Raw genomic sequence first — 115,343 nt, 5'->3', positions numbered from 1 at the left:
CAACAGTGGCGATTTTAATTCCCCAATCATCCGTTTGCTGATCAAGTATCGCCTGTAGATCTTTGTTCAGTTGTTCTCGTTCCGACAGCAGTTCATCCAGCTCATGTTGACCCAGCACAGAACGCAACGTTGTTTGGGAGAGCTGGCTAGTTGCATCACTATAACTTTCAATATTATTGATCGCCATTTGCGGATCTATCACCCGGAAATAGACCACGGCGTTAACGCGCACAGAGACATTATCCCGTGTGATCAGATCCTGAGTCGGCACATCTAACACCACTGTACGAAGATCAACACGTACCATTTGTTGTATAAACGGAATCAAGATTATTAGCCCCGGCCCTTTTACTTCTTGAAATCGGCCAAGGAAAAACACCACACCGCGCTCATATTCACGCAGTACTTTGAACATTTGAGTCGCTACTGCAATCAACAGTAGCGCGATCACTCCACCTGTATACATCCACATAAACGCCTCCTAGTTTTTCGCGCCTTGTTGCGCTCTCACTGTCAGCTTTAACCCTTGAATTTGGATGACTTCGACTTTGTCACCCTGCCTTAGTATTTCTTCATCTGTCGCTTTTGCATGCCATAACGCACCATCCATTCTTACCCTGCCAACACCTTCAGCAAAGTCTTCACACACCACCGCCGTTTTTCCTGTGTAATTTTCCACCCCTGTTGTGACCTGCTTACGACGCACTTTAAGTAGCAGACCAACAGTAAGAATGATGAATGCCGCGGAAAACAGCGCAATACCGAGAATCAAAGGCACCGCAATTTGGAAAGCGGGCAAACCGCTATCAAGAAGAAAGATCGACCCGAGTACAAATGCTGTGATGCCACCCAAGCCAAAAATTCCAAAGCTGGGGTTAAATGCTTCCACAACCATCAACGCGATACCGAGCAGTAACAACGCTAAACCGACATAATTCACGGGCAACATTTGCAAGGCGTACATCGCCAGCAATAAACAGATGCCACCCAACACACCGGGCAGGCCAATTCCTGGATTATAAAACTCAAGCAGTAAGCCATAGATTCCAATCAGCATCAGAATATAGGCAACATTAGGGTTGGTAATCACCGCAAGCATCTCCGCTCGCCAATCGGGTTTTCGCTCGACCCAAGCCACGTTTTTTAGCACCAGCTCTGTAGCAACGCTGTTAATCATCACCTCGCGACCATTGGCTTTTTCTATCAGCTGTTCTGGTGAAGAGGCAATAAAGTCGATCACGTTTAATTCAAACGCTTCCATCGCATCCAAACTGGCAGCCTCACTGACGGCTTTTTCTGCCCACTCGGCATTACGACCATGTAGCCTAGCTAAACCTTTGATGTAAGCTTTCGCATCGTTGATGACTTTCTTTTCCATCGCCGTTTTAGCAGGCACTTTTTCTGAGTTTTGAGGTGCAGACTCATCACTTCCCTGAGTTGAGTCATCTTCATTAGCAGGTGTGGTAGATGGCGGTGCACCGCCTCCCAGACTGACAGGCGTGGCGGCCCCAAGGTTGGTCGCTTCAGCCATCGCTGCGATATGACTGGCAAATAAGATGTAAGTACCAGCACTGGCGGCTCTTGCGCCTGAAGGGCCAACCCATGTGGCGACTGGAATGTGTGATGTAGTGATTGAGCGAATCATGTCTCTCATCGCACTGTCCAGCCCACCGGGGGTGTCCATTTTGAGTAGGATCAGCTTAACCGTTCCCGTCTGATGCGCTTGTTCTATCTCGCGAGACACATAATCACTGGTCGCAGGGCCAATCGCTCCCTTGAGCGGAATAATCCACACCTCATTGGCCACAGCCGATGAGATCGCGAGTAACCAGCTGATGATAAAAATCGATATCCGTTTCATACCACCCTCCTGTTGTTAACAAGTCTTTGGTGGTCACGCCTTAAATTATAGATACCCAGTGTGAAGGTTCATAATCATGCGTCACAAAGCAACTTATTCCGCAATGAATATGCAACACGTAAAATATAATTTTACCTTACCTGCAAAAACGTCATTCCAGATAATCGAGCGTTCGTTTATACAAGTGGCAACGTGGAACTGTCATTTTTGACTGCTAGAGTTATGTATTTGATTACATATAATTAATGTCAAAGGCTAGAACTATGGGAATCGCGTATCACACCTATATTGGCAAGCAGGTCACTCACTTGCCCAATCTCCCCTGCCGAGCGGCAGGAAATGTTTCTCTGAATACACCAGTAGGCAACTGCATCGATCGCTTCGGCCGCATCTGGCTGGCAGACACTGCACACAATCGTTTGTTGGTGTTCGATAGGAAAATGAAAAAGTTACTCGCCAGTTTTGGTTCGGTAGGAAGTGGCAGCCAACAATTTAATATGCCTTTTCGCCTTCTTCCTCACCCAGAAAAGCCATGGATTTATGTCAGTGACATTGCCAACAAACGCATCCATATCCTTGAATACAACCAAACACTAAACATTCGATCCATTCACCGCTTCGGTGCAGGTGAACCCGTTCACCTCGAGGGGCCAAATGGATTAGCGTTTTATGAAGGGAAACTATGTGTCGCTGATGAATTTTACGAAGGACCCGACAACGAAAGCCGTTTGGTCGTGTTCGACGAAAATGGAAACTGGCTAAGGGATATTAATGTCGTTCATGCACAAGAAGCGGTGCATTTTCTGTGGCCACAGGGTCTGAGCTGCGATAACAATGGCCACTTGTATATTGCGAATACTGGGTTCGCCACTGTGGTTCGCTGTGATTGGGATGGCAACCCAGTCCCATTTGCCAACGGAAAAACATACCTAGATGACATCGACCTTGCTCGCGATGTATCAGTCATTGATGACCGCATACTCATTCCCGGCGCGAAGCAGTACTCTGTATCGGTCTACGATATTGACGGGCATTACTCAGGCAGTTTAAGTGGATTCTTCTCGCCGATTCAGGTCACTAAGATGCATCAGGACGTGTTACTGATCACTGAGCCCATTCTCGCTTCACTACAAATTCATAAAGTTGATTGGTCCGACTTATCACCAGAACTACCAACAGCGACTTTAGTAATCGACCAGTTAGGTGATGAGCGGGATCGAAAAGGCCAGCTTCACTTCGTGACTTCGGTTGCCGGCGATACCTCACCAACCGCTCAAGGTGGATACACCAGCCAGTACCCTATGGTCAGCGAATGGTGGGACCAACACTTCCAGCAGCAAGATAAATGGCTCAATTCAATACATCAGCTCGATGCACCATCTTGGGTGTCGATGACATTGAGCACGCAGCTAGAATGGACGCAAAGATGGCAGCAAACCTGGGTACGTATCTTCCTTGGCGACAAATTCGATGATCCAAACCAGTTGCTTTGGTTAGTGGATGCCGGTAACTATCAGCTTCAGGCTACTGAGCGCAGCCAACCAGATGCAGCAAGACCGGGTAGCTTACCGCTTCTTCCTGGCTCTTTGGGCATCTGCTCACTTACGCCTACCACGCCGTTAATTGGTCAGCTTAACCCTGATCTCCCGTTACTGGTTGTGAGTAACTACATCAGCGGCATTATTACCATTTACCAATACGATGAATTCATCGGCGAATTAGTGCCTTTCAGTTACTTTGGTGGTTTAGGTCACGCCGACTGGCAACTGTTTAAACCTCAGGGAATCGCGGTGGATCCGATCAGCCGAGATATATACGTCGCTGACTCCGGCAATAATCGCATCTGCCGCTGGCGATTAAACGCTCAGGGGATTGCAGGCCTAGTGAGTACCTTTGGTCAAAAAGGCCATGGTGACCAAGATTTCTTTACTCCAACCGACATTACTATCACGCCAGACGGGCAAAAATACATTACGGATCAGAACAACAACCGAGTAGTCATTTATGACCGTCATGACAAATACGTAGGCAGCTTTGGCCAACAAGGTTACGGCACAGACAACGACAACTTCTTGTTGCCGACCAGTATCGATTTTGATGAGGGTAAATTGTTTGTATCGGATTTGGTCAACCGCGCGATTAAAATCTTCGATCAACAAGGCCAGTTTATCGACAGCTTTAGTGGATTTGGCGCGGATCCAAGTAAAGGTGAACTATGGATGCCCTACCTTCTCCATGCGCACAATCAAACCCTTTACTTACCTGACTGCGCTTTAAATCGCGTCAACGTGTATAAAATCAGCTAAGGAGAGCGCCATGACATCAGTATTCGACAAAGCGAAGACCAAACGTTTGAAGCAAGCGACAACTGACATTTCTGAACAATCGGTGGAGGCTAGTGACAAGCTGATTCAGCAGTACCAGTGCGTCACTGAACACTGCCTCAATCAGCCATCGTCAAAAGAAACCCGTAAAAAGCTCGAGGAGTGGCACAGTGCCCATCAGGCTCATGCCATTAATCACACCCTGTCTCCACCACATGAGAACTAAAAAAGCGAGCCGTATGGCTCGCTTTTTTATGCGACCTCTGAGACGGGTAGCCTGTCTGATATGACCTTGCCATCCTTAATCGTAATAATGCGTTTGGTACGTTCAGCCAGCGCATTGTCATGCGTAACGATAATCAAGGTTCGTCCTTCCGCATGTAACTGATTAAACAAAGCTTCGATTTCAGCACCAGACTTGGAATCCAGAGCACCGGTCGGCTCATCTGCCAAAATAATCTGCGGATCGTTAACCAGTGCTCGAGCAATCGCAACACGCTGTTTTTGGCCACCGGATAACTGATTTGGTTTATGATCGAGACGATCACCCAGCCCAACCTGTTCAAGCAGTTTAGCCGCGCGCTGGCGACGCTCTTTAGCTTTGATACCTGAGTACACTAAAGGCAACGCGACATTATCAAGCGCCGTTGCGTATTCAAGCAGGTTGAAGCTCTGAAAAACAAAGCCGATTTTCTGGTTTCGTATTCCCGCTAATTCATTAGCACTCAGTGTTGCCACGTTCTGCCCATCAAGCAAGTAATCGCCATCGGTTGGTTTATCCAAGCAGCCGAGCATATTCATCAGAGTAGATTTACCCGAACCTGAAGGGCCGAGAATAGAGAGAAACTCGCCCTGCTCAATCGTCAGTTCTACACCATCTAGTGCCCGAACTTCCACTTCACCGCTTGAGTAATACTTACAAAGATTCGTTAATTGAACCAATGCATTATCTGACATAGTGACTCCTGATTTTTTGACCACATCATTCACTTTGTAACGCCTCCATAGGTGTCACCTTAGCGGCGCGATTCGCTGGCAACCACGCTGACGCCACGCCTATGACAACCAGAGTCGCAATCACAATTGCCACTACAACCCAAGAAAGCTCTGGGACAGGTTTGCCCAAGCGTTCATAAAAAACATTGCCTTCGAGACTGACAGAACTAATTGCAGATACCAATGCGTAAGTGACTGCAAGCCCGAGAGCCCCACCCATCACCATCGTCATGAGCGACTGAACCAGATAGTGGAGCCGAATCGCCGTCGGCGTCGCGCCCACAGCCATTCGCACACCAATATCTCGGGTTGAACGTTTCACGGTAGCGTACATGACATTGGCAATACCGACTCCCGCAACCGCGAGTGTGACAAAACCAATGATGCCAAGAAAGCTCTGTAAGCCAACTAGAAACTGCTGCATGCTTTTTTGCTTCAAGAACATATCTTCTACTTGAACAATCTGCTGATCAGTAACACTGGCACCATGCTTGCGCGCTATCACCTGACGAATGGTTTTCGCTAATTTGACTCTATCAACACCACTTTTTGGTTGAACATTAATACCAGCTATATCACCACTAGTATGAAAGCGCTGCCACGTGGAGAGCGGGACAAAGCTGGAGTAATTAATGGGATCACCCTGCTCAATATCGGCACTGTTTTTTTCCAGTACTCCAACCACTGTGAACTCTTCACTGCCGATTTTGACCTTTTCCCCAACCGGATTGACTTTCAGTGTTACAGTCGCAAACCAGTTAAAGTCATCTTCTGGGTTAAACAAATCTGCAGCTAACAGATAGCCAAGTACAACAACTTTACGTTGTTCTTTCTGATCAAGCGGGTTGAGCCAGCGACCACCCGAAAGCGGAGCAAGGTTGGTCATAGCTCGAAAGTCAGTGGTGACTGCAAGTGGCTCTCGCCATGTACCGCGATCGCCAACCGTGATGCGCTCATCCCATAGTGCCGTCGGCGCTACAGCTTTGACTTCCGGCAGCGCTCTGACGACATCGGCATCATCGACTTTTAGCGTCAGCGGCTTGCCCTGATGGAACACGCCATAATCTACGGTTGCCATCCCACCTGTCAGGTAGATCAAATTGCCATTACCATTTTGCGCGGTTTTCAGCACTCCCTGGCGAATGCCCTCTCCCACAGCTAACATGGCCGCAATACATAAGGTCGCCCAAGCAACTGCCAATATTGTCAGCCCTAACCTCAGCTTTTCTGCTGCCATTTCCTGAAAAATCTGTCTCATTGGTAGCAACATTGTTTAAGCCCTCGCACTCAGCGCTAACACCGGCGTCAGTCTCGAAGCTCGTCTTGCAGGGAAGTAAGACGCCATTAACGCTAATACCACGGTGACCAGTAATGACAACGCAATCGAGTCAGGGGTAATCACTGGCGAACCAATCCACTCTGGTAATGCAACAGTGCCCAATAGCGCCACCAGCGCAAACGAGATCATTAACCCCATGGCAGTTCCAACGGCGACCAGTATCAACCCCTCAATGATAAACTGGCTCAGTATTGACACCTGTGTTGCCCCTATCGCCAATCGCACACCGATTTCTCGGGTTCGTTCAGTGACCGAAAGGAACATAATGTTCGCTACACCAAGTGCCCCCACCGCCATTGTCATTGCACCGCTGGCTCCAAGAAATATTTGAATCCCGCGAAGAATACCGCTTATCACAGCTGCTCCCTCACTAAAGTCAGGCAAACGCACCGCATCCTTATCACTTGGGTCAAAGTGGAGCTGCTTAGCGTAAAAGCGCACAATACTCTCTCGGAACGAGGCAGAGTCCATACCATCTATCGGTTTCATCAACAGCATCCAAGGTTTATCGTTCCATAGATCGCGATAGGTGGTTTGCGGGATGAAAACTCTGCGGCTATCACCAAAAGAAATACCGGTGTCTTCGTCGCTGAGTACACCAATAACCAAGAAAGGAATGCCATTAACTTTGACCTCCTCACCAATCCCGATACCACCCATTTTGGCAATCTGATCGCCCAGCACTGCAACGCGAGTGTGGCTCGCAATGTCACTCGGTGAAATATTGCGGGAACCCGTCTGAAGTTTCCGCTCTGCAAGAGCAAAGTAAGCAGGGTCAATCCCACTCACGGCGCGAGCTAAATTTTGTCCTTTGATATTCGTGACACTGGCATCCCACTTGGCATACACGGACGCAACTTCCTTAACAAAGCCCGACTGCTTAATCATCTCGACTTTATCTTGTGGAATATCGATTTCACGACGCGATGGTAATCCTTGCCAAGGCTTACTGGTTTGAGACGGGAAAACCACCTGCACGTTGTTCACCATAAATGAAAAAGACTGGCTTTGATGACGGTAGAATCCTTCCCCAAGTGCAATCAGCACCACCACAGAGATAACACCCCAAGCGATCGCAATAATGGCCAGAATGCTTTTCATCCGATGCGCGATCAGAGTCTGCCAGGTTTGCTGAAGCAAGCTAATCATGAATGAAAGGCCTGAGAAATGAGGGCCATCGTATTGTCGTCGAGCTTACCAGCCGTTTGCAGCAAACCAACGCGTTGACGCCAGTAGTTGTAGAGGTTGTTTTGCAAACTGTTCTTCGCATCAAACAGATTGTTATGAGCATCAATTACTTCCGATGCTTCGAGAAGTCCAGCATCGTAGAGCTTTTCCTTACTGCTCAACACCTTAGCACGGGACTCAACCACCTCATTGGCCATCAGAACCTGATTCCAATTGATGTCGACCTGAGTAAACTGCTGGACAATGCGTTTCTGAATATCAATTTCAACCCTGCGCAAGTCCTGCTTAGCACTCAATATATTCAGAGACGCTTCGTCCACCTTAGCGCGCGTCGCACCGTTGAGGTCAATCGGCACGCTCAAGGTTAGCCCGGCATTAAACTCTCCGTTAGAATATTTGTCATCGTCGCTGTAGCCAAGATTACCCTTTACCGTTGGGTAATAGCCGCCTTTGGCTGATTGGCGTGCGAACTCGCTGGCTTTGACCTTTTGTGCGGCAACTAACAGCTCTGGGCTACTGTCTTTCGCCAACTTAAGCCATTGTTCTTGGGACTCAACCAACATCGGAGGCTGAATCAGGTTATCGGTTCGAATTTGGTCAACATGCTCAGGCATCTGGTTGATGAGCGCCCCAAGCTCAGCTCTTTTTTCTTCTAGCTTAGCCTGCGCGCTGAGGATTCCCGCTTTATCGGTCACCAGAGTGGCTCGAATTTCTTCAACGTCAATCGATTTGACTTTACCCGCCTGGTAACGTTTTTCGATAATCTTCAGCAGCTTATTACCTTCTTCCAGCTTATTTTTTGCCAGTAGAAGGTCACCTTGCGCACTAGCGACATCAAGATAGGTCGCCAATAGCTTCTGGGCTAATTCATTATGAGCCTGAGATAGCTCCAGCTCCGTTCGCAGATAGTTTGCTTGTGCTTCATCTAAGTCAGACCAAAGACTGCTGTCCCATATTGTTTGGGATAACGTCGCACCATAGGTATTGGTGTTATCACTGTCTTCATTCCAGTTTGATGATGCAGTCGCACTTAAAGATGGCAACAACGAGCTGCGGCTGGAAGCTACACCTGTTTCACTGATCTGGACGCCAATCTTGGCTTTTTCGTAATCGGGATCACTCTGTTTCGCTTGCTTCCAAGCTTGTTCAATCGAAATGGCATAGCTGGGGAAACTCAAGATTGCAGCCAGCAATGCACATCCAAAGTATGAGAGATGATGTTTAGCCATGGGCGGCTCCCATCATACTGTTATCGATAATATCTTCACCGAGCTCAACGCCTTCCAATACTTCAACGTTGATTCCGTCTGACAGACCAAGCTTGACCTTCTGCTTGTGGAAACCTTGCTCTGAACTATCCGGGATCAGCACATTTGGCGTGTCCCCTTCAAATTGCAGTGCACGCTCTGGCAAAGTCAGTACATTTTCAGATTTTTTGAGCGTGATCTTTGCTGTAGAAGAGAATCCCGAACGTAATGTAACGTCTTGTGGAATTTTCAGTTCCCCAACTTCCACTTCAAAGCCATTATCGAAGCTCTTTACTGTCGATGTATCCTCTGGTGAATTGAGGTTCTCCGATTGAATCGCTACCTTAGTTAAGACCCCTTCGATTTGTACATCAGGGTATGGTGCTACCGTCAGTAGAACTGGCATTCCCGGTGTTAATTGCGCAGCGTCGTGCTCACTCACGCTGCCTTTGAAAATAAGGCTGTTCATGTCTGCGAGAGACATCATTTCTGTCGCAGCCTGACTCGACTCAGTTGAAATGATCGGTTCGCCTACTTCCACTTTTCGGTTCAACACTGTGCCATCAATCGGCGCATAAATGGTCGAAGTCAGACGAGCATCACCGATGGATGCCTCACCGCTTTGAATCAACTCAAGGTTTTGACGTTTTTGCAGCACTGCAGCTTGTGCTGATTTCACTTCCGATCGCGCGCTAACGTAATCATCGTAGTTGCTTGGAATAATGTCTTGCTTAACTAAGCTCTCTAAGTTCGCTAGCTTTTGCTTAGCCGACTCCAACGTTGCTTCACTGCTCATCAGCTCTGTTGAGGCATCGGTTAACGCTTGTGGTGTAGGGTTGGGACGAACTTTTATCAGCGGCTGTCCTTGCTTTATGTTTTCTCCGACCTGCGCATAAATCTCCCCAACAATACCGTCGATCTGAGACTTAATGGAGACTGAATGCGCTGGGACAATTTTACCCACCGCTACGGCTTCCTTCTCAATGGTGCCTTTCTCCACTGCCAAAGTAGGAAACGCCTCTGGCTGAGCAGAGGATTGCAGATAAAAATACGTGCCACCGCCGAGCAGCGCGATGCTCGCAGCAGACAAGAGCCAACGTTTAGCCATGCTTTACTTCCAATGATTTTTATATGTAGCCATCTGACTACCCTGAGATTATTAAGTTCCGAAAATCATACAGCGTACTGAAGCGTGAAATACAGTCACAGTTTGTATGAGTTTGTAGGCCCGTTCTGACAATAAAAAAAACGGCCTAAGTAATACACTTAGGCCGGTCTACAGGACAGTAAATTAATCTAAATTTATTCTGACAATTTATGAACGCAGTTTTTCCGCAATTTTCCGGCCTTGCTCTTGGCCATGTTCTACCAGAGCGCCTTTGTAATCTGACTTAAAGAAGCTACCATCGACACAGCCAGATTGTTCAATCATCGGCGCCTCAGAAAAGCTCACTCGAGTATCAACAATTTGCTCGCCATTAACGTTATACATCGCATAGTGCATGGCGGATTTGGTGTAACAACCACCGCCTATCAGAAGGCTTTTTGAGTCCGTCGCGTATCCGGTATCGCTCACTAAAATAACGGCATCAACATTCAAAGCACGAGCGACTTTACTCGCCCACAACTTAAACTCTTCTCGATCTTGGTAACTCATCACTTCAGCGTGACCATGAGGCAGGCCAAGATTAACGTAACCCGCAGGCACTGCAGCATGTCGGCGAATCGAACGCTCCATTGTCATATGCTGAGAACTGGCTAATTTTAGGCTCAACTGCTGATACTCAGTGTTATCTGCCACTTGCTGTGGCGTGAGGTATTGCCAGCCCGTTTCATCACTTAACTCACTGAGCATTGCAACCAAAGAGATGTCCGCGGCTTCTTGCCCGTCGATCTGTTTTTGAACGTGAGAAGTTGAGTCCATCATATTCACGACTTTCTTTGCCGAGCCATCCAACAATTGGCTCGCCATGGATAACGCATCAAATGCCATGACTTGTTTGTCCTCGGAAATATCCTCTGGATCTCTGACATCACGTACAATGGTCTCCGGAACGGAATACATCACAACCGCGACTTTCTTCACCTGAGCAAGCTCGGTCTGGTTAATCACGTTACGTGTACACCCTTGTATCATTACCACTGCACTGACCAATGTCAGTAGAACACTCTTCTTCATCACACCCTCAATTCATTCTTAACCGTATAAAGTGAGGTTAGTGTCCAAGTAAGCTGCAACAACTACAAATAACGAATCAACACAAAACAAAATGGATGTTTAATTTACATTTAAGAGTTTGAATTTAAGACATAAATAAATTTATCGTTTTTAACTTTTTGTCTTTTTTGACATTTAAAATCTGGGGCGGGCGCGACCAAAAAGCGCCAAACATAAAATAGGGATTATCATTTCTCGACTCAGCATCTCATTTATTAGAAAAGCGCTTAAATGTTTTGCACCCAAGCATCATATAAAACCAGTTGCACTTATGATTTCAGCAGCATATCACTACTCTACACACGCAATTTTTTCCCCAATCAATTGAAAAATAATTACAAAGGTGAAGTATGCGTAACGTTAATTTACTTATGCTGTTTCCAATGGCTTTCGCTTCTCAAGCTGCCAACGTTGTTGACTACTCTCAAGTTGACCTTTCCCAAGTCCTTAATCCGCCGACAACACGGGCATTTTCAGCACCCAATCAGCCGCTGGCTTATCAAGATGCTAGCCGTGTGAAAGCTGGCCCGCAGACACTGCTTCGAAAGCAACAGTTACACTATGGTGTCCCGGTTTACGGCCAGTCTTTAGTCGCACAAGTTTCCGCCCAAGGTACAGTGACACCTGTTGACGGAAAGGTCCTAACAGGCATTGATGCCGATATTGGCTCTACCTTACCTATGCTCAACGCAAAGCAAGCGATAGAGCTGGCAAAAGGCAATAGCCAAGGCTTTGCTTCTCAAGCGATTCGCGATCCAAATGCTGAACTAATGATCTGGCAAGATAAGCAACAGATCGCTCGTTTGGTCTACAAAGTCGACTTTATTCAGATGCATGGTATGGGGCCTTCAAGGCCGATTACTTTAGTCGATGCTAAGTCCGGTGACGTGCTTGACCGGTGGGAAGGGATTGCTTTCATTGAAGCGGAAGGGCCTGGTGGTAACCGCAAAAGTGGTCGCTACTACTTTGGACCTAAAACGCAATACGGCGGCTTTGAAGTTAACCAGTATTGCCAAATGGACAGCCCAAATGTCGTCACACTCAATATGAACAACCAGCAATACGGTGGGCAAGTTCATCAGTTTGACTGTAACGTCAATAACTACCGTAGCGTGAACGGGGCCTACGCTCCAATGAATGACGCACACTATTTTGGTCAACGCGTTTTCGATATGTACATGGATTGGTTAAACACCCGACCTATTCAGCAGAAACTGACCATGCGTGTTCACTATGGCTCTAACTATGGCAATGCATTCTGGGATGGTCGTCAGATGACCTTTGGTGATGGTAACCAGTCAATGTATCCACTGGCCACGTGGGATGTGATTGCGCATGAAGTCAGCCACGGCTTTACAGAGCAGAACTCTGGACTGGAATACCGAGGTATGTCGGGTGGGATGAATGAGTCCTTCTCTGATGTAGCTGCGGCGGCACTCAGCCAATACGTTCATGGCAGCTTCAACTGGAAAATGGGCGAACATGTCATGAAGTACTCCGATGCCATGCGTTACTTCATTCAGCCAAGCAAAGACGGCGTCTCCATTGACCATATCAACCAGTATTACAATGGTATCGACGTCCACCACAGCTCCGGTGTGTTCAACAAGGCGTTTTACCATCTCGCGATCAGCTCAAACTGGGACATCAAAAAAGCGTTCATCGCCTATGCCGCCGCTAACCAACTTTACTGGCGACCAAACTCTGATTTTCAACAAGGCGCTGAAGGTATTTGTAAAGCGGCTCACGAACTGGGATACGACACTTCCGCGGTGAACAACGCATTCGCTCAGGTGGGTATTCAGGTGACACAGTGCGCTTCTGGGAAGCCAGATCCTGAGCCGACACCTAACCCCGATATCGTAAGCTTACAAATCAATACACCAAGTGCGATTGAATCAGCGGGTAATGACGAGCAGCACTTTGTGTTGAAGAATGCACCAGCTGAGGATATCTGGGTACAAACCTATAACGGTTTTGGCAATGTTGATATGTATGTCGCGATAAATCGCCCTGCTTCACTGTCGGATCATGATTGTGCTTCCACCAACCGCGATAACAACGAATACTGTGGTTTCAGCGGTGTAGGTGATGCCGATGTTTATGTGATGGTCACAGGTGCGCGTAGCTCCTCAGATGCTTATGTTGGCGTTAGTGCCTATCTCGAAGAACCGACACCAGAACCACAGGACTTGTGCGCCAACTTAGAAGAATGGTCACCTTATTACTATTACCCACAAGGCACCGAGGTGCAGTCCTACGGGAACCGTTTTATCGCCACCCAAACTAACTGGGGAGCCGACCCTTACAGTTACTACTGGTACTGGTCATTTGAAGGCAGTTGCCTGCAATAAACGGATGAAAAAAGAGCCCGCACGCGGGCTCTTTAGTAAGGAGAGCATTGTTATTGTTTTAGTGATTTATTTCCAAGACCACTGACTGCCATTGACGTCAGCTTGGACCAACCAACTGTTGGAGTTCCATCTCAACGCGTTATCTAAGCTATTTTTAAGCTGGCCATTTTCCATTCGCCATGTCTGATTTGGGCGCTGGCTACAAGTTTCCATAGTGATGCTTGAGCCTTGCTGATCCAGACATAGACCAGGTGCTACCTTGCTGATCATCTTACCTTCAGTCGTTAGTTGCCAAAGTTGGTTGTCACCGCTGTGACAACTCCAGCCGTATACTCGAGCTCCCGGAGTGGCAGAACTTCCTTCAACGTCCAGACACTGGCTACCTTGAGTAGCAATTTGCTTCCATTGCTCTGCTGGCTTCTCATCGCCTGAAGCCGCACTAAACAAAGCTGAAACAACAGAAGTCATAGGTTGAGTATAACGAGACGCTTTAGGTGCTCTATCTTGCCAGCTCTGTGGAACTGACTGAGTCACATCCCATTCGCCACTGCCGTCGTAGTAAGACTTCGCTACCGCTTCAGGGGTTGGTGTCCAAAGGAAATCAGGGTGACGATTCTGATACCACTCGCCTCCGATCACATTGCCCTGCGCATCCAATTCCAAATCGTAGTAATACGTTACTCGCGATACGCCATCAAGCTTTGGCTTGTCGTAGTTTCGATGAGTTGGATTCGTCTCTACCATATAATCAACAACCATCTGTACACCAACAACTGAGACAGCACGTGATGCACGATACTGGGTGAACTTATCTTTTTTGTAGTCCGCCATCGCGATGGTCACATCGGCTGGATTGCCTGATGAACGATTGGTCTCTGGGTTAAAGTACTTAACCTGATAGCCAAGGATCGGCTGGTTCCAGACTTGGTAATCATATGTCGCATCCATAATCATACTACGACCCGTAATACCGATCTGGTTGAGTACAGATAAGTGCCAACTTGCTGGGTTGTTGTCCACACAGTCAGGTTCGATAACACGACCATTTTCGTCTTTTTCAGGGTTCTGAATATTACAGCGACCACCAATAAAACGTGTATTGAACGGCGCTTCAGCCCAAAGCAGTGTGCCTAGAGCTTTAACGTCTGACGGATAGAACTTAAGCATCTCTCCATTAGCATCAGGTACTATAATCGACTTTTCAGGACGAGGAAGCATGTAAGCCGCCGCAGCCCAGCCATGGCAAAGTCCCATCCAACGCTCTACTTTACCCTGAGATTCATAGTAACCTTTACCCGAGTCCCAAGAACGCTTAGTCAGCGTGAAGTTTTTATCCCCGACTAATAAGTCATACTTCTCTGCCGGAGAAAGTAAGTGGCGCTGCTCGCTCGAGTAGCTATCCAACGGTTTGATGGTATGTGAAAAATCGTAGTATTCCTGCCAGTCTGACGCGTAAAGTTCACGGTCAGAATAACGCCACGCGGCTGCGCCGGAGTACAAAGGCCAGTAAGTATCAGACCAAGGCTGAACGTCCAGATATTTTGAATCTGGTGCCGCACTATCCAATTCAACCAGATTGCGAATCAGTGCATTACCCACATCAACCAGACGCGCTGGGTTATCGTTGTTCAGGTTTGCTGAGAATCGAGGAGCAATGACTGGCTCTGCTCTCTCCATAACCGTTTCACGCATTTGATCTCTGAAGCGCTCAAGCTCTTCAGCACTGATGGTTTGATATTCGTCTCCTTCTTTCTCTGGTAACGCATCCATGACTTTTTGCGGATTGGCGTGAAACGCCGTCATAAATGCATCTATGCGTGCATTGTCCGCAACAGCGGTCAAAGGCACCGAGATAGACAACAAGGTGATGATTTTTTTCATTATAAAGCTCTACGTTGTTAGTTTTTATGTTCTATAAGCCAGAGTGATACCTCGACTCTGGGCGGCACGTAGAGTGGTGATCTTTGTTCCGCAAATCAATCGGGAAAATCAACCAAACATCAGAACCGTGAATGATTCCAACAAAAAGCAGGCTGGGTACTTCAGTGTTTATCTAGAGCGATTTTTATTTATATATGAGAAGGTTATTTGCAATACCCTATTTCTGTTAACTTTGTTGCGTCGATAAAAAATGCCCGCACAAGGCGGGCATATCGATAACTTGGTTAAATTTTACTCTTCGTTGAGCAAATCTAAGAAAAAGGCGTATTCAAGTGCGTCTTCTCGTAAACGCTTAAAGCGACCAGATGCGCCACCATGCCCCGCCTCCATGTCTGTTTTAAACAGCAGCACATGATCGTCCGTTTTCAGTTCTCGCAATTTCGCCACCCACTTCATTGGCTCAAAATACTGAACTTGAGAATCATGCAGGCCTGTTGTCACTAACATGTTCGGGTAGCTCTGCGCTTTGACGTTGTCGTACGGCGAGTAGCTCAGCATGTAATCGTAGTATGGCTTGTCATTCGGGTTACCCCATTCATCGTATTCATTGGTTGTCAGGGGAATAGATTCATCCAGCATGGTTGTTACCACATCCACAAACGGGACATGAGCACCAATGCCTCGATACAGATCCGGTGCTTGATTTATAACGGCTCCCATTAATAAACCACCCGCCGATCCACCGACGGCAAACACTTTGTCTTTGGCACCATAACCAGCTTCCGTTAAGCCTTTGGTCACATCGATAAAGTCATTGAATGTATTTTGTTTGGTCAGTTTTTTACCGTCTTCATACCAAGGTCTTCCCAAAATTTCAGAACCACGAATATGCGCTATCGCATAGACGAATCCGCGATCCAGCAAGCTCAAACGCGCTGAACCAAAAGTAGGATCGATCGTATGACCATATGAACCATAACCGTATTGGTAGATAGGATTGGTGCCATCTTTCTTGAACTTATCCTTACGATAAACCAACGAAACTGGCACTTTCTTCCCATCTCGAGCGGTGATCATAATACGTTCAGATTGGTAGTTATCGGCATCAAAATCACCAAGTACTGGCGTTTGCTTCATGATTTCAGATTCACCTGACTTTAGATCGAAATCGTAATACGTCCCCGGTGTCGTCAGGCTACTGTAGTAAATACGAACCTTTGAGTTATCGAGCTCTCGGTTGCCAGTCATGTAAGCCGCAAACGCGGTGTCGTTTAAGGCTAATGGAAACTCCTTGCCCGTCGAAAGCTGACGCACCTTAACCGTGGTTAAGCCGTCTTTACGCTGCTCATAAACTAAATGGTCTTCAAACAGCGTAAAATCGACCAGTTGAGTTTTATCATCCGCGGCTATCACTTCCTGCCATTTCGAACGGTCATGCATCTGATCCTTATGCACTTTCATTAAACGAAAGTTCACAGCCTGATAGTTGGTGTAGATAAAATACCAGTCGTTCAGCTTAGCGATGCTGTACTCAATGCCTTCCTCTCTCGGGTAGAAAGGTTCAGCCTTGGCTTTAGGATCATTGGCGTCAATGACAGACACCCCACTTGTCTCTGTACTTGAGTGGAAGATGTAAACTTGTTCGCCGTCTTTACTCTTGCCTAAAGACATGTAATACGCGCTGTCATCTTCTTGGTAAATCAGCTCATCACTGCTTTGTGGAGTACCAAGCACATGACGATAGACCTGGTAGCCCAACAAGGTTTGAGGATCTTTCTTGATGTAGTAAAAAGCTTGATTGTCATTTTGCCAAGCCACACCGCTCGATGCCCCTTCGACTTCATCTTTGAGGTATTCGCCTGTGGCAAGGTCTTTGACTCTAATCGTGTAAATTCGGCGGCTTAGGGTATCTTCACCGTACGCCAGTAAATTCTCATTTGGGCTAACGTACAAGCCACCCGTACTGAAAAATTCGTGCTCTTTCGCCAGCTCATTGACGTCTAAGATAACGGTCTTATCCGTCCCTGAGAAATCTTTGGCGCGCTGGTAGATAGGGTACTCATTGTCGCCAGAGACTTCGTTCGAATAGAAATAGCTCCCTTCTCTTACAGGAACTGAACTGTCATCTTTTGCAATACGCCCTTTGATCTCTTGGAATAGTTTTTCCTGTAGCTGTTCAGTGTGCTTTAACACCGAATCCGTGTATTGATTTTCTTTTTCGAGATGCGCCAAGATCTCAGGATCTTTTCGCTCATCGTCACGCATCCAGTAGTAGTTATCTATACGGCGCTCACCGTGATTATTAAGCGCATAGGGTTCTTTCTTGGCCACAGGAGCCGGAACTTGCTGAACCGCGAGTTCTAATTGAGAAGGTTGAGCCACAGTTTGAACTCCTTGAGAACTGCACCCGGCAATAAGCGCCACAGATACAGCTAATGTAGTTAAGGGAAAACGCATCTATCGATCCTTAAAAGCGTCCATCAAGCTGAAGTAGCCCACTCAGTGAACGCGTCTGTAAAACAGCCTAGATAGTGAAACACTACTGTTATAAAACTCAGCAACGAGCCACCAATATCTTATATTTAACAAACAGTTACGCTATCAAACATACATTCAAGGTTCAAATAGTACGAAGAGTTATTATGTCGAAAGTGAGCAATCACTGACAAGATAAAATTGGACAGGCGTAGGGCTTAATTCCGCAAATACACATCATTTTTGACGCCCATCGGTTAGGTTACTGTGTCATTTCCTAGCAGAAACCATAAGTTGGTCGGTAAAAAATATCTCATAGACGAAAGTTATCCACCTCAAAGCGAGCTTATTACTTGCTGACTAATTCTATAGTCGCTGCAAGATTTAAGCTTTTATAAAGATATTTTATCTATTTACATCAAAAAGTTAGTGCATTCACAATACATTTAATATGAATATTAATGATCATTGATGAGAATGAATAAATGAAAATTAATAACTATTAATGATCATTGGCAAGCATTCATTTTCTTCTCGCCATAGAGTTCGAAAAAGCAACAAAGTGCATATGGATAATTTTATCTATAGCACAAGACGTGCTGACAAGAAGAATTCACAACAACAAGGCGAGAAGAAAAACTATGAAATTAAACAAGCTTGTATTGGGCATGACATTTTTGACAGGCAGCGCATGGGGTGCAGTGGATAGCAATCACTGTAACCCGTTAGCGAGCGATTCATGCGGATTACCATGGCCAAGTAATCAGGCGTTTACAAAAGAGGATAGCCAATCAGAAACAGGGCTTCGTATTAACATCAAGAATGCGGTGTTTTCCGACATCTTTGTCCAAGAACTCCCAAAGAGCTTTACCCCTGAAGATATTGTCAATGGTAAAACCGGATTCTCAGTGGCGGCTCCCGTGCTTTTTGAATTTCCCCAACCATTTGATGAATTCAGCTTGCCTGAAGATGGTGGCAACACCGTTCAGGTTTTCGACTTCAGCACCGACCAACAAGTGCCTGTTGCTCCTTTATCGAGCAAGCCAGCGGATGTCAAAGACGACGATAGCCACGTACTTTCAGTCTACCCAAGAGCAAGATTTAACTATGGCAATACACACATTGCGGTGGTCACTAACAAGCTAAAAAGTGAAAGCGGTGAGCACTTTCATCCTTCCAAAGGGGTGGAACAAGCACTGAGCCAAGATGGATCAGAGCTATCCAATTTCTACGAACCTTACATTGAGTATCTCGAAACTAAAGGCATCGAAAGAGAGGAGATTCTTTCTCTGACAGTTTTCACCACTGTTACCAAGGATGACGCAACAAAGCAGTTCGCACCATTAAAGGAGCAAGTGCTTCAGTCAGCACCAAAGGTTGAATTTGACTGGGATAACTCTGGCTATGTGCATGACAGCAATGAAGTGGTCTATTCGCTCAAGGGACGCATGCTGTCTCAAGACTTCCGAGACAAGCAAACAGGCCGAATCACCGATAAAGCACGTGATGTCTGGCTAGATTTTACTATCTTATTTCCTAAAGACGCGCTATCACACTCAACCCCTGTTGTTATTTACGCACACGGGCTTAATGGCGACCAATCAGATGCCAGCTTCGCTGCCGCTCCGGCGCTTGAAGATGGTCATGCTGTTATCGCCATTGACTGGGTATGGCATGGCTCCAGAGCGGAGGATGATTCTGGGCACGTTGGCTCAATCATGACCCCGGAAAATGCAGCCAGCCTGCCAGGTGGTGCTGTGCAAAGTAACCTTGATATGCACACTCTCCTCAATGCAATCAATACATCTTTGCAAGAGCTGGACTTCTTACCTTCGCCCGATGGTGTGCCTGACTTAGATAAGACCAAGATAACTTTCCTTGGAACATCTCTCGGCACGATTCTAGGGCACGGATTCCTTTCAACCACCTCTGGTCAAGGTTTGAATGGCGGCTTCCTGCAAGTCCCCGGCACAAACTTTAGCCGTATCCTCACCAACTCCGTTACTTACACTTCTAACTCAGTATCTTGGCAGGGAGTCGTACCTGAATCTGCCACGGGATCAGAAGCCTCACTTTTCTGGTCTATGATGCAGACAGAGTTTGAAATCGGCGAAGGCGTTAGTTACTTGGACGATAAAGTCACTCCAGTAGGCATGGTATATGGCCTAAAAGACAGCTTTGTACCACCATACACAGGTGAAGCGCTGGTGGAGTTGGGCGATCTTCCGTTAATTGAACCTGTCCTTGAAGCACGCGAACATCTAGAAACCGCACCTGACTATCGCTCCGGAGATGGTGCACTACAGCTAGACGGGGATCACTTGATCTTCATGAAAGAAGAAGCCATTGTAAGCTATAAACATTGGTTACTTTCAGTGACTAACGCTAACCCTTTACCTCGCTACGATTACGTCTTCCCTGAAAGCTTAGAAAGCTATCAAGCTGGCACTCAGGTACTTCAGGAAAAAGATGGCAACATTTACCAATGTCTGGATGGTCAAGCCAGCGGCTATTGTCAGCAGTGGTCAGAACCTGCCAATCAATATGAGCCGGGAATCGGATTGTATTGGGAAATGGCGTGGAAACTGGTTCACTAAATCAGCGGGCCTAAACATAGTAACTAAAGGCTGGAGGGGTAATGCTCCAGCCTTTGCTTAAGGGCTTTCTGGTGAGTAGATTTTAATCTGCCAGCTTAAAAGGGTTAGATTCAAATGGAAGGTAGCGCAGTGAAAACAGTACAGAAGCGTGACAAGATGTTTGCTTCATTACTGCTTGAAACTGGTCGAGATTGAGTTTCCGTGCAGAAAACCCATTTCCTTCTTGCTGAACAAAAATTTCGTTGATGATTCCTATGTCGCAGCCTAGCTGCTGAGCATATTCATCCCAAGTTTCATCATCTAACAGTTGGGTTCCCCGACCGTCCTGAAGCAACACTTTAAGACCCAGCCCAGTTAAATCTTGCAACCAATATTGGGTTTCCTTTGGTGACATGGCACCAGACAAGTACACACTGATCATTAAAGGAATGTCATATTGTTTTACGTGCTGCTGCAACAAGTACTCAAGCTGTTTTCGCTTTTCTTTTGTATCAAAGTCGTAATCACTCAGCTCCATCGGGATGTACAGCCCCGCGACACCATGTCGATGACGCTCAACCCACGAGTGCCATCGTTGATAATTAGCGCCCAGCTCCTCAAAGTAGCTTTGAAGATAACGATTTTGCTGCTGCGCAGTGCCGTGAATACTCTGAAAATAGTCAGGGTCAGCATACAACCCTAACCAGATCTTGGAGCCTTGCTCTATCGTCGATTCAAGGCGCGCCGCCAGCCAACCTTGCCGACCACCAAAGGCTTCCTCACCGTATTGATTCCACTGCACCACCAGCGAACGGATGCCAACACGCTCCACTTCAGAGAGCAGTGTACGCCACTGCTCAGGGGAGACAGGTTTATCTCGACTCAGCGGCTGATAAAAAACCCCTTTATCTTCTTGCGCATCATGTTGACAGGCACTTAAGCTGAATAACGTCAGAAGTACGAAGAGAAACGCAAGATAAGCGTATCTCCGCTGTCCTGATAGCCAGTGTTGTCGATAATGTGTTGCCACTCTAACCCTACCTCTGAAGAGACGGCATAGCCGTCATAATTGCTATCTTTCCACTCCCACGCGAAACTGACACCAGCGCCTGCGCGGGTGTCTTCAAATTTGCTGTGATTCGTTTCGCTCTGTCCCCATTGAGCAAACACATAAGGTGTCACGCGTTGGCGATTTTCTGCTGCCACTTTAAATGTTCTACCTACATCGTAACGGGAGTATAACGAGTATTCGTCACTGCCATCCAAGTCGTACAACGCGTCGACGTAGAGTTGCTGAGTCAGCCAGTTGTCTTTATCCGCTTTCCACGCTTTAGACCAATCATCATTAGAAAATACATCGGCGCTTAATCTCAAGTAAGGCTTAGTGTCATCGTTGTCTGAATTTAGTCCCTGCTTTACCCCGAGCTTTAGAAAATAACTCCACTCTTGCAGCGGCTTTATCTGAACCCCGATATCAAGCTCACTTGATGTCCAATTGTCGTTATCAGAGTCATATTGACCACTATGTAAACCAGAAATACTAAAGGCAGTTTCGAGAGAGTTTTCTGTATCGAAGTAGTACTTTGCGTCTTCATAAAGGAAGAAATCTCCTGTCTGATCGGAGTATCCCGGAACAGCGGAGCCTCGGCTTTCACCAATCCAGCCTGCGACCGCAAACTTCCATCCTAAATTCAGATCACGATGAGCTGCCTGAAAATACTCCCTCTGCTCATCGCTAATTTTTGGCTCTTGTATCGCTTGCTGGTAAATGTCTTTACCCTGCGATTTATCGCCATTTCGTATTGCAGCGGAGGCGTATTCAGCCAAAACAGACGCATCATGACTGTAGGGCGCAAACTTCACCGCATTGGCAAATAGCGGCTTTGAAATCTCAGGATAGGATTTGGCCAAAGCGTACCCCACCGCCGCACTCATTCCACCTTGCTGGTCATGTTCAATCACGGTTTGCTCTATTGTCTTTAAACCACGCACATCGTCAGACTCACTGTAAGTAAGCGCTAAACTGCGTGCTAACTCCGCTGAGCCAACCTGTTTAATCGCCTGCTCCGTTCTCGCTCTGGCTACTGCGCCATCATCCATCTTGTTGGCAATGGCGACACCTAGCTCCCACCATGCCAAAGATTCAGAATCAGCCAACGTTAACCACTCTGCATTGGCTTGACTTACATCCCCCGCTTTCAATAATGTTTCGACATAATCGAGCTGGTCAAAAGGCGTCATGACGGATTTTTCGGCGATCAGCCAATAGGTTTTGGCGCCTTGAAAATCCTGACCTTGGTGGAGCCATCGGGCAACCACTAGTGCATCTTGTGCTGAGACCTGATCTGAGAGTGTGCCAAGATAAGTATGAGCCGCTTTGATCGGTTGCTTGGCACTTTGACAATAGGCAAGCGCCTGCGCAGCAAAGTCAGATCGAACGTGTGTATCCAGTTTCGAACACTGTTGCTGTTCAAACCAAATCGAAGGTGCGATTGGATACTCACTTTGCTTGGAACCAACATCGGCTAAATACTCAATATCTGAGACGTGCAATGCGGAGATATCACGATAGGCCAACGTTTGTGCACGTTGAACCAAAGCCAGGTTCTGAGCAAATTCTTCAGGGTGACTCTCTATCGCATCATGATAAAGCTTGCCTTCCAGCGCCTCATCTTTCGCTAGTGCCGCGTTGTATGTGGCTAAATCAAGGTGCTTGAGGCGCTCAGAATGTTGATACAAGTATTGCCACTGCTCAGCCGCCAATAAGTACTCGCCTTGATGACCATAAGCGGTGGCAAGTGCCGCCATTTCGCTCGTATTTTGTGCATCTTTCAGCAGCGCAACCACAGCCTGCCAATCACTCTTCTCAATGTAATGATCCACCAGCAGTTTACGCCTTGTCGTTTCATACTCACGGCGCTCAAAATGCGCACCTTCAAGCAAAGAGTAAGAACTGACTTGCTGCGCGACATTCAACCAGGCTTCTGGGCTATCCATCGGGTCACAGTGGCTCATTTGTTGAAGTGCAGCTTGGTGGTCGCCCGATTTATCCAGAGCGAGTACTTGCTGCAAGCAGGCTGGAAACAACATCCCTTTGCGACGAATCAGATCCATTTGTTCGGTGCTAAGTGAACGAATGTATTCCAATTGTTTTTCCTCATCACCGGTCAGCTGAGAGGTTTTCTCTAAGGCTTCAAGAGACACTTTAGCCTGTGCCAAGCGACGGGTATTGATCTGAGATTCAGCCTGATTTTTGAGTAACAAGGCCGTCAATTGGTCATTATCTTTCTGCTTAACAAACGCTTGCGCATCCTTTTCGCGGCCTAGGTATAAAAGCGAGAGAAGATAGGTTTTGTCGTCCTCAAGCGTACTCTCTTGATTAGACTGAATTCGCTCTAGTAAAGGTAGCGATTTTTGATATTGCTTTTGCTTAAACCACTGATACGCCTCATAACGATAAACCTCCGTCGACTTATAACGACGCGGTTGAGAATCACTCCAGTGAAGCGCTGCTTTCTTGCCACGCTTGCTTTCTATCGCATAAAGATGAATCAGGTACCATCGCTTCACCTGAGGCTCAGTAAGCCCTTGGCTTAATGTGTAAAATTGATACGGTGTAAACAGCTCCGCATTAAGGGAACGTCTGGCTCTGAGTTCCAGCAGCAGCTCACCTCGCTCACTCTCTGGTAGTTGATCAATATAGGCCTCCAAATCACCGTCATGGATACCTGCTTTTACCGCCAACTGATAAGCGAACTTCATAAATGGCACATGGTCAGGTACCAGCACCATCGCATGACGCAGCTCACTCAGGGCGTCAGAAAACTGCCCTGCCGCTTCTAAGCGATAAGCTTTATCCACATAGGGGTAGACGCGAAAATGCAACGACTCCGAAAGCCCGGAATAGATTTGATCATTCAGGTGGCTATCTGCCTCTACCACTGAGCTGAACAGCAGCAATACCGCGACTAAGGCGCCAAAAACGTTAGACTTCATACAGCGGCTCCTTCTCGACACGTTGACGTATTATCAGGTCGGGAATACTGCGCTTATGATCATTCTGTAGCTTAAGCGCACGAGTGATATCCGACTCTTGCAGATACCCTTTTTCAACCAGAAACTCACCAAGGCTCATGTCGCTCACATTTTCAAACGCAAGTATCGCCTGATGTAAAACCGCTGGTTCTATTAGATGTGCAGACAGCAAACAGCTACCTAACTGGCTTTGCGTCGCGAAGTAGATGCCTTTAATTTGCTCGACAGATGCAGTGCTCAACTTACCTTCATTTATCGCGCGTTGAATCTCTGGGTTTGGGTCCACGCTACGATCATCGAGATACCAATACCGCAAGCCAAGGGTTACCGCACCATTGGTGGTGATCACCCAACGAACAGGAACGCCAAGTTTACGTTTGATGGCCGATAGCCCCACAGGGCTAAGCGCAGATTCTTTACCTAAAATCAGAACACCATCTTCCCAACCTATTGGCAATACGGAATATTTCAATGCCATCTTTTTCGGCAGTGACTCCACTAAATAATGATCCAGCTCGAATGGCTCGACTTTGACGTATGGCATCTGACATTGTTCAGCAATCGCCTCACTCAGTTGCTCATTGCTGACTAAAGCGCTTTCCACCAAATACATACCCAAGAGTTTGTTCTTCGGCTTTTCCAGAATGACGGTTTCCAATTGTTTGCTGGATAAGTGCCCTTTCTCGACCAAAATTTGCCCGAGAGGCTTCTTGCGCTTTGCTACTGTTACCGAAGGAAAATCGTGAGTGGTTTTGTCCCATGCGACACGACGCGGATCCCCTTGCTCAATCACCTGACGAATCGCCCGTAGATTGGCCGCAAAGTTGATGACGTTGCCCCAAGCGAGTCTAACAATCGACAACACTCCTTCGGCATAACCGTAATATCGGCTGACAAAATAAAAACGCTGGAACAGACGGTTGGCTAACAGCAGAGCATTAAAGGTTAAGATTGCGTATGTGAACGGATCATTACCAATCAATGACATAAACCGATATGCGCCTTCCACAAAGTTGCTGTAGAGACTTAAACTCACCAGTTGAATCAGCAAGAACATAGCTAAAAAGCCCGCTACGTTGCTGATCACACCGCGACGATCTCGCCATAGAAAATAATTAACGCGCCAATCGTTGGTCCATTTGTGATTCTTAAACCCCTGAAAGACAATGCCGATGATCCAGCGGCTCTTCTGCCGCACCGCGGTGGAAAAAGTGGTTGGGAAATATTCCCTGACACACACTACGCTTCCTTCACGTAAGGAAACACCAAAAGCGTCTTCTTTCAACGTCTGCAAATCTTTGTCGATCACTGGGAAGCGAACAAAAATTTCATTCATCCCCCACTGCTTGAGGCGAAAACCGATATCGTAATCTTCCGTCAGTGACTGAACATCAAACGGCAATCCATCCCCTTCGACCAAAAGTCTTAACACGGATTTACGACTGAAACAGGTTCCGACACCGGCACTCGGCACCTGACCGGCGATGGCTTCTCTGACCACAACGTCTTTGCCATGCAGCTCCGCAAACTCGTCCGCATAGTGACCCGGCGTCATTTGGTACCATTTGCGTGTATAGGGATAAACGGGAAGCTGAATCAGATCTTTGTCCGGCAACAGATAGTTGAACAGTCTTAATTCCATGGAAGAGAGAACGTCTTCAGAGTCATGGAGGATGAAGCCCGCAAACTCTAGCTTTGCCTTCTTCTCAAACTCAATAATGGATGCGATGACGTTGTTAAGGCAGTCTGCTTTGCTTGTCGGCCCCGGTCTGGCGCACACCACTTTATGCACATTGGGGTATTGCGCGCAGACTTTGTCTACGTCACTCTGCGTTTCAGGATCATTAGGGTAAGTCCCAACGAAAATCTGATAGTTTTCATAATCAAGCTGAGATGCGGCTAACTCCGCCATTTTGCCGATCACACCGTGCTCCTGCCAAGCGGGCACCATGATCGCCAAAGGTTGTTCAGGTTTCTTGTAGAGCTCTTTCGCTTCTTTACGCGAGTATTTTTTATATGTTGTTGTCTCGCGCCAGAATCGGCGCACCCAGTAATAGACATCGATAAACAGATCATCAATGCCACATACCGCCATCACTATCATAAGTACTGCCAGCAAAGCCTTTAGGCCCAGCAGGTAGAACATGAAAAAATCAAGAAAGTTCACGGCATGCCTCGCTGATCACGTGAGCAATCTGCTCCGATGCCTTGCCGTCACCAAACGGGTTGTCCTGCTGACTGAATGAACCAAGCGATAGCATCTCTAATGCGCTGGCCACGATTCTGTCTACCTTGTCGGCGCCACTCAATACTGAATAGCCTTTTGCAACGGCTTCAGGACGCTCTGTCGTTTCGCGCAGTACCACCACTCTAGTGCCAAAGGTCGGGGCTTCTTCCTGAATACCACCGGAATCGGTTAACACTAAACAGGCTTCTGCTAAACATTGTTGCAGCTCAAGGTAGTCCAACGGTTCGCTAACAGTGACTCGTTCTACGCCCTCCAAGGCCTGCAACACCTGCTGTTTAACTTGCGGATTGGGATGAACCGCAAACACAAACTCCAAGTCTGTTCGGAGTGCGGACAACTGTTTTACGGCCTGACAAATCGTGGCGATATTTGCCCAGTTTTCACGGCGATGGGCGGTCACTAACACCTTATTAGAGCGCTTTGTCTCTACCTTACCTTGCGTTAGTAGATGCACCTGAGCATCAATCGCAGTATTCCCCGTAAGGTGGATATGTTGAGAAGAAATGCCTTCTTGCACCAAAGCCTGATAAGCACCCGCGGTTGGTGCAAAGTGTAGATTTGCAATGCGAGCCACCATCTGACGATTCGACTCTTCAGGGAAAGGGTGCTGCATGTTTCCACTGCGCAGTCCTGCCTCTACATGGGTAATGATGGGCACACGTTGATAAAACGCCGCCAATGCGCCAGTGAAGGTCGTGGCAGTATCACCATGAACTAACACGGCTTTAAAAGGGTGTTGGAGTAGCAGCTCGCTGATCGAATCGATTAAGCCAGAAACCAAACCACTGACACCATCGCCTTGAGGGCGCTGTAAGATAAAGTCAGGGCGGATAGAGAACACATCAAAGGTTTGCGCAGCCAAGGAGTCATGCTGGCCGGTATGGCACCAAACCACCGAAGAACCTTGCGCTTTAAGAGAAAAATACACCGGAGCCATTTTGATAATTTCAGGTCGAGTACCTGTCACTATCAATACGTCAGAACATACTACGTCAGTCATTTTAGCGATAACCACATGTCAAATATGCTTTATTTAGACTCTGGGCTTCCTGACCAAACTAGCGTCGAGCATCCGCGTTTTGCTCTCTCACGAATAAAGCATTTGATGAAATACTATAAGGGGCGCGAAGCGTAGCATGGCGATTTTCATGAAAGATAAATCATTAAAACAATCCCTCAAAAAACCTAAAAACAAGGAAATAAGAACAACCCATACAAAACAACATGCTGCATAAAAATTCATGAAATAGCGCCAATATCTCAATAAAAATCGCAGCAAACCGCATTAATAGATTAATTACAATCTAAATGTCTCATGTATGAGAAAGACGTTCATAATCAGTGTTCCGCTCAAAGCAATGGGAACTTTGTTAGTATTGATTGAAATTGGCGAGCAGCAATCGCTCGCCGAATCTTGTTATGATTTTGGCGCTTAATGGCTTTAATCAGGGTATAAACGATAAGTTTCACGCAATGTGCTGAATGCCTCTAGTTCTGGCTCCCAAGTGGCTTCAATTTCCTGATACGGTTTTCCTTGGCGAATTTGATTGAGTACTTCCGTTGTCCCAATAAGCTGAGCGAGCCATTCCGGTCGATCCACAATTTCACTATCTTGATAACCTAGATCGCGCATCGCCCAGTACCAACGAGAAAATGCCTCAATACTGAATTTGGTGTTTTCAGGTGGAGCAATTCGATAGCTTTCACCATACACATATTGACCTTGCTGCGGCCAAGCAGAGCTGTCATCTGCAATTTGGAATTCGTGGTTAATTTTTAAGTTTTCATCGGGGTAACCAATCACCTCAAAGGGAGTATTCGTTCCTCGGCCTACACTGATGGTGGTCGATTCAAACAATCCTAAGCTTGGGTAATGAATAACAGACTCATCCGTTTGCAGATTTGGTGATGGCGCGACAGGTAAAGAATAGCTGTCGCTGTGACTGTATTCCGGTACCTTAACAACTTTGAGGTCACCTTCATCAAGGAACACACCATTACTCAGCCATAATTCACCGTTAATCATCAGAGCTAGCTCAGCAATCGTCAGGCCATGGACGACAGGAATAGGTGCCATCCCTACAAAAGAGACATGTTCTGGCTCCATGATTGGGCCGGCGATATAGCTCCCATTTGGGTTCGGGCGATCGAGAATCACCACCTGACGACCGTATTCTGCCGCTGCTTCCATAACCAATTGCATAGTACTGATGTACGTGTAAAAGCGGACGCCGACATCCTGCATATCGAAGACCAGTACATCAACATTCTGCAGATCTTCCTCGGTAGGCTTTTTATGGTCGCCATATAAAGAAATGACTGGCAACCCGGTTTCAGGATCAATGCCATCTTCCACTTCTTCACCTGCATCCTGCTCACCTCGTAGACCGTGCTCAGGTGCGAACAAAGTCGTCACGTTTACCTGTTCTTCAATCATGGCATCAATAAGGTGAACGCCCGTATTCAGGCGCGAAGTTGGATTGACTACCAACCCAACCCGTTTGCCCTCCAAATAAGGCAGGTATTCTTCCAGTTGATCGGCGCCCACTGCAATTGAGGAAGTAGTTGACTCTTCTTCATCACAACCTAGGGTAAATATCGTACTGACTATCAATAATATCGACAGTAAAACCTTCATGTTATTACCTCATCTTTAGTGTGTTGCTTGATATTTAGATGTTGTTAAGCACCCTCTTCATTTCCTGAAAAGGGTGGTAGGGATATTCGCTAAAAAAGCAGTGGGATTAGTAGCTCAGGCCGTGGCCGATGGGGTATTTGAGGTCACCCATACTACCGTCTTCGTTCTGTTCGAAGACTTGCACTGGTAATCGCCCGTTTGGATTGAGGGTACCCAGAATGGTTTTAGCCACAGACTCCAACACGTGTGAGCCAAGATCGTTGCCTTGCTCATCGATACCGTAGTAGTTGTAAGTCGCAATAGCGCTGTGCGAGACATCCTCAAAGTTCACGACATCGTATGGAGCCCGCAAGGTAAGGTGGACAACTCTTTTTTGATTGTCGAAAGCGTATTTCATCATGCTGTAAGCAAATTGGTTATCATCGATTTCCTCTGCTTTTTGACGCTCGTGAACATTGAATACCAGTGAATTTGATGCACTCGATAAACGCTTCAAGGCTGTGCTGAAAGAGTCACCGTTGTCCTCGACTGGAGATGGTTCTGTGGCAGCAGTACCGACAATAATGGTCTGAGCACCATCAATGTTTGTCTTTTCTGCATCTTCCGTGGTTTCAGATATTAAAACACCTGTCACTTGCGTTACCCCTTGCTCATTGAGCGCCGCTTTCAACGCTTTGGCTTTATCACCTTCGCCATAATCAGGCATGATGATGTGTACATTTTCAATTTCATCTGGATTGAGGGGTAAGGTGTCGTCTTGGTTTTCTATCAAGGTAATTGACTTGTCGGTTATCTCCCTTTCTGTCTCTTGATGTTGCACATTACCTATCAAATTCTGAGCGTTATCTTGAACCTCAGAAAGGTCTACTTTCCCCGCAACGTTAAGCACATTCCGCTTTAGCTTAGTAGCAATGATTCGTTCAACAGACTCATCAATGCTTTGCTCAGAAAGCTCTCCAGCCTCTACCGCTGCTACCACTTCATCAATCAGCTCACCTAGCTGCCCTTCACCGCTGGTTGTTCTGAAAAGGGTTGGCATCAGTGCGATATCTACACCAGCCTGGAACGTTTTAATCACCGCATCCGCTTCTTCAAAGTGTGCAGCGATACCTTGCATATCCAGCGCGTCGGTAATAGTGAGGCCCTGATAGTTGAGTTCTTCACGCAATAATTCAGTTTGAATCTTGTGTGATAATGTCGCGGGTACAACGATGGTTTCGCCACTACGACTGCCCACGACTTCGGAATCATCCAAGGCCGGATATTGAATATGAGCCGTCATGATCATGTCTGGTGCCAAGCCTTGGTCGATGGCTTCTTTGTAAGGGGCTAGATCAATCGCATATGCTTCTTCAATGGACTTATTAACGATAGGTAAGCCGTAGTGTGAATCCGATTCAGTATCACCATGCCCCGGGTAGTGCTTAAACGTCCCGATGACATTTTCATCGGCCATTCCTTTTGCTGACTGCCCTCCGAGTAAACCCACCAGTTGAGGGTCTTCGCCGTAGGATCGAACATTAATAACAGGGTTAAGCGGATTGGATTGGACATCAACAACAGGAGCGAAGTTAACATTAAACCCAACCGATTTAATTTCTTTCGCTAAAATTCTACCCGACTCGTAGGCCAGTTCAGGATTATTATCATTTAAATAAGCAGCGCCAAGAGCCATATTACCGGGTAAGTTTGTGGCTTGTGCTCTTGGCAAACGAACAACATTCCCACCTTCTTGATCTATGGTGACAAATAATCCAACCTCTTGATCCTCTTCAACGGCATTTTGCATGTTCCAGATCAACTCGCCAGTTTGATTAATATCGACCAAATTACTACTGAATAAAATCACACCACCGACTTTATCATTGCCAATAATATGTCGAACACTCTCATTTATTTCCGTTAATCCATCAACACATTCAGGATCTCCTTCATCACACCAATAACGAAATGACATTATTATTTTTTGTGAGATCTTTTCTCTCAATGTCATATCTTGTGTAATTACGCGTGCCCTATCTTCCAAAGAGAGGGAGTCCGAATCATCAAGACATCCAACTCCCATCAGGCATGCTATTGTAATTAAAGAAAGTCTTAAGCTCTTTTTCATTCTACCCCCCGCATAATATGATTTTGTTTCTCAGATTGAGTGCGTATTCGCTTATAAATTGCGCCACACTAATCTCTGCTCGGTAGAATGCTATTCAATAAACACGATAATTATTGGAATAAATATCACGACTTATCTATTCCAATAAGTTTTAAAATGGAATAAAACACTGATTAATTATGAATAAAGATATCAAAAGCTATGATTACAAAGATGAGAAAAGGCTATTCCAAATAGGAATAATATTGGTGATATTATGATGAAGAGATATCGATATTTTCTAACAATCAATTCTATGTCACATAAAATGAACAATAACTAAACTAGTTAATTCAAACATATTCAAATAAATAAAAATATAGAATAAGCAAACTAAATATAAACGACCATATTTCAAAAAAGAGTAATATATCCTTATTGATTAGTGGATATTAATTTATACAAAAATCCGATATTGATTACTCAATATCGGATTGGTCATTTTATTCTTTATCGATTGGAGTGAAACTACTCAGTACAGCTTCCAATCCACACCCAGCCAGAATAAGGATCCGCAGGCGTTAATTCTGCATCCGTCCAACGTTCAGCTTCATATAGGCTACCTTGATATGTCACCTGTGCGCCTTCCTCATATTGCCCCGGCTCAAATTCAGGAATATCCGCACAAATGCCATCGCCACCACCGGTGTTTTCACCAATCACTTTCAGTTGTGTTGACTTAACCGCTGACTCCTCACCATCTGAAGCCTCTAGTGAAATAGAGTAGGTCAGATTGTAATCCGTCACAGGCGCGGTCACTTCGAGCGTGGCGCTGTTCGTGTCTCCTACGACTGTTAGATCTGAAGGTACCGTCCATTGGTAGCTCACTTGTTCACCTTCCGGATCCGTTGCCGATGCCGTAATGGTAACCGTTTCCCCACTATCAACCTCGTAATTCGGTGATAGTTCAATCACTGGTGGCTGATTACCCGGCGGTGGCGTTTCTCCACCTTCTCCACCCCAGATAGAACCATCACATTCGTTGCCCATCAGACATGCAGGGCTTTGAGCGTAGGCGTCAACCTTACCGTCTAACCAACCGTTGTCCGTACCGTTGGAGCCAATCGATACAACTGCTGTGGTCGAGCCGCCTCCCCAGAAAATAGAGAATACATTACTCTTCGGCAAATCATGCATCGCCATTCTCGACCAATCATAGCCATTATCTTTTGCAAGGAGTTCACCAACGTTACTCGCACCGTTGTAGATCTCCGCGCTCAGAGCTTTATCGAGTAAGCCTGCTCGAATAGTACTGATATCTGTACTGATACGAGCGTCACCCATAAAGTAAGAGCCACCTGACGCTTCATGTTCAACGCTGATGAGATCATTACCTTCCTCTTCGGTCGGCATATGGCCGCCTGGGATCTGCCAAATCATTGCTGGTGAATCTGCGCCATCACTGATGGTTTTCACATAAGAAAGATAACGTGTCCAGCTCGTTGCATTGTATGCGTAGTTAGCAATCGCTTCCGATCCAAAACCATCTCGTTCATATTTATCAAACACGATGTAGTCAGGAGTGTAGGTGCCGCTGTAGACATCTAACGAAGCGATAAACTCCGCCACTTCTTGGCCTTTAGCTTCAGACTGATCCTCGGATGTATGGATCCAATTCGCAGAGCCCACTGCCCAAAGGTTAATCTGCCAACCGTAAGTCACATCCTCAGCGAGCGCGTTCATGATGAAGTTTAATGACGCAATATAGCCCTTCAACGTATCCTCAAACTGCGGGATTTCTACAGGTGGCTGATAGCCGTAGGTCTCTTCCATGAACTCCAGAGCACGCGCCAACTGATTGTTGACTTCGACACTGCCCGACACACTGAGCATTTCAACGTCAGATGGGTTTTTCTGCAGTTCACCAAGGAAGTCTGGGTTCAGTACAAACGACATAGGCGAGCTGCCATCGCCACGAGCGTATTCCTGCGCGGCTGTCGCCTGAGTAATGAAGGTGGCGTAATGCTTGTAAAGAAGGTTGTTGTCTTTCAGGTCACCCCAGCTTGCGCCACCACTGGCGTTCGCGGTGTAAACTACCATGACAGGCAACACAGGCTTTCCAGAAATTCCAGAAGCCGTTTGAGCGTTCGCGTAGGTCGTATGGAGAGGAAGACCATCTTTCGGCAAGATAACATCTGGGTCACCGGAGCCACTCAGGCCCGCGTACTTAAAGATTGCATCGACGCGCGTAGCTCCGATTTCTTGAGTAGCCTGCTCGCTGTCATTGGTCACGGTGCCGTTGGCAACGAAATCAGGGAAACCTTTCACTGCCAGGCTCATCGCTTCTCGGAACGGCAGGGCTAACACAAACGGAGTACTACCTTCGGTCACCGTAACTGACTCTTCGCCATCGTAGGCGTAGCGCGTCTCACCAGCGGAAACTGGATCAATCTCTACCTGATATTCCCCCGGTTTTACCGTATCAGGCAGGGTGAACGTGTTCTCTGTGATCTCATAGCTATAAAGACCAGAACCATCTGTCGCCACTAAATTCACCAAGACTGGCATCGCTTCAGATGGCAGCCCTGAAAGCGTTGTTTCTACGATACGGAAACCTTCAGTATCAATAGCAGTGGACGAAACGTCTGCAGTTACTTCAGTCTCGCTGTCTTTGTTAACTGAAATATTCAAGTTGTCCTGAGGTTGGTACAAAGTGTTATTCACGGTGACTGGCGAGTAACTTAGGTCGTAGCTGTGGCCGTCAAGCAGTTTACCAATATCCAGATTTCCACCAAATGGCACGATGACGCTGCGTTCAATATCTTCGCTGCCTGCAGGATGTACCGCAACGTTTGTAGTTAGGCTTCCAGCAACTCCTTCAATGGCAGGCATGGTGAGATCGATGGCCGCGTAATAAACAAATGCATCGTATTGAACGGAAGCTGTCGGTGCTGCTTGGTCACTATCCACTGTCACCGTTGTTGCTGGCGAAGCCGCTGTAGCAATCCCCTCTTCACTCGACACATCCAAAGCGGTGACCTGATATTCACCATCTTTTAAATGGTCGAGTGTGTAGGTAGAGCCCCATGCGACTGAAACCGTTTCTGTGTAACTTTCCCCTTCAACTAAAATGGAAGCTGAAGACAGGCTGGAGTGAGGGGATGTTGGCGCAATCAGTTCAATCTTACCTTGTAACGCGGGGTCATTCTTGATGATGACTTGCTCAACATTAAGGTCGTTTTGATCGATGAAATCTCCGTTTGTTGAGTTAAGACCAAATATCAGATCGAATGATGCACCTGCTGACAGCGGGTCAGACGTCGCGTCGTGTGTAAAAACAAAAGTATTGGGTGCTGGACTACTAACGCTAAAACCCGGTGCTCCCCATACGGTGTTCACCGACGCATCTTTACTTGTGGTGACCCAAACTTCAGCACTGTCTAAATCCAACGTTTCACCAGACACATTACTGACGGTGACTTGCGCCGTTGAGTACCATTCCTCTACGCCTTGCATTGTAATCTGTGTTTCCACCGACTCACTCTGAGTAGCGGCGATACTATTCTGTGGCGCGGCAATGGCAGATTGAACAGCCAGCAATGGCGATCCCATTAACGCTGCAGTTACCAACAAACTGATCGTTGTCTTTTTCATGATTTAAATCCTATGGCACCTATATCAAACTTAGGTGATGCCTTTATTTGTTAAGCCAAATTTATAGTTTGTTCCGATGCACTATCACCTGTATTAAGACAGTAATTCTCTGTCTTACAGGAAAAGTCGGAACCAAAACTATTTTTTAGTGGGAATCTTAATAAGGCAAAGTTGCTTAATTAAATTTTGATAAGCATCCCAGAATTCAACAACCTCGTTTAAATTGTCAAAAAATTAAATAATCAACCATTATTAATTCTTGAGATTTTTATAACAATCAAAAATAAAAGTGAAGAAATGAAACAATATAGAAACATATATGGCTGAAAAACTCAGATAAAAATAATATCAATTAAATCAATTGATAAATATTAATACCTTTTCATCGATAAAAACCAGTCCATTCACGCAATCGACGATAAATTACACAAAAACAAACAATTTCAACAACTTAAATAGACCAATTCTGAAATGAAAATTTAAATCCTCAAGTATTACCCTGATGAAATCCTACTTTGACTGAAAAATCCATTAATACTTATAAATGAAAGAAAGAATAATCATTAAAACCGACGGTCTTATAACTTAACGTTCTATACCCATTATTTAATATCGTTACAATCATTTCCAACCTTTCATTTAAATAAAATAAGTTGTTAATCAAAAAACTAATGAATATCTGTTAATGAAGAAATAATAAGGCCACTCCGTAGAGTGGCCTTATTAAGCCCTGTATTTATACTCTAATTAGATTACGACGACTGCGATTTAGTGTAATAACCTACAGCGACTACCTTGTTATCTAATACTCGATAATAAGTGTGTTTATTCTCAACGTTACCTGATAACGGATTCAACCATCGGTAGGAGTACTCCCCTCGCCCATTCTTACGCGCCAATGACAATAGCTCGGTCACGATTGGTTTGAGATCTGGGTTAAGAATTTCGTTATGCGAACGCCCCACTAACTCTGGAGAGGTACCGTGAGCGAGAAACTTACCTGAGTTAATGTCGAGTACAAACACGTACAAGTCACCATCCACGAACTCACCATCGATGTCGTTAAACTCGTCTATACTCCGCTGCTCGGAACTCACCATCGCGGCCATTGCTCTAGACAATAGTTGTTTTGCCTCAGTCGCACTGGAACGCTCAGGATAATAGCCCACGGCCACAATCACATCCCCCACCCTTTCAAAGAAGGTTTTCTTGGGCTCCCCCATTCGATCGGTTGGATTGGTCCAGTGATAGTCCACCTCACCATAGCCATTGTGAACCGCTTTCGAGATCATCTCACGAAAGAAGGGCTTACCATACACATCCTGAGTATCCAAAACACTGTCACCAATTAGCACCATTGATGAGCCACCACTGGCGAGAAACTGGCCATCGACTCCCACCGCAAAGACATACAGTTCGTCATCAACAAATGCTGAGTCAGTAGAAAAATCACTGACCGCCTTATCGCCTTGGTTCTGAATATGCAGCACGGCTTTGGATAACAGCGTTTTTGCTCTGCGCTCTGCTTGTGTTGAGACATGCGGCTCCGAGATATCCAGTACATTGACCGCTTGCTGGCTCTCTTCAGCTTGTACTATCGCGCTGCTGAGAGCACTCAGCATCACAGTGGCTAAAAGAAGAATTCGTTGTAATTTCAAGTTCATACCTCCTAGTATCCGACCATAGATGGCAGCCATAAGCTGATTTGTGGGAAGAAGGCAATCACAAACACACCAATTACCGAGGCAAGCACAAATGGGTGAATCTTAGCGGTAATTTGCTCCACTGTGGCCCCGCCTATCCCCGAGGCAACGAAGATATTTTCTCCCAGTGGTGGAGTAGCAAAACCAATCGACAACGTACATACCACCACAATCCCAACGTGCGTTGGATCCGCGCCAAGCATGTACATAATGGGCAGCAATACCGGCACAATGATCATGATGGCCGCTAGGGTTTCCATGAACATACCAATGAACAGCAGTAACGTGATGGTTAGCGCCCACACTAAGTACATGTTGTCGGTGAAGCCAAGCAGAGATTCCGCCACTACCACTGGTATTTTCTGTTCGATCAGCAGGCGACCAAACACAGTGGCAGCAAACAAGATCAGCAGGACGCGACCTGTAATCCAGGTTGTGGTTGACAGCGATTTAGTAATGCTCTTAAACGACAATTCACGGTGAATAAACAGCCCGACAAACAGCGAGTAGAAGATCGCAACCACGGCCGATTCGGTCGGAGTAAACATGCCGCTGTAGATACCGCCAAGGATCAGAAACGGCGCTAATATGGACCACACACCACGGCGCAAAGTATGCCTGATATCACCGAATGACCAGTTCTCTGTCAGGCCGGAATAGCCTTTGCGCTTCGCAATCATGTAGTTGGTAATAACTAAGGTCGATGCCATGATCAACCCCGGAATGACCCCAGCCACAAACAGCTTTGGAATCGATAGAGAGGCAAACTGCCCGTGCTGTGCAATGGCTTCCGGTGGGGCCATTAAACCCATCGCCGAAATGCCAAAGATGACCAAAGGAATCGAAGGCGGAATGATGATCCCGAGGCCCCCTGAGGCAGCGGTGACCGCCGAAGCGTAGCTCTTCTCATAATCACGTTTGACCATCGCTGGCACCATCAGCATACCCACCGCCGCAGTCGTCGCAGGCCCTGAGCCCGAAATAGCACCAAAGAAAAGACACGCCATGACGGTGGCGGCACCCAGCCCGCCAGTAACCGGCCCGGCAAGGCTCTCGGCGATATCCACCAATCGCTTGGAAATCCCGGCCGCTTCCATCAAAGCACCCGCCAGAACAAATGAAGGCAAAGCCATCAAAGGGAAATTACCGACTGAGGTAAATGCGATTTGCACCAAGGCAATCGGGTTCTTATCCAGTATTAAATAGGCAGCCATTGAAGCCCCTGCCAGAGACACAGTAATCGGTGCGCCTAAGATCAGCAGGGTTAAAAAGCCGCCAAACAAAATCAGAGTTAAATATTCATCCATCGTTACTTCTCTCTCTTACTGCGAGTTCAGCGACTTCTGCATCGTCAGTTTATTGAGCTCCTTGACCTCAGGGTCTTCACTTTTCACTCCTTTGAACAAGCGCTCGTAATTGTTCCAGAGGATCCTGATCATCATTAGTGAAAACGCGATCGGAAGAATCATGTAGAAATACTTCATCGGAATCCCCGTCGTCTGAGATTTCCAGAACAGGTTCATTTTGTTGAACACAAAGTCATAGCTCAGATAAACGAAGTAACCGTTGAACAGTAACCAAAGGAAATCTGCAATGGTTTCACTGATGGTCTGGACGATAGGAGGGAAAAACTTGAAGTGAAAACTGACTCGGTTATGCGCCGACATTTTGGCCGCGACAACCGCGCCTAAATAGGCAAACCAAACAAACATATAGGTGGCGACTTCGTCTCCCCATGGAATGGAGTAATCGAACAGCTGGCGTGAAATGATCTGTGAGAACAACAGCAGGACAAAACTTGCCAGTAGCAGGCAGCAAGTGTATTCCTCGACATTGTTCAAGTGTTTTTTAATTGTTTTAGCGACTGACATATAGCCTCCGATGTTGATCTTTACATGACAACCAGTCGCTCAAGGGTATTGAACAGATAAACAAGTAAGGCCATGTAAAAACCCTACCTGCCCTGCTCGGGACAGATAGGGTGTATCTTGTCGTTATTGTCTACCCAGTAGTTCAAGAACGTTATCTAGCTTTTCTTTGCCTCCGATACTTGAGTAAAACTTAGGCCAGACAGATTTAGTGACTTTATCAATCCACTCTTTCTCACCGTCAGCTGGGTCTGTAAACACCATGCCTTTGTCTTCAAGGTCTTTACGAATTTTGCTTTCTGTTTCCTGTAGGTAAGCAAAGCTGTGTTCCGTTGCTTCTTTACCTGCATCAAGAATGATTTTCTGCATTTCAGGAGATTGTTGCTGGAAGATACTTTCACTGATGATCAGTGGTTCAAGCGAGAAGATGTAACGAATGTTGGTGACGTACTTCTGCACTTCGTTAAACTTCATCGCATAGACAGTGATGTATGGGTTGTCTTGACCATCAACCACGCCTTGTTGCAGACCAGTAAATGTCTCAGACCACGCCATCGGAGTTGGGTTTACGCCCCAAGCCTGATAAGAGGCAATCATAATTTCGTTACGAGGGACACGAATCACCAAGCCTTTTAGGTCAGCCGGAGACGCAACCGGTTTTTTCGAGTTTGTCAGCACACGGAAGCCTGAATAGGCCCAGCCCACAACACGCACACCAGCATCACGGATGGTGTTTTCCACCAGCTCCTGACCGACAGGACCTTGCGTCAATAGCACAGCTTCTTCAGCACTTTGAATCACGTAAGGCATAGTTAGAAGGCCAACCGTTGGAGAGAAAGGTGTGACGTTATTGATCGCCAAAACAGAGAAGTCCAACAGCCCAATGGCCGCGTCGTTGACGGTATCTTGCTCGTTACCTAGCTGACCATTCGGAAACAGGTCGATTTTGACCTTGCCATCCGTTTTTTGCTCCATCAACTCTGTAAACTTAGTGCCGAGTTCCCATTGAGTGCCACCGGCGGCATCGCCGATTGCCATCTTGAAAGTTTGTGCAGCCGCTGAGTGTGACAATACTGTCATCGCTACAATTGTCATGCCTGCTACAATTTTATTCTTTATAAGTTTCATAGTCTTAACCTTTTCATATCGCGCAGATTCCCTACCTACGCTTTGCTCACAAGGTGACCTGGTACAACTTTCCTGGTCGTTTGTATTTCCCTAATCTGGAACGTTTAACTGGTTACAGCACCTCATCTTTTAGCTGATACCATTGATAGAGGAACCGCTGCCCAACTCGTCGAAATGGTGCAAATAACTCCGATTCCACCACTTCCCTCACGTTCGGGAATGGAAGTTTTGATTCAAATATTGGAAGGTCGAGTGTATGGCCTTCACCTGCTATCCACTGTGCTAAGCGCTTACCAGCCTGCGCCGAATACATCACGCCATTTCCGCCATAGCCCAACGCATAGAAAATGGACTCGCTCGGGTTTGGCTGATAAATCCGCGGCATCATGTCGTGGCTGACGTCTACCCAGCCCCACCACGAGTAATCGACCTGAATCTGATCCAGTGCGGGGAATTTACGCGCCAGATCTGCTCTTAGCATGTCTTCGTACTTTTTCTGCGGAGCGTCACGGCCCGTGATAGCACTTCGTGTACCAATCTGTACTCGGTTGTCTGGCAATAAACGGTAGTAGTGACGCAATACGCGTGTATCGGTGATCACCTGATTGGTTTTAAAATTGCACGCTGCTATTTCATCTGCAGTCAGTGGACGCGTCACCATGGAGTTAGATAGCACCGGCAACAGACGGTTTTTGAGAGAAGAATGCAGACCCTGACTGGTGTAGCCACCCGTACACACACCGACCGACTGCGCTTTCACCACTCCGCCAGGTGTCTTGAGATAATGCACACCACCTCGGGTTTCCCACCCTGTGACTGGACTGGCGGGGTGCACTTTAACTCCAAGTGCTCGCGCCTTTTTCAAGTAACCAAACGCCAACTTGCCCGCATGAATACCGATGCCTTCAGGCTCATGCATCGCCCCCGCCGCTTCCTGATCACCAACGTACTCTCGTTTTACAGTGTCGGCATCTAAGATCTGCGCATCATAGTTGAAGGTCTCACGAAGCAATTTGGCTTCCTTCTCCAACGTCGGCATGATCTTGGCGCGGTGAGCAATGTAGAAGTGGCCACCCGGCTGAGGATCACAATCAATGTCTTTGATCAGAGACTTAAAGGTGTTCATTCCATCCACACACTCTTGGTGCATTTTTAGAGCAGTATCAACACCCCAGCGTTGAATCCATTGTGAACGCTTCAGTCTTCCGGAGGCGCATTGCGCTTGCCCGCCGTTTCGGGTGCTACACCCCCAACTTAAACGGTTGGCTTCAATCACTGTCGCTTTAATGCCGTACATTTCAGCTAAGTGAATCGCGGTGCTTAAGCCGGTAAATCCGGAGCCAATGATGGCGACATCAACATCCATATCGGATGTGATCGGGCCGTCGTCTTCTGGCGGTGCGCCTGCCGTATCAACCCAGTAAGTCGGCGCGTATTCCTTACCCTGTCCCGGGTTTTTGTCTTTAAGCGGATCGTACTTGGGATCGTACTTATCTTTTGCTTGTGTCGTTTTTACCTGAGGCTCTTCAGCATCAAAGGCTGGCTGGTCCATGACTAAACTCATAATTCGACTCTCCTGGTCATAACACGTGAATAACGATTTCTTAGCGCGTTTATTTATTAGGAGTCTGTGCCGGTCGAGTTTTTCTGAACGCATTCTTCACTTGGATCTTGCCACCTTTAAGTGTGAAGACATCGACCATACGAGCTTCAGTCACACTGCCATCTGGATTGGTGGCAGAGAACGTTGATTCTGTAATGGCTTGGTCACCACAGACGAAGTGAACCGGATCACTCCAAGCTGCATCAGGGAAGTTTTTGAAGACCGCTGCAAAGCTGTCACGAACCGCTTCCTTTCCTTCAATAGTGGTGCCAAACAATCCTTCGCCAGCAACCGTGTGGAATACGCAATCATCAGTCATGAACGTCATCAAGGCTTCAACATCGTGATTGTTCCACGCATCGCTAAATGATTGTAAGAAAGCACTATCGACTTGGTTTTCTTGTACTAATGTCGCTGCAGTAGTTTGCATATTCATATTCCAAGGTCCTTTTATGTTTACGTTATTGGTTTAATATCAGCAGATGATCTGCCATTTATAATTAGAGCAATAAGACTAGTTAACATTTTGTTAACAAGGTCCCTCACTTTATCTTTGAGTTTTATTTAATTCAAACGTTGAGTTCACAGATTACAGTTTTATGACTATTTAATTATTCAATTAAAAATAAAATATAGATTTATTTAATAAAGCTATCAATTTGAATTATTAAATAATAATGACACTGTATGCTCAATCAAAATCAAAGTCTTGATGATAAACTCTTCCGTATTGTTCAAGAACACGTTGTTCATTTTTATTATCATGTTCTGATGAAATATCTCCTTTATTTTTATTACTCATGATTTCTGCATCATTTAAGTGAGTATGCACATCTGTATTTTCTTTTTCAGATTGATACGAAATACCCATAGCTATCAATTCCTCTATAAGTTTCTTTTTCACTGAAGGTAATATATGAATCAATGTCAATCGATTTGCATATTCCTTTTCCGCATACAAGGATTCAAAGTATTCTGTCGCGCTGCGTTTCAGAGGGTGGATGGAATACCACTTCTCTCGGTCTCGCTCATACGTATCACAGCTTGCAGCATTAAATATCTTTGTGCTTTTCAGAGAGTATGGGCAATCAACAAATCTAACATGCTGATTATCATTAGCTTTAAGTACCGTCATACTCTGAACATTGTCACTGTGGCAGACAGACCACAGCGCTTTACTGGCATTCTCAGTCCATTCTAATAGCTTGGTTGGAAAGCCTTGTAGCCTCGCCATACACATCAATAGCCAGTCATTAATCTCACGCTTATCCTGACAATGGAAGCCATAAACTCTAATGGCTGATAACGTCTCTTGCTCTAGGTCATATATATTTCTAGCACGAACACAACCAAGTTTAGGAACTAATATTGAGTTATTATTTTCATGTGCATGATATAAAGTTGGACCGCTATTATTACCAATGGTTTCTATTATATTGAAAAAGTCTTTAATCGAACTTATGTAGTGTTTATCATCCATAATTACATCCTTATAGTACTAATAATCACAAATACTAAGAAACCATTCGTTGACCATAAATCACAGTCAACATATATCCCGCTATAAAAATAGCATTAAGCAGTAATAACAGTATTGGTTTCCATCCGAGAGAAAAAAGCTTTTCAAATGAGGTTTTTACCCCTAAAGCTGCAATTGAAATCACCAGACACCATTTAGAAAGTTCAGACATACCTTCTGCCAATGGCGCAGAAACCCAACCAAAACTGTTAATCGTAATTAATCCAATAAACACAATCAGAAAGAACGGCATTATTGGTGTTGATATATGCGAATCTGAATTGCCGTTATGACTTTTTACCCTGAAAGTTAATGCAATGAGTAAAATCACTGGCATTAGCATGGCGACTCTGAACATCTTCGCTAGCGTCGATGCATCGCCGATTTCTGTCGATAACATGAATCCGGCGCCAACTACCTGCGCCACATCGTGAATCGAACCACCGAGGAACATCCCCGCTTCACTCGCTGTTAAGCCAAGTGAATTAACAATCAGTGGATACAACACCATGGCAATTGTTGAGAATGCGGCGACGCCAATCGCTGTCATCAGGGTGTATTGCTCATTCTCCTTGCTTTGAGGGATGGTGGATGAAATGGCCATGGCCGCTGAAATGCCACAGATTCCCGTTGCGCCCCCAGCAAGTAGGCCAAACGTTCCCGATACGTTAAGCAGTCTTGCCAATATAAGGCTAAATGAAATGGTCAGTACGACTGCGCCAGCCAGAATCCCTACCCCTTCCAGCCCAATCGCACTGACATCGCTGAAAGCAATACGCACGCCCAGCAATGCCACACCAATCCGCACCAGTTTCTTTGCCGCAAACTCGATACCTGCACCGCACTTTTCGTGATCGGATAAAAAGTGCAATGAGATACCCAGCAACAATGCATAAAGAAACTTAGGGCCTCCATAATGATCAGAGACAAAGGTTGCTGCCGCTGCAATCACGACACTTAGCAGCAATCCCGGTGCGATGCCTGTCGCCTCAAAGTAGAGACTACGCGGCATTTTCATTGTTTTAGAAATCATTACATCCACCATCTTACTCAATCCCTGAGTCCGGCCACTTTCTGACCGGACAGCCAGCCCGCGACTTATACGTAGTCTTTGTATTTGTCGAGGAAGCGAACAGGTTTAGACAGTGCATCTCGGCGGAACGGGTCACCCAATTCCTGAGTACACATGATTTCAATGATGGTGGTTTTGCCTTCGTTCATTTGCATGTCGATGGCTTTTTGCAGAGTTGGGCCAACATCTTCTAGTTTGTCGACGGTAATCCCTTCAGCCCCCATTGCGCGTGCGATTTCTGCGAAGCTCTGGTTATCCAGCTCACCAGCAACAAAGCGGCGATTGTAGAAGTCGACCTGGTTCTTCTTCTCTGCGCCCCATTGACGGTTATGGAATACCACCGCAGTCACTGGAATGTTGTGACGAACACACGTCATGGTTTCCATCAGGCTCATCCCCCATGCACCATCACCTGCGTAAGAAACCGCCGGACGATGTGGCGCTGCAACCTTAGCACCAATAATGGTTGGGAAAGCGTAACCACAGTTACCAAAGCTCATTGCTGCAAAGAAGCTGCGCGGTTTTTCAAAGCGAAGATAGCTGTTCGCCACTGAGTTGATGTTACCGATGTCGGTAGACACCATGACATCTTCTGGCATCGCTTTTTCAAGTTCACGCAGTACCTGACGTGGGTGTAGGTACTCACCACCAGAGAACGGTGTTTCATTAGCATTTTCTTCAATCATGTCTAGGCTGAACGGGTCACGTTCATGCGTCCACTCGTCGAGCTCTTTTTCCCACAATGCTTTTTCTGTCGCGACTTTATCCAAGCGTACTGCTTTGTTTTCATCACATGCCAGAGCACGTCCTTCAAGCCTTGTCGCTAATGCCACCGCTGATGCTTTCGCATCACCACAGATACCAACAGAGATTTTCTTAACCAGACCCAACATTTTATTATCAGCATCAATCTGGATGATTTTGGCGTCTTTCGGCCAGTAATCCATACCGTGCTGTGGCAACGTACCAAATGGACCAAGACGAGTTCCGAGCGCAATCACCACGTCGGCCTGAGAAATCAGCTTCATTGCCGCTTTAGAACCTTGATAGCCTAGTGGACCACACCAAAGAGGATGGCTGGCTGGGAATGAGTCGTTATGCAGGTAGCTGTTAACCACTGGAGCGCCTAAACGTTCTGCAAGGGCCGCACACTCTTCAATCGCATCGGCCATGACCACACCACCACCTGAAATGATGACAGGGAATTTCGCTTCTGCGATCAGCTCTGCCGCTTCATTCAGGGATTGTTCACCACCTGGGCCTCTGTCCAGACGAGCCGGTTTTGGAATCTCAGTCTGAATTTCACCATAGAAGTAATCACGAGGAATGTTGAGCTGGGTTGGGCCCATTTCACTCATTGCTCGGTCAAAACAGCGACCTGTGTACTCCGCCATACGATCTGGATGGGTCACATGGCCCTGATACTTAGTAAACTCCTGAAACATTGGCAGCTGGTTACACTCTTGGAAACCACCAAGACCCATAGTCTTTGTGCCCGTTTCTGGTGTGACAATCACAACTGGGCTGTGTGCCCAATAAGCCGCTGCAATCGCAGTAACACAGTTACTGATGCCCGGACCATTTTGTCCAATAACAACACCATGTCGTCCAGAAACTCGTGAGTAACCGTCAGCCATGTGAGCAGCGCCTTGCTCGTGCACTACCGGAATCAATCGAATGCCTGCAGGAGCGAATATATCCATCGCATCCATGAATGCTGATCCCATGATGCCGAACATATCTGTTACGTCATTGGCAACCATGGTCTCAACGAATGCTTCTGATGGTGTCATTGTCGCATTGCCGGAAACAACCGTGCGTTTTTCTTGCTCACTCATTCTTCCCTTCTCCTTGAATTGACATAAATTTCACTTTTCGGAATGAATTGTCTCTTTTTTTGATTCAAATTCACCTTAGTTGGGGATTTTTTCGCCGTCAAATTTTTTCATCAAATTGGAACAATTCATTCTAATTAATAAAACTAGATCACATTATTGACAGTTTTTTGTACAGAAAGTGTCGTTAAGTCATTCAGACCTGCTCATAATCGAGCACAGATTTGTTCAAGCTAGTAGATCGTCACTGAACATATGGGGATCAGCGCTGTATTAAGAGGGAAGGAAAATGGATCAGGCACTCATGGCACCAAACAAGCAGGTTAGCGTTCGCGAAACCTTTGGCATCGACAGTGATTTGGAGGTGTTGGCATTTGAACAAAAAGGAGAATATGTTCCTAAGATAGACCCTAACTATTGCTTTGATCCTGAGGTCACACTGGCGATTTTAGCTGGGTTCACTTCAAACCGACGCACCTTGATCCAAGGCATGCACGGTACGGGCAAGTCTTCGCACATCGAACAAGTCGCAGCGAGACTCAACTGGCCTTGTCTGCGAATCAATTTGGATGGCCACCTGAGCCGACTCGACTTAATTGGCAAAGACAGCATAGTGCTCAAAGATGGTTTGCAGGTCACTGAATTTAAAGAAGGTATTCTTCCTCAGAGCATACAACAGCCAATCGCATTAGTACTGGATGAATACGATGCTGGCAGGCCAGATGTGATGTTTGTTATCCAGCAATTGCTGGAACAAGATGGCAAATACACGTCTCTCGAACAGAATCGTGTGATCACCCCGCATCCGTTTTTTCGCCTGTTTGCGACATGCAATACTCTCGGTTTGGGTAACTTTTCTGGGCTGTACAGCGGGACTCAGGTCCTCAACCACAGTCAGTTGGACCGCTGGAATATCATCGCAACTCTCAACTATTTGGATGCCCAGCATGAAGCCGCAATCGTCTTGTCGAAGATCCCCCAGCTCAACACGGAAAACGGACGCCAACTGGTCAATAAGATGATTGCCACCGCAGGGCTTACCCGAAATGGCTTTGCCGCCGGTGACCTTTCCACCGTGATGTCTCCAAGAACCGTTCTGACTTGGGCGGAAAACATTCAGATTTTCAACAGCGTCGCTACCGCTTTCAGGCTGTCTTTCGTCAATCGTTGTGAAGATGAAGAGCAAGAACTGGTCGCTGAGTATTACTACCGCTGCTTTGGGGAGGCTCTGCTCTCTGACAAATGCGCGATCACATCTCAGGAGCCCATCAGCCATGGCTAGTGTTTCCTCTCAGCAGAAAAAGATCCTCGACCTGAGTGTTTCTGTCGCCCGTGCAATCAGTGGCGAAGACACATTAAGCTACCGAGGTGACCGTCTGTACAAAGGCAATCGCCCGTTTTATTTTCTGTCTGCCCACACCAATGACCTGACTTTCTTGACTCGTCACGAACTGACAAAAAGTAAACAGGCTACGCAGGGAAAAATGGACTCAGCCGCACTGAGACTGCTTTTATCCGACTCACATATGCACCAAGCACGGCGACCAGAACATGACATTGAAAGGCTGCTTTTCGACTTCTGCGAACAAGTACGGGTAGAGTCATTAATCCCAGAGCATTTCAAGGGTGTTCAACGGAGCACTCGCTTTAACTTCGCTTATTGGAGTGAGCAATATCATCAAAATGGTTTTACTGAATCTCGCCTCGGTATTCTGCTGTTTACCCTGATGCAGGTGATCTATTCAAGATTAACTGGCGTTGCGGTTACTGAACCGATTGCCGAGTCGATTGAAGCGACGCGTGCCGGAATCGTGCCGTTAATCGGGCATTCGCTCAAGTCATTAAAACAAAATAGGCATCAGCAAGCCGAGTTTTCGACTTACGCTCTGCAACTTGCCCAGTGTGTTTCCGAACTCATTGAAAGCGAAGAAAAAGAGTCCGAGAACCAAAGCACACCTATCGTCGAAGAAGACATCAAAATCCTCGCGCAAATTGCCCTTATCGTCGACGGAGATATAGAAGAGACTGACATTCCAGCCGATGAAACCGGCCAGAGTAAAGTGTTTGAATTGGCCGATGCGCAGTACCAGGTTTATACACGTGAATTTGATCAAGTTCGCCAAGCGACGTCCCTTGTCCGCCATGCTCTGCTCGATGAACTAAGACAGAAACTAACCGATGATATGATGGCGCGTTCGATCAATACCCGACGTCTGGCGGCGATATTAGCCAGCAGTGTGCTAATGCCAGAGCAAAATTGTCATCGGGATCAGTTAGAAGAAGGCACCGTTGACGCCGCCGCCATTACACGGGTGGTGACATCGCCCCATGATCGCCACATCTTCTTTCAAACTGACATCGGCGCCTCTTCCAACGTTGCCATTTCCTTCCTGATCGACTGCTCAGGTTCAATGCAAAAACACGCCCATAAGCTCAGCATGTTAATGGATACCTTTCTTAAATCTGTCGGGCTGGCCGACATCCCATGTGAAATTCTCGGATTCACCACCGGAAACTGGAATGGCGGCCGAGCTTACCGGCAATGGCTGAAGCAAGGGCAACCCCAGCACCCAGGGCGTTTAAATGAAGTACGCCATATAGTTTTCAAAGACTTTCATACCCACTGGCGCCGTGCAAGACGGGGAATCGCCAGCCTTCGTAAAGCCGACATTTTCAAAGAAGGGATAGATGGTGAAGCTATTCTGTTTGCAAGCCAACGGCTCACTCAACAAGGCGCACAACGTAAGATTCTGATCGTTTTTTCTGATGGGTGCCCGATGGATACCGCGACCTCAACGGCTAACGATTCGTTTTATCTCGACAACCACCTTAAGCAAGTCATCGAGCAAGCAACGAATAGCACCCAGATTGACATCTATGGCGTTGGAATGGGGGTCGATCTCAGCCCTTATTATCAGCGCAACATCATTATTGATCATCAGGAAAACTGCTTGTTTACCATCTGTCGTCACCTGTTCACTATGCTAAAACGGTGAACAGGGCGTTGTTAAGGTTGTACTGAAAGAAGAGAGGCGATGATCAGGTAGCTGCCTATCATCAACAGTACTGAAAATACCAACTTCCTCAGCTGTTGATTAGATAAAGGGGGTGGGAAACGCCGCGCGATGATGGTCACTCCTGTTACCAAAGGAATAGCTACTGCTGATAGCAGCAATATGCTCGATTCCAGACTGCCATCAAGATAGACATAAGCGGTGCGAGAAGCCGAAGTACACGCAAAAACCATCAATAAAGTGCTACGCACTAGCTCAATGGAAAACGGCTGTTTATAGAGGTGGTAGACAATCGGCGGCCCAGCCATGCCAAACAGGCCACCAGCCAGACCAGAGCCAAACCCTGAGAACAAAAAAGAAGTCGAAGTAGAACGGTTTTCAAGCGTTTTGGGCTTAAACATGAAGTTCAGCCCGGCACCGAGAATCATGATCCCCAGCATCCCTCGCATGATATTGGTCGCCGACTCGCTCAGCTCATCGAGCAAATACACACCCGCCATGACCCCGGGCACGATACCCACGACCAATACCAGCATGATTTTCAATTCCCCCTTTAGTGGCTTACCAACAAGTGCTACCAGACAGTTAAACAGGGTAACAATGCTGACCACAGCGGCGATAACAGGTAAAGAGACCAAATTCAGACTGACCGTCAGGCCAATCACTATGATTCCTAATCCAAAGCCCGTTACCGTTTGAAAGTAAGTACCAATGGCAATGGTCGTGAGTATGGCCAGTAAAGCGGGTATTTCCATTCAATCTCCTAATTCACGCTGCTGGTGAGCGCGGGGTCAACCGGGTCCGGTTGCGTGTTATTCTCTTCTTGTGCCTGCACTACTGTCACAGCAATGACATTCACGATGTCGTCGGCGGTACAGCCGCGAGACAGATCGTTCGCCGGTTGATTCAAACCTTGCAAAAGCGGGCCAATCGCAACGGCACCGCCGAGCCTTTCTGCCAATTTATATCCAATATTGCCAGCTTCCAGATTAGGGAAAATCAGCACATTAGATTGTCCTTTTACTTGAGAGTCTGGCAGCTTCTTGGCGGCAATTTCCGTCACGATGGCTGCATCAAGCTGAACATCCTGATCGACTGCAATATCTGGGCATCGCTGTTTCACCAGTTGGGCGGCATGGCGAACTTTGTCGACGGATTCGTGCTTGGCACTGCCGTTGGTTGAAAAGGACAACATTGCGACTTTAGGTTCTTCCATCAAAAGGTTACGAGCACTTTGAGACGCGGCCACAGCGATAGAGGCCAACTCGCTTTCATTAGGATCGATCACTAAACCACAGTCACTGAAGATCAATCCCCCTTTAAGGTTATGGAACGGTTCACACAGCATCATCAAGAAAAAACTCGACACCAATTCACTGTCTGGCGCTGGGCCAATGATCTGTAACGCTGCTCTCACCACATCTGAAGTTGTGTATTGCGCTCCATTGACCGTGCCATCACTTAAGCCTTCACGAACCATCAGGTTGGCGAAGATCAGCGGGTCTTGCACTTGTTGCAGTGCTTGGTCGTAAGACAATCCTTTCGCCTTTCTCAATAAGTAATAACGTTCAGCCAGCACCTCTTTAAGTGGTGAAGTGTCAGGAGAGACAATATGCACCCCAGCAAGACTGACTTGATGCAACTTGGCGGCATCACGAATCACTTGTTTGTCACCAACTAAAGTGATGTGGGCAACTTTCCTGTCCACTGCCATTCGAGCCGCAGCGAGTACACGCGGGTCTTGCGCCTCACTCAGTATGATCCGCTTACGATTCTGTTGAGCTTTGTTGATGATCCTTTTTATCGCTTTCATTTAACAAACTCCATTTAGTGAGACATATTGTTCCATATATTTATTTCATGTTAATGACGAGACAACAAAAGATCAATTTTTATTCAGAAAATGGATATATTATTATTAGGACTGTACAATCTTAGACTTGGATGTATCGCAAGGATGAATAAAAGTATGACAAAAGAAGCACCTCAAATTCAGGGGGATACGCCAACACTCCGACTTTTTGCATTGTTGGAGGTGATCGCTCAGAAAGACGAGTTCATTTCACTGCAAGGCTTAGTGGAAGAGACCGGACTGCCAAAACCGACGCTACACCGTATGCTTCAGCAGCTCGAATCAGCAGGTATTATTCAGAAAGATGGTGATGAAAAGCATTACAGCTCAGGCATTCGCCTAAGAAAGTTGGCTGAGAATTTGTTGCTCAATAGCACCATGCACAGTGCACGCCGCACCATTCTCGAAAACCTTAGAGCGGAAGTCGGTGAAAGTTGTAACCTGACCGCTCTGTCCAGTGGCGAGATCATCTATCTCGACCGTGCTGAAACCGAAGCGCCATTGCGTTTCCATCTCCACCCCGGCTCACGAGTCCCCGTGCATTGCTCCGCGACAGGAAAACTGTTCCTTGCTCACATGTCCAAGTCTCAGCGCCGCCGCTTGATAGAAAGCGTCCCGCTAACCCAATATACGGTCAACACCATCACCAATTTTGATGAGCTGGAGAGAAACATCGACGATGCAAAAATCCACGGCTTTGCCATAGATGATGAAGAGTTTTTACCCGGTTTAGTCTGTATCGCCGTATTGGTTCCGTCACCAAATGGACAATCTAATCTCGGTTTAGCTATTCAAGCCCCCGTGATTCGAGTCAAACCGGATGAGGCCATCAAGTTCCTCCCTGCCCTGCAGAAAGCCGCTAAAGCACTTGCAAAAATTGAAGCTGAGAATTGGGGCGGATAGTATTTTTGCAGTCAGACAGACAGCTTCAGATCAAGCTGGTCGCAGCTTTTCTCGCCAGAGATATGTACGACCAGCTCTATACCTTCATGCTACCAAAATAATAATCTTCCCTCAGCTTGATTCCAACAGCGCTACCCCTTCAATCCACTATGTCCGAATAGAGCATTAACTATTGAGTCTTAAGTAGAAATGACACAGCTCAGCGACTTCACTAAGAGATGAGCAACAACAAAATTTCATCCATTTTGTGAGACATGTAGCCAAGATCTATTACTTTGGTGAATTTGAAGTGTAAACCATTCATTATAACTATGTTTTTAGTTAGATTGATGTGCACTTTCTTTTATATCATTGCTTATCTTTGTTTGAATAACTCAAGGTGCATCATGGGTGTAACAGTTTGTGCGAATGGACTTAGCGTAGTCCATAAGGGATCCGGCGGTGAAGCCAATGCCACATTGCCCGACGTTTGTCTGACCACAGTCGGTAATGCCGTTGTACCTATCCCATATGGTAATAATGCAAAATCCGCTGATCTAGCAGATGGAACGACCACCGTCTCTATGGATGGCGGCAATAGTATTGCGATTAAAGGCAGTAAATTCGCGGCAAGTACCGGCGACGCAGGTGGCGATAAGAAAGGTGTCGCGTCAGGAACCATAGAAGCTGAAGCCGAGTTCATCTCCGCCTCTCCAACCGTTTCAATGGAAGGTAAAGGTGTTTGTCGTTTGTCAGACCAAATGACAATGAACAAAGCCAACACTATGTGTCTTGGCGGTGCCCAAAATCCTTCTGTCACCGTAACCGAAGATGCTGAAGGAACGTATACCGTCGATCTCTTCCTATCTTATTCAGATGGTGACCCTGTTCAAGGTGCGACCTACAAGCTGACCGATCAAAAAGGCGGCGTTTTTGAAGGCAAACTGGATGATAAAGGTAAGGCATCAGTAGGAGGTGTCGCACCTGGGGAGTTTGTTATCGAATATGGTGAAGACTCTCGCGATTTCGCACCTAATGTTCCGACAAAAACCAACCCCAACTTTAATCCAAATGCTAATGCACAACTGCTTATAGAGAAAACAAAAAAAGGTGAAGTGGGCTTTTGGGAAAATGCCTGGAAGCGTATGTCTGGTGCAGCTAGCTGGATATGGGGAGTTATCCTTGGGGACTTCAATGATGACGCCTCAGTAGAACAAATTATCGCCAACACAGCATTAACTATGATTCCGGTCGTTGACCAAGCAGCAGATGTACGAGATCTGTCCGCTAACGTCATGACACTGCTTGATGAAGCTGAACGTGATAAGCCAGAAAACTGGCTAGCACTCTCTCTTACCCTTATCGGCTGTATCCCAACCTTCGGCAGCGCGGTTAAAGGTACCTGTAAAGTCGCGCTAAAAGGTGGCAAAGGGACATCTAAAGACACTTTACTTGCGGTACTTCGAGGTCTAGGGAAAGGAGACCCAGAAAAGTTCCTCAGAACTCTGGATTGGATGGACTACGCCAAACAAGCAAGCAATATTATCTCTGATGTTCTAAAGCCATGTATCGAAGTAGCAACAGAGCTAGCCTCTTACGCGAATAGAATGGGGGCAGATGAGCTTGGTGCGTATTTCTTAAAGCTAGCCGATGAAGTCAAAGTGATTGATAAAATGGTGCCAGATAAGCTGAAAGAAGCAATGGGCGAATTTGATCAACTTTTTGCACGAATCTTAGGTAAAAGTGAGAGAGCTTATCCAGCAAAGGTGAAGCATGATACTGGTAAGACTTCTCAGTCAGGGAATAGTCACGATAAAACCCATGAAGAGAAAAAAACCAAGACTATCCGTTGTAAAATTTGCAAACGAAAAATTGTTAACGAAAAACACAAAAAGCGCTGTATTCCGCCTGCAAAGTAAAGTGAGTAGAAATGAGTAACAAAAAAAATGATCTATCTAGAACAGTACGGGGCGAATCGGAGAAAAAAGAAAATCACGTATTGAGGACCAAGTGCGACTGCCCATTAACTGGACACCATTTAATTAGCCATAGCTTATTTGATAATCTTACTACAGAACGCATCAATCAAATGGAGGAAAAAAAGTATAGCTGTAACGATTTGGCGAACATCGTAATTCTACCTAGCAGTGACAAATCCGTTGCTAAGAAAGTAGCATGCAAGTATAGATTACCGTGGCACTCTAGCGGTCATACAGGTAACAATACAATAAGCAAAGTGAAACTTAAGAATGACGAAGAAGTATACTCCAATACAGAGCCTAGCTCGATGTTAAATGGAGGAGACCCAAATAAGAGGGCTAGTATGCTGAATAAAGACAAGAATAGGCTAAAAGCATATCCTTCCAAAGCGTATCATAAGTTTGTTAAGCAAGAGCTCTTAGAGACTTTAGAAAAACTTCATTGCAAATTGCCACCTTCCGAATATCGAAAAGTGTTAAATGATCTTTCACAAAGAATTTGTGACATGTTAAGTGAATTTACAATATTGCTTCACAACACGGGACAGGATTTTTCCCCAGGCGAGACTGGTTGTAGAAGCGCAGATTGTTACGAGCGAACGCACAAAAATATGCATTTGCCGGAGATAGAGGATATATGGAGTAATCTTTTTTATAAGAAAGAAGGTATGTTCAATTATCTAAAGGTTGCCAGTAAATTATAGGTTTAATATGGAAATAGCATACATAAATGAAGACTTTAACGAAGGTGAATCACTTTTTACCTCCGTTGATATTCGTTCGTCATTCTATGATGACAACGATTTTACTCCTACTTCTTGTATCAACGAGATAGTTTGGACAGACGATGATATCTCCGATATGGAAGCATTAGATTTAATCAGAGGAGGGGCTTTCAATGTAACTAGGCCTATTGCAGAGCTAATAATGAGTTTCGACCCATATGGTGTGGAGTTTTATCCAGCTAAATTGACGTGTTCGGGAGATGGAGCGTTAACGGAACGTTACATAGTAGCTGTGGATAATCTGGTTGATGTTGTTGATTTTGATAGGAGCATAAAAGTAACGGACGTAACTACTCGTTTTTACTTGTCTGATGAAAAAATCAGGAAACTTCCAGAAAGCAAAAGGCATGTATTTAAGCCGATTGGGATGACGAAAACATTCTTTTCAATAGAATTGTTTGACGCTCTTGTCCGTTTAGATGCAGAAGGTAAGATAAATACTAGTATTGTTGCTTTTTCATTTGATACATCCGAAGAGACACCAAGAATATAGTAGAATAGGTAAACATAGTGATGAATGAATATACAGTTTTGTCTAAACAATCTATGGCCAAGTTTTTCTTCCAACAAAGCCCAAAACCTATTGTACCAGTAGAGCCAGATCTGTTACTGGAAATGACCTTTTCACCAAAGCTATTTATTATTAGCGATATTGCTTCAAAAGTAGAGCAGCTAGTACAACATGGCGTTGAATGGTTAGATGCTCGTGTTGACTGTTCCCCAAGCCAACCTTCAGATGATCAAATAAAGGTTTATGAAGATTATCGAATGCCATATATCCATCAAACTTATCGACTGACGGACAAAGAAAAACAATATGGTAAGCTTAACTGGTTAGACGTTAATTCGACTGATTTTGATTTCTCTAGACTTGAAAACATACCTCTAGAGGAACGTTTGATATTTAAACTCGAAGAAGATTTTGGGTTAATTTTCATCCACCAAAGTGTGATCGATTTACTTAAGAAACATGTCAAAGACGTTTGGGTTAGAGATATTTAGTGACTAAAGGGGAGCACTATGTAGGTGAGCCCTTTTCTGCCGTATGTTGGAAAACATTACTACTTTGGTAGAACGAGTATATAGCTTTCAAACTCATCACCTTTAAATTGATAACAAGATTTAAGAAAGGCCTCCAAATCAGTCTAAAACCGATAAAATTAAACTATGAAATTCTCGATTATTAGCGAAAATTACCAAGTTTCGAGTACAAGTTTTACATGTGTAGACAACAGAGAACCTCTTTACAGTAAAGCAGATTACGAACCAACAAGTTCAGCAGACCCTATTGTTTGGGAGGCTACTGATGGCTCAATAAAAGGTGTGGGAAGCATAGCAGACAATGGTGATCTTTGCGTAAGTAAGGAATTTGCTGAGCTAGTTATGAGCTTTGATCCTTTTGGAATTGAATGCTATCCAGCAGAACTTAAATTGCAGGATGGAGTGCTTAAGAACAGATATATATTGGCTTTGAATAATGTCATAGATGTCATTGATGAATCTAAATCAAGGACTAGAAAATCCCCCAAAAGAAATAAAATACTAATTATGGTTCTCTATTTGTCTGAGGAAAAACTACTTAATACTCCATTCAATAAGAGAGTATTGTTCCGAGTAAAAGGTGCAGAAACAGCGACGATATTCTGTGAAGAGATTTATGATCTTGCGAGAAAAAGCTCGCTATTTGAAGGCTTAAGAATGTTCAAGTTAGACTGTGACCAAGAAGTACCAAAGTACTAGAGAATTGTGGAGGTGATAAAATTGTAGAGGCGATGAAGAGCTTCGATCACCTATTTGCTTCAATATTAGGGAAAGCAGAGGATGTATTCCCTGCAAGAGTTCACCATAGTGGAAAAAAGGAAGTGCCCAAAGTGGGACTAAAACGACAAAATCTAACGAGAAAAAAACTTGAGCTTCTAAATGTAGAATTTTCAGGAAGGTAAAACAGGTTCCGGGGAAAAAATACGCAAACAAGAGTGGTACATGTGTAGGGCATAAGGTGATCTAAATGGCAACTACAGCAAGCGCGCCAAAAGGCGATTTAAAAGCTTGGAGAGAATATTTCCAATGGGTTGAGAAAAAAGGAAAACAAGGCAAGTTCAGAGGTGACCTTCAAAGACTGAAAAACCTTGATGCTCCCATTTGTTCCATAAAACTTTTTTCTAATATTAGCTCTACCAAAGACGCAAAAAAAGAATGGGAAAAGCGTCACCCTTGGGCAACTATTGGATTGGCAACATCTCACACTAAGAAAAGACTACTTACCCCCCACCACTTAATCACATGTGAAGTTATGTCTTCACTAAGCAGCCACTATGAGGATGTGATCGAAAATGATATTGGATATAACGTTAATAGCCCACAAAATTTAGTCATTCTCCCTAATAGCACAGTAGTTGCGTGTCACTTAGGCATACCGTTGCATGAAGGAGGACATGATGATTACAACATAAGTAAAAAAGAAGAACTAAAACTAGATAGAGCTGCCAATAGTCTAATTGACGGAGAAAGAGTTTGGAAACCAAACGTAGAAATGCATGCTTATCATGCAAAAGTATTTAAATTAGTAATCCCTATAATACACAAACATTTTAGATGCACCAAAGATCTAAACCACAATGAATTTATTGAAGATCTCAACAAAGTATCAAAAAAAATACTTCGCAAACTAGGAAAATTTCAATGGCTACTTCACGAAAATGGAATAGACTATAAGCCTTTAAACGCCAACGGTTGTATGAATACGTTGTTAATATCTAGCTATGGAGTAGGCGCTGAGAGTATCAGTATTCGAGAATCGGCAAAACGTCTACCAGAAAGTCATGAGAGCGCTCAACTAGCACCTTGTGAATGTCACCGTGAACACCCTGAATTAGATGAAAAGTATTATATAAAAAAATTTCACAAGTCTATTGGGCATCGAATATAGGGTGTAGTATGGAACTTTTAACTTTTGAAGATATAATCAGCTTGTGCGAAAAACAATATAACAGTCATATATTAGATTCATTTAGCAAAAAGAAAAGTTATTATTTGAGGTTGCTTTATGAAAGTGAAGGCAACGGTATAAATTATATAACATCCTTGCGAAGTAAAAATTTTATTTCTGATTATGATATATATCGACTAGCATATTCAAAAATCAATAACTTTTCTTCAGATTACTCTGAAAATAATCTACTAGATATTATAAGCACCCAAAAAAATGATGGGACACTATATTTATCCGACAGTAACCAGATACACAATTTATGCTACGATGCATATTCGGAATTTATTAATAAGATATTAAGCGTAGGTGGAAAAATAGATCATGATGAGTTTTTGTCAACTATGTTTTCTGGTGAAAAAGAAGAGTATTTATTATTCAACAAACTAATTGACAGGTTCAAATTCAGTTCTCAATCACTATCAGAATCCGCATCATGGATACTATACAATGAATATTACTCTGAAGAAAACGGAAAACTAGCGCTCGAAAAGATAATGAACCAAGGGATAGATATTAATTATCTCTTTGATGAAGATTTTGAGCTATGCGATTACGGTTCGTTTCTAGGTTTATTATTTTCTGAGCAACCATTACTGTTAATAAATGCTTTAAAAAGCAAACCAAATAAAGAAGTGATAAACAATTTCCCTTGGGGCTTCATAATCTCGGAGAGCAGAATGCAATCAGATCATGTTAGTGCTATTATAGCCCTTAAAAACTCTGGCTACACAATCCCAATCGATGAGATTATCGAACATTTGGACGAAAAAGGTGAAGCTAGCCTTAGTAATTTGATAAAGAGCAACATCTAGTTGTTTACTATATAAATGAATTAAGGCTTTATCCGCGAGTTTAGGCAACTTAACCTCATAGACCCGAGCTGTAAAATGTCGCTCCAATCAATCTAACTAAACACTTTCGATAAGGTGTACTCAAGATGAGTGCACCTTTTTTGAATTTATGGTCCCGAGAAAAGCTCAAAACAAATTAAATACATTTCAGGACGAGACATAGAATACAAAAAGCCCGCAAATCACTTTGCGGGCTTTTAAATGGGTGGAAGCCCCAGCCACATCCCGGCACACAAGTCACTCGCTGCGGCTGCTTCCTTCCGGACCTGACCGAGTTCACGAGCTATTGTTGCGGGAGGACCAGGGCCTCCATAGATTCTGTTTCCTTAGCATGGCTAAGGAGTGAGGGGATTATCAGCCATCACCGCAGGTAATTCAAGGGAAATTCTTAATATTACCTTCGATTTTGTGCCAAGTGATTAGTCGTTAACCACCCTTACTAAAATGGACAACATTTTGCTCATTAGACTGACGGCTTATTATACAGCGATGCTTCTCTCGTTTATGATCGTACATAGCTTGGTCTGCCTCGTTCAGCACTTCTTGCAGCGTCATAAAGCGGTCTCTTGGGCATGATATGCCAATCGCAACAGACACATCCAAGGAGACTTGATGGTCTTCGGAAACAAAGTGCAATGAAGATAACTTATCAATCAGAGCATTTAGAGTTACTTCCTCAGGCTGACCAATCAATATAAATTCGTCCCCCCCAATCCTATAACTGTTTCCTTTCCAATAAAGTTCGATTTGGCGCGCTACGGCTTTTAAGACTTGGTCGCCAATTTCATGTCCATAGGTATCATTAATAAACTTGAATCGGTTGATATCCAGATAGAGCAAGGTGTAATGAGCATTGATACCAGAACGAAAACGTCGGTGCATTGAGCGTCGGTTTTTCAATCGGGTCAGATTATCTGTGGTTGACTGGCTGTGAAGGTATATAGCCACGATCGCTAAGAAACCTAACACCAACATAAACAACGCCCTACTCTGGCGTGAAAAGCTCTGTTCCGCCTGAAGAGTGGCTTTCCAGTCTGGCCGATAGTCATAGCGTTTGACGATTCGTTCTGTGTCGATCATCTTCAACGCGCGACTGAACAAGGGCGCTAAGGACGCCCCCACCTGATTTTTGGCAAACCCTATCGCAATGTCTGAGGTGTAATACCCTCCTATCAACAGGTCTTCCGTCAAAGGAAGTAGATCTTTTGACTCTCGCAATAGCGTATTAAAGTTCGCTCGGCTTATCGCAATGTAGTCGACTTCATGATTCATAAGCGCCTTCAATTGCGACTCACTGCTGTCATACGTTAGCAATGTCTTCTTAGGAAGTAGCCCCCTTAGCAGCTCTTCGTAAAAATCATCTTTAACGACACCGATACGCTCAACAATCAGCTCTGAGACATTACTGTATACATTATCTTTGTAGCCTTCGCGCTTAACTAATATGGCTTCAGGCTGATAATACGGGTCACTATAGTAGACTAAGTCTTTGCGAGCTTCAGAGATCGCAATTGGAGAAAGCACATCAATACGTTTGGCTATCAAGTCACCATACATGCTCTCCCAAGATTCATCCGCGGTGCTTTCGAGCTTACAGTTCAACATCAGGATGTCGCATGCCTGAAGAACAATATCTGCAGTAATACCCGCTATAGAACCATCATTTAGGTACGTGGCGTATTGACCGATATTTTCGATTTTAACTCTTAGCGGACGATTAAAGTTGATACCACTATTGAGTACCGCTTGTCGTAGTGCCTGCTGACGAATCTCAAATTGATATTGGTTGATAGATTCGCGTAAAAGCTTTTGCACTTCAGCGCTATGTACATAGTGCTCGATCGTTTTCAATAATTGGTGGTGGGCACCTTTAAGTGAAACGATAGAAACAGGCTTGATTGAAAGCTGGTGATTGAGCAGCTGCGCATCATACCCCGCAAGCAACATAGGCTTGAGCTGATTGATAGCATCAACCACACCATCCACCGTTCCTTGTTTGAGTAACTGTAGAGCTTCAGACTGACCAGAATACTCAACCAATGCTATCGCAGGAAAAGCCTTGCGGATCAGCTCGCCATATATAGTGCCTTTCGGTACACCGACGGTATGAAGTTTATCTAATGTCGCATTAGTAGCGCTGTAGACGTAGGTATACTCAATATTGGTTGGGCTAGAGAAATCAAAGTAGAGCGCTCTATCTGGCGTGTAAGTCACGTTCGCCGCAAAGTCACTTTCCCCTGCTTTCACTGAGTCCAGGATCGCATCAAAGCTAGGGTAATAAACGTATTGAACATCAAGCTGAAATTTAGACGCAACGGCATCAAACAGAACGCGCGTCACTACGTCGTCTGCTTCCATGGCAACTTTATAATTGGGAGTCTGGGCTTTGACGGGCAGAAACCAGATAGCGAAAAGCAATACAGCTATCCAGCCGAAGCGTCGTTTTATTAGCATAGAGAACGTTCAAAAAGACAGTGCGACTAGGAGGTGGTTATAGTGCAACCACACAATAAGTAATGTTTAAAATATGCGCAATTCTGGCATAGATAATAAAATTGTCCAAGCGCATATTTTAAAATGAACTTATCTTCTTTAACTATAAATCTGCTTCCTCATCTGAGCTGCGCAAAATGTAGTCGGTCATCCATGCGGTACCCAGCAAGCAAATCCACACGACAAAAACAGGGTTTGGCACCTCAACCGTTGGCGTTACCACTAACGCTGCAAATCCAACCGTAGGGAGCGTCCAGCACAGCAGCTTTCCCCAACGGAAGCTCTCTAATTTAGACAAGCTTTCCATGGACGCAAATATTCCCGTGACACATAGCGCAACCAATGCCGCGTAGGATAAGTCAGCCATCCACAAAGGTAGAATCAGCCCCAATGCCCACCAACTATGTTTGTTGTTAGACTGCCAATGGCGTGAAGCCCACCATGTCACAATCACCGACAAAGTCTGCACAACGGTAATCATCGGATCTCCACCGAGTTTGCCTCCCGACTGAGTCACCATAATTCCCACCTGCAATGTCAACACGATAAGTGCAGCGGTCAATAAGACACCTAAACTGCTTCGTCTGGAAAATACCACCATCAGCAGCGGGAATAATATCCACTGGCTAATCGAAAGTGCAATCGGTTGATAAGGCAACGTCAAACCATAGGTCGTTAGCGCGGCCATCAGAATAAGCCCAATAACACCACCTTGCGGAAATATCCATAAAGCGGGAATGATCAAAGCCAAAACAGGAATGTCGCCGTCACTCAGACTGATAGCCCGAGCACAAACAACAGCCAACAAGGTTGTCACTAAGAACTGAAATGTAGAAAATACCATGCCCTCTCCTTATCCCTTCCATGGAAAAATCGAACTAGGACAAAATCATTATGGACCAGTTTTTAGCGCAAATCTTTGCGGTGATTCACCAAATTCCATGTGGAAAAGTAACCACTTACGGAGAAATCGCCAAACTTGCTGGTTATCCGGGCTATGCTCGCCATGTCGGAAAAGCCTTAGGTAACCTGCCAAAAGACTCAAAACTCCCTTGGTTTAGGGTCATTAATAGTCAGGGAAGAATTTCGCTAAAAGGTGAGCATTTAGTCAGACAAAGGGAATTGCTGATAGCGGAAGATATTGAAGTCACCAACGATGGAAAGGTGAACTTGAGAAAGTTTCGATGGCAGCCTTAGGCTGCCATCTAACATTGCATACTAGTGGCTGACTCCAACCAAAACTAAATCAACGTGACTGGTCTGATTCTGATCGGTGATCACTGGATATACGGTATCACTGATGAGACGCAGTTGACCGTCTACTTCGATTCGCGCACTGACACTGTAAGTGTGATGCGGTTTTATTTTTCTCGGATCAAACGCTAAATCAAACTTAAAAGGTACTTGAGTACCTCCCGTTTCAAATCGGTGTTTTGCTATCACTGTAGCGGGCGCATCCGCGAGTGAGATATCTTGCAGCGTCACGGTTACCAGCGCACTGTCAGGCAATGCAATGAATTGTCGATAAGCGACGGTGCCTGATACAGCTGTCATTTCCACTTCCCCTTCAACTTTCTGCGGAGACTGGCAACCAAGCAATGCCATACCCAACATAGCGGAAACAAACAGCATCAACGCTTTCTTCATAAAGCCTCACATAAACAATGGAATACCGGAAGATTATATGCAGTGGAGTTCGCTTTGTCATGTTCCTAACCGCGTGATGCTCCCTCACCTAAACACGTTGGTCATTTTTATCACATAACGGCCAAATAGCTGTTTAACTTATCAGTTTGTGCTTAAAATAGACGTATATTGACTAAATTGTTAAAGGTACAGGAATGAGCAAGCCACTCAACGAACTTCTGGAATTATTGAAACTGGAGAAGCTAGAAGAAGGGCTTTTCAGAGGCCAGAGTGAGAATCTCGGCCTACCTCAGGTTTACGGTGGGCAAGTGATTGGTCAGGCGCTCTCTGCTGCTCGATACACAGTGGCTGATGATCGAACGGTTCACTCATTCCATAGCTATTTTCTTTACCCTGGGGATCCAGAAAAGCCGATTGTTTATGATGTAGAAAACCTACGTGATGGCAGAAGTTTTAGCACTCGCCGAGTCAAAGCAATTCAAAATGGCCGACCGATTTTCTATCTCACCGCTTCCTACCATGGCGAAGCACCGGGATTTGAGCATCAAAACACCATGCCAGACATTCCGGGCCCAGAGAATTACGCCTCAGAGTCAGAGCTGGCGGAACGAATCGCGGACTTTTTGCCAGAGAAAATTAAAGTGGCATTCTGTGGCGAGAAACCAATCGAGACTCGCCCTGTAACGGTGGTAAACCCACTGAAACCACATAAAGAAGAGCCAAAGCAATATCTGTGGATTAAAGCCAACGGAGAAATGCCGGACAACCAGCTGATTCATCAATATCTGCTGGGCTACGCATCGGACTGGGGTTTTCTGGTCACAGCATTACACCCACACGGCGTATCACTGATGACACCTAATTTCCAAGTCGCCACTATCGACCATTCCATATGGTTCCACCGACCTTTTAAGATGGACGAGTGGCTGCTTTACGTTATTGAAAGCCCAACCTCAAGTAATACTCGCGGTTTAGTTCGAGGCGAAATATACAATCGTCAGGGCCATCTGGTGGCTTCTGCTGTTCAGGAAGGTGTGATGAGGTTTACCAAGTAACCAATCCCCAAAAAGACACCCAATGTAAAATTTCTGTATGCTCAGAGAATTCAGGTTTACTCTGAGCATCTCATCAGATTAGGATGCTGGCATATGCATTATGTTTAGCTTATCGCGATGAAAAAAAATCTCCTCACTCTCATTCTGTTTCTTTTCTCTACACAAGTGCTTGCTGACTCACTAACAAAGCAGATAGCTCTGATTGAGCAGCAATCTGGCGGTCGTTTGGGCGTTGCTGTACTCGACACACAAAATCACAAACAATGGCAATATCACGGCGATGATCGTTTTCCAATGATGAGCACATTTAAAACACTCATGTGTGCCAATGCACTCTACTTGGCTGAACAAAAAAAGCTTAACTTAAATGCCACAACCAAGGTCAAAAAAAGCGTTCTGGTGACTTGGTCCCCGATTACTGAGAAGTTGATTGGTCAAGAGATCACTGTTCAAAAGGCATGTGAAGCGACTATGCTGATGAGCGACAACACTGCAGCTAATATCGTGTTGCATCAAATTGGCGGGCCAGAGCAGGTTACACAGTTTGTCCGCAGTCTCGACGACAAGGTCACTCGACTGGATCGATTTGAACCAGAGCTCAATCAGGCCACACCTGGAGATAAGCGAGATACCACGTCACCTAGTGCTATGGTTGAGTTACTCAACACCCTCTTACTACAAGACGGGTTGAATCAGGAATCTCAACAACAACTACTGACGTGGATGAAAAACAATAAGGTCTCGGATCCTCTGATTCGTTCCGTTTTACCTCAAAGCTGGTCTATCGCCGACCGCTCCGGAGCGGGTAATCAAGGATCAAGAGGTATAACTGCACTAGTGTGGAACTCACAGCGCAAACCTGTCATCCTCAGTATCTACCTGACGCAAACTCAGCTTGATATGGCGCAGCGTAACCGCGTAATCAATCGAGTTGCTAATCTGGTGTTTGAACAGTTTTCTGTGAAGTAAACACACAAAAGAAGCCGTAAATGGCTTCTTTTTTAACTTAAAGTTGCTAGTCATTATTAATGGAAATGCCCGTGTGAGCGCTCGGCGCTGTAACCACGAAAGCTCGAATCGGTTGTGCCTTTAAAACAGTTAAGTACCCAAGGAAAAGTGTCCGTAACATAGTAGCCATACTGCCCATCTACCGTCATACCATTACATTCATCAAGGTCTCCCAACCCGACAGTATATTCCCAATCCCCGCGAAACTGTCCATCGTAATTGCTACTGGCTACATTACCTCCCACAACTGGTGCGGTATAGCTTCCTTCATCAACACGAGCTCCCGATTTAAGTTGATAGCTTGAAAGCGCCTTTCTTACTTGACCTGTTGAACTGTCAGTAAAACAACTTCCGTATACTGGGAAACCATCGGCAGCAAAGCCAATAACAGGCGACGCTTCACCACCAGCACAATCCTGAATAAACATTGCCACCGGATTACCATGATAGTGATACTCGCCTGTTGGTTGTACATGGGCATTGTGGGTATCAGTACCGAAGCCATTCAAGGAAGACATAGGATCGTAACGCCAAGGGTTGTTAATCTGGTCCTGACCACACCCTGTTCTTTCATCTCCGACGCCATAACAAGCAGCAGCAAGCAAATCCACTTTTACGCCATTGAGTAAAATCGCTTCTGATGTGCCAAGACTCAGCTCGGTTACACTGGAGGCGGCACTCGGAGAAGCTGTGAATTCATAACCAATACTCTGCTCCGACACATTTGTTGCAAATGACGCAGTAGCATCGTTAAAGTCATGATTGGGAATTGCATTCGACTGCACGATACACTTCGTGCCACTGGAGGAGATATCCACTTGTCCTGTAAACAGTAGCGACCGCTGAATATCGTTAACTGAAGAAAAGAAATTCCCTAAATACTGCTGACAATCACCGGAAAGGTTAGTGAAATAGGTATTTGTGATGTCAGAGCTGGAACCCGTGGCAGAGTTTTCCTCCTCGCCACTATTACAACCAAACAGCAACAACATTATTGCCGCCGTCGAGGAATATGAGACTAGATTTGAGACTGGCATTTCATTCACTCTATTTATGATTATTTTTAGTGAGATTAGCCAGCCCTCCAAATTTATAAATCTGATTTACCAGACTTTACGTGTCTATACACTTCTTTACGTTTCTTCAATCGGCAACGCTGTTGTGTATTTGAGCGGTTCCATCGCAAAGGTTGAGGTAACATTGGATATCCCTACGACAGAATTAACCAGCTTTTTATAAAAGTTATCAAAGCACTGCATATCTTTGACCTGAACTTTCATCATGTAATCGTATTCTCCGGCCATGCGATAGAACTCCATTACTTCAGGAAAATCCGAGGCTGTAGATACAAACTGACTATACCACTCATGGGAGTGATCGCAGGTTTTCACCAAAACAAAGGCAGTAAAAGATAAGTCGAGCTTTTCTGGGTTGAGCAAAGCGACGCGTTTTTCAATCACCCCTGATTCTTCCAGCTTTTTCAATCGCTTCCAGCATGGTGTTGTCGTCAGATTTACCGCTTCTGCCAAATCATTGAGCGACAAAGTCCCATCTTGTTGTAACAACGCTAGGATTTTTCGGTCCACTTTATCCAGTTCCATACTCACCGTCTCATGATAGAAAAGTTTTCTCCAAATAAAGCAAATTAAAGGCAATTAGGCAAAGTATTTCTCCTATTATATAGATAGATTATTAGCATAACGATGCTAAGGAGATACCCATGTGTACAGATCACAACTGGATTAATAACGCGATTCGAAAAATTGAGGCTGATTTCCAACGCTCCGCAGACACCCACTTGATCAAACTGGATTTACCAAGTGTGGAAGGGATCGATATTTACCTCAAAGATGAAAGTACACACCCAACAGGTTCTCTAAAGCACCGTCTAGCGCGTTCACTTTTCCTATACGCGATTTGTAATGGCTGGGTTGGCCCTGAAACCACCATTATTGAGTCGTCATCGGGTAGCACCGCTGTCTCTGAGGCGTATTTTGCTCGTCTACTTGGATTACCATTTATTGCTGTCATGCCGAAGTGCACAGCGAAGAAGAAAATTGAGCAGATTGAGTTTTATGGTGGTCAGGCACACTTGGTTGATCGCTCAGATCAGATCTACGCAGAATCACATCGATTAGCGAAAGAGCTCAATGGCCATTATATGGACCAGTTCACCTATGCCGAGCGTGCGACAGACTGGCGTGGAAACAATAATATTGCCAATTCCATTTTCAGCCAGATGAAGCTTGAAGATAACCCTATTCCTAAATGGGTCGTCATGAGCCCGGGCACGGGGGGGACTTCCGCGACCATTGGCCGTTTTATTCGCTATCAGCAACACTCGACTAAACTTTGCGTCGTTGACCCAGAAAACTCGGTCTTCCATGATTTCTTCAAAACAGGCAACCCTGAACTCAAAGGAAACTGCGGAAGTAAGATCGAAGGTATTGGTCGACCTCGCGTAGAGCCAAGTTTCATTCCGGGTGTGATTGACGAGATGCGCACTATTCCAGATGCCGCTTCAGTCGCCACTGCGCACTGGCTTGAAAAAATCCTTGGCCGTAAAGTAGGCGCATCAACAGGGACTAACCTGTACGGTGCACTGCAGATAGCAAGTGAAATGAAAGCACGTGGTGAAACAGGCTCTATCGTGACACTTTTGTGTGATAGTGGTGAACGTTACCTAGACACCTACTACAATAGTGATTGGGTAAAACAAAACATCGGCGATTTGCAACCTTACCTAACGAATTTAGAGACGTTTGAAGCAACTGGCCAAATCTAAATAACAATAACAACGTCAGTTGGAAACTCAAACGCCACTCATCTGAGTGGCGTTTTCATATTAAGCCAGAAGCCGCAGGCTCTGATTAGCTCTTTTTCTGGCGCGCTTCGTAAGCCGCGAGTTGCTCAGGTGTCGCTTTCGGCTGATGGTTCTGCTTCCACTCATCGTAAGTCATGCCATAAACACGCTCACGAGCGTCATCAATGTCCAGCTCTAAGCCCTGAGTTTCCGCTTCAGCTTTATACCATTTACTGAAACAGTTACGGCAGAACCCCGCAAGGATCATCAGATCAATGTTCTGCACGTCTTTATTCTCATCAAGGTGAGAGAGCAAACGGCGAAATACCGCAGCATCTAGTTTGTCCTGCTCTTCTTGAGAAAGGTTTTTATATTTAAATTCAGCCACTTTACTTACCTATTGTTGTTCTGTATCGAATTATCTTATCAAGTCTTGGCCCAATACAAAAACGCCCAAGCACTTGGCTTGGGCGTTTATTACAAAATTGAGCTTAACCTTGAATACCAACAATCAACCATGGAGCGTTAGGTACCGTTAGGTCACGCTCAAGGTGCCAGATGTCTTCAATGTTCTCTTCAACATTCTCTACAGCATCACGGTAGCGGCCGCTAAACTGTAAGCTAAGCTGAGCTTTACTTGCGTCATAGTCTGCACGAACGATTTCTGCATCAACGTACATAACATCAGTGTGTTGCTCACCTTCCAGTTTCGCACGCTCAGCTTTCAGGTCTTCAAACAGACTTGGAGAAACATATTCTTCAATCGTATCAAGCTGGTTGTGGTTCCATGCGCCTTGAAGAGTTCGGTAATGCTCACGAGAGCCATTAATAAAGGCCACTTTATCAAAACCCGGTGGATAGTTGTGTGGAATATCAGATTGCGCACCAAAGCCAAAACCACCTTGGCTACCAGACTGAGGCTGTTGCTCGAAGTTATGAACATTCGGTTGCTCAAACTTAGGTGCAGAACCACCAAACGCAGGCTGCTGTCTTTGCTGATTCATACTGCCCTGCTTCGAGCCAAGCAAACCGCGCATCAATTTGAAGATGATAAACGCCACTAAGCCCATGATCAGGATATCCATGAACTGGATTCCTTCAAACGCGCCACCGAAGAATGCTGCTAAAAGACCGCCTGCTAAAAGACCGCCAAGCAATCCGCCCATTAGGCCTTTTTTACTAGACCCTTGCGTTTTTGCGCCTTGGTCTTTACCAATCGAGTTTGTGTTTTGCTGTTGCTGCTTTGGTGCAGGAGCTGTTTTAAAGCTCTTACCAAATGACTTACCGCCACCAAACTTCTTCGCTTCTGCGATAGGAGTAATAGCAACAGATACCATTAGCAAAGCAACGAGGGAAAAAAGTCGTTTCATATTTTTCCTTAGGGTTTCCTGTATAAGGTAAGAATTATACTTATGGGGCAATAGTAGCCTTTGTATCTAGAGAATGAAATATGCCAAAGTCGAATACATGTATCAAAGTATTGCAAATTAGCGCTTCGCCAGTTGCGCTTAGCCGAGACCCTTATTAGAATATTGAACGTTGTTCATTTTTGAAAATTTATCATGGCCCGTAGAAACGATCATACGCGTGAAGAGCTCATCGCTCTCACTCTCGACACTGTCAAAGACTTCCTCAGCGAAAACTCCTATCACGAGTTAAGCCTACGTAAAGTCGCTAATATGATCGGTTATGTGCCGAGCACCCTAGTCAATGTGTTTGGCAATTACAACTTACTGCTACTCCATGCTGTTGCCCAGACTCTCGATGAACTGGCTGAAGAAGCTAAGGTCGTCGTCTCTCAGAGCCAAGATCCTAAAACCGCGCTCTACGAGTTAGCCTACTGCTATCATGATTTTGCTCAGCGCCACCCACATCGCTGGCAGCTGATTTTTGAGCACAACATGAACGGCGAAACTCTCCCTGAGTGGCAAGCTGAACGCATTGACAACATGACTGGCATGCTTGAACAGCTGCTGCAGGTTCTTGCACCTCATCGCTCATCGAAAGAAGTGTTGCAAGCAAGCCGCGTTCTGTGGTCAGGTGTGCATGGAATTACACTACTTAGTGTCGATGATAAATTCTTCGCAGCTGAGCCAGTTGACGGCAAAGAGCTCATCAACAACTTGCTCTCTCACTATATCGCGAACTGGTAATCGCATCCTAAAGGAACAGGGATAATCATGCCAAACAGCCAAACCTCTCTTTTAGGGCAGAGACGCTTTCTGCCCTATTTCGTGACTCAATTTTTTGGTGCTTTCAACGACAACATCTTCAAAAACGTTTTACTGTTGTTTGTTGCTTTTGCTGGAGTTGGAGCGCTACCTATTTCTAGCGACTTGTTTATTAACCTAGCGGCGGGACTATTCATTCTTCCCTTCTTCCTTTTTTCCGCGTCCGCTGGTGTTTTAGCCGATAAATACGAAAAGTCTTGGTTCATTCGCAAAGTAAAGCTGGCTGAAATCGGCATCATGTGCCTTGGAGCTATCGGCTTTATTACTGAGAGCTACATCATTCTTCTCATTCTACTGTTTTTGATGGGGACACAATCGGCGTTTTTTGGCCCGGTCAAATACGCATTGCTTCCACAACAATTAAAACCTCAAGAGCTGGTGCCTGGCAACGCTCTGGTTGAAACGGGTACGTTTCTCGCAATTCTTCTTGGTACACTCGGTGCTGGAATTATTGCTTCAGCCGAAAGCGCCAAATACGTAGCAGCCGGATGCGTCGTATTGTTTGCAGTGTTTGGTTATCTCGCCAGTCGTTCAATTCCTGAAGCACCCGCCAGCGCGCCAGACTTAAAGTTCCGCTGGCAGCCGATCAAACAAACCCGCAATACCATCGCCATCGCTAAATCAGACAAAACGATCTTCCAAGCCTTGATGGCAATTAGCTGGTTCTGGTTCTTAGGTGCAGCTTACCTGACCCAGTTCCCCAATTTCACAAAAATCTACCTTAATGGCAGTGAAAGTGCAGTCTCGTTTCTATTGGCACTTTTTTCTGTCGGCATCGCCTTCGGCTCTTTGGCCTGTGACAAACTATCCAACCATCGCATTGAAATCGGTATCGTCCCGCTGGGCAGCTTAGGTATCACCATCTTTGGGTTCTTAATGGCAACGTCTGTACCAACCAGCCTGCCAGAATTTGAAACCTTTACAGACTTTGTCTCTTATCAGCCACTGTGGCCTGTATTTATCTCGCTGCTGATGCTGGGAGCATCCGGTGGCGTGTTTATTGTTCCGCTCTATGCATTGATGCAGCAGCGTGCCAAAGTCACAGAGCGCGCTCAGGTGATTGCAGCACTTAACATCTATAACTCACTGTTTATGGTGGGCAGTGCCGTACTCGGTATCATCTGTCTAGCGATTATAGAAATGAGTATTCCACAGCTATTCCTATTACTCGCGCTCATGAACCTAGTGGTTGCTATTACCTTGTTCTTACGAGTTCCCATTTTCGCCGTGCGTTTTATCGTTTGGGTTCTCACCCATACTATGTATCGCGTTAAACACAAAAACTTACACCACCTACCTGAAAAAGGCGGAGCGTTGCTCGTCTGCAATCACGTTAGCTATATGGATGCTTTGCTGCTAAGCGCGGTTTGCCCAAGGCTGATTCGTTTTGTAATGGAAGAAGATTACGCCAACCTTCCACCTTTGCGTCGTTTTCTTAAGCGCGCGGGAGTAATCCCTATCTCCGCTTCCAACCGACGCTCCATTCGCAATGCGTTTGGTGAGATAGAACAAGCGTTAGAAGAAGGCCATTTGGTATGTATTTTTCCTGAAGGGCGCCTCACTAGCGATGGTGAAATGAATGACTTTATGCGTGGCATGGACATCATTCTAAAACGGAGTCCTGTCCCAGTGATCCCGATTGCGATTAAAGGTTTGTGGGGTAGCTTCTTCAGTCGCTATAAAGGAAAGGCTTGTAGCGGCCTACCTACTAGATTCTGGTCCAAGTTAGAGATAGAAGCAGGTCAACCTGTTGATTCCGCGGCGGCAACCACTGAGTTAATGCAGCATCAGGTCTCTCAGCTCAGAGGTGATTGGAAATAACTTTGCGAACATACGTTCACTAAATATGAACGTATGTTCAATTCATTCAAATCTACTTATCGGCTGGTTTTAGTTACACTCACCAGCTGTTTTGATTGCTATTTTGTGTAATGACGACGATTAAAAAGCAACTGCCATTTTGGTTGGCAATGATCATCTGCCTGACACCATGGATTACTTCACCAACCGCATTAGTGATTGGTTTCTTGCTGGCTTCATTGGGCATGGTGCCACAAGACTTTAATCTGGCAAAAGTGACCAAAAAGCTATTGGCTTATTCAATTGTCGGCTTGGGCTTTGGCATTCAATTCAAAAATGCCCTTGCGGTTACCTCCGATGGCATAGGCCTTATCGTTACCACCATTATCGGCACCTTATTCATAGGCTGGTGGGTAGCAAAAGCCATTGGCCTAAATAAAGAGACGGGGTACCTGATTTCTTCCGGAACAGCCATCTGTGGTGGCAGTGCTATCGCCGCGGTTTCCCCTGCTATCAAAGCAAACGATGAGCAAATCGGCCTTTCTTTAGCCACCGTATTTGTCCTCAATTCTGTAGCTCTATTTATCTTCCCTGTGATTGGCCATGCGCTGAATCTCGATCAACATACTTTCGGTACGTGGGCTGCGATTGCCATTCATGACACTTCATCCGTCGTTGGTGCGGCATCCGCCTACGGTGAGGAAGCACTCACCACCGCGACAACCTTAAAACTAGCACGAGCTCTTTGGATTATTCCGGTTGCGTTATTCAGTGCCTTTTTATTCCACAGTGATTCGAAGAAAATCACTATCCCCTACTTCATCTTGTTTTATTGCGTCGCCATTGCAGTCAGCGATCTGTTGCCACAGTTTGAGGTGATCTATCAGGGAATCTTTGATGTTGCTAAGCGGGCTTTAGTGGTGTGTCTGTTTTTGATTGGCTGCGGAATTTCGGTGGAAAAGCTCAAGTCTGCTGGGCCTAAGCCATTGCTGTTTGGTGTCACGCTGTGGATTGCCATATCGACCAGCTCATTGGCATGGTTAACGCTTAGCTAAAGCTCTTCAGGCTCGATTTTGAGCTTTCTGCGCTTTTGTCGTTGGTATATTAAGACCAAAGCAGCGATAAATAGAAACGCAGATAACTCAGCCAGTGATCGCACTAAGCCTTCACTTTGGACTGCGACCAAAATCTGAATCAATATTGCCAACACAATGACGGCTTTCATGAACGCCTCTTATATCCATATACTCATATTCCCGAAAGCATTATGAGATAGAGTTATAAGTTTGATAAATTCAGATTTGGACTATGAAAGATCAATTTCAACTAAGTTGACTTTCGCATTTGCAGATTGAGTTAACATACGAGCCATTGCTTAATTCAGTAATTTGAGCACTAGTGCTCAGCCAAAGAAAAAACACTCGTCAGTTAACAGAGAAGAATGTGGTGATTTCATCATCCCCCTGAAGTGCAGGATCGACTAGTCACCGATTCTGCACTTCACATTACTTATCGAATTGAGTCAAAAGCCAATCTTTGACTGCTTTTCGCGACACTTTGATCCCCGACTGGCAAAGAAATTCTGGCAACTCATAGTAGGCTATCGGCCATTTAAATCGAGTTAAAGACTTGCCGATACGCTGTTCGATACGCTCTACATTTAAACGCTGTTGACTTTGAATAACTGCGACAGGTCGATGCCCAAATTCTATGTCTTCAATCGGTACTATGATGGATTGAATGACTTCTGGGAGCTGGTTGAGTACGGCTTCTATCTCTTCACAATGGATGTTTTCGCCGCCTGAGATGAACAGGTTGTCTGCTCTACCGATAATTTTCAGTTCACCGTTTTTCCATTCACCGAGATCTTTACTATCAAACCACGCGTCTTGGACGATAGGCTCAAGAGAACCCTGCTGATAATAACCAGATGCTAGCGTTTCACCGCCAATATAAATCCTCTGCCCCTCAAGTTTGACTCTGCGCTTGGGCAATACCTTCCCTGCCGTATAGTCGCTATCCACCCGCTTAGCCGTCACAGTAGAAGCGGCTTCCGTCATCCCATAACCTAGCCAAGTTTCAATCCCCTGTTGCTCAGCTTTGTGGCTAAGAGAAACGGGGATGTGACTGCCCCCGAGTAAGACATGAGTCAGTTCCAGTGGCGTATTATTGTCCAATAACCGCTGAAGTTGTGTTGCAACCAACGACGCATGAGTCACGTGACGAATATCTTCTTGAAGTAGCCCGCTTCCCACTTTTAACGTCGCGCCAACATGCAACCAGCGATAGATAATCGCCAGCCCAGAGACGTGATACATAGGCAAACTTAACAACCAGCTATCGCTCTGCTTGAAGGTGAATTTTTCCAGTAATCCTGATGCAGAAGCAAGGTGTTGGGCAGAGGTGTGCGCGACCGCTTTCGGTGTTCCTGTAGAACCTGACGTAAATACAATCGAAGCTAAATTGTCTTCTTGATAACACGCGGGATAGTCCGCCAAATCTGCACGCTCTATCGTCATCGTCGACAAGGAAGAAAGCATCAAATTAGGTGGTGCCACCCAGACTTTCCGCTCAGATCCTGTCATATAGAGTGATGTTAACTTGGTTTCTAGCTCCACTTGGGTCTGTGGCATAGTCAAGGCACATACAGCACCAATCTCCATGCACGCAAGATAGGCTAACAATAGATCCAAGCTGTTTTTACCAACACACGTCAACACCTCGCCGCGCGCTAGCCCCTGTGCAGATAGGCTTGCGGAAACTTCATCCACAAGTTGCGCTAGCTCAGCCCAATTGTATTGCCTCTCTTGATGGTGCAGGGCTAACAAAGATGGGCTCAACTGAGCCCATTGTTTCAAAGGAGAGAGTTGGTTGTGCATTAAGATTGCCAGATTAGTGACTGGTCTGACAGAGAAGTCACCGGAAGCTCACAGCCAGGCCAAGTAACTTCTAGCTGCTGGGCAAACAAACCTATGGTATCAAGGCCCGGAATCTCTTCAGGTAGCTGCCATTGTGCGAAGCGAGCCAATTGTGTTAAACCCAAACTGGATTCAATACTTGAACTGATCACTGGCTTAATACCTAGCTCTTTAGCACGATTGATAAGCTCGATGCAGCGCTCTAGAGAACCAATTAATGTTGGCTTGATAATAATGGCTTTGGCGCCGTTGAAGTCTTCTAGCTTAAAGTCATCTTTACGGATAGCGTGTTGAAGAGTTTCATCCCATGCAATTGCTATCCCAGTATCGATAGCAAAAGAAAAACTGTCACCCGGAGCCTGACACGGCTCTTCGACGAATGCGATTCGTTGGCGCAAAGAAGGGGCTATTTTTTTGGCAAATTGCTGCGCTTTTTCTGCAGTCCAAGCACGATTTGCATCCAATCTTAGTGTCAGATCCGGAATAGACTCCAAAAACAGACTGACTAGCAAGCCATCGCGGACAGGCTCATACAGCCCCACTTTGATTTTCGCCACTTTTTGGCCTTGCATGTTATCAAGCTTAGGTAATAGTTCATCTGGGTCACCAGAACACAGTGGCGCAGCTTGGTAACAGCCTGTATCAGGAAGGCCATTAACCAACTCCAGTTGGGCCATGGATAAACCAAAAGCCACCGATGGGTATAAATCTGCATAGTCGAGTACTTGACCGTTTTGCCAAAGAGCCAGTTGCTCGATGAGCTGAGAGTATACGTCGTCCATACTCTCGATACTAAATCCCGGCAAAGGCGCAATTTCACCTCGACCGACTTCCCCGTCACTTTCTAGTACAACCACAAAGCCTTCTCGTTCCGTGAGCCTTTGTTCTCTCAGTATCACTCCGCTATCCATAGGCAGCTCGTAGCGATACAGTTTGGCTGTTCTCATACCAATATCCCTTCTAATCGTTTTGTAATCGTTGATATACGCTGTTGTCTATTTAATTTTTCCGATTTAAACGAGAACTAAAGGCGCTTAGTTAAACGCCTTTACTTTTTACGCTATAAACCGAACTGCGCATCAAGGATTACGAGGGAATTTATTAAAGTCTGGTCGACGTTTTTCATTAAACGCATTGCGACCTTCCTGACCTTCTTCAGTCATGTAAAACATCATGGTTGCGTTACCAGCCAACTCTTGGAGACCAGCCTGACCATCACAATCAGCATTCAATGCAGCTTTTAGGCAACGCAGTGCCATCGGGCTGTGTTGCAATGTTTCACGACACCAGCGAACGGTCTCCTTTTCCAATTCTTCAAGTGGCACAACTGTATTAACCAGCCCCATATCCAGAGCTTCTTGAGCATCATAGAAACGGCATAGAAGCCAAATCTCACGCGCTTTCTTCTGGCCAACAATTCGAGCCATGTATGAGGCGCCCCAGCCGCCATCAAACGAACCAACTTTTGGCCCCGTCTGACCAAACTGAGCGTTTTCTGCGGCAATGGTCAAGTCACACATCATATGCAGTACGTGACCACCACCCACAGCCCAGCCCGCAACAGCCGCAATAACTGGTTTAGGGCAAGTACGGATCTGGCGCTGGAAATCAAGTACGTTCAGGTGATGTGTACCGGAATCGTCTTGATAGCCGCCGTAATCACCACGGATCTTTTGATCACCGCCTGAACAGAAAGCCTTTTCGCCAAGTCCTGTCAAAATGATCACGCCAACGCCTTCGTCATAGCGAGCATCCGCTAGCGCATTGATCATTTCTTTTACAGTTTGAGGGCGGAACGCATTGCGTACCTGAGGGCGGGCGATGGTAATTTTTGCGATACCATCTTCGGATTTGTGGTACTGAATATCTTCATATTCACCTGTGCAATCGATCCAGTGTACTGGTGCGTATAGTTCTTCTTCTGAAATACCGACTGTTTTTGCCATGGTGATTCCTGTTTGTTGACGTTGCGCTGTTAGAGAAATGCGCAAATTTGAGATTTAACAATGGCGGTAAACGCTTCAGGCTGTTCGATGTGAACATTATGCCCAGCTTGCTCTACCTGGCTATAAGACAAACCGCTCTGTTCGGCCAAGCGGCTGAACTTACTGTCTTTTTCACCACAAATGTAATGTACTGGAATGCTCAAGTCTGTTAGTGACTCAAGCAAATAATCTTGTTTTGCTAATGAGGTTGCCATCAACATTCTGCCAATTGATGGGCCTAGGTTAGCACTGCGCTTGTGTATGAGTGTTTGTCTTTGCTCATGGTTTAGTGAACTAAATACCGGCTGCTGATACCAATCGCCTAACACTTGTTCAATTGGCTCATGATGAAATCGCTCAGCCCAGCGAGAGTCATTGTTTAAGCGAGCTGTTTTTTCTGCCCCACTACACAATCCAAAATTACCACCTTCAGAAATAAGCATTTGGATATTGTGTGCAGAAAAATACTGTTGAGTGAGCCCTACCATCGCAATTCGAGCTCCCATTGAATAACCCACTAACACTATAGGTGGTCGGTGAGGAAATTGAGTAAGTAGAACGTCAGATATTTGATCGCAGCACGTTTTAAAATCGCGACAATGCATCAATTTGCTCATCCCATGACCAGGAAGGTCAATACATAAAGTAGGGTATTCGGGAAGTAATTGCGCACAGCGGTCCCAATCATCACTGCTACCAAGTAGACCATGCAGGTAAACAATCAACGGCTGCGAGCTATCATTGCTCACATTGTTGTAAAGGCGGTTATAGAGCATGAAGGCGCTGAGTGATTTCTTTCAGTTGTGAGGAGGCCTGCTCGGGAGGTGTCGGCACTTCGACAAGCAATGCTCCCTCACCCTGTTGTAGATGCTGACCAACTAACTCAGTGTATGCGGCAAGCGTAGTTGGCTTTTCGTATCGAATGCCAAATTGTAACGCGGCATGCTCGAAGGTATAACCATGAGGCATCTGATACAGAGATTGTTTCTGCGCCTGAGGGACAGGGAGTAAATCAAAGATAGCCCCTCCGTCATTATTGGTGATCACAACAACGACCGGCGTTTTTTCATGGGTCAACAGAGACAAAGAGTTCAGATCGTACAATGCCGACGTATCACCAATGAACAATACGCTGGGCTTGCGAGTAGCTCGCACAACACCCGTTAGAGTCGCAATCAAACCGTCGATCCCCGATGCGCCTCGGTTGCTAAACGTTTCAAGGTTTGGCATCGAACCAAACATATCCACCAGCCGAACAAACAGGCTGTTTCCCAAAAAGACCTGAGCTTGCTGTGGTAACTCTTTGATAGATGTAGCCAGCGCAATCTCATTGGCTGACTGCTGACTTTGTTCATATTGAGAAGATATCGCTGCCACGCGCTGAGAATAATGCTCTAACTCCGCTGCCCAACCAGAATGAGAGCTCTTATCTTCTGCAAGCTCTTTCATCCAACTCTCAATCCAACCCCCGATGCCCACTACGTGGTGAGTTTGTGGTAAGTGACTTTGGTTGTTGCGCTCTATGCGGGGAGAAACAAAATGATAATCCGCTTGCCTGGATTCAACTTGCTGAGATATCCACTGATTGAGCCGTTTTGATACAATCCGCGAGCCAAACTGCACAATAACGTGAGCCTGATTCAACACTTCTTTCGCAGAAGGGTTCTGCAACCAAAGATCATAATGTGCGAAAGGAGACGAAACTCCCGATTGCGGATCGCACAAGCATGGCCAGCCCAGTTTTTCCGCCAGCTGTTTCGCCTGCTGTGCCTCCTCTAGGGTGACACTACCAACGACAATAACTCCTGGCTTATCTGCTAAGTCGGCGTAGTGAAGAGCGGGTAATGATTGAGTTCGAGCCTTGCGGCTATAAAGCTTGTCAGAGTGAGACCAAGATTTTACTTCATCGAGATACGCCTGAAATATTCCTTTCGATTCAGAGCCATACAAAGGCTCAGGAAACGGGCAATTGATGTGAACAGCTCCGCCTTTCTCTCCTTGTTCAAACATGTGTTGGTCAATGGAAGTCAGCAGCCACTTAAGCGATATGGAGTCCGAAGGGCTTGGTAACTCAAGGCTAGAGGTGACATGAGTTGAGAAAATTCCAGATTGATGGATCGCCTGATTGGCCCCACAGTCAATCAATTCTATGGGCCTGTCTGCGGTCAGCACCACCAGCTTTTCACCCGTCAGTCTAGCTTCGGCAATTGCAGGCAACAGATTTGCTACCGCTGTACCCGATGTCACAATCAGTGCGACGGGCTTGTTGCTCGCCTTTGCCAATCCGAGAGCGAGAAAACCTAAACCACGTTCATCAAAATGCGTATGAAGATTCAGGTTTGTATTTTCTTGCGCTTCTAGCGTTAATGGAGTCGAGCGTGAGCCAGGAGCAATACACACTTCAGTCACCCCGAGACGAGATAACTCTTCAAGCAAAGTCTGACACCAAATGCGATTGATGACGGCTTGGTTTTGACTACCCATTTACGACGCTACTCCCAGTGGAGGAATATCGGTGATCAGCGATAGCAAGGTCGACATTTTCTTATCCAACTCCTGCCATTCATTATCCGCGACAGAGCCCGGAACTATACCCGCGCCTGCGAATAATTGAACCTCTTCACCGAGAATAAGAGCGCTGCGTATCGCCACACAAAACTCCGCACGCTGATGACTGATAAAACCCATCGAGCCCGCATACCAACCACGTGCAAAGGGCTCGTTGTCTTGAATAAAGGCCATCGACTCCTTACGTGGTAATCCAGCAACTGCTGCAGTCGGCTGCAATGCTCCCAACAGTTGAACACCATTAATGCCTGGCTTAAGGTGTGCGTGGATACTGCGTTTAAGATGCTGAACTTTTCTCAGCCTAACCAAACGGGCTTCTTCCTCAACCTCGACATGCTCCGAGTGAGGCGTTAGTCGATCGATAATGTCATCGACGACATATTGGTTCTCATTAAGATTCTTGCTGTCTTGCGATAACCAATTTGCCAATTCCATATCGTGGCTGGCGTTGTCGCCTCGGCCTATCGTGCCCGCCAAAGCTTCAGTGTAGAGCTCCTGACCTTGTCTGGCGTACAAACGTTCCGGTGTAGAGCCTATAAAGCTGTGCTTTTTATCCAGAGAGAGCATAAAGTGGAAGCTATGGTGGTTTTGCAGATAACTTGATTTCAGTAGCTGCGCAGCACTTACCGTGCTGTCCATCTGTACGGAAGTTCTACGGGCCAGCACAACTTTCTTAAAGTCGTCATTCTCTATACCAGTCAGAACTTTCTCAACAAGTTCAGACCATTGCGGCTTTTCCGGTATGTGGCTGATGCTTTTGATCTGCGCAGAAACAGGCAGTAGAGCGCCAGCTTCAACTTTAAGTTTACCGAGCCCTGCCAGCGTGCGATGTTTGTCGGCTGTCAGGTTGACGGCTAATGACCAGCGGTTATCAAAACGAATTAGCTCAATTTGCGGCAGGAAGAAAAAGGAAGACATACAGCGACGATTCTTTTCTGTCTGGCCGTCAAAAGAACGCCCACCCCAGATGCGTTGGTCATCCGCCAGAATCGTATAGGCCGGAGCAGGATCAACAAAGGTGTGTAACCGCCCCAATGCCACCACTTCTTCACGGGTATCACGAGACTGCCAATAAAACTTTGGAAAGATTGGCTGGGCTTCCAACCAATCTATGAATGCAAAATCTGGTTTTTCCTCAAGAACTTGAACCAGACGGTTTACGCCGTCTTCTGCATCCTTTACGCGTTCGATCAGTTCAATAACGGCTTGATGAAAATGTGACAAATCAGCCTCGTATGCCTAGGGATTTTTATTCATTTTAGATCGCTACTCTATTAATAGACCTTACCCAGATCAAGGTTGTAGCCCATCTTTTGCATAATCCTGTGATTGCAAACGAACAAAGCGCATACAAAAAAGCGTATTAATTCAGTTTTTTATTCTAACAAAGGCCTTTTTGATGTACTTTAATAAAGAAATACATTCATTTTTAGGTTTTACACAATGCAAAATATCGGGATGTCGTCAAAACTCGATAATGTCTGCTATGACATTAGGGGGCCTGTACTCAAACATGCTAAGCGCATGGAGGAAGAGGGGCATAAAATACTGAAGTTGAATATCGGTAATCCCGCCCCATTTGGATTTGACGCCCCAGATGAAATCTTGGTTGATGTCATTCGCAACCTACCGACTTCACAAGGTTACTGTGACTCGAAAGGCATCTACTCTGCTCGTAAAGCCGTCGTTCAGCACTATCAACGTAAAGGCATCCGTTCTTTAGATGTCGAAGACGTGTATATCGGTAATGGCGCATCAGAACTGATCGTTATGGCGATGCAGGCTTTGCTCAACAATGGCGATGAGATGCTGGTCCCGGCTCCGGATTACCCACTTTGGACAGCCTCTGTTGCCCTGTCTGGCGGAAAAGCCGTGCATTACCTTTGTGATGAGCAAGCTGACTGGTATCCAGATCTGGATGATATTCGCAAGAAAATCACACCAAAGACCCGTGGTATCGTCTTAATTAACCCTAATAACCCAACAGGTGCAGTCTATAGCCGCGACTTTCTATTAGAAGTGATTGAGATTGCCCGTCAACACAAGCTGATTATCTTCGCTGACGAAATCTACGATAAAGTACTCTATGACGGCGCCACACACACCTCTGTTGCGACACTCTCAGATGATGTACTGACTGTTACCTTTAACGGCTTATCTAAAGCTTATCGCGTTTGTGGTTTCCGTGGTGGCTGGATGTTCCTCACCGGCCCGAAACATCTCGCGCAAGGGTACGTTAATGGCTTAGATATGCTGGCTTCAATGCGTTTGTGTGCCAATGTACCGATGCAACATGCAATTCAGACCGCACTGGGTGGTTATCAAAGTATTAATGAACTGATCCTGCCCGGCGGCCGCTTATTGGAACAGCGTGACCGCGCTTTTGAACTGATCAACCAGATTCCAGGGGTTTCCTGCGTGAAGCCTAAAGGCGCAATGTATCTGTTCCCGAAAATCGACACTAAGATGTACAACATCAAAGATGATCAAAAGATGGTTCTCGACTTCCTGATTCAGGAGAAAGTTCTGTTGGTTCAAGGCTCAGGCTTCAACTGGCCAAAACCCGATCACTTCCGCATTGTGACCCTGCCACATGTTGAAGATCTCGAAATGGCGATTGGACGCTTTGAACGCTTCCTGTCGACCTATAGCCAGTAGTAATTAGATTCGATCTTTCATATGCTTAAAGAGCACTCAGTGAGTGCTCTTTTTTATTAGGAGGAAGATCCATGACAGAGAGTAAGTCTAAAGAAAGTCATTTCTTCGCTCACCTCGCTCGTATGAAGCTGATTCAGCGCTGGCCATTAATGCGCTCCGTGTCGACAGAAAATATCTCAGAGCACAGTCTTCAAGTTGCCTTTGTCGCCCACGCTCTGGCATTAATCAAAAACAAAAAGTATGGCGGTAATCTCAATCCTGAACGCATCGCCTTGCTGGGAATGTACCACGATACCAGTGAAGTGTTGACTGGTGATCTCCCCACTCCCGTCAAGTATTACAACCCAGAAATCGCAAAGGAATATAAGAAGATAGAAGCCGCAGCGGAAAAAAAACTACTATCAATGCTGCCTGAAGAATTTCAGGAAGATTTTGCGCCTTATCTGGTCTCTCAAGCTGCGTATCCGGAGGACGAAGCGATCGTCAAGCAAGCCGATACCATCTGCGCCTACCTCAAATGTTTAGAAGAGCTCAGTGCAGGTAACCATGAATATGCGCTGGCCAAAAAACGCCTTGATGTCACTTTGCAAGAAAGACGAACCCCTGAAATGGACTACTTTCTCACCACGTTTGCCCCAAGCTTTGAGTTATCTCTGGACGAGATCAGTTAAAGTTAAGCGGCTCTTTTCAAGCCACAATCTCGGATGACATAACGTAAACTTAAAACGGCTCCTATTAAAGGAGCCGTTGTTATTTACATCAATACGATTGTACTAGTTACAAGCCGCTTGTTGTTCCCACATGGTAGCAACACCTGGTTCATCACCTGCGCTCGCCCAGTATGCCGCTACCCAGAAGTAGCCGTTATGAGACACTTCAGAATATTGAGCATACGACTTCTCTTCCCATGGCAGTACAACATCACTAACCAATGCCCAAACATCAGCGACTCCTGGCTCTTCCCCTACATTCGCATGCCATTGGTTTTGCCATACAAAACCGTTATGACTAACGAGTGTTCCTGAGCCTGGGTATTCTGCGTTGATATCCCAAGCTGGGTGGTTGCCCGCATCAGGGTCTGGCTGAGGTTCACAGCTATCCCCTTCAGGGAAAGTAAAGTTCACGCTTCCACTTGCGGAGTCCGTTGCACCGAAGTTATCGGTGACGTTTAACGAGAAGTTAAACTCTCCTTCCATCTCTGGCGTGTAAACCGTCGTTGGTTGATCCGAGCCCGGAATCGTCAGCACGTCACCATTTGGATCAGTACCGCTCCACGAGAATGACTCAATCCTGCCATCGTCACTGGACTTAGAACCATCCAAATGAATTTCTCCTCCTTCTACCGTTACGGCGATATCAGCATGAGGGTCTTCATTGGCGTCAGCATCCCCAGACACCGCAATCGTCACGGAATCACTGTCTTCTAGACTTCCATCGGATACTGTTAACGTAAAGGCTAGTGTCTGGTCATAGTTTCTAAGGCTACTACTATCAACCTCGATCACAGCTTTCGCCCCACCATCTTCAAGTGGCAGACTCTGGCCTTGTGTTTGTACCCATTGGTAACTCAGCTCTTCCCCTTCGGGATCACTTGAGTTAGAGCCATTCAGAGTAAAACTATCACCACGGGTAATGGACTGATCTTGCCCCGCATCCGCCACTGGTGGCTGATTATCCGGTGTAGGTACCGTCAAGGTGTAAACCATAGTATCGCTTGAGCTCGCTTCCGCTTCATCCGTAACGGTAAGCTGGAAGGTTGCCGTCACATCAGAATCTACATCAGACACGGTAAAATGTGTCGTTGCTTGGGTTGAGTCATCAATAGAGATGGCCGAAGAATCTGTACCTTCCACGTCCACCAAGGACCATGCATAAGTCAACGCGCCCTGTGCACTGGTAGATTGGCTGCCATCAAGCGTATACTGCACTCCGGATTCAAGCTCAGCACTCATATCCGCCCCAGCATCTGCAGCCGTTTCCGCGTTTTCAGGCTCTAAGTTCGTTAACTCACGACACTGCTGAGGTGATGTAATGTTTGTACCACAGCTGTATATGATATTGTTCATATCAATGTTGCCTGAAGCATCTGTCTGCTGGTACCCCAAACCTTCACGAGCTGCGTTCAGCAGAATGCCGTTATCATAATCCGCCATCCAAGTGAAAATCCCGCCCAGATTGTACTTCTCTACATACTTCGCTTTCATATAAGCAGTACGTGGGGTATCTAAAGAGATAAAGAACTTTCTCTCGGGGCTGTATATGTAATCCGCGTTAGCATGTGCATCGGTATACAAGTTGTAACTTTCTATCTTGTCTATTTGAAAGCCGTCGCTTTCTGAAATCGAAGCAAAGGTTTGTTCAATGTCATACCATTCGTAAATTCCAGGTTCCCATGACCCACCCACTTTTACATCAGGGTCCGAAGGCATACTGTAACTACCCTCAAGTGGAGAAAAGCTGGTCACCTGAGCTTCTGTCGCATTACGGCTGTATGTGGCGTACCCAATCTGAATCGCCTGAGATGGAACATTCATATTTTCAATCAAGTAGCTGATAGAATCATCCGCTGACCACTCAGCCTCTGCATAAGGAAAAGTATTGGTATGGTGGGCGAGAGATTCCGCCCAAGGCGTGCCAAAGAAATCATATGTCATCAGATGAATCGTATCGACACCCGCTCGATAGACATTACCGATATCACCTGCTTGAATTTTATCGACGGGCGCAGGGGCAGCAATAGCAATTTCGACGTCTTCAAGACCTGCGTCATCTAAAGCGCTCCGCAGCTCTCTAATCAACGTCGCATAGTTCTCACCATCCGCGTCGCTTGAACTGTTACCATCAGCACCACCTCCGCCAGGGTACTCCCAGTCTAAATCAATCTGAGAAAAGAAAGAGAAGCGCTTGAAGATCTCCACAACACTTGCGATAAAGATGGCGCGATTGTCCGGATCGGCAGCCATGCGTGAAAACGGCTCAGATAGAGACCAGCCTCCGACACTAAAGGCGACGGCTAAATCTGGATTCTGCCCCTTAAGCTTTTTCATTGCCCCTAAGAAGCCTGCAACTTTGTCTTCTCCCTGGTACCAACGCTGGAGCAAAACATCTTCCTCTTCCCAGTTTGGGTTACCTGCATCGGCAATTTCGTCATCCGTTAAGACACCGGCACCATCGGTTGCCATATCCGCCCAAGCATCGGTGGTCAGGACCTCAAAATCCTTACCATGCTCAGGGTTAGCATCTTTGGCAAAACCACAAAGCCTCTCTAGTGATTCAACCGCGGACGTATTCGAGCTATCACCTATTTCGGATCCACACATTCCAAAGAAGGAGAGTATTATCTTGTCGTAACCCTCTGAAAATTTGGATAGATCAACCCCACGAGCATAAAAGCCCCAGTTAGATAAATAAGCCGAGATTTTAGGCAGTTCAGAGTTATCTTCGTACTCATTGACATAAAAGGGGCTACCTGATGCAACAGGCCCTTTCGGTGCCAATGGATCTGTCCGTTCCGCCCACTCTTCCGGAGAGATGTATCTCTCATCTTCACGAGTAAAATCACCCGCAGTGGCAGTAGACGCTATGAGTACTAAAATTGACGTTGTTAATAAATTTAGCTTCATTTCTTAGATTCCAAATTGTTTTGTGCGCATACGCTTAAATGACACAAATTTAATAAAAACCAATTTCATATTGGCGAATTCAATTTAGAACGAAAGATATAAAAAATAGGCAGGAAGAGGTGAATCATTCTAAAAACTTGGATACATAAAATGAGACTGGCATTAATGCAGAGATTTTTTAATACCACTCTCCCACCTCCAGGAGAGAAGCTTCCTTTGCTCTCAGCGTCATACTCAAGCACAATAAACCTATGCATCTCCACCAACATGTCAGGCGGCGTCGTTAAAGCGCTATATTATTCACGCAGTTAAAGGCCAAAATTTATATGGGTTCAAACAGTAAACTGTTATGGGAACAACGCCACGATGATGAACATAAGATTCGTCGAGACGATCACCGTAGTCCTTACCAACGTGACCGAGCGAGAATTCTTCACTCCGCAGCGTTTCGACGTTTGCAGGCGAAAACTCAGGTTCACGGCAACAGTTTTGACGATTTTCACCGCACTCGGCTTACCCACTCTCTCGAAGCGGCTCAGTTAGGGACGGGAATCGTCGCGCAGATAAAGAAGAAACAAGCCGAGTTTCGCGATCTTTTGCCTAGCGATAGCTTAATAGACTCGCTTTGCTTAGCCCATGATATTGGTCATCCTCCGTATGGGCATGGTGGTGAAGTCGCCCTCAACTATATGATGCGTGAGCATGGCGGATTTGAGGGAAACGCACAGACATTTCGCATCGTGACCAAGCTTGAGCCTTATACCGAGCACTTTGGTATGAATCTGGCGCGACGAACTTTGCTTGGCCTGATCAAATACCCAGCGCTAATCAGTAAAACATGCGCTGATGTGACTCCAGACAGTGTCTCTCACCAGCGTAAGCTCAAAGCAAAAGAGTGGTCACCAGCCAAAGGTTTATATGACTGTGACCAGTCACTATTTGATTGGGTACTTGAACCGCTCAGTGAGTCAGATAAGCAACTTTTCAGCCAGATGCGCGATGAGCAATTAACTGAGCGTCAGCATAAAAAGACCCGCTTTAAGTCCATCGACTGCTCTATCATGGAGCTGGCCGATGACATTGCCTATGGGGTGCATGATCTCGAAGATGCGGTGGTGCTTGGCATGGTGACAAGACACCAATGGATAGAAGGCGCGGCGAGTTTGCTTTCAGAATGTGGTGAGCCTTGGTTTGAAGCTCATATCGACTCTATTACAGACATGCTGTTTTCCGGTACTCACTACCAGCGTAAAGACGCCATTGGTGGCATGGTGAACGCTTTACTCACCAGTATTTCCATCAAACCTGTTGACGCGCCTTTCGAAAGTGAACTGCTGGCATTTAACGCTTATCTGGAGCCAGAAATGGCTCAGGCGCTGGAAGTCCTTAAGCGCTTTGTCAGTGAGTACGTGATTCAGGTGCCTCATGTTCAAGTTGTCGAGTACAAGGGGCAACAGATCATTATGGATATCTTCGAAGCGTTTAGCGCCGATCCTGAAAGATTACTGTCTGCTCCAATTCGTCATGAATGGCAGCAAGCAACATGTGAAAGCGAAGGTTATCGTGTGATTGCAGACTATATTTCTTCGATGACTGACGGCCATGCTCAGCGCCTGCACCAGCAGTTGTTCTCATCTCATTAACAAAAAGCGGAGCTTATGCTCCGCTTGCTTTAACACCTGTCGACAAATTCATCGAGTCGGTTCGCGAGCCTCTGCTTCTCACTGTCACTGATAAAGCTCGCTTCAATCGCATTGCGACTAAATTGCGCCAACTCTTCTTGCGTCAACATATGACTGCCTGCAACTGCAAGAAAGTTGTCGGTCATGTAGCCACCAAAATAGGCTGGGTCATCTGAGTTGATCGTTACACACAGCCCTTGCCTCAATAAATCGACAACATTGTGTTGCTTCATCTCCTCAAATACTTTGAGCTTAGTGTTGGACAGTGGGCAAACCGTCAGCGGCATACGCGACTGAGCCAGCAACACCACCAGATTCGGATCATCGGCGCAGCGCACGCCATGGTCAATGCGCGACACTTTCAATAATTCAAGGCTGTTATAAATGTTGGCAACAGGCCCCTCTTCTCCTGCATGGGCGACTGTGAGAAAACCAGCCTCGAGTGCTTTGACAAAAACACGAGCAAACTTCTCTGGCGGGTGACCCACTTCCGATGAATCCAAACCAACACCAATGATTTTATCTTTGTGTGCCAATGCTTGTTCTAAGGTAGCAAAAGCACTGTCTTCGTCCAGATGACGTAAAAAACACATGATGACTCGACTACTGATACCCAATTGCGTTTTCGCATCTTGCAAAGCGCGGTGTATACCGTTGATTACTGTGTCAAACGCAATACCACGCTCAGTATGAGTTTGTGGGTCGAAGAAGATCTCGGTGTGAATGACATTGTCAACCTTACAGCGCAACAAATAAGCCCAGGTTAAATCATAAAAATCCTGTTCATGAATCAACACGTTGGCACCTTGATAGTAGATATCAAGGAACGATTGAAGGTTAGTAAACTCATACGCGGCTTTGACCTCTTCAGGCGTGGTAAATGGCAGCGCGATTTGATTGCGTAATGCGAGTTTAAACATCATCTCAGGTTCAAGTGAACCTTCAATATGCAGATGCAACTCAACTTTTGGTAACTGACGAATAAATTCGGTTTGGTTCACGCTTGTCTCCCCATTCAATTCGATTGGTATTCAACAAACGCTTTTCTCTTGTGAAGATAAACAGGCATACAAAGAGAAAAGCGCAATGCACTTCACTCTTCGTAATCTGAAATTTGCGGTTTCAGGTAGAAACTCCCACACCTTATCAGTGGGATTATACGAAGCATCGTTTATGGCTTAACAGTCATAACTAAACGATTGCGCGTCATTATATTCTGGCAAAGATTCACTGTACAACGCTGCGCTTGAAAATAATTTTAGACCTCAAATGACGAGTTTGCGTTTATTACCGGTAATTTTTTTCAAACACACCGGGCGGCATCTGCTTGATTTGAAAGTCAATCATGTGATTGAAGGTATCAAGTAATGGGGTGAAGTCTTGCTCTGGTTGCAGCAAAGTCAGGATATGGTAGCCAGCCTCCACGGTAGACAAGCTGTTGTCACTGGGCGCTTTGCGAATACGGTAATTGCCCTGTAGGTTCTCTGGCAAACGCACTAAAGGTAATGCCTGTAAATTCTCAGACAATTGCCACATTTTGTACGCTTTTTTCCACGTGCCATCGAGCAAAATAATCCGCACTTTGCCTTCGCTGGAGACGGCTTTAGCTACCTCTTCATGGCTGACAGACACTTCTCCCGGATAAAGCACAAAATGCTGATAGCCTTCCTCATCCAACAGCTTATTCAGCTCGCTATGCTGAGTAAAATTTTCGCCTTCAAACAGGTAGCTGTTCTCAAGCGAGAGCCTGAGAATGCGCGCGGTGCCCATGGGTCTGTTTGTTTCTGTCGGATGCTGTAAGATGACCAGCTCAACATTCGATGTTAGGCTTTGTATCCACTCACAAATACAAGCTTTGAGTGACTTACCACATTGAGAACAATATCGGGACATAGCGTGCGTTTACTTCTTCTGTTAATTGCTATCAGCTTAGTCTGCCTAGGCGTGCAGTTCGAGCCTTTAGCCAGCCTGACATACTGGCATCATCAACTTATTTCTGAAGGCCAGTGGTGGCGAATCCTAACAGGAAACTTCACCCACACCAACTTTGCTCATTTAGGCATGAATCTGGCTGGCTTGTGGGTTATCACTTATCTGTTTAAGCCAAGAGTAACTTCTCTGCTCTGTGTATTGTTCGTGATTAGCTTATCCGTGGGTGTACTCAACCTGACAACAAGCATGACTAGCTATGTTGGTCTTTCTGGTGTGCTACATGGCATCTTTGCCTATTATGCGCTTCAAGAATCCTTACAAGGTCGTAAAGGTAGCTGGTTACTTGTCATTGGTGTATTAGCCAAAGTGGGCTGGGAAATGACCATGGGCGCCTCGCAATCGACCAGCGAGTTAATCAATGCCCGTGTAGCGGTGGAGTCTCATCTGTTTGGCGCATTGACCGGTCTCGTGCTTGCTTTTGTCACTACTAAGCTAAACTTTCAGACAAGACTTAACCGCTCTCAGCGATAATTTCTATTGATGTTCCTGACCAAAGGGCTCAGAATGGCGCCCTTTTGCTGGTGGTCGATTGCCGCCAGAGCACTTATCTCACCTTAAACAGAGAACAATTTATGGGTTTTACCGCTTTAGGCCTTTCTGCCCCGCTCCTCAAAGCCATCGACGATCAGGGTTATGACAAACCATCTCCAATTCAGGAGCAAGCCATTCCTGCAGTGTTAGCAGGTAAAGATGTCATGGCAGCGGCTCAGACAGGTACGGGTAAAACCGCAGGCTTCACATTACCGATTCTAGAACGATTAGATAATGGCACCCGAGTCAAAGGCAACCATGTAAGAGCATTGGTACTGACACCGACTCGTGAATTGGCGGCTCAGGTCCAGGAAAACGTGTTCAAGTACAGCCGCTATCAACGTCTGACGTCGAATGTAGTATTCGGTGGAGTGAAGATTAATCCACAAATGACGAAGCTGCGTAAAGGCACAGACGTGCTTGTCGCAACCCCAGGTCGATTACTCGATTTATACCAGCAGAATGCAATTAACTTCTCCCAGTTAGAAGTTTTAGTGTTGGATGAAGCAGATCGCATGTTGGATATGGGCTTTATTCGCGATATTCGTAAAATTCTCGCACTGCTTCCGGAAAAGCGCCAAAACCTACTGTTCTCTGCAACCTTCTCTGCTGAGATTCGCGAACTAGCCAAAGGTCTAGTCAATGATCCGGTCGAAGTCTCTGTTAACCCTGAGAACTCCACTGCGGTCACCATTGAACAATCTATCTACCCAGCAGATAAGCGTAAAAAAGCACCTATGCTGGTGAAGCTCATCAAAGACGGCGATTGGAGACAAGTTCTGGTCTTCAGCCGTACCAAACACGGGGCGAACCGACTTTCTCACTACCTTAATGATCAAGGTATTACGGCGGCACCTATTCACGGTAACAAAAGCCAAGGCGCACGCACCAAGGCACTGGCTGATTTTAAATCCGGAGAAGTGCGTGTATTAGTTGCCACAGATATTGCCGCACGTGGTATCGACATTCCTCAACTCCCTCAGGTCGTTAACTTCGAGCTGCCTCACGTAGCAGAAGATTATGTCCACCGAATTGGCCGTACTGGCCGAGCGGGTGAAGTCGGCAAAGCGATCTCTTTAGTTGAAGCAGCGGAAGCCAGCGAGCTATTTGGTATTGAACGCCTCATCCAGCAAGTATTACCTCGTTTGGAGCTGGAAGGCTATAAGCCCGTCAATGTGCTGCCAGAATCTAAGTTAGATACTCGCCCAATCAAACCTAAGAAACCGAAAAAGCCCAAGAAGCCAAAAGTCGACCATGCCGATGGTAAGCGCTCAGGTGACAATGCTCGTGGTCATAAGCCAGCGGGGAAAAACAAACGTCATTTTGGCCATAACAAACCCAACGGTGATGGCTCCAAGAGTAATAATGGTGGCAAACGTAAGGACGGCAGTTCTGGCAATAGCAAAGCCTCAAACAATACTGGCAATAATGGACAGAAACGTCGTAGACCAGCGAACCGCAAGCCAAACCATTCGCAACCTAAAGCACAGTAACCAAATACACAAAGCCCCTCAGTTGAGGGGCTTTTCATTTAACTAAACAAAAGAAGTCAGCTTACACGATAGGACGCTGACCACGATCAATTAGCTTCATCAGTACGTTATCAGCCGCTTCACCCGCCAGACCTGCCAGCTTAGATGTCAGCTTTTTCTTCTCTACGTAGTGAATCGCTAAGACTGTTTTATCTTTACAAGCTTCCACAACCAGATCATCAGAGGTTTTGATTTCATCAACCAGACCCAGTGAATGCGCCTGAGTGCCAAACCAGTGTTCACCAGTGGCCACTTTATCTAATTCAAGTTCAGGGCGACGCTCACGAATAAAGTCTTTAAACAGGCCATGTGTTTCTTCGAGTTCCTGTTTGAACTTATCACGCGCTTTATCGGTGTTTTCGCCAAACATGGTCAAGGTACGCTTGTATTCACCCGCTGTTAGCTGTTCATACTCGATATCGTACTTTTTGAGTACTTTATTGAAGTTAGGTAGCTGAGCAATCACGCCGATGGAGCCTACGATTGCAAATGGTGCTGAAACAATCTTGTCAGCAATACATGCCATCATGTAACCACCACTGGCAGCCACTTTATCTACCGCAATCGTCAGTGGCAGCTTAGCCGCCTTAATACGATCCAGTTGAGACGATGCCAAACCGTAGCCATGTACCATACCGCCACCAGACTCTAGGCGCAGTAGTACTTCGTCCCCTTCACGAGCTACCGCGAGAATTGCGGTCACTTCTTCGCGTAGTGACGCGACTTCTTTGGCGTCAATGCTGCCTTTGAAATCCAGAACAAATAGGTGAGGCTCACGCTTGCTGTCCAAATCACCGTCTTTTGAAGCCTGCTTCACTTCTTTTTCACGGGCTTTTGTTTTCTCTTTCTCTTGTTTCTTCTCTGCCTTATCACGCGCTTTGATAAACGCTGAATCATGCAGGTGATGCTCAAGCTGCTCAACGGTGTTTTTATGCTGATCCGTCAAGTTGGTGATCTCCAATTCACCCTTTGCAGCACCACTCTTACCCCCTACGGCTTTGGCTATAACAAGAATCGCAATCACTGCGACTACAACAGTCACAATCTTGGCTAAAAACAGCCCGTAGTCCAACAAAAATTCCAATGTGATATCCCCTAATGTGCGAATTAGTGTATTGTAACCACCATCTTACGGATTCATAAAGCAGAACATTACAATAAGGATGCATGTCGTGGATTATTCCGTTTCCTCAGACGCTTTAAAAGACAAAGTCATTCTCGTGACAGGTGCCGGTGACGGCATCGGTAAACAAGCCGCAATCTCATTTGCTCAGCATGGTGCCACCGTCATTCTGTTAGGTCGTACAGTGAAGAAGCTTGAGCAAACTTACGATGAAATTGAAGCTGCTGGCTACCCTCAACCAGCGATCATTCCTCTGGATATGAAAGGCGCAAGCAAGCAAAACTATATTGATATGGCCGATACCATTGGTAGTCAGTTTGGTCGACTTGATGGAGTGCTACACAATGCCAGTCAACTGGGTGTACTGAGCCCATTTGATCAGATTGGTGAAGACACTTACGACGATATCATGCAGGTTAATGTTAAAGCTCAGTTCCTGATGACTCAGGCAATCCTTCCGCTACTGCATAAATCAGATGATGCTAGTGTTATCTTTACTTCATCAACGGTTGGCCATGCTGGCCGTGCTTTCTGGGGAACTTACGCAATATCTAAGTTCGCAACGGAAGGCATGATGCAGATTCTGGCAGATGAATTGAGCGATACACACATCCGTGTCAATGCAATTAACCCAGGTGGTACACGCACTTCCATGCGCGCGAAGGCTTACCCAGCGGAAGACGCTGAGTTGCTCAAAACACCACTGGATATCATGCCGCTTTATCTTCACCTGATGTCGAACGAGAGCAAAGACGTTCGTGGTCAGTGCATTGACGCACAGCCGAAGAAATAGAAAAAAACTTCTCAGAGATTCAACGCCTTGTGGAAACACAAGGCGTTTTTTTATCCACTTATTCAGCCCTTCCCTTGCTGATAAATAATAATAATTTATACTGTATATATACACAGGTAAATTGTTATGTATGAACTGATCGAACATCTTAAGAAAAAACAATGGCTTTGGCAGGGCAATCACATTCCTGAGTCCAGAGATCACCACCCGACTGGTTTTGATCTTCTGGATCAAAAACTGGAAGGCGGCTTTCCCATTCATGGTGTGGTGGAATTGCAAACGACTCCCGGCATCGGAGAGCTTCGTCTGCTACTCCCTCACCTTAAAAACAGCAGCCAAGGTAGGTTGTCCGTATTCATACAGCCACCAGGTCATCTGTCTGCGCAGTCTCTGACAGCAGAAGGGCTCGATCTGAACCATGTTCTACTGCTTTATACGAAAACAGATAACGAGGCCTTATGGGCTGCAGAGCAATGCCTAAAAAGCGGCGCTTGCAGTAACGTGCTGCTTTGGCATTCTGGGCTGGAAGTCCACCATGCTCGTCGACTTCAGGTAGCTAGTGAAACTGGAAATTGCCTCTCGTTTTTGTTTAAAACCGAACAGCGCAATCTCTTTTCTCTGCCCGTCAGTTTGAGCATGACGCTACTCCCCCACTCACTTGGAATTGAAATCACCATTACGAAACGCAAAGGTGGGTGGCCACATGCTAGCTTCGTTCTGGATATGAGTACGCTCTGGCCTTCATTAACAGAGTCCAGACCTGAGCCTGTCATTCTTCCTTTCCCACTGCGTAAGCAAGGCTAACTATGCAGGTGTGGTTGTACTTGCATTTCCCGACTCTACAACTGGATGCGCTGTACTCTGAACAGGCTCAGCAGCCTTTGGTGGTGGTTGATTCCAAACGTTTCCAAATCGTGCAATGCAATTTCGCCGCGCACGAACAAGGTATTCGACCGGGAATGGGACTGGGCAGCGCCAGCGCTTTGTGTCACTCGCTTCAGGTTCACCCCTATGATGAGAAGGTGGAGCAACAGACCTTACTGGATATCGCTCAGTGGCTGTATATGGTGACCTCTGATCTGGTGCTCTTTCCGCCACAAGGATTATTGCTAAAAGTCACTGATATGCTGTCACTCTATGGTGGGCTGGATGCTTATTGGCGCCGAGTCTCTCAGCATTTACAGCAGTTGAATATTCAGTATCAGTACGCTACCGGCTTTTCCCCTTTCTCTGCCATTCTGCTGGCAAAATCTGGAAGTGCATTGATCAGCCAAGATAGATCTCAACTCTGTGAAGCACTCAAATCTTATCCGATTTCAGCGACCGAGCTTGACAGTAAACAGGTTGAAAAACTCTCCCGTGTGGGGGTTTTGACCCTCAACGATCTTCTGGAACTGCCGATGCAAGAAGTCGCCAGACGTTTTGATATCGACTTGGTTAACTATGTCGGACGACTGATGGGTCAGTTTAAACATCCAGTAAACTTCTACCACCCACCTGAACACTTCCAAAGTTATCTTGAGCTGTTGTTTGATATCGAAAATACCCAGTGGTTGGAAAAACCGCTATTGAAACTACTAGAAAAATTGGAAGGGTTTCTAACATTACGTAATCAGGTCGCATACGAACTTGAGCTGACTCTTCATCAACGCGATCGTGCCGCTGGTGTGATTGCATTTACTTCCGCCTGTGGAGATTACTCCGCTCAGCGCTGGGCTAAGCTTTGTCAGCTAACAATGGAGTCCATTAAACTTGATGCTCCAGTACAAGGTTTGACTCTGAAAGTGGTACGTAGTGGCGAACTTGAGTCCACCAGCCAAGACATTTTCGCAGGACGTAAAGGCCAACAAACAGAACTGGAGTTGATAGCCACGCTACAAGCTAAGCTAGGTAATCACCAAGTCCTTAAAGTCGCACCAACAGATGACCCTAGACCAGAGAAATCGATTTCATTGTGTGCCCCCGAACTCCCCATTCCTACTAAAGTTTCGCTCTCTGGCTTACGCCCCTCTTTGATGCTACCAAACCCTGAGCCTTTAACAGAAAAGGTCAATGTTATGCACGGCCCTGAACGCTTTGTGACTGGCTGGTGGGATGGTGAGGAAATGACGCGGGATTATTTTATTGCGCGCAGTGACAGTGGACGTTGGCTCTGGGTATTTCGCAATCAAGAAATGCAGTGGTTTCTGCATGGGTTATTTAGCTAAGCGGAGATGCGATAATGAAGTACGCTGAACTCTTCTGCCAGACCAACTTCTCTTTCCTCACCGGCGCTTCTCACGCAGAAGAGCTTATTCTACAAGCAGACTTTTTACGCTATCACGCACTGGCGATTACCGATGAATGCTCCGTAGCAGGAGTGGTCAGAGCTTATAGAGCGATCAAAACTCATAACCTCAATATCAAACTGATCATAGGAAGTATGTTCTGGTTAAATGATGAGTGTCAGGTCGTATTACTTTGCCCAAACCGTGAAGCCTATGCCGAACTCTGTCGAATCATCACAAACGCAAGAAGGCGCACCGAGAAAGGGCAATATCAGCTGGCAGAATGGGATTTAATGTCGCTTCGCCACTGCTTGATTGTCTGGCTCCCCAGCCATCAACATAGCGATCAGAAATGGGGACACTGGCTTGCTCAACATCATCAACCAAGATTGTGGTTAGGTGTTCAGCGCCATTTAGATGCAGACGATAAAAGCTACCTTACTCACTGTAAGGAACTCGCTCAGGAACTGATGGTGCCAATCACCGCTTGCGGTGGTGTACTCATGCATACCGCTAACCGTCTTCCTCTACAACATGTTCTGACCGCAGTCCGGCATGGTAGTAGCGTTGATAAAATTGGTAAGCACCTACTTACTAATACAGAACGAACACTGCGAAGCAAAGAAAAGCTCGCCCGACTGTTTAAACAAGAATGGCTGGAAGAGAGTATTCGCCTCGCCGAGCAGTGCCAGTTCAGTTTAGAAAAACTCAAGTACGAATACCCCCATGAACTAGTACCCAGTGGTGAAACGCCGATGAGCTATCTGCGCAAATTAGTAGACAGTGGCAAGCGTCGCCGCTTTCCCGAAGGTATTCCTCAGGATATTTCAGAAACTATCGACAAAGAGCTTGAGCTGATTGATGAGCTCAACTACCCCTACTATTTCCTGACCATTCACGACATAGTGATGTTTGCCAAACGTCAGAATATTCTCTATCAAGGGCGTGGCTCAGCAGCCAACTCTGTCGTTTGCTACTGTCTGGAAATTACAGCGGTCGACCCTCGACAAATTTCCGTTCTCTTCGAGCGCTTTATCAGTAAAGAACGTGATGAGCCACCTGACATCGACGTAGACTTCGAACACGAACGCCGTGAAGAAGTCATTCAATACATTTATCAGAAGTATGGCCGTGAACGAGCAGCGCTTGCGGCAACAGTGATCACTTATCGCTTTAAAAGTGCCGTTCGCGATGTAGGTAAAGCGCTTGGGATTGAAGAAAGCCAACTCGATTACTTCATCAAAAACGTTAACCGTCGAGATCGTGAGCTCGGCTGGCAGGCGCAGATCGTCGAGCTTGGTCTTCAGCCGGATTCTCTCAAAGGTGAGCAGTTCATCACTCTGGTTAATGATATTCTCGGCTTTCCTCGTCACTTATCTCAACATGTTGGCGGCTTTGTGATTGCCGCTGGCCCTTTGTATGAACTGGTGCCAGTTGAGAATGCATCTATGGCAGGCAGGACAGTTATTCAGTGGGATAAAGATGATCTGGAAAGCCTGAAGCTAATGAAAGTTGACGTCCTCGCCCTAGGGATGCTCAGCGCTATTCATAAATGTTTCCAGTTGGTCAAACGCTTCCATCAGCAAGATCTGACTATTGCAGAGATCACCCGAAGGCAAGATGATCCTGAAGTGTATGGCATGATCCAGAAAGCCGACACAGTCGGTGTATTTCAGATCGAATCACGAGCTCAAATGAGCATGCTTCCCAGACTCAGGCCCAAGACTTATTACGATCTGGTGATCCAGATTGCTATTGTACGCCCGGGGCCGATTCAGGGGGACATGGTTCACCCTTTTCTCAAACGCCGTGATGGTATCGAACCCGTGACCTTCCCTTCGGATGAAGTCAAAGATGTCTTATCTCGAACTATGGGGGTGCCTATCTTTCAGGAGCAGGTAATCAAGCTGGCGATGGTAGCTGCAGGCTTTAGTGGTGGTGAAGCCGATCAATTGCGTCGTGCTATGGCATCTTGGAAAAAGAATGGCGATCTGGTGAAGTTTCGCACCAAGCTGATTGAGGGAATGTTGGCTCGCGGCTACGAACAAGAATTTGCTGAACGCATTTTTGATCAGATACTTGGATTTGGTGAGTACGGTTTTCCTGAGAGTCATTCTGCCTCTTTTGCTGTGCTGGCGTATTGTTCTGCTTGGCTCAAACATTATCATCCGGAAGCTTTTTACGCTTCACTCCTCAATAGCCTGCCGATGGGCTTTTACAGTGCATCGCAGCTAGTGCAGGATGCAAGGCGTCACAACGTATTGATTCTGCCTGTCTGCGTCAACCAGTCACATTATGATCATCAGGTCGTTCATTGTGGCAACAGACTAGCTATCCGACTTGGCTTTCGTCAAATCAAAGGATTCAGCGCAGAAAGCACTCTACAACTACTCAAAGCACGCGGCAAGCAGGGCTTTCAACACCCCAAGCAACTCAAGCATATCGGTTTAAATCAGCGAGATCTGGAACTGCTCGCTTCGGCTAATGCTATGCAGACTATTGCGAATAACCGTTTTCAAACCCGCTGGGCAATGATGGATTCGTTATCCGATTTACCTCTATTTAAAGATTTAGAAGAGCCGCAAAGTGACTCAATCAGTAAGCCTTCAGAGGTTCAAACACTGCTGGAAGACTACTCTTCCATTGGGCTATCACTCAGCAAACACCCTATTACGCTTTTGGAACAAGCAGGTGTCCTAGGGCGCTTTACAAGAATGAAGGAGCTTATTCATAAGCCGCATCAGTCTCTGGTGACCATCGTCGGCGTCGTGACAGGTAAGCAAGCTCCCGGTACCGCTGCTGGCGTCACCTTTTTCACTTTAGAAGACGACAGTGGCAACATGAATGTTGTGGTTTGGCAAGCAACGGCGCGAGCGCAAAAACAGGCCTACCTCACAGCCAAAGTCATGATGGTAAAAGGCATTCTAGAAAGAGAAGGAGAAGTTACACACATCATTGCAGGGAGATTAATCGATATGACAGACAAGCTAGAAGGGCTCAAAAGCAAATCACGAGATTTCCACTAACCACCATAAACGGAAAAAGGAGCTATTCGGCTCCCTTTAGATTAACAGTTAGACGAGTTACACATCGTCTTCAGCGTCCATACGTCTCTTTTTGTATTCCCTGTACAGTAACATGCATAAGGTCATCACAACCTTAGACGTGAACCATATCATGAATAGGAACTACCTTTAGCTTCTGATGAAAAGTGAAGATTAATTAATTCGTAAAGTAAATGATCGAATAAATACTATCAATAATTTAACTGAATTACATGCTTTATATCAATCGAGACACTATCTCGACAAAATATCACGCAGTCGATCTTGTGCCACTTCAACCAATAAATCTGGCTGGAACTTGGAAATGAATCGATCACACCCCACCTTCTTCACCATCGCATCATTAAAGCTACCACTCAACGATGTATTGAGCGTGATATACAGATCTTTTAATTTAGGGTCACTGCGAATCTCGTGAGTCAGCTTATAACCGTCCATTTCAGGCATTTCTGCATCAGTGATCATCAGTAACAATTCACGAGGGACATCTTTGCCCTCTTCGCTCCAACCTTTAATCAGCCGAAGCGCTTCAAGACCATCACGGCATTCAAGAATATTCAGCCCCAGCTGAGACAAGGTACCTTTGACCTGGGCACGAGCCGTTGAAGAATCATCAACGATCAGAACATTGCGGCCTATCATCTGAGCGGCCAATTCTTCGTCCAATACGCCTTCAGAAATAGACACATCGTAGTCGATAATTTCAGCCAAAACTTTCTCTACATCAATAATTTCGACTATTTGCTGTTGGTCGTTTTCTTTGATGTGAGTGATGGCTGTCAGGTAATTAGCACGCCCAGCCGTTTTCGGTGGTGGCTGAATTTCCGTCCAAGCAGTGTTGACAATGTTACGCACCTGGCCGACTAAAAAGCCCTGAACGGTACGGTTATATTCAGTAATGATCAGGTTCTGCTCTTGCTCTTCTTCTCTAGATGGCGGGAATCCAATGGCACTTCGTAAATCAATCACAGGAACCGAGACACCACGTAAAAAAGCGACGCCAGTAATGTTGTGATGTGAGCCTGGCATTTTGGTCAAAGGCGGGACTTTAATAACCTCGCGAACTTTAAAAACGTTGATCGCAAAGACCTGACGGCTGTTAAGACTGAACAGCAGCAACTCCAATCGGTTTTCACCAACAAGATTCGTTCGCTGATCAACGCTATTTAAAACTCCGGACATACGATCTCTCAACTACTTTGTAATATATCAAAAATAGCCTAAAGCCAGGCTAAACAAAAATAAACCCATACAACTTGAAGGTTATATGGGTTTACATAAAAGATAAAGCTTCTTAACTACGAGCTTAGCCTTCTATCACCTTCATCAATAATAACCCATCATAGAGGGCCTGTTTGATTAATGCCGCGCCAGGCATGGTCGCCTGTTTGTAGAAGCGAGACTCTACAACTTCAAGATCCTGATGATAAACAGGCAGGCTTTGCTCTTTAATACAGTTTTGAATGGCCGGATACAATACGTCTTTTGCTTGGTTAATCGCCCCACCAATGAGAATTTTTTCCGGGTTGAAGAGGTTGATGACAATCGCAATCGCCGAGCCCAGATAACGACCAAGTTTTTCGACAGCATCCACTGCCAATGGATCACCATTTGCTGCAGCTTCACAAATATCTTCAACTGACAGCTCTTCAATGTCTGACAACGTTGATTCTTCACCATTTGCCAAACGTTCCGCCACTTCGCTACGAATAGCCTGAGAGCTGGCAACAGTTTCAAGACATCCTCGATTGCCACAATGACAAAGCTTACCATTAGGATCGATTTGAATATGGCCAAGTTCACCGATGTTACCGTGACGCCCTTGAAGCACACGACCATCAAGAACAATACCCGCACCAAGACCATGGTGGATAGAAATCAGTACTGAGTTTTCGTTTTCCTGAGAATGACCAAACAACTTCTCTGCCAATGCCCACGCTCGGGTGTCGTTAGCGATGAAGACGGGAAGACCTGTTGCTTTGTAGATTTCAGGGCCAAGAGAAAGGTTTTCAACATTGTAGTGCGGCATTTGCAACACAATGCCTTTTTCAGAGTTCACCAAACCAGGAAGAGTAAGTGCAATACTGGTTACACGGTCTAGTTGCTCGGAATATGTCTGGAAAAATTCATCGATTTCATGGAGCAAGCGAGCTAACACATCGTCTTGATCGATTTCATGGATATCGATTTTAGTGTCAATCAGAACATCACCGCCCAACTCATGCAAAGCAATGGTCAAATAGCCACGGCCGAGACGCATTGAGAGAAACTGCCAGCCTTCATTGTTCACCTGTAGCCCCACTGCCGGGCGGCCACGACTGGTCGCTTCCTGCACGGTAGTTTCGTGGATCAGATGAGCATCAATCAGCTCACGAGTAATCTTGGTAATACTCGCAGGGGCAAGCTCGCTCTCTTTTGACAAATCAATTCGAGAGATAGGACCTTTTTGATCAATGAGTTTATATACACGGCCAGCATTGACCTGCTTGATATGATCAATATGGCCTGGTTGAGCCATGTACATAGGGTGCTCCAAATATCAACAACTAAGCAATTTTTTTACTTTGCGAAGTAATTGTGAAGAGCTTTGGTAGATTGCCGTGACAAGCATCACGGATAAACATGATTCTTTGGGCGTTCAATCAAATTGCAAAACAGATATCACATTTAAAGCGCCATTTTTTTGCATTAATAAATATGTGTGTCTGACAAGATAAGTTATCCCTAAATCTCTCATAACTCAGCATTTTGCATATACTCAATTGGGGTCTTTATATTTTTATAATTTATTGCCGACCCAAAAAGCTTGATCAAGGAAATCATCATGACCGCTATACAAAGAAGAACAAAAATCGTCACTACGTTAGGTCCATCGACGGACAAAGAAGGGATTCTCGAAGCGATAATTCAGGCAGGAGCCAATGTTGTCAGAATGAACTTCTCACATGGTACCGCAGAAGATCATATCCAGCGTGCCACTCGCGTACGCAATATCGCAGCGCAGTACGGTACTCATGTAGCCATTCTTGGTGATCTACAAGGGCCTAAAATTCGCGTATCGACATTTAAAGACAACAAAATTCACCTCACTGTTGGTGACACTTTTATCCTCGACAGTGATCTCGCTCAGGGGGAAGGTGATCAGAGTGCAGTAGGTCTCGACTACAAAGAGCTGCCACAAGACGTCTCAACGGGTGATATTTTGCTGCTCGATGATGGTCGTGTGCAGCTGCAGGTGACTAAGGTATCTGGCAATCAAGTCGTTACTAAAGTCATCATTGGCGGCCCGCTTTCCAATAATAAGGGCATCAATAAAAAAGGCGGAGGCTTATCGGCCGACGCTTTGACTGAAAAAGATAAGAATGACATCAAGATTGCCGCCCAAATCAAAGTCGACTATCTCGCAGTTTCGTTCCCACGCAATGGCGAGGATATGAAGTACGCTCGCCGCCTAGCACGAGATGCGGGTCTTGAAGCGAAATTAGTCGCTAAGGTGGAGCGCGCCGAGACAGTGGAAAGTGAGGAGAATATCGATGACATCATTCTCGCTTCAGATGCGGTAATGGTCGCTCGTGGCGATTTAGGGGTAGAAATTGGAGACCCAGAATTAATTGGTGTGCAAAAACAACTCATTCGCAGGGCAAGAAGCCTCAACCGCACCGTCATTACCGCGACACAAATGATGGAGTCCATGATAGAGAATCCAATGCCAACCCGTGCAGAAGTCATGGATGTAGCCAATGCGGTACTCGATGGTACTGATGCCGTAATGCTGTCAGGAGAAACGGCCGCAGGTAAATACCCGTTGGAAACAGTACGTTCAATGGCTGAGGTGTGTCTGGGAGCAGAGAAAATGTCAGCCATTAACCGGTCCAGCTATCGGATGGACTCGGTTTTTAAAGGCAGTGAAGAAACCATCGCTATGTCGACCATGTTTGCCGCGAACCACATGAAAGGTGTCAAAGGCATCATTACCCTGACTGAGTCCGGCCGAACGGCATTAATGATGTCTCGCCTTAGTTCTGGTTTACCTATCTTTGCCCTATCACGTAATGAAAGCACTCTTAACCACACCGCGCTTTATCGTGGAGTGACGCCAGTCTATTTTGACTCTAAAGGCGACTCAGGTTTACCAACAGCTAAAGCCGCTGTGGAGTGTTTGAAAGGCAAGGGGTTACTGCATGATGGCGACCTGGTCATCATCACTCAAGGCGATGTCATGGATGTGGTAGGGTCAACTAACTGTATGCGTATTCTTTCTGCCTGATATTGGACTTCACATGAAAAAGGGAGCCTGTTGGGCTCCCTTGTAACTTCTGAATGACCGTTACTTCTGAATGGCCGCCGCTGAGGATTTAGACAGCGATGAATACATTTCAACAAAGCGAAAACCTGAATCAAGCCCCATCTGGTAGTCATGAAGCAGATCGTCTCGGTCACTCATCAAAGAATTAGATCTAAGTGGCTGCTCAGGCTTTATCTGTACAATAAAACAATCGTCTGGCGGATTGTGGAGAAAGTCTTGAGTAAGAGAATAGGTCTGGTAGTGAACCATCAACATATCCGCCAATCCGGAATCAAACTTCTCTCCCAGTAGATGACTTAATCGGTAGATGTCATCGGCTCCAAATAGCCAACGCCCGCCATTGAGTGACTCCAAGTGGCGATGTTGCAATTTTTCCTCCTGAGAACGTTGCAACTGTTCTGTGAAAAAGCTCGCCCAGTCTTCTTTCCATTGAACCAGCTTTTGCTGCCAATGATCTTGCACCACGTTAAATGAATCACGATACCACTTAACCTCATTCTCATGAGTCACTTGCTCTGTGTCCGTCTCTAGATCTTCTCCTTCTGTACGAATCACAACAATGCAACGCGCCTCTTTACGCCACGCTTCTTGAACTGGAATAGACGCCGAAACTCCTCCGTCCACATACTCTCCATGATCAAACTTAACGGGCTCCTGATAAAGCCTTGGGATCGCGCATGTGGCGATCAACACTTTTCTCCAGTCATCCTGCAACATGGGCAAATAGTGATCGAACAGCCGGCTAGTATCGGTCACTGCAGCAAAGGCTTGCCTATTGGCCAATACTCTTTTTCCCATATCAATATCAAGCCGATAAGGAAAATCGCTGATCTTATCAAGTGCCCAATCAATCCCAAGGTATTGTTTACGGCGTATGTAGCGGAAGAGATTGAAAAACTCAGGAGCGGTGGTGAGGTCGAGTATAAAGGAGCGCCCTATTCCCCGTTGACGGCACAGATAACCACAAAGGTTTAGTGCACCAGCAGAGGTACCATAGAAGGCGTGAAAAGGGTCAAAGTTAGAAAGAAGGAAGGCATCAAGCACACCGGAAGTAAAAATACCACGCTGTCCGCCGCCTTGGGCTACCAGCGCATTTTTACCACCAGTGTACTTAGCAAGACGTTGAGTATCCAGCTGGATAGCAGCGCTGGTAACGACACCGCTATTGTCCATATACCCAACCTAGGCTGAAGTAATTGCGACTAGACCAAAACCAATCAGAACAGTAAAGACTGTTGCAGTGATGACCAACGCATATTTTAGATCGTGTTCCATAGACACCTCCTTTATTGTGTAACAAAGTAATAACATCGTTGTGAGTCATCTTCAAATATTCCCTTTTTTTTGTGCGTAATTATGACGTTACTATCACAATTAGTGGGTATATCACTCTGATAGGACAGTGACTATGAACAGCAAGAACCTCTCTTTATTTTGTAGCATTTTACTTACGTTCTCATCACCCGCTTTAGCTGATATCTATCTGACCCCTTGGTTTGGCTTTACCGCAGGCGGAGAAGTAGAAAATCAAGATCAGCAAAAATATGACCTAGAAGGCTCTGAGAGTTTCGCATTAAGCGCAGAAATGACGTTGGATAAAGGGCGAATTGGCCTGTTTTACGCCAATCAAAATACTGATGTCGAAACAGTAAACCTCAGCTCCACCATGCACTACCTGCACTTTCAGAGTAGCATTTACTACCCCGCAGAGGAGTCTCTATACGGTTATCTTGGTATAGGGCTTGGGGGTTCATACATAGATGCCGATTGGGTCACAGACGAGTTTGGCTTTTCAGCCAGTATCTTTGGTGGGTTTGAATATCGTCTCACTGAACACTTTGCACTGAATACTCAGCTGCGTTGGCTTGGCACAGTTGTCGATAACGATACCAGTGGCGTATGCAATCTGCCCGCTTCACAGGAAGGAAGTTGTCTCATCAAATTCAAAACTGATTGGATGAACCAGTTTTCAGCAAACCTCGGATTAACTTGGCGCTTCTAGATACAATATCTTTACAATATTAATAATTTAGTAATATAGATTAATGGAGCGTATATTTTTCAGTCATACGCTCTCTAAATTATAAAAGCGTTATATTTCGCATAGCAGCCATAAACCATAAAATGCTTCCAGTTTAATAATACAAGTCAGCCCAATCACTCTATAAAATACAATAAAACACAATTTTATTACCACAAGCGAACAATACCATCACAACTACAATCTATTGCTTTAACTATTCTTAGTAGTTAGTCTTTTCATCATGCACAGCTGAATATTTCAGTTAGAGCAAACACACATTTAAATTTAAAGAACTAAAATCTGAGAAGCCTTTAACTTCACAGCACAAAAAACCACTAACTTACGCAATCAAAGATAATTAATTATTCATATTGGCACAAACAGACACGTGCCTGCTTTACTAGTAGTAAGTTTACTCAGGCGTCCGTTCTGCCTGACTGGTGATTTTAAGGCATCTTCAATCTCAGATATCGGATTTACAGGAGTCTTTTTATGAAGCGAGAACAATGGGGGTCCCGCGCTGGATTTATTCTAGCTGCAGTCGGATCGGCTATCGGTCTGGGAAACATCTGGCGTTTCCCGTATATGGCCTATGAAAACGGTGGTGGTGCTTTCTTTATACCGTACCTTTTTGCCATGATCACCGCAGGCATACCCTTTATGATCCTTGAATTCAGCATGGGTCAAAAATACCGTGGGAGCGCACCTCGTACGCTAGCGAAAATTCACTCTAAGTTTGAGTGGCTAGGCTGGTTCCAAGTAGGTGTTGCAGCGGTTATTGCTGTTTACTACGTTGCTGTTATCGGTTGGGCGATTTCCTACTTTGGTATGTCTTTCAACCAAAGCTGGGGCACTGACACTAACGCCTTCTTCTTCAGTGAATACCTCGGTTTAGGTGACAACTCACCAACCAATCTAGGAAGCATTCAGTGGAAAATTGCTATTGCAATGCTGATTGCATGGGGTATCACTTACGCGGCTATTGTCGGTGGTGTCAAAGCAGGTATTGAGCGCGCATCTAAGATCATGATGCCAATTCTATTTATCATGGTCGTGCTACTGATTGGCCGTATGGTCTTCCTACCTGGTGCTCTGGATGGCGTAAACTATATGTTTGAGCCTGACTTTAGCAAAATCTGGGATGTGAAAGTTTGGGCAGCGGCGTATGGCCAGATCTTCTTCACTCTGAGTATTGGTTTCGCCATAATGCTGGCTTATTCAAGCTACTTACCTGAAAAGTCAGACATTACTAACAACGCCTTCATGACGGTTTTGATTAACTGTGGTTTCTCAATCCTAGCTGGCATCATGATCTTCTCAGTCCTTGGCTATATGGCGCAAGAGCAAGGCAAGCCTCTGACTGAAGTCGTATCAGCGGGCGTTGGTTTAGCATTTGTTACACTGCCAGCTGCAATCAACTTGCTGCCAGCGCCGTACATCCTAGGTCCACTTTTCTTCTTCGCACTAGTTGTTGCAGGTCTAAGCTCACACATTTCCATCATGGAAGCCGTGACGTCTGCCATTATCGACAAACTAAAGTGGAGCCGTAAGAAAGCAGCAACCGTTGTTATTGGTGTTGGTGTTGTCGTTTCTATGGCATTTGCAACCAATGGCGGTCTACTACTACTAGATTTGGTCGATCACTTCGCGAACAATGTCGGCATCATGGTGGGTGGTTTTGTCGAGATTATTCTTATGGCTTGGCTACTGAATAAAGTTGGTGATGTACGCGAATACGTCAATGAGATCTCTGACTTTTCTATCGGTGCTTGGTTCGTGGTTTGTCTGCGCTTCATCACTCCAATTATGCTGGCAGTTATTCTCGCAACCAAACTACAAACACTATTCACTGAAGGCTACGGTGGCTACGACCTAACTCTTGGTTGGGCAATGATTGCCGCTCTATTCGTCATTGGTGTATTGATTAACGCAACAAGTCGTAAGGAGGCCTGATTATGACAACAGGTGCAATTATTATGATGGTACTGGGCCTTGGAATTACTTGGGGCGGCGCTGCTATCTGTATTAAACGAGCAATGAACAAACAGCAGCAGTGATGACTGTTGTTGCTTGAAGTAAAAATCCACCTGCATAGCAGGTGGCTTTGGTTGGCCCCCTATAAGGGGGCTCACTGCTATTTATCTAACCCTAGAAGCATTTGTCGCTCCTCTTCTTCTTTCCCCACACGATCTTGGTGCCTGACATATCTACGTATAATTTCCTCGTTCATCCCTACCGAATCAACAAAGTAACCTCGTTGCCAGAACTTATTACCCCAGAGCTTTTTCTTTCTCAAATACGGAAATTTGTTAAACAACCTAATCGCTGTACGACCTTTAACAAACCCCATGTAATTTGAGATACTCATGCTCGGCGGAAGCCTCACGACTAAATGGACATGATCAATTTGGACGTTAAGCTCGACAACCTTGCATTTCTTCATATTGCTGTAAACGTAGATACTTCGATACAGCTCTTTGCCTAAATTTCCTTTCAGAATCTTTAGTCGATATTTAGGTGTCCAAACAATATGATATTGGCACCGATGATAAACGTGTGAAGCGGATTCATATCTGCTCATGTTCGTTATTTCCTTCATTTGTTGGTTGCAAACGAGGACATCTTGAACATGAGCGTTCTTCGGGCAAAGCCCAAAAGAACGATCACCACCTTCTAAAGAAGGTGGTTTAGGGCCAGAAAATAAAAATGCCGACACTGAGTGTCGGCATTTTTGATTGGTCAGAGCTAGAATGTGTATTTAACGCCGAGTGCTCCGCCAATCTGTAGTTCTGGGCCACTATACATATCTAACTCTGGTTGAATTTGACCATACATATTCCAGCCTTCGCTGAAGTTCCAGTTCAGACCAAGGGGGACACGCGCCCCAAACTCTTTATGGTCCCATTCGCTCCATGCACCCGTACCGACATACCAAGTAAAAGGTACGTCCTGACCAAACTCTCCACGAGCTAGTATGTAGTCGAATGCAGCTCCGTCATTACCTACTGTAAAACGGTACTGATTATCCAATTCAATGACTGCACTTAAGTCTTGGTCTACTGCCATCCCAACCGAGAGATCCATGGACTCTGAGCTTTCAGCAATGACGCTTGCGCTCCCTGCGACGGCCGCAACACCTAATAAGCTTTTAACTAGTGTACTTTTCTTCATCACTCTGCTCTGGACTAAAATAAAACAGTGTGCAATTTTCCAGTTGTGTAATGAAAATATGTCATAGAAAGGTAAGGAGGTCGTTAGAATGCAGAGTGTTTTATCGCTTCCACTATGCAATAACATTCAACCAAACATATTCGCTAACAGCGCTTGATTTCAGAGAGTCACGTTCTAATAAAACAAAAGGAGGCCCTTAGGCCTCCTCTATCAATTAAATGGGTAAGTGAGTATTAGCCGTGGTTACGGATCCACTCATCCATTTCTGTTTTTAGGTTGTCAGACTTAGTACCGAAGATAGCCTGAACACCACCTGCTACAACCACTACGCCAGCCGCGCCTAGTTGTTTCAGTTTGTCTTGATCAACAGCCTCTGTATCCGCTACCGCAACGCGTAGACGAGTGATACATGCGTCTAGGCCAGTGATGTTTGCTTTGCCACCGAATGCTGCAACAAGCTCACCTGCCATGTCTGAACCAGATGTCGCGGCTGCTTCTTCAGATTCATCTTCACGACCAGGAGTTTTAAGGTCCATCGCTTTGATAACAGTGCGGAATACTACGTAGTAGATAGCCGCGTAAACCAAACCGACACCCACCATCAGACCGATTTTCTGTGCGTTACCAGATAGTACGATGAAATCGATTAGGCCGTGTGAGAACGAAGTACCGTGTACAAAACCTAGAGTGTTTGCAACAACGTATGCAGAACCAGCTAGTAGAGCGTGGATACCGTACAGTACAGGAGCAACAAATAGGAATGAGAATTCGATTGGCTCTGTGATACCAGTCAGGAATGAAGTCAATGCAGCAGACGCCATGATACCCATTACTTTCGCGCGGTTCTCTGGCTTAGCAGAGTGAGCGATAGCAATAGCAGCAGCTGGTAGACCGAACATCTTGAACATGTAGCCACCTGCAAGCTGACCGAAGCCATTACCTGCAGCACGAGATGCTTCGTCAGCAACTAGGTAACAAGTTAGAACGCCATTTTGTGTTTCGCCAGCAGCATTCACACAAGTACCAGCTTCGAAGAAGAATGGTACGTTCCAAACGTGGTGTAGGCCGAATGGGATTAGAGAACGCTCGACGATACCGTAGATACCGAATGCAACTTGTGGGTTCTGGTGTGCAGCCCAATCTGAGAAAGAAGCGATAGCACCGCCAATTGGAGGCCATACTACAGACAGAACAATACCCAATGCGATAGCAGCAAAACCAGTGATGATAGGCACCGCGCGCTTACCTGCGAAGAAGCCTAGGTATTCTGGAAGCTGAATCTTGAAGAAACGGTTGAATGCCCATGCAGCAACACCACCAACAAGGATACCGCCCAGAACACCAGTGTCGATTTTCTCAACACCCATAACACCAGCCATAACGCCAAGCGTCGCAGTCATGATGCCGTAACCAACGATTGCAGCCAGACCTGCTACACCATCGTTGTTAGTAAAGCCAAGTGCAACACCTACTGCGAAAAGTAGTGCCATCTGACCAAATACCGAGCCACCCGCTTGCTCCATTAAGTTGGAAACAATTTCCGGAATGAAACTCAGGTCGGCAGCACCTACCCCGAGTAGAATACCTGCAACAGGTAAAACCGATACTGGCAGCATCAGAGCTTTACCCACTTTTTGCAGGTTAGCAAAAAGATTCTTAAACATGTTTATGCTCCTGAAAAGTTATAAGAATTATTGGGCTCTAACGGCACACCCCCGTAGCCTTAAATGTTAGCACCCAGAAAAAATGTAACCACATCTAGTAGTATATTTTCCGGCTCTAAATATATATTGATGGTGAACAAACTTTCTAGCTGGTTACGGAATTTAGTTTCAAACTAATAGATAGATCACAATCCAAAATCGGCAAATCGAGACCATATTTACAACCTATCTAATTGATATTTATTAAATTAATATTAACGCCGATTAATTTTGATGGGTAAATAAAATAAACCCAATTGTTATTTTATGTAACAAAATTACAATTTGATACTTTCAGCCTCCCAGCTTCAACATATTTAGTAAACAAGGCAATTTATGTCATCAAGAGTGATTTCAGACACAAAAAAAGGAGCTTCCGCTCCTTTTTTAATCAAAACTCTTTTTCTATCTCAAAAAAAGATTTCGGAAGTTTTCACTGGTTTTTAACCCAACTTCACTCAATGACGTATTTTTTAACTGGGCAATATAGGAGGCAACCTCAACCACGTATGCTGGTTGGTTCTGTTTACCTCGGTGTGGCACAGGAGCGAGATATGGTGAGTCAGTTTCAATCAATAGTCTCTCAAGCGGCAGAGCTTTGACCACTTCTTTAAGTTCAGTAGCTTGCCTGAAAGTGACGATCCCCGAGATAGAGATATAAAAACCAAGCTCCATCGCTGCTTGTGCAAAAGCAAGATCTTCAGTGAAACAATGAATCACGCCACCACATTTATCTGCCTGACCTCGACGTAGAATATCCAACGTATCTTGGCGAGCATTCCTCGTGTGGATGATCAAAGGTTTATTCAGTTTAACTGCTAATTCAACTTGCTGTTGGAATCGTAACTTTTGTAACTCAGCAGTCTCAGGTTGATAGTGGTAATCCAGCCCCGTTTCACCTATCGCCACAACTCTGGGATGCGAGGCATATTCATGTAATCGATCTAAGGCAAACTCACTCTCAACATCCAGCGGGTGAACACCGCATGAAGCAAATATGTTGTCGAAGGGTTCGATCATCTCCATCATTCCAGGGAAAGAATCCAACGTAACGCCAACGGACAGTAGCTCAGAAACGTTAGCAGCTTGAGCTTTGGCAACTACATCTTCAATACCAGAGTGGAGCTCCTGATAATCCAATTTGTCTAAGTGACAATGAGAGTCTACAAACATGATTCCTCATTAAATTTAAATAGCCAATCTAAGATAAGCAATTCGCTGTTCAAACCTGTGTGCTCACGTAACTGTTCAAGCAGCAGACTTAGGTTTGCTGTCTGAGTATAGAGCAATTGATAACCAAGATTAGCCGACAGAGCATTCGAGCCTGGAGTGAAATAAGGCATCTGAACGCCAAAGTGAATCTTTTGAGCATCTGTCAACAAGTACCATATCCATTGTAGATACTCAGAGGGTGAAGTCGCCAATTCTTTTGCTAACTTAACGCTGTCGCCTCTCAACTGAGCCACTTCAAGAAATTGTTCTTCAACCTGCTGATATTTTTCAATTTGCCCCTGCTCTACAAACGCTTGAGTTTTCAGTGGCGCATTGCCATTAATATGTGCTGCAAAAGCAGGGATTGTCGAAGTAACTTGCTCATTTAACCATTGAGCAAGCAATTCTGAGCTCGGAGTCACTACATGCCAATGTTGGCAACGACTGGTAATCGTGGGCAAAAGCTGGTGTGCTTTATGACTGACCAGTAAAAACATACAACTGCTAGAGGGCTCTTCGAGTGTTTTCAACAACGCATTGGCAGCGGAGTCATTCATCGCTTCAGCCGGCTCGATAACAAACAATCGACGTCCAGATAGCTGCGATGACTCCTGTGCTAGGCGGTTACACTGACGAATTTGCTCAACCGTAATAGTTTTGCCTTCTTTCTCTGGTTTCACTAGGTGATAATCAGGATGGTTATGCGACTTCATTAGCTGGCAGCTATGGCAAAAGCCGCAAGCTTCACTGGCATAATTGCTACACATGGCAGCTTCACTAAATCGCTCTACTAGCTGCTCAACGCCTAGCCCTTCTTCTGCTGTCAGTAGCGCTGCATTGGAAAACCTATCTGACTCCAGACTTGCCTGCCATTCACACCAAATGTCTGTTAACCAAGGGTAGGTAGAATTCATGGTTATTGTTCCAACCAACTACGCAGCGCTTGCTTGATATCTTGCGCGACTAATTCGATCGTCTGCTCAGCATTGATCACTACAACACTCGAATCACATTGAGCCAGTTCCAAGTAACGCGCTCTGGTGCGGTCAAAAAAGCTCATATCCATTTTCTCAATTCGATCCAACTCGCCTCGCCCTCTCGCGCGTTCGAGACCGATGCGCGGGTCAAGATCAAGGTAAATGGTCAAATCTGGTTTAAAGTCACCCAATGTTGTCTGCTTAAGTGCTGTCATGGTGTGTTGGGAGATTTGACGGCCGCCTCCCTGATAAGCTTGAGAAGACATATCATGTCGGTCTCCCACCACCCAAGTACCGCTGTTTAAAGCTGGTTTAATCACATTTTCAACCAGCTGCACCCGAGCTGCATACATAAGGAGTAATTCGGTCATGTCTTGCAACTCTTCCCCTTCATGGTCTTGTTTGACCAAAGTTCTGAGTTGCTCGGCTAACGCTGTTCCACCCGGCTCACGAGTATTCTTTATCTGCTCAATACCAGCCTGTTTAAGAGTCTCAAGCACCGCATTAATTGCTGTGCTTTTCCCTGCCCCTTCTAGGCCTTCAATTACGATAAATTTCGCTTGTGTCATTTGTTACTTCTTAGTTGTCTTAGATAAGCGCGTACCGCGCGATTGTGTTCACTCAGCGTTTTAGAAAAAACGTGCCCGCCAGTGCCGCTGGCCACAAAATACAAGTAATTACTGTTTTCTGGATTTGTCGCGGCGGCGATAGACGCCTCGCCCGGCATCGCAATCGGTGTTGGTGGTAAACCAAAAATCGTATACGTATTATATGGGGTTGGAGTACGTAAATCTTTCTTACGTATGTTGCCGTCGTACTTATCTCCCATCCCATAGATAACCGTAGGGTCAGTCTGTAAACGCATACGCTTATTAAGGCGGTTTACAAACACCCCTGCAACACGCTCACGCTCTGCACCAACAGCCGTCTCCTTTTCGATAATAGAAGCAAGGATCAGCGCTTCGTAAGGCGTCTTCAATGGCAAGTTCTCTTGCCTTTGCTGCCAATGCTTATCAAGAATTTTTTGCAGTTTATCTGCGGCGCGCTTGATGATATCGAGATCAGAGGTACCGAACGTGTAGTGATAAGTCTCAGCGAGCAATAGCCCTTCAAGTTTGGTTTTCTCGATGCCAATTTGTTGTGCGATCTCTGCTTCACTGAGCCCAGATATTTTGTGCTCTAGATAAGGGGCTTGCTCTAATGCTGCTCGCCATTCGGCGAATGTTGAACCTTCCACAAAGGTAATTGCAAATTGATGCTCTTTACCGGTTTTGAACAGTTCTAGCGCTTGTGTGAGGTTAATTCCGGGAGCGAGAAGGTAGGTCCCTGCTTTTACTTGCGTCAGTTCTGGGTGGAATCGTCGCACTAGTCTTGCCACATCGCTAGAAACAATCAGTTCATCGTTTGTCAAATCTGCCAGTAAACGGTTGAAACTCATACCCGTCTCAATCGTATAAATCTGTTCTTCTTGCAGCTTTAATGGCTGAGTCACATACTCATCGACTTGTTTAGTAACATAAATAAATCCTGCACCAGCAATCAGTAATACAAGTGCCAGAAATAAGGTGATTCTCTTAATCACGGGTTAACCATCTCCTGAATTTTTTTTGTTATTGTTCCTATTGAAAAGGTCTGTGTGCCAATGCTTTTTACTGGGACGACACCAAGAATCGAGTTTGAGATAAAAACTTCTTCTGCATCACTTAGCTCTTCAAACGTATAGTGCCCAATAGACAACGTGTGCTCACAGCTCGATAAACGTTCTACAATAACGCGGCGCATAACACCTGCAACACCAGCGTTCGTCAGGTCAGGGGTATAGATGACTCCCTGTTTGACCCAGTAAACATTCGCCATTGTTGTCTCAATCACATGGCCACTCACATCTAATGCAATCCCATCGGGGAAGCCTTGTTGATCCATTTCCGCCTTGAGCAAAATTTGCTCAAGGCGATTATTGTGCTTATGACCCGCGAGTAAAGGATTAACCCCTAGTCTCTTATGGCACACACCTAAACAAATACCATCCGCTTGCCATTGTTCATAATGAGCCGGATAGTTAAAGGCGCTAATAGTAACATTTGGTAAGGTCACTTGAGTAGGGCTATATCCACGTCCCCCCTCTCCTCGGCTAATGTGTAATTTCAACCCTGAACGAGTAGACTCTATACACGCTTTTTCTAACCAATCCTCAACCTCTCTCCAGTTTGGAGGAGTTATGCCGAGCAAGTTGAGGCAGGATTGCATTCGCTCTCGATGTTTATCCCAGTGTTGGATACGACCATTGATAACCAACATGGTCGTAAAGCAGCCATCACCATATTGAAATGAACGATCAGAAAGGGAAATTGAGTCTGTGGTGTGTCCATTTACCAAGTACATAATTGATATCCACATAAAAGAAAACGGCTTAATGCCAAAGCATTAAGCCGTTTTATCACAAATTGGATTGTGACTCTTTAGATCTTTTTGAAAACCAAAGAACCGTTAGTACCACCAAAACCAAACGAGTTACAGATTGCGTACTCTGAATCGATAGGTTTTGCCTTATGTGGTACAAGGTCAATATCGTCAAGGCCTTCATCTCGATTATCTAGATTAATCGTTGGTGGAACCATTTGATCAACCAATGACATGATGGTCACGATCGCTTCAACAGAACCAGCAGCGCCAAGTAGGTGACCAGTCATTGACTTAGTTGAAGAAACTTTCACTTGCTTAGTACCTTCTTCACCTAGCGCACGACGGATGCCTTTCACTTCAGCAACATCGCCAGCCGGAGTAGACGTGCCATGTGCGTTCACATAGCCGACTTGTGTACCAGTGATGCCTGCATCGCGCATTGCTGCTTCCATAGCCAACGCACCACCTGAGCCATCTTCGCTAGGTGAAGTCATATGGAAAGCATCTCCCGACATACCAAAGCCAACAAGCTCTGCGTAGATTTTAGCGCCACGTGCTTTCGCATGCTCATATTCTTCAAGAACAATGATACCTGCGCCATCACCAAGAACAAAACCATCACGATCTTTGTCCCATGGGCGAGAAGCTTTTTGAGGCTCGTCATTACGAGTTGACAACGCTTTAGCTGCACCAAAGCCAGCCATGCCTAGAGGAGTTGAAGCTTTTTCAGCACCACCGGCGACCATAGCTTCTGCATCACCGTAAGCGATCATACGAGCAGCATGGCCGATGTTATGTAGACCCGTTGTACACGCCGTCGAAATCGCGATATTTGGACCACGAAGACCACGCATAATAGATAAGTTACCTGCAACCATGTTTACGATAGTTGATGGTACGAAGAAAGGGCTGACTTTGCGTGGGCCTTTTTCAACAAGCGCAGTATGGCCCGCTTCAATAAGGTCTAGACCACCAATGCCTGAACCAATAGCGACACCAACGCGTGCTGCGTTTTCTTCATTAATTTGTAAGCCAGAGTCGTCTAGGGCTTGAATACCCGCTGCAATGCCGTACTGGATGAACAAGTCCATCTTACGCGCATCTTTTTTAGACATGTACTCTGTGCAGTCGAAATCTTTTACTAGGCCTGCAAAACGAGTTGAGAAGTTTTCAGTATCAAAGTGCTCGATATCAACGATACCACTTTGACCAGCTAGCAGGGCCTTCCAGGATGATTCTACATTGTTGCCTACCGGTGACAACATACCCATGCCAGTGACAACAACACGACGCTTGGACACGATTTTATTCTCCGGGATTGAAATGATTCTATGAGAGGTATAGAAGAGTTTAAAAGAACACAGGCGGCCAGAAGGCCGCCTGGGAGAGATATTACTGAGCGCTGTTCACGTAGTCGATAGCAGCTTGAACAGTAGTGATCTTCTCAGCTTCTTCGTCTGGAATCTCAGTGTCGAATTCTTCTTCTAGAGCCATTACTAGTTCAACAGTGTCTAGAGAATCAGCACCTAGATCGTCAACGAAAGAAGCTTCGTTTTTAACTTCTGCTT

At 45.8% G+C, this 115,343-nt stretch carries 94 protein-coding genes, 1 other RNA gene and 1 riboswitch (2 of these 96 cut by a window edge); of the genes, 34 read left to right on the top strand and 61 right to left on the bottom strand.

Features of this window, described 5'->3' with window-relative positions; translation table 11 throughout:
* Together FIU99_RS05475 and FIU99_RS05470 are read right to left on the bottom strand one after the other, a co-directional pair.
* Positions 1 to 472 carry the 5' portion of a slipin family protein gene (locus FIU99_RS05475; protein WP_006959137.1) on the bottom strand. The gene continues 299 nt to the left of window position 1, outside the view, so only the first 472 of its 771 coding nucleotides appear in the window; it begins with the start codon at positions 470 to 472; its stop codon lies beyond the left edge, outside the window.
* Between the two features lie 9 nt (positions 473 to 481).
* Positions 482 to 1,861 carry a nodulation protein NfeD gene (locus FIU99_RS05470; RefSeq protein ID WP_006959138.1) on the bottom strand — a complete coding sequence of 460 codons (1,380 nt, stop codon included), beginning with the start codon at positions 1,859 to 1,861 and terminating at the stop codon, positions 482 to 484.
* A gap of 263 nt (positions 1,862 to 2,124) precedes the next feature.
* Here FIU99_RS05470 and FIU99_RS05465 point away from each other — a divergent pair, with 263 nt between their 5' ends.
* Together FIU99_RS05465 and FIU99_RS05460 are read left to right on the top strand one after the other, a co-directional pair.
* Positions 2,125 to 4,167, top strand: a complete 2,043-nt coding sequence (locus tag FIU99_RS05465; RefSeq protein ID WP_039951650.1) for an NHL repeat-containing protein — start codon at positions 2,125 to 2,127, stop codon at positions 4,165 to 4,167.
* 10 nt (positions 4,168 to 4,177) lie between these two features.
* Entirely contained in the window at positions 4,178 to 4,411 is a 234-nt protein-coding gene (locus tag FIU99_RS05460; RefSeq protein WP_006959142.1) for a hypothetical protein, read from the top strand.
* A gap of 26 nt (positions 4,412 to 4,437) precedes the next feature.
* Here FIU99_RS05460 and FIU99_RS05455 read toward each other — a convergent pair whose 3' ends face one another.
* From FIU99_RS05455 to FIU99_RS05430, 6 genes are all read right to left on the bottom strand, one after another.
* Positions 4,438 to 5,142, bottom strand: a complete 705-nt coding sequence (locus FIU99_RS05455; RefSeq protein ID WP_006959144.1) for an ABC transporter ATP-binding protein — start codon at positions 5,140 to 5,142, stop codon at positions 4,438 to 4,440.
* Between the two features lie 25 nt (positions 5,143 to 5,167).
* Positions 5,168 to 6,451 carry an ABC transporter permease gene (locus tag FIU99_RS05450; protein ID WP_006959145.1) on the bottom strand — a complete coding sequence of 428 codons (1,284 nt, stop codon included), beginning with the start codon at positions 6,449 to 6,451 and terminating at the stop codon, positions 5,168 to 5,170.
* Between the two features lie 3 nt (positions 6,452 to 6,454).
* On the bottom strand, positions 6,455 to 7,669 hold the full coding sequence (locus tag FIU99_RS05445; protein WP_006959147.1) for an ABC transporter permease: 1,215 nt from the start codon (positions 7,667 to 7,669) through the stop codon (positions 6,455 to 6,457).
* Positions 7,666 to 8,937 (bottom strand): TolC family protein, encoded by a 1,272-nt coding sequence (locus FIU99_RS05440; protein WP_039951651.1) that lies wholly within the window; start codon positions 8,935 to 8,937, stop codon positions 7,666 to 7,668. The genes FIU99_RS05445 and FIU99_RS05440 overlap by 4 nt, the downstream gene beginning before the upstream one ends.
* A complete protein-coding gene (locus tag FIU99_RS05435) occupies positions 8,930 to 10,063 on the bottom strand; it encodes an efflux RND transporter periplasmic adaptor subunit (protein ID WP_006959152.1) in 1,134 nt (377 codons plus the stop codon). The genes FIU99_RS05440 and FIU99_RS05435 overlap by 8 nt, the downstream gene beginning before the upstream one ends.
* A gap of 207 nt (positions 10,064 to 10,270) precedes the next feature.
* Complete coding sequence (locus FIU99_RS05430) at positions 10,271 to 11,134, bottom strand: hypothetical protein (RefSeq protein ID WP_039951653.1); 864 nt, start codon at positions 11,132 to 11,134, stop codon at positions 10,271 to 10,273.
* A 389-nt stretch (positions 11,135 to 11,523) separates the two neighbouring features.
* Between FIU99_RS05430 and FIU99_RS05425 the strand changes: the two genes are divergently transcribed.
* Positions 11,524 to 13,527, top strand: a complete 2,004-nt coding sequence (locus FIU99_RS05425; RefSeq protein WP_152472090.1) for a M4 family metallopeptidase — start codon at positions 11,524 to 11,526, stop codon at positions 13,525 to 13,527.
* A 66-nt stretch (positions 13,528 to 13,593) separates the two neighbouring features.
* Here the strand turns inward: FIU99_RS05425 and FIU99_RS05420 are convergent, their stop codons facing one another.
* Positions 13,594 to 15,408: a ricin-type beta-trefoil lectin domain protein gene (locus tag FIU99_RS05420; RefSeq protein WP_099609785.1), complete on the bottom strand. Its 1,815-nt coding sequence runs from the start codon at positions 15,406 to 15,408 to the stop codon at positions 13,594 to 13,596.
* 291 nt (positions 15,409 to 15,699) lie between these two features.
* Entirely contained in the window at positions 15,700 to 17,865 is a 2,166-nt protein-coding gene (locus FIU99_RS05415) for a S9 family peptidase (RefSeq protein ID WP_152472089.1), read from the bottom strand.
* Between the two features lie 659 nt (positions 17,866 to 18,524).
* Here FIU99_RS05415 and FIU99_RS27300 point away from each other — a divergent pair.
* Positions 18,525 to 20,480: a chitin-binding protein gene (locus FIU99_RS27300; protein ID WP_172974057.1), complete on the top strand. Its 1,956-nt coding sequence runs from the start codon at positions 18,525 to 18,527 to the stop codon at positions 20,478 to 20,480.
* An 82-nt stretch (positions 20,481 to 20,562) separates the two neighbouring features.
* Here FIU99_RS27300 and FIU99_RS05405 read toward each other — a convergent pair whose 3' ends face one another.
* The 16 genes from FIU99_RS05405 to xsc all read right to left on the bottom strand — a co-directional run bounded on the left by FIU99_RS05405 (position 20,563) and on the right by xsc (position 45,854).
* Entirely contained in the window at positions 20,563 to 21,489 is a 927-nt protein-coding gene (locus tag FIU99_RS05405; RefSeq protein WP_152472088.1) for a DUF4434 domain-containing protein, read from the bottom strand.
* Complete coding sequence (locus FIU99_RS05400; RefSeq protein ID WP_152472087.1) at positions 21,411 to 24,455, bottom strand: hypothetical protein; 3,045 nt, start codon at positions 24,453 to 24,455, stop codon at positions 21,411 to 21,413. The genes FIU99_RS05405 and FIU99_RS05400 overlap by 79 nt, the downstream gene beginning before the upstream one ends.
* Positions 24,445 to 26,661 (bottom strand): glycosyl transferase family protein, encoded by a 2,217-nt coding sequence (locus FIU99_RS05395; RefSeq protein WP_253899451.1) that lies wholly within the window; start codon positions 26,659 to 26,661, stop codon positions 24,445 to 24,447. The genes FIU99_RS05400 and FIU99_RS05395 overlap by 11 nt, the downstream gene beginning before the upstream one ends.
* Positions 26,648 to 27,742 carry a non-hydrolyzing UDP-N-acetylglucosamine 2-epimerase gene (gene wecB / locus FIU99_RS05390; RefSeq protein ID WP_152472086.1) on the bottom strand — a complete coding sequence of 365 codons (1,095 nt, stop codon included), beginning with the start codon at positions 27,740 to 27,742 and terminating at the stop codon, positions 26,648 to 26,650. Before wecB ends, FIU99_RS05395 begins: the two co-directional genes overlap by 14 nt.
* Positions 27,743 to 28,183: 441 nt before the next feature.
* Positions 28,184 to 29,380, bottom strand: coding sequence for an exo-beta-N-acetylmuramidase NamZ domain-containing protein (locus FIU99_RS05385; protein WP_065740432.1), 1,197 nt, complete (start codon positions 29,378 to 29,380; stop codon positions 28,184 to 28,186).
* Between the two features lie 106 nt (positions 29,381 to 29,486).
* Positions 29,487 to 31,337 carry a glycoside hydrolase family 3 protein gene (locus FIU99_RS05380; RefSeq protein ID WP_006959173.1) on the bottom strand — a complete coding sequence of 617 codons (1,851 nt, stop codon included), beginning with the start codon at positions 31,335 to 31,337 and terminating at the stop codon, positions 29,487 to 29,489.
* A 660-nt stretch (positions 31,338 to 31,997) separates the two neighbouring features.
* Entirely contained in the window at positions 31,998 to 35,123 is a 3,126-nt protein-coding gene (locus tag FIU99_RS05375; protein ID WP_006959175.1) for a hypothetical protein, read from the bottom strand.
* Positions 35,124 to 35,875: 752 nt separating this feature from the next.
* On the bottom strand, positions 35,876 to 36,781 hold the full coding sequence (locus FIU99_RS05370) for a cache domain-containing protein (protein WP_006959177.1): 906 nt from the start codon (positions 36,779 to 36,781) through the stop codon (positions 35,876 to 35,878).
* Between the two features lie 11 nt (positions 36,782 to 36,792).
* The gene (locus FIU99_RS05365) at positions 36,793 to 38,133 is read right to left on the bottom strand and encodes a TRAP transporter large permease (RefSeq protein WP_006959180.1); all 1,341 of its coding nucleotides are present in this window, start codon (positions 38,131 to 38,133) and stop codon (positions 36,793 to 36,795) included.
* 15 nt (positions 38,134 to 38,148) lie between these two features.
* Positions 38,149 to 38,697, bottom strand: coding sequence for a TRAP transporter small permease (locus FIU99_RS05360; protein ID WP_006959181.1), 549 nt, complete (start codon positions 38,695 to 38,697; stop codon positions 38,149 to 38,151).
* Between the two features lie 123 nt (positions 38,698 to 38,820).
* Positions 38,821 to 39,822 carry a TRAP transporter substrate-binding protein gene (locus tag FIU99_RS05355; RefSeq protein ID WP_006959184.1) on the bottom strand — a complete coding sequence of 334 codons (1,002 nt, stop codon included), beginning with the start codon at positions 39,820 to 39,822 and terminating at the stop codon, positions 38,821 to 38,823.
* Positions 39,823 to 39,934: 112 nt separating this feature from the next.
* Entirely contained in the window at positions 39,935 to 41,386 is a 1,452-nt protein-coding gene (locus FIU99_RS05350; RefSeq protein ID WP_006959187.1) for an FAD-binding oxidoreductase, read from the bottom strand.
* A 49-nt stretch (positions 41,387 to 41,435) separates the two neighbouring features.
* Positions 41,436 to 41,861 (bottom strand): nuclear transport factor 2 family protein, encoded by a 426-nt coding sequence (locus FIU99_RS05345; protein WP_006959189.1) that lies wholly within the window; start codon positions 41,859 to 41,861, stop codon positions 41,436 to 41,438.
* 255 nt (positions 41,862 to 42,116) lie between these two features.
* The gene (locus FIU99_RS05340) at positions 42,117 to 42,905 is read right to left on the bottom strand and encodes an FRG domain-containing protein (protein WP_152472085.1); all 789 of its coding nucleotides are present in this window, start codon (positions 42,903 to 42,905) and stop codon (positions 42,117 to 42,119) included.
* Between the two features lie 34 nt (positions 42,906 to 42,939).
* Positions 42,940 to 43,977: a YeiH family protein gene (locus tag FIU99_RS05335; protein ID WP_031342876.1), complete on the bottom strand. Its 1,038-nt coding sequence runs from the start codon at positions 43,975 to 43,977 to the stop codon at positions 42,940 to 42,942.
* 65 nt (positions 43,978 to 44,042) lie between these two features.
* Positions 44,043 to 45,854 carry a sulfoacetaldehyde acetyltransferase gene (xsc, locus tag FIU99_RS05330; protein WP_006959195.1) on the bottom strand — a complete coding sequence of 604 codons (1,812 nt, stop codon included), beginning with the start codon at positions 45,852 to 45,854 and terminating at the stop codon, positions 44,043 to 44,045.
* Positions 45,855 to 46,140: 286 nt separating this feature from the next.
* Here xsc and FIU99_RS05325 point away from each other — a divergent pair, with 286 nt between their 5' ends.
* Entirely contained in the window at positions 46,141 to 47,133 is a 993-nt protein-coding gene (locus FIU99_RS05325) for a MoxR family ATPase (protein WP_152472084.1), read from the top strand.
* Positions 47,126 to 48,847 (top strand): cobalamin biosynthesis protein CobT, encoded by a 1,722-nt coding sequence (locus FIU99_RS05320; RefSeq protein WP_152472083.1) that lies wholly within the window; start codon positions 47,126 to 47,128, stop codon positions 48,845 to 48,847. The genes FIU99_RS05325 and FIU99_RS05320 overlap by 8 nt, the downstream gene beginning before the upstream one ends.
* An 11-nt stretch (positions 48,848 to 48,858) precedes the next feature.
* Here the strand turns inward: FIU99_RS05320 and FIU99_RS05315 are convergent, their stop codons facing one another.
* Both FIU99_RS05315 and pta read right to left on the bottom strand, forming a co-directional pair.
* Positions 48,859 to 49,620 carry a sulfite exporter TauE/SafE family protein gene (locus tag FIU99_RS05315; RefSeq protein ID WP_152472082.1) on the bottom strand — a complete coding sequence of 254 codons (762 nt, stop codon included), beginning with the start codon at positions 49,618 to 49,620 and terminating at the stop codon, positions 48,859 to 48,861.
* A gap of 8 nt (positions 49,621 to 49,628) precedes the next feature.
* On the bottom strand, positions 49,629 to 50,678 hold the full coding sequence (gene pta / locus FIU99_RS05310; RefSeq protein ID WP_095560623.1) for a phosphate acetyltransferase: 1,050 nt from the start codon (positions 50,676 to 50,678) through the stop codon (positions 49,629 to 49,631).
* Positions 50,679 to 50,834: 156 nt separating this feature from the next.
* Between pta and FIU99_RS05305 the strand changes: the two genes are divergently transcribed.
* The 8 genes from FIU99_RS05305 (at position 50,835) to FIU99_RS05270 (ending at position 58,167) form a co-directional block, all read left to right on the top strand.
* Positions 50,835 to 51,620, top strand: a complete 786-nt coding sequence (locus tag FIU99_RS05305; RefSeq protein WP_006959205.1) for an IclR family transcriptional regulator — start codon at positions 50,835 to 50,837, stop codon at positions 51,618 to 51,620.
* Positions 51,621 to 52,006: 386 nt separating this feature from the next.
* The gene (locus FIU99_RS05300; protein ID WP_095572167.1) at positions 52,007 to 53,518 is read left to right on the top strand and encodes a PAAR-like domain-containing protein; all 1,512 of its coding nucleotides are present in this window, start codon (positions 52,007 to 52,009) and stop codon (positions 53,516 to 53,518) included.
* 11 nt (positions 53,519 to 53,529) lie between these two features.
* Positions 53,530 to 54,282 (top strand): AHH domain-containing protein, encoded by a 753-nt coding sequence (locus FIU99_RS05295; protein WP_152472081.1) that lies wholly within the window; start codon positions 53,530 to 53,532, stop codon positions 54,280 to 54,282.
* A gap of 7 nt (positions 54,283 to 54,289) precedes the next feature.
* On the top strand, positions 54,290 to 54,856 hold the full coding sequence (locus FIU99_RS05290) for a DUF1629 domain-containing protein (RefSeq protein WP_095572169.1): 567 nt from the start codon (positions 54,290 to 54,292) through the stop codon (positions 54,854 to 54,856).
* Between the two features lie 17 nt (positions 54,857 to 54,873).
* On the top strand, positions 54,874 to 55,365 hold the full coding sequence (locus tag FIU99_RS05285) for a hypothetical protein (protein WP_171346504.1): 492 nt from the start codon (positions 54,874 to 54,876) through the stop codon (positions 55,363 to 55,365).
* 165 nt (positions 55,366 to 55,530) lie between these two features.
* The gene (locus FIU99_RS05280) at positions 55,531 to 56,103 is read left to right on the top strand and encodes a DUF1629 domain-containing protein (protein ID WP_152472080.1); all 573 of its coding nucleotides are present in this window, start codon (positions 55,531 to 55,533) and stop codon (positions 56,101 to 56,103) included.
* 268 nt (positions 56,104 to 56,371) lie between these two features.
* Complete coding sequence (locus FIU99_RS05275) at positions 56,372 to 57,292, top strand: AHH domain-containing protein (RefSeq protein WP_152472079.1); 921 nt, start codon at positions 56,372 to 56,374, stop codon at positions 57,290 to 57,292.
* Positions 57,293 to 57,300: 8 nt separating this feature from the next.
* Positions 57,301 to 58,167, top strand: coding sequence for a hypothetical protein (locus tag FIU99_RS05270; protein ID WP_152472078.1), 867 nt, complete (start codon positions 57,301 to 57,303; stop codon positions 58,165 to 58,167).
* 248 nt (positions 58,168 to 58,415) lie between these two features.
* On the opposite strand, the gene ffs is transcribed toward FIU99_RS05270, so the two are convergent.
* The 3 genes from ffs to FIU99_RS05255 form a co-directional block, all read right to left on the bottom strand.
* An RNA gene (gene ffs, locus FIU99_RS05265) (signal recognition particle sRNA small type) lies at positions 58,416 to 58,512 on the bottom strand.
* 120 nt (positions 58,513 to 58,632) lie between these two features.
* On the bottom strand, positions 58,633 to 60,564 hold the full coding sequence (locus FIU99_RS05260) for a GGDEF domain-containing protein (protein WP_152472392.1): 1,932 nt from the start codon (positions 60,562 to 60,564) through the stop codon (positions 58,633 to 58,635).
* 238 nt (positions 60,565 to 60,802) lie between these two features.
* Positions 60,803 to 61,543: a hypothetical protein gene (locus FIU99_RS05255; RefSeq protein WP_006959220.1), complete on the bottom strand. Its 741-nt coding sequence runs from the start codon at positions 61,541 to 61,543 to the stop codon at positions 60,803 to 60,805.
* 50 nt (positions 61,544 to 61,593) lie between these two features.
* On the opposite strand from FIU99_RS05255, the gene FIU99_RS05250 reads away from it, so the two are divergent.
* Complete coding sequence (locus tag FIU99_RS05250) at positions 61,594 to 61,896, top strand: MGMT family protein (protein WP_006959221.1); 303 nt, start codon at positions 61,594 to 61,596, stop codon at positions 61,894 to 61,896.
* Between the two features lie 21 nt (positions 61,897 to 61,917).
* Here FIU99_RS05250 and FIU99_RS05245 read toward each other — a convergent pair whose 3' ends face one another.
* On the bottom strand, positions 61,918 to 62,346 hold the full coding sequence (locus FIU99_RS05245) for a YbaY family lipoprotein (RefSeq protein WP_006959222.1): 429 nt from the start codon (positions 62,344 to 62,346) through the stop codon (positions 61,918 to 61,920).
* 194 nt (positions 62,347 to 62,540) lie between these two features.
* On the opposite strand from FIU99_RS05245, the gene tesB reads away from it, so the two are divergent.
* Together tesB and bla are read left to right on the top strand one after the other, a co-directional pair.
* Positions 62,541 to 63,401, top strand: a complete 861-nt coding sequence (gene tesB / locus FIU99_RS05240; RefSeq protein WP_006959223.1) for an acyl-CoA thioesterase II — start codon at positions 62,541 to 62,543, stop codon at positions 63,399 to 63,401.
* Between the two features lie 117 nt (positions 63,402 to 63,518).
* Positions 63,519 to 64,370, top strand: coding sequence for a class A beta-lactamase (gene bla / locus FIU99_RS05235; RefSeq protein WP_039951664.1), 852 nt, complete (start codon positions 63,519 to 63,521; stop codon positions 64,368 to 64,370).
* 56 nt (positions 64,371 to 64,426) lie between these two features.
* Here bla and FIU99_RS05230 read toward each other — a convergent pair whose 3' ends face one another.
* Positions 64,427 to 65,401: a YHYH protein gene (locus FIU99_RS05230; protein WP_006959225.1), complete on the bottom strand. Its 975-nt coding sequence runs from the start codon at positions 65,399 to 65,401 to the stop codon at positions 64,427 to 64,429.
* A gap of 141 nt (positions 65,402 to 65,542) precedes the next feature.
* Entirely contained in the window at positions 65,543 to 66,010 is a 468-nt protein-coding gene (locus FIU99_RS05225; protein ID WP_006959226.1) for an Lrp/AsnC family transcriptional regulator, read from the bottom strand.
* Between the two features lie 119 nt (positions 66,011 to 66,129).
* Between FIU99_RS05225 and FIU99_RS05220 the strand changes: the two genes are divergently transcribed.
* Positions 66,130 to 67,194, top strand: a complete 1,065-nt coding sequence (locus FIU99_RS05220) for a PLP-dependent cysteine synthase family protein (protein WP_006959227.1) — start codon at positions 66,130 to 66,132, stop codon at positions 67,192 to 67,194.
* 85 nt (positions 67,195 to 67,279) lie between these two features.
* On the opposite strand, the gene FIU99_RS05215 is transcribed toward FIU99_RS05220, so the two are convergent.
* Together FIU99_RS05215 and FIU99_RS05210 are read right to left on the bottom strand one after the other, a co-directional pair.
* On the bottom strand, positions 67,280 to 67,600 hold the full coding sequence (locus FIU99_RS05215; protein ID WP_006959228.1) for a DUF1244 domain-containing protein: 321 nt from the start codon (positions 67,598 to 67,600) through the stop codon (positions 67,280 to 67,282).
* Positions 67,601 to 67,703: 103 nt separating this feature from the next.
* A complete protein-coding gene (locus FIU99_RS05210; RefSeq protein WP_006959229.1) occupies positions 67,704 to 68,582 on the bottom strand; it encodes a Tim44 domain-containing protein in 879 nt (292 codons plus the stop codon).
* A 192-nt stretch (positions 68,583 to 68,774) separates the two neighbouring features.
* On the opposite strand from FIU99_RS05210, the gene FIU99_RS05205 reads away from it, so the two are divergent.
* The 3 genes from FIU99_RS05205 (at position 68,775) to FIU99_RS05195 (ending at position 72,298) form a co-directional block, all read left to right on the top strand.
* Positions 68,775 to 69,365: a TetR/AcrR family transcriptional regulator gene (locus FIU99_RS05205; protein WP_006959230.1), complete on the top strand. Its 591-nt coding sequence runs from the start codon at positions 68,775 to 68,777 to the stop codon at positions 69,363 to 69,365.
* Between the two features lie 27 nt (positions 69,366 to 69,392).
* Entirely contained in the window at positions 69,393 to 71,264 is a 1,872-nt protein-coding gene (locus FIU99_RS05200; protein ID WP_006959231.1) for an MFS transporter, read from the top strand.
* 110 nt (positions 71,265 to 71,374) lie between these two features.
* The gene (locus tag FIU99_RS05195; protein WP_006959232.1) at positions 71,375 to 72,298 is read left to right on the top strand and encodes a YeiH family protein; all 924 of its coding nucleotides are present in this window, start codon (positions 71,375 to 71,377) and stop codon (positions 72,296 to 72,298) included.
* Here FIU99_RS05195 and FIU99_RS27295 read toward each other — a convergent pair.
* From FIU99_RS27295 to FIU99_RS05165, 7 genes are all read right to left on the bottom strand, one after another.
* On the bottom strand, positions 72,295 to 72,468 hold the full coding sequence (locus FIU99_RS27295) for a hypothetical protein (RefSeq protein ID WP_006959233.1): 174 nt from the start codon (positions 72,466 to 72,468) through the stop codon (positions 72,295 to 72,297). The two genes, FIU99_RS05195 and FIU99_RS27295, sit on opposite strands and share 4 nt — an antisense overlap.
* Before the next feature lie 280 nt (positions 72,469 to 72,748).
* Entirely contained in the window at positions 72,749 to 74,122 is a 1,374-nt protein-coding gene (gene menE, locus FIU99_RS05190; protein WP_006959234.1) for an o-succinylbenzoate--CoA ligase, read from the bottom strand.
* Complete coding sequence (gene menC / locus FIU99_RS05185) at positions 74,122 to 75,108, bottom strand: o-succinylbenzoate synthase (RefSeq protein WP_006959235.1); 987 nt, start codon at positions 75,106 to 75,108, stop codon at positions 74,122 to 74,124. Before menC ends, menE begins: the two co-directional genes overlap by 1 nt.
* Before the next feature lie 132 nt (positions 75,109 to 75,240).
* Positions 75,241 to 76,107, bottom strand: a complete 867-nt coding sequence (menB, locus tag FIU99_RS05180; protein ID WP_152472077.1) for a 1,4-dihydroxy-2-naphthoyl-CoA synthase — start codon at positions 76,105 to 76,107, stop codon at positions 75,241 to 75,243.
* 29 nt (positions 76,108 to 76,136) lie between these two features.
* A complete protein-coding gene (gene menH / locus FIU99_RS05175) occupies positions 76,137 to 76,922 on the bottom strand; it encodes a 2-succinyl-6-hydroxy-2,4-cyclohexadiene-1-carboxylate synthase (RefSeq protein WP_006959237.1) in 786 nt (261 codons plus the stop codon).
* On the bottom strand, positions 76,912 to 78,630 hold the full coding sequence (menD, locus tag FIU99_RS05170) for a 2-succinyl-5-enolpyruvyl-6-hydroxy-3-cyclohexene-1-carboxylic-acid synthase (RefSeq protein WP_152472076.1): 1,719 nt from the start codon (positions 78,628 to 78,630) through the stop codon (positions 76,912 to 76,914). Before menD ends, menH begins: the two co-directional genes overlap by 11 nt.
* Positions 78,631 to 79,938, bottom strand: a complete 1,308-nt coding sequence (locus FIU99_RS05165; protein WP_006959239.1) for an isochorismate synthase MenF — start codon at positions 79,936 to 79,938, stop codon at positions 78,631 to 78,633. It lies immediately after the preceding gene.
* 219 nt (positions 79,939 to 80,157) lie between these two features.
* On the opposite strand from FIU99_RS05165, the gene FIU99_RS05160 reads away from it, so the two are divergent.
* Positions 80,158 to 81,372 (top strand): pyridoxal phosphate-dependent aminotransferase, encoded by a 1,215-nt coding sequence (locus FIU99_RS05160; RefSeq protein ID WP_006959240.1) that lies wholly within the window; start codon positions 80,158 to 80,160, stop codon positions 81,370 to 81,372.
* A gap of 71 nt (positions 81,373 to 81,443) precedes the next feature.
* Positions 81,444 to 82,043, top strand: coding sequence for a 5'-deoxynucleotidase (gene yfbR / locus FIU99_RS05155; protein ID WP_006959241.1), 600 nt, complete (start codon positions 81,444 to 81,446; stop codon positions 82,041 to 82,043).
* Between the two features lie 102 nt (positions 82,044 to 82,145).
* Here the strand turns inward: yfbR and FIU99_RS05150 are convergent, their stop codons facing one another.
* Positions 82,146 to 84,995: a glycosyl hydrolase family 18 protein gene (locus FIU99_RS05150; protein WP_039951667.1), complete on the bottom strand. Its 2,850-nt coding sequence runs from the start codon at positions 84,993 to 84,995 to the stop codon at positions 82,146 to 82,148.
* 326 nt (positions 84,996 to 85,321) lie between these two features.
* Here FIU99_RS05150 and FIU99_RS05145 point away from each other — a divergent pair, with 326 nt between their 5' ends.
* Positions 85,322 to 86,638 (top strand): anti-phage deoxyguanosine triphosphatase, encoded by a 1,317-nt coding sequence (locus FIU99_RS05145; RefSeq protein WP_006959243.1) that lies wholly within the window; start codon positions 85,322 to 85,324, stop codon positions 86,636 to 86,638.
* Positions 86,639 to 86,667: 29 nt separating this feature from the next.
* Here the strand turns inward: FIU99_RS05145 and FIU99_RS05140 are convergent, their stop codons facing one another.
* Positions 86,668 to 87,678, bottom strand: a complete 1,011-nt coding sequence (locus tag FIU99_RS05140; RefSeq protein ID WP_006959244.1) for an adenosine deaminase — start codon at positions 87,676 to 87,678, stop codon at positions 86,668 to 86,670.
* A gap of 82 nt (positions 87,679 to 87,760) precedes the next feature.
* Positions 87,761 to 87,860, bottom strand: a riboswitch (purine riboswitch).
* Positions 87,861 to 87,964: 104 nt separating this feature from the next.
* Positions 87,965 to 88,570, bottom strand: a complete 606-nt coding sequence (locus FIU99_RS05135; protein ID WP_080555926.1) for a tRNA-uridine aminocarboxypropyltransferase — start codon at positions 88,568 to 88,570, stop codon at positions 87,965 to 87,967.
* Between the two features lie 3 nt (positions 88,571 to 88,573).
* Here FIU99_RS05135 and rrtA point away from each other — a divergent pair, with 3 nt between their 5' ends.
* Together rrtA and FIU99_RS05125 are read left to right on the top strand one after the other, a co-directional pair.
* Entirely contained in the window at positions 88,574 to 89,140 is a 567-nt protein-coding gene (rrtA, locus tag FIU99_RS05130; RefSeq protein WP_006959246.1) for a rhombosortase, read from the top strand.
* Between the two features lie 101 nt (positions 89,141 to 89,241).
* Complete coding sequence (locus FIU99_RS05125) at positions 89,242 to 90,693, top strand: DEAD/DEAH box helicase (protein WP_006959248.1); 1,452 nt, start codon at positions 89,242 to 89,244, stop codon at positions 90,691 to 90,693.
* A gap of 61 nt (positions 90,694 to 90,754) precedes the next feature.
* Here the strand turns inward: FIU99_RS05125 and sohB are convergent, their stop codons facing one another.
* Positions 90,755 to 91,816 carry a protease SohB gene (gene sohB, locus FIU99_RS05120; protein WP_029236329.1) on the bottom strand — a complete coding sequence of 354 codons (1,062 nt, stop codon included), beginning with the start codon at positions 91,814 to 91,816 and terminating at the stop codon, positions 90,755 to 90,757.
* 88 nt (positions 91,817 to 91,904) lie between these two features.
* Between sohB and FIU99_RS05115 the strand changes: the two genes are divergently transcribed.
* The 4 genes from FIU99_RS05115 to FIU99_RS05100 all read left to right on the top strand — a co-directional run bounded on the left by FIU99_RS05115 (position 91,905) and on the right by FIU99_RS05100 (position 97,941).
* Positions 91,905 to 92,648 carry a YciK family oxidoreductase gene (locus FIU99_RS05115; protein WP_019277934.1) on the top strand — a complete coding sequence of 248 codons (744 nt, stop codon included), beginning with the start codon at positions 91,905 to 91,907 and terminating at the stop codon, positions 92,646 to 92,648.
* 126 nt (positions 92,649 to 92,774) lie between these two features.
* Positions 92,775 to 93,452, top strand: coding sequence for a translesion DNA synthesis-associated protein ImuA (gene imuA, locus FIU99_RS05110; protein ID WP_152472075.1), 678 nt, complete (start codon positions 92,775 to 92,777; stop codon positions 93,450 to 93,452).
* 2 nt (positions 93,453 to 93,454) lie between these two features.
* Positions 93,455 to 94,855, top strand: a complete 1,401-nt coding sequence (locus tag FIU99_RS05105) for a DNA polymerase Y family protein (RefSeq protein WP_152472074.1) — start codon at positions 93,455 to 93,457, stop codon at positions 94,853 to 94,855.
* A gap of 14 nt (positions 94,856 to 94,869) precedes the next feature.
* Positions 94,870 to 97,941, top strand: coding sequence for an error-prone DNA polymerase (locus FIU99_RS05100; protein ID WP_152472073.1), 3,072 nt, complete (start codon positions 94,870 to 94,872; stop codon positions 97,939 to 97,941).
* 273 nt (positions 97,942 to 98,214) lie between these two features.
* Here the strand turns inward: FIU99_RS05100 and FIU99_RS05095 are convergent, their stop codons facing one another.
* Positions 98,215 to 99,162: a chemotaxis protein CheV gene (locus FIU99_RS05095; protein WP_006959259.1), complete on the bottom strand. Its 948-nt coding sequence runs from the start codon at positions 99,160 to 99,162 to the stop codon at positions 98,215 to 98,217.
* A 124-nt stretch (positions 99,163 to 99,286) separates the two neighbouring features.
* Complete coding sequence (locus FIU99_RS05090; RefSeq protein ID WP_006959262.1) at positions 99,287 to 100,504, bottom strand: ROK family protein; 1,218 nt, start codon at positions 100,502 to 100,504, stop codon at positions 99,287 to 99,289.
* Between the two features lie 300 nt (positions 100,505 to 100,804).
* On the opposite strand from FIU99_RS05090, the gene pyk reads away from it, so the two are divergent.
* Complete coding sequence (gene pyk, locus FIU99_RS05085; protein ID WP_006959264.1) at positions 100,805 to 102,247, top strand: pyruvate kinase; 1,443 nt, start codon at positions 100,805 to 100,807, stop codon at positions 102,245 to 102,247.
* A gap of 60 nt (positions 102,248 to 102,307) precedes the next feature.
* Here the strand turns inward: pyk and FIU99_RS05080 are convergent, their stop codons facing one another.
* Together FIU99_RS05080 and FIU99_RS05075 are read right to left on the bottom strand one after the other, a co-directional pair.
* A complete protein-coding gene (locus tag FIU99_RS05080; protein WP_099609749.1) occupies positions 102,308 to 103,459 on the bottom strand; it encodes a patatin family protein in 1,152 nt (383 codons plus the stop codon).
* 9 nt (positions 103,460 to 103,468) lie between these two features.
* Complete coding sequence (locus tag FIU99_RS05075; protein ID WP_152472072.1) at positions 103,469 to 103,561, bottom strand: YnhF family membrane protein; 93 nt, start codon at positions 103,559 to 103,561, stop codon at positions 103,469 to 103,471.
* 133 nt (positions 103,562 to 103,694) lie between these two features.
* On the opposite strand from FIU99_RS05075, the gene FIU99_RS05070 reads away from it, so the two are divergent.
* The 3 genes from FIU99_RS05070 (at position 103,695) to FIU99_RS05060 (ending at position 106,366) form a co-directional block, all read left to right on the top strand.
* Positions 103,695 to 104,288 carry an outer membrane beta-barrel protein gene (locus FIU99_RS05070; RefSeq protein ID WP_099609748.1) on the top strand — a complete coding sequence of 198 codons (594 nt, stop codon included), beginning with the start codon at positions 103,695 to 103,697 and terminating at the stop codon, positions 104,286 to 104,288.
* A 513-nt stretch (positions 104,289 to 104,801) separates the two neighbouring features.
* Positions 104,802 to 106,262, top strand: a complete 1,461-nt coding sequence (locus FIU99_RS05065; protein ID WP_006959272.1) for a sodium-dependent transporter — start codon at positions 104,802 to 104,804, stop codon at positions 106,260 to 106,262.
* Between the two features lie 2 nt (positions 106,263 to 106,264).
* Positions 106,265 to 106,366 carry a MetS family NSS transporter small subunit gene (locus FIU99_RS05060; RefSeq protein WP_019277924.1) on the top strand — a complete coding sequence of 34 codons (102 nt, stop codon included), beginning with the start codon at positions 106,265 to 106,267 and terminating at the stop codon, positions 106,364 to 106,366.
* 77 nt (positions 106,367 to 106,443) lie between these two features.
* On the opposite strand, the gene tnpA is transcribed toward FIU99_RS05060, so the two are convergent.
* From tnpA to acpP, 10 genes are all read right to left on the bottom strand, one after another.
* Complete coding sequence (tnpA, locus tag FIU99_RS05055) at positions 106,444 to 106,890, bottom strand: IS200/IS605 family transposase (RefSeq protein ID WP_039951144.1); 447 nt, start codon at positions 106,888 to 106,890, stop codon at positions 106,444 to 106,446.
* 164 nt (positions 106,891 to 107,054) lie between these two features.
* Positions 107,055 to 107,480: a hypothetical protein gene (locus FIU99_RS05050; protein ID WP_152472071.1), complete on the bottom strand. Its 426-nt coding sequence runs from the start codon at positions 107,478 to 107,480 to the stop codon at positions 107,055 to 107,057.
* A 233-nt stretch (positions 107,481 to 107,713) separates the two neighbouring features.
* On the bottom strand, positions 107,714 to 109,144 hold the full coding sequence (gene ptsG / locus FIU99_RS05045; RefSeq protein ID WP_006959276.1) for a PTS glucose transporter subunit IIBC: 1,431 nt from the start codon (positions 109,142 to 109,144) through the stop codon (positions 107,714 to 107,716).
* 444 nt (positions 109,145 to 109,588) lie between these two features.
* Positions 109,589 to 110,356 carry a TatD family hydrolase gene (locus FIU99_RS05040; RefSeq protein ID WP_006959278.1) on the bottom strand — a complete coding sequence of 256 codons (768 nt, stop codon included), beginning with the start codon at positions 110,354 to 110,356 and terminating at the stop codon, positions 109,589 to 109,591.
* Entirely contained in the window at positions 110,347 to 111,309 is a 963-nt protein-coding gene (locus FIU99_RS05035) for a DNA polymerase III subunit delta' (protein WP_006959280.1), read from the bottom strand. Before FIU99_RS05035 ends, FIU99_RS05040 begins: the two co-directional genes overlap by 10 nt.
* A gap of 2 nt (positions 111,310 to 111,311) precedes the next feature.
* On the bottom strand, positions 111,312 to 111,941 hold the full coding sequence (gene tmk / locus FIU99_RS05030; RefSeq protein WP_006959281.1) for a dTMP kinase: 630 nt from the start codon (positions 111,939 to 111,941) through the stop codon (positions 111,312 to 111,314).
* Positions 111,938 to 112,954 carry an endolytic transglycosylase MltG gene (gene mltG / locus FIU99_RS05025; protein ID WP_152472070.1) on the bottom strand — a complete coding sequence of 339 codons (1,017 nt, stop codon included), beginning with the start codon at positions 112,952 to 112,954 and terminating at the stop codon, positions 111,938 to 111,940. The genes tmk and mltG overlap by 4 nt, the downstream gene beginning before the upstream one ends.
* Positions 112,951 to 113,754, bottom strand: a complete 804-nt coding sequence (pabC, locus tag FIU99_RS05020) for an aminodeoxychorismate lyase (protein WP_152472069.1) — start codon at positions 113,752 to 113,754, stop codon at positions 112,951 to 112,953. Before pabC ends, mltG begins: the two co-directional genes overlap by 4 nt.
* Before the next feature lie 77 nt (positions 113,755 to 113,831).
* Entirely contained in the window at positions 113,832 to 115,076 is a 1,245-nt protein-coding gene (gene fabF, locus FIU99_RS05015; RefSeq protein WP_006959284.1) for a beta-ketoacyl-ACP synthase II, read from the bottom strand.
* Between the two features lie 91 nt (positions 115,077 to 115,167).
* Positions 115,168 to 115,343, bottom strand: partial view of an acyl carrier protein gene (gene acpP / locus FIU99_RS05010; RefSeq protein ID WP_004406112.1) — the 3' portion only. The gene runs 58 nt beyond the window's last position; only the last 176 of its 234 coding nucleotides appear in the window; the start codon falls outside the window, past its right edge — the gene reads right to left on this strand; its stop codon occupies positions 115,168 to 115,170.

Source organism: Vibrio sp. THAF64, assembly GCF_009363455.1.
In the GTDB taxonomy this organism is placed as follows: domain Bacteria; phylum Pseudomonadota; class Gammaproteobacteria; order Enterobacterales; family Vibrionaceae; genus Vibrio; species Vibrio coralliilyticus.
This window is presented reverse-complemented; position numbering and strand designations above follow the sequence as displayed.

Bases quoted from the DNA above. Each gene is read 5' to 3' on its own strand.
- FIU99_RS05470 (WP_006959138.1), bottom strand. From the start codon at position 1,861: ATGAAACGGATATCGATTTTTATCATCAGCTGGTTACTCGCGATCTCA.
- FIU99_RS05465 (WP_039951650.1), top strand. From the start codon at position 2,125: ATGGGAATCGCGTATCACACCTATATTGGCAAGCAGGTCACTCACTTG.
- FIU99_RS05460 (WP_006959142.1), top strand. From the start codon at position 4,178: ATGACATCAGTATTCGACAAAGCGAAGACCAAACGTTTGAAGCAAGCG.
- FIU99_RS05455 (WP_006959144.1), bottom strand. From the start codon at position 5,142: ATGTCAGATAATGCATTGGTTCAATTAACGAATCTTTGTAAGTATTAC.
- FIU99_RS05450 (WP_006959145.1), bottom strand. From the start codon at position 6,451: ATGTTGCTACCAATGAGACAGATTTTTCAGGAAATGGCAGCAGAAAAG.
- FIU99_RS05445 (WP_006959147.1), bottom strand. From the start codon at position 7,669: ATGATTAGCTTGCTTCAGCAAACCTGGCAGACTCTGATCGCGCATCGG.
- FIU99_RS05440 (WP_039951651.1), bottom strand. From the start codon at position 8,937: ATGGCTAAACATCATCTCTCATACTTTGGATGTGCATTGCTGGCTGCA.
- FIU99_RS05435 (WP_006959152.1), bottom strand. From the start codon at position 10,063: ATGGCTAAACGTTGGCTCTTGTCTGCTGCGAGCATCGCGCTGCTCGGC.
- FIU99_RS05430 (WP_039951653.1), bottom strand. From the start codon at position 11,134: ATGAAGAAGAGTGTTCTACTGACATTGGTCAGTGCAGTGGTAATGATA.
- FIU99_RS05425 (WP_152472090.1), top strand. From the start codon at position 11,524: ATGCGTAACGTTAATTTACTTATGCTGTTTCCAATGGCTTTCGCTTCT.
- FIU99_RS05420 (WP_099609785.1), bottom strand. From the start codon at position 15,408: ATGAAAAAAATCATCACCTTGTTGTCTATCTCGGTGCCTTTGACCGCT.
- FIU99_RS05415 (WP_152472089.1), bottom strand. From the start codon at position 17,865: ATGCGTTTTCCCTTAACTACATTAGCTGTATCTGTGGCGCTTATTGCC.
- FIU99_RS27300 (WP_172974057.1), top strand. From the start codon at position 18,525: ATGAAATTAAACAAGCTTGTATTGGGCATGACATTTTTGACAGGCAGC.
- FIU99_RS05400 (WP_152472087.1), bottom strand. From the start codon at position 24,455: ATGAAGTCTAACGTTTTTGGCGCCTTAGTCGCGGTATTGCTGCTGTTC.
- wecB (WP_152472086.1), bottom strand. From the start codon at position 27,742: ATGACTGACGTAGTATGTTCTGACGTATTGATAGTGACAGGTACTCGA.
- FIU99_RS05385 (WP_065740432.1), bottom strand. From the start codon at position 29,380: ATGAAGGTTTTACTGTCGATATTATTGATAGTCAGTACGATATTTACC.
- FIU99_RS05380 (WP_006959173.1), bottom strand. From the start codon at position 31,337: ATGTCATTTCGTTATTGGTGTGATGAAGGAGATCCTGAATGTGTTGAT.
- FIU99_RS05375 (WP_006959175.1), bottom strand. From the start codon at position 35,123: ATGAAAAAGACAACGATCAGTTTGTTGGTAACTGCAGCGTTAATGGGA.
- FIU99_RS05365 (WP_006959180.1), bottom strand. From the start codon at position 38,133: ATGGATGAATATTTAACTCTGATTTTGTTTGGCGGCTTTTTAACCCTG.
- FIU99_RS05360 (WP_006959181.1), bottom strand. From the start codon at position 38,697: ATGTCAGTCGCTAAAACAATTAAAAAACACTTGAACAATGTCGAGGAA.
- FIU99_RS05355 (WP_006959184.1), bottom strand. From the start codon at position 39,822: ATGAAACTTATAAAGAATAAAATTGTAGCAGGCATGACAATTGTAGCG.
- FIU99_RS05350 (WP_006959187.1), bottom strand. From the start codon at position 41,386: ATGAGTTTAGTCATGGACCAGCCAGCCTTTGATGCTGAAGAGCCTCAG.
- FIU99_RS05345 (WP_006959189.1), bottom strand. From the start codon at position 41,861: ATGAATATGCAAACTACTGCAGCGACATTAGTACAAGAAAACCAAGTC.
- FIU99_RS05340 (WP_152472085.1), bottom strand. From the start codon at position 42,905: ATGGATGATAAACACTACATAAGTTCGATTAAAGACTTTTTCAATATA.
- FIU99_RS05335 (WP_031342876.1), bottom strand. From the start codon at position 43,977: ATGATTTCTAAAACAATGAAAATGCCGCGTAGTCTCTACTTTGAGGCG.
- xsc (WP_006959195.1), bottom strand. From the start codon at position 45,854: ATGAGTGAGCAAGAAAAACGCACGGTTGTTTCCGGCAATGCGACAATG.
- FIU99_RS05325 (WP_152472084.1), top strand. From the start codon at position 46,141: ATGGATCAGGCACTCATGGCACCAAACAAGCAGGTTAGCGTTCGCGAA.
- FIU99_RS05320 (WP_152472083.1), top strand. From the start codon at position 47,126: ATGGCTAGTGTTTCCTCTCAGCAGAAAAAGATCCTCGACCTGAGTGTT.
- FIU99_RS05315 (WP_152472082.1), bottom strand. From the start codon at position 49,620: ATGGAAATACCCGCTTTACTGGCCATACTCACGACCATTGCCATTGGT.
- pta (WP_095560623.1), bottom strand. From the start codon at position 50,678: ATGAAAGCGATAAAAAGGATCATCAACAAAGCTCAACAGAATCGTAAG.
- FIU99_RS05305 (WP_006959205.1), top strand. From the start codon at position 50,835: ATGACAAAAGAAGCACCTCAAATTCAGGGGGATACGCCAACACTCCGA.
- FIU99_RS05300 (WP_095572167.1), top strand. From the start codon at position 52,007: ATGGGTGTAACAGTTTGTGCGAATGGACTTAGCGTAGTCCATAAGGGA.
- FIU99_RS05295 (WP_152472081.1), top strand. From the start codon at position 53,530: ATGAGTAACAAAAAAAATGATCTATCTAGAACAGTACGGGGCGAATCG.
- FIU99_RS05290 (WP_095572169.1), top strand. From the start codon at position 54,290: ATGGAAATAGCATACATAAATGAAGACTTTAACGAAGGTGAATCACTT.
- FIU99_RS05280 (WP_152472080.1), top strand. From the start codon at position 55,531: ATGAAATTCTCGATTATTAGCGAAAATTACCAAGTTTCGAGTACAAGT.
- FIU99_RS05275 (WP_152472079.1), top strand. From the start codon at position 56,372: ATGGCAACTACAGCAAGCGCGCCAAAAGGCGATTTAAAAGCTTGGAGA.
- FIU99_RS05270 (WP_152472078.1), top strand. From the start codon at position 57,301: ATGGAACTTTTAACTTTTGAAGATATAATCAGCTTGTGCGAAAAACAA.
- FIU99_RS05260 (WP_152472392.1), bottom strand. From the start codon at position 60,564: ATGGAAGCAGACGACGTAGTGACGCGCGTTCTGTTTGATGCCGTTGCG.
- FIU99_RS05255 (WP_006959220.1), bottom strand. From the start codon at position 61,543: ATGGTATTTTCTACATTTCAGTTCTTAGTGACAACCTTGTTGGCTGTT.
- FIU99_RS05250 (WP_006959221.1), top strand. From the start codon at position 61,594: ATGGACCAGTTTTTAGCGCAAATCTTTGCGGTGATTCACCAAATTCCA.
- FIU99_RS05245 (WP_006959222.1), bottom strand. From the start codon at position 62,346: ATGAAGAAAGCGTTGATGCTGTTTGTTTCCGCTATGTTGGGTATGGCA.
- tesB (WP_006959223.1), top strand. From the start codon at position 62,541: ATGAGCAAGCCACTCAACGAACTTCTGGAATTATTGAAACTGGAGAAG.
- bla (WP_039951664.1), top strand. From the start codon at position 63,519: ATGAAAAAAAATCTCCTCACTCTCATTCTGTTTCTTTTCTCTACACAA.
- FIU99_RS05230 (WP_006959225.1), bottom strand. From the start codon at position 65,401: ATGTTGTTGCTGTTTGGTTGTAATAGTGGCGAGGAGGAAAACTCTGCC.
- FIU99_RS05225 (WP_006959226.1), bottom strand. From the start codon at position 66,010: ATGGAACTGGATAAAGTGGACCGAAAAATCCTAGCGTTGTTACAACAA.
- FIU99_RS05220 (WP_006959227.1), top strand. From the start codon at position 66,130: ATGTGTACAGATCACAACTGGATTAATAACGCGATTCGAAAAATTGAG.
- FIU99_RS05210 (WP_006959229.1), bottom strand. From the start codon at position 68,582: ATGAAACGACTTTTTTCCCTCGTTGCTTTGCTAATGGTATCTGTTGCT.
- FIU99_RS05205 (WP_006959230.1), top strand. From the start codon at position 68,775: ATGGCCCGTAGAAACGATCATACGCGTGAAGAGCTCATCGCTCTCACT.
- FIU99_RS05200 (WP_006959231.1), top strand. From the start codon at position 69,393: ATGCCAAACAGCCAAACCTCTCTTTTAGGGCAGAGACGCTTTCTGCCC.
- FIU99_RS05195 (WP_006959232.1), top strand. From the start codon at position 71,375: ATGACGACGATTAAAAAGCAACTGCCATTTTGGTTGGCAATGATCATC.
- FIU99_RS27295 (WP_006959233.1), bottom strand. From the start codon at position 72,468: ATGAAAGCCGTCATTGTGTTGGCAATATTGATTCAGATTTTGGTCGCA.
- menE (WP_006959234.1), bottom strand. From the start codon at position 74,122: ATGCACAACCAACTCTCTCCTTTGAAACAATGGGCTCAGTTGAGCCCA.
- menC (WP_006959235.1), bottom strand. From the start codon at position 75,108: ATGAGAACAGCCAAACTGTATCGCTACGAGCTGCCTATGGATAGCGGA.
- menB (WP_152472077.1), bottom strand. From the start codon at position 76,107: ATGGCAAAAACAGTCGGTATTTCAGAAGAAGAACTATACGCACCAGTA.
- menH (WP_006959237.1), bottom strand. From the start codon at position 76,922: ATGCTCTATAACCGCCTTTACAACAATGTGAGCAATGATAGCTCGCAG.
- menD (WP_152472076.1), bottom strand. From the start codon at position 78,630: ATGGGTAGTCAAAACCAAGCCGTCATCAATCGCATTTGGTGTCAGACT.
- FIU99_RS05160 (WP_006959240.1), top strand. From the start codon at position 80,158: ATGCAAAATATCGGGATGTCGTCAAAACTCGATAATGTCTGCTATGAC.
- yfbR (WP_006959241.1), top strand. From the start codon at position 81,444: ATGACAGAGAGTAAGTCTAAAGAAAGTCATTTCTTCGCTCACCTCGCT.
- FIU99_RS05150 (WP_039951667.1), bottom strand. From the start codon at position 84,995: ATGAAGCTAAATTTATTAACAACGTCAATTTTAGTACTCATAGCGTCT.
- FIU99_RS05145 (WP_006959243.1), top strand. From the start codon at position 85,322: ATGGGTTCAAACAGTAAACTGTTATGGGAACAACGCCACGATGATGAA.
- FIU99_RS05135 (WP_080555926.1), bottom strand. From the start codon at position 88,570: ATGTCCCGATATTGTTCTCAATGTGGTAAGTCACTCAAAGCTTGTATT.
- FIU99_RS05125 (WP_006959248.1), top strand. From the start codon at position 89,242: ATGGGTTTTACCGCTTTAGGCCTTTCTGCCCCGCTCCTCAAAGCCATC.
- imuA (WP_152472075.1), top strand. From the start codon at position 92,775: ATGTATGAACTGATCGAACATCTTAAGAAAAAACAATGGCTTTGGCAG.
- FIU99_RS05105 (WP_152472074.1), top strand. From the start codon at position 93,455: ATGCAGGTGTGGTTGTACTTGCATTTCCCGACTCTACAACTGGATGCG.
- FIU99_RS05100 (WP_152472073.1), top strand. From the start codon at position 94,870: ATGAAGTACGCTGAACTCTTCTGCCAGACCAACTTCTCTTTCCTCACC.
- FIU99_RS05095 (WP_006959259.1), bottom strand. From the start codon at position 99,162: ATGTCCGGAGTTTTAAATAGCGTTGATCAGCGAACGAATCTTGTTGGT.
- FIU99_RS05090 (WP_006959262.1), bottom strand. From the start codon at position 100,504: ATGTACATGGCTCAACCAGGCCATATTGATCATATCAAGCAGGTCAAT.
- pyk (WP_006959264.1), top strand. From the start codon at position 100,805: ATGACCGCTATACAAAGAAGAACAAAAATCGTCACTACGTTAGGTCCA.
- FIU99_RS05080 (WP_099609749.1), bottom strand. From the start codon at position 103,459: ATGGACAATAGCGGTGTCGTTACCAGCGCTGCTATCCAGCTGGATACT.
- FIU99_RS05075 (WP_152472072.1), bottom strand. From the start codon at position 103,561: ATGGAACACGATCTAAAATATGCGTTGGTCATCACTGCAACAGTCTTT.
- FIU99_RS05070 (WP_099609748.1), top strand. From the start codon at position 103,695: ATGAACAGCAAGAACCTCTCTTTATTTTGTAGCATTTTACTTACGTTC.
- FIU99_RS05065 (WP_006959272.1), top strand. From the start codon at position 104,802: ATGAAGCGAGAACAATGGGGGTCCCGCGCTGGATTTATTCTAGCTGCA.
- FIU99_RS05060 (WP_019277924.1), top strand. From the start codon at position 106,265: ATGACAACAGGTGCAATTATTATGATGGTACTGGGCCTTGGAATTACT.
- tnpA (WP_039951144.1), bottom strand. From the start codon at position 106,890: ATGAGCAGATATGAATCCGCTTCACACGTTTATCATCGGTGCCAATAT.
- FIU99_RS05050 (WP_152472071.1), bottom strand. From the start codon at position 107,480: ATGAAGAAAAGTACACTAGTTAAAAGCTTATTAGGTGTTGCGGCCGTC.
- ptsG (WP_006959276.1), bottom strand. From the start codon at position 109,144: ATGTTTAAGAATCTTTTTGCTAACCTGCAAAAAGTGGGTAAAGCTCTG.
- FIU99_RS05040 (WP_006959278.1), bottom strand. From the start codon at position 110,356: ATGTTTGTAGACTCTCATTGTCACTTAGACAAATTGGATTATCAGGAG.
- FIU99_RS05035 (WP_006959280.1), bottom strand. From the start codon at position 111,309: ATGAATTCTACCTACCCTTGGTTAACAGACATTTGGTGTGAATGGCAG.
- tmk (WP_006959281.1), bottom strand. From the start codon at position 111,941: ATGACACAAGCGAAATTTATCGTAATTGAAGGCCTAGAAGGGGCAGGG.
- pabC (WP_152472069.1), bottom strand. From the start codon at position 113,754: ATGTACTTGGTAAATGGACACACCACAGACTCAATTTCCCTTTCTGAT.